Source organism: Chryseobacterium viscerum (genome assembly GCF_002899945.2).
Taxonomy (GTDB): Bacteria; Bacteroidota; Bacteroidia; order Flavobacteriales; family Weeksellaceae; genus Chryseobacterium; species Chryseobacterium viscerum.
The window spans coordinates 1-115,343 of the sequence record NZ_PPEG02000004.1 but is presented as its reverse complement, the minus strand read 5'-3'; the positions used below and the strand labels follow the sequence as shown (position 1 = coordinate 115,343).

General features: G+C 35.4%; 91 protein-coding genes and 2 tRNA genes. 52 read left to right on the top strand and 41 right to left on the bottom strand.

Features of this window, described 5'->3' with window-relative positions:
• Window positions 1-25 precede the first annotated feature (25 nt).
• On the bottom strand, window positions 26-661 hold the full coding sequence (locus C1634_RS09880; protein WP_103233120.1) for a peroxiredoxin: 636 nt from the start codon (window positions 659-661) through the stop codon (window positions 26-28).
• A gap of 94 nt (window positions 662-755) precedes the next feature.
• Here C1634_RS09880 and C1634_RS09875 point away from each other — a divergent pair, with 94 nt between their 5' ends.
• Window positions 756-1,643, top strand: coding sequence for a mechanosensitive ion channel family protein (locus tag C1634_RS09875; protein ID WP_103233119.1), 888 nt, complete (start codon window positions 756-758; stop codon window positions 1,641-1,643).
• A 311-nt stretch (window positions 1,644-1,954) separates the two neighbouring features.
• On the opposite strand, the gene sucC is transcribed toward C1634_RS09875, so the two are convergent.
• From sucC to C1634_RS09845, 6 genes are all read right to left on the bottom strand, one after another.
• Window positions 1,955-3,145, bottom strand: coding sequence for an ADP-forming succinate--CoA ligase subunit beta (sucC, locus tag C1634_RS09870; RefSeq protein ID WP_103233118.1), 1,191 nt, complete (start codon window positions 3,143-3,145; stop codon window positions 1,955-1,957).
• A 131-nt stretch (window positions 3,146-3,276) separates the two neighbouring features.
• Window positions 3,277-4,554, bottom strand: a complete 1,278-nt coding sequence (locus C1634_RS09865; RefSeq protein ID WP_103233117.1) for a chloride channel protein — start codon at window positions 4,552-4,554, stop codon at window positions 3,277-3,279.
• Window positions 4,555-4,633: 79 nt separating this feature from the next.
• Entirely contained in the window at window positions 4,634-5,254 is a 621-nt protein-coding gene (locus C1634_RS09860) for a hypothetical protein (protein WP_103233116.1), read from the bottom strand.
• 131 nt (window positions 5,255-5,385) lie between these two features.
• Window positions 5,386-5,772 carry a DUF423 domain-containing protein gene (locus tag C1634_RS09855; protein WP_103233115.1) on the bottom strand — a complete coding sequence of 129 codons (387 nt, stop codon included), beginning with the start codon at window positions 5,770-5,772 and terminating at the stop codon, window positions 5,386-5,388.
• Window position 5,773: 1 nt separating this feature from the next.
• Window positions 5,774-6,844 carry a hypothetical protein gene (locus C1634_RS09850; RefSeq protein WP_103233124.1) on the bottom strand — a complete coding sequence of 357 codons (1,071 nt, stop codon included), beginning with the start codon at window positions 6,842-6,844 and terminating at the stop codon, window positions 5,774-5,776.
• 166 nt (window positions 6,845-7,010) lie between these two features.
• Window positions 7,011-8,339 (bottom strand): hydroxymethylglutaryl-CoA reductase, degradative, encoded by a 1,329-nt coding sequence (locus tag C1634_RS09845; RefSeq protein ID WP_103233114.1) that lies wholly within the window; start codon window positions 8,337-8,339, stop codon window positions 7,011-7,013.
• 156 nt (window positions 8,340-8,495) lie between these two features.
• Between C1634_RS09845 and C1634_RS09840 the strand changes: the two genes are divergently transcribed.
• Window positions 8,496-9,755, top strand: a complete 1,260-nt coding sequence (locus C1634_RS09840) for a putative DNA modification/repair radical SAM protein (protein ID WP_109738344.1) — start codon at window positions 8,496-8,498, stop codon at window positions 9,753-9,755.
• 149 nt (window positions 9,756-9,904) lie between these two features.
• A complete protein-coding gene (locus C1634_RS09835; RefSeq protein WP_109738343.1) occupies window positions 9,905-10,663 on the top strand; it encodes a TIGR03915 family putative DNA repair protein in 759 nt (252 codons plus the stop codon).
• A gap of 315 nt (window positions 10,664-10,978) precedes the next feature.
• Here C1634_RS09835 and C1634_RS09830 read toward each other — a convergent pair whose 3' ends face one another.
• Window positions 10,979-11,779 (bottom strand): DNA alkylation repair protein, encoded by an 801-nt coding sequence (locus C1634_RS09830; protein ID WP_103233595.1) that lies wholly within the window; start codon window positions 11,777-11,779, stop codon window positions 10,979-10,981.
• 95 nt (window positions 11,780-11,874) lie between these two features.
• Between C1634_RS09830 and C1634_RS09825 the strand changes: the two genes are divergently transcribed.
• From C1634_RS09825 to C1634_RS09805, 5 genes are all read left to right on the top strand, one after another.
• Complete coding sequence (locus C1634_RS09825) at window positions 11,875-12,222, top strand: winged helix-turn-helix transcriptional regulator (RefSeq protein ID WP_103233594.1); 348 nt, start codon at window positions 11,875-11,877, stop codon at window positions 12,220-12,222.
• Window positions 12,223-12,288: 66 nt separating this feature from the next.
• A complete protein-coding gene (locus C1634_RS09820) occupies window positions 12,289-13,167 on the top strand; it encodes a DUF4846 domain-containing protein (protein WP_109738342.1) in 879 nt (292 codons plus the stop codon).
• Between the two features lie 83 nt (window positions 13,168-13,250).
• On the top strand, window positions 13,251-14,237 hold the full coding sequence (pfkA, locus tag C1634_RS09815; protein ID WP_103233592.1) for a 6-phosphofructokinase: 987 nt from the start codon (window positions 13,251-13,253) through the stop codon (window positions 14,235-14,237).
• Window positions 14,238-14,269: 32 nt separating this feature from the next.
• Window positions 14,270-15,274: a type I glyceraldehyde-3-phosphate dehydrogenase gene (gene gap / locus C1634_RS09810; RefSeq protein ID WP_103233591.1), complete on the top strand. Its 1,005-nt coding sequence runs from the start codon at window positions 14,270-14,272 to the stop codon at window positions 15,272-15,274.
• A gap of 77 nt (window positions 15,275-15,351) precedes the next feature.
• Window positions 15,352-15,981, top strand: a complete 630-nt coding sequence (locus C1634_RS09805) for a hypothetical protein (protein ID WP_103233590.1) — start codon at window positions 15,352-15,354, stop codon at window positions 15,979-15,981.
• Window positions 15,982-16,235: 254 nt separating this feature from the next.
• On the opposite strand, the gene C1634_RS09800 is transcribed toward C1634_RS09805, so the two are convergent.
• Window positions 16,236-17,321, bottom strand: coding sequence for a hypothetical protein (locus tag C1634_RS09800; RefSeq protein ID WP_103233589.1), 1,086 nt, complete (start codon window positions 17,319-17,321; stop codon window positions 16,236-16,238).
• Window positions 17,318-17,752 (bottom strand): hypothetical protein, encoded by a 435-nt coding sequence (locus tag C1634_RS09795; protein WP_103233588.1) that lies wholly within the window; start codon window positions 17,750-17,752, stop codon window positions 17,318-17,320. The genes C1634_RS09800 and C1634_RS09795 overlap by 4 nt, the downstream gene beginning before the upstream one ends.
• Window positions 17,753-17,946: 194 nt before the next feature.
• Here C1634_RS09795 and C1634_RS09790 point away from each other — a divergent pair, with 194 nt between their 5' ends.
• Window positions 17,947-18,747, top strand: a complete 801-nt coding sequence (locus tag C1634_RS09790; RefSeq protein ID WP_103233587.1) for a response regulator transcription factor — start codon at window positions 17,947-17,949, stop codon at window positions 18,745-18,747.
• A 79-nt stretch (window positions 18,748-18,826) separates the two neighbouring features.
• Window positions 18,827-20,011: an oxygenase MpaB family protein gene (locus C1634_RS09785; protein WP_228410050.1), complete on the top strand. Its 1,185-nt coding sequence runs from the start codon at window positions 18,827-18,829 to the stop codon at window positions 20,009-20,011.
• Window positions 20,012-20,072: 61 nt separating this feature from the next.
• Here the strand turns inward: C1634_RS09785 and C1634_RS09780 are convergent, their stop codons facing one another.
• Complete coding sequence (locus C1634_RS09780; RefSeq protein ID WP_103233585.1) at window positions 20,073-21,287, bottom strand: SH2 domain-containing protein; 1,215 nt, start codon at window positions 21,285-21,287, stop codon at window positions 20,073-20,075.
• A 336-nt stretch (window positions 21,288-21,623) separates the two neighbouring features.
• On the opposite strand from C1634_RS09780, the gene recA reads away from it, so the two are divergent.
• A complete protein-coding gene (gene recA, locus C1634_RS09775; RefSeq protein WP_103233584.1) occupies window positions 21,624-22,625 on the top strand; it encodes a recombinase RecA in 1,002 nt (333 codons plus the stop codon).
• Between the two features lie 330 nt (window positions 22,626-22,955).
• Here the strand turns inward: recA and C1634_RS09770 are convergent, their stop codons facing one another.
• Both C1634_RS09770 and C1634_RS09765 read right to left on the bottom strand, forming a co-directional pair.
• A complete protein-coding gene (locus C1634_RS09770; RefSeq protein WP_109738340.1) occupies window positions 22,956-24,389 on the bottom strand; it encodes a hypothetical protein in 1,434 nt (477 codons plus the stop codon).
• Window positions 24,390-24,543: 154 nt separating this feature from the next.
• On the bottom strand, window positions 24,544-27,444 hold the full coding sequence (locus C1634_RS09765; RefSeq protein ID WP_109738339.1) for an alpha/beta hydrolase family protein: 2,901 nt from the start codon (window positions 27,442-27,444) through the stop codon (window positions 24,544-24,546).
• A 158-nt stretch (window positions 27,445-27,602) separates the two neighbouring features.
• On the opposite strand from C1634_RS09765, the gene htpG reads away from it, so the two are divergent.
• Window positions 27,603-29,495: a molecular chaperone HtpG gene (gene htpG, locus C1634_RS09760; protein WP_103235580.1), complete on the top strand. Its 1,893-nt coding sequence runs from the start codon at window positions 27,603-27,605 to the stop codon at window positions 29,493-29,495.
• 509 nt (window positions 29,496-30,004) lie between these two features.
• Entirely contained in the window at window positions 30,005-30,406 is a 402-nt protein-coding gene (locus C1634_RS09755) for a helix-turn-helix domain-containing protein (RefSeq protein ID WP_109738338.1), read from the top strand.
• 63 nt (window positions 30,407-30,469) lie between these two features.
• Here C1634_RS09755 and C1634_RS09750 read toward each other — a convergent pair whose 3' ends face one another.
• Window positions 30,470-31,267, bottom strand: a complete 798-nt coding sequence (locus C1634_RS09750) for an alpha/beta hydrolase (protein WP_103235668.1) — start codon at window positions 31,265-31,267, stop codon at window positions 30,470-30,472.
• Between the two features lie 107 nt (window positions 31,268-31,374).
• The gene (locus C1634_RS09745; RefSeq protein ID WP_109738337.1) at window positions 31,375-31,671 is read right to left on the bottom strand and encodes an MGMT family protein; all 297 of its coding nucleotides are present in this window, start codon (window positions 31,669-31,671) and stop codon (window positions 31,375-31,377) included.
• 89 nt (window positions 31,672-31,760) lie between these two features.
• Between C1634_RS09745 and C1634_RS25980 the strand changes: the two genes are divergently transcribed.
• The gene (locus C1634_RS25980; protein ID WP_165835303.1) at window positions 31,761-31,907 is read left to right on the top strand and encodes a hypothetical protein; all 147 of its coding nucleotides are present in this window, start codon (window positions 31,761-31,763) and stop codon (window positions 31,905-31,907) included.
• A 464-nt stretch (window positions 31,908-32,371) separates the two neighbouring features.
• On the opposite strand, the gene C1634_RS09735 is transcribed toward C1634_RS25980, so the two are convergent.
• From C1634_RS09735 to C1634_RS09715, 5 genes are all read right to left on the bottom strand, one after another.
• The gene (locus C1634_RS09735; RefSeq protein ID WP_103234154.1) at window positions 32,372-33,343 is read right to left on the bottom strand and encodes a deoxyhypusine synthase family protein; all 972 of its coding nucleotides are present in this window, start codon (window positions 33,341-33,343) and stop codon (window positions 32,372-32,374) included.
• A 403-nt stretch (window positions 33,344-33,746) separates the two neighbouring features.
• Window positions 33,747-34,127, bottom strand: a complete 381-nt coding sequence (locus tag C1634_RS09730; RefSeq protein ID WP_103234155.1) for a GreA/GreB family elongation factor — start codon at window positions 34,125-34,127, stop codon at window positions 33,747-33,749.
• A gap of 301 nt (window positions 34,128-34,428) precedes the next feature.
• Window positions 34,429-35,070, bottom strand: a complete 642-nt coding sequence (locus C1634_RS09725) for a hypothetical protein (protein WP_109738335.1) — start codon at window positions 35,068-35,070, stop codon at window positions 34,429-34,431.
• Window positions 35,071-35,120: 50 nt separating this feature from the next.
• Complete coding sequence (arfB, locus tag C1634_RS09720) at window positions 35,121-35,513, bottom strand: alternative ribosome rescue aminoacyl-tRNA hydrolase ArfB (protein WP_103234157.1); 393 nt, start codon at window positions 35,511-35,513, stop codon at window positions 35,121-35,123.
• Window positions 35,514-35,564: 51 nt separating this feature from the next.
• The gene (locus tag C1634_RS09715) at window positions 35,565-36,593 is read right to left on the bottom strand and encodes an AMP-binding protein (RefSeq protein WP_109738448.1); all 1,029 of its coding nucleotides are present in this window, start codon (window positions 36,591-36,593) and stop codon (window positions 35,565-35,567) included.
• 99 nt (window positions 36,594-36,692) lie between these two features.
• Here C1634_RS09715 and C1634_RS09710 point away from each other — a divergent pair.
• The 3 genes from C1634_RS09710 to C1634_RS09700 all read left to right on the top strand — a co-directional run bounded on the left by C1634_RS09710 (window position 36,693) and on the right by C1634_RS09700 (window position 38,681).
• Window positions 36,693-36,763 (top strand) — tRNA-Gln (locus tag C1634_RS09710).
• A gap of 230 nt (window positions 36,764-36,993) precedes the next feature.
• Window positions 36,994-37,064: transfer RNA gene (locus C1634_RS09705), tRNA-Gln, on the top strand.
• 78 nt (window positions 37,065-37,142) lie between these two features.
• On the top strand, window positions 37,143-38,681 hold the full coding sequence (locus C1634_RS09700) for a T9SS type A sorting domain-containing protein (protein WP_109738334.1): 1,539 nt from the start codon (window positions 37,143-37,145) through the stop codon (window positions 38,679-38,681).
• A 446-nt stretch (window positions 38,682-39,127) separates the two neighbouring features.
• On the opposite strand, the gene C1634_RS09690 is transcribed toward C1634_RS09700, so the two are convergent.
• From C1634_RS09690 to C1634_RS09655, 8 genes are all read right to left on the bottom strand, one after another.
• Window positions 39,128-45,967, bottom strand: a complete 6,840-nt coding sequence (locus C1634_RS09690) for an RHS repeat-associated core domain-containing protein (protein ID WP_109738333.1) — start codon at window positions 45,965-45,967, stop codon at window positions 39,128-39,130.
• Between the two features lie 95 nt (window positions 45,968-46,062).
• On the bottom strand, window positions 46,063-46,548 hold the full coding sequence (locus C1634_RS09685) for a hypothetical protein (protein WP_103231896.1): 486 nt from the start codon (window positions 46,546-46,548) through the stop codon (window positions 46,063-46,065).
• 4 nt (window positions 46,549-46,552) lie between these two features.
• A complete protein-coding gene (locus C1634_RS26295; RefSeq protein WP_228410049.1) occupies window positions 46,553-47,539 on the bottom strand; it encodes a hypothetical protein in 987 nt (328 codons plus the stop codon).
• 519 nt (window positions 47,540-48,058) lie between these two features.
• Window positions 48,059-48,691: an HdeD family acid-resistance protein gene (locus C1634_RS09675; RefSeq protein ID WP_103231897.1), complete on the bottom strand. Its 633-nt coding sequence runs from the start codon at window positions 48,689-48,691 to the stop codon at window positions 48,059-48,061.
• A gap of 236 nt (window positions 48,692-48,927) precedes the next feature.
• On the bottom strand, window positions 48,928-50,034 hold the full coding sequence (locus C1634_RS09670) for an agmatine deiminase family protein (RefSeq protein WP_109738447.1): 1,107 nt from the start codon (window positions 50,032-50,034) through the stop codon (window positions 48,928-48,930).
• Window positions 50,035-50,038: 4 nt separating this feature from the next.
• Entirely contained in the window at window positions 50,039-50,650 is a 612-nt protein-coding gene (locus tag C1634_RS09665; RefSeq protein WP_103231898.1) for a hypothetical protein, read from the bottom strand.
• Between the two features lie 338 nt (window positions 50,651-50,988).
• Entirely contained in the window at window positions 50,989-52,407 is a 1,419-nt protein-coding gene (locus tag C1634_RS09660) for an amino acid permease (RefSeq protein ID WP_109738332.1), read from the bottom strand.
• A gap of 242 nt (window positions 52,408-52,649) precedes the next feature.
• The gene (locus C1634_RS09655) at window positions 52,650-52,946 is read right to left on the bottom strand and encodes a helix-turn-helix domain-containing protein (RefSeq protein ID WP_228410048.1); all 297 of its coding nucleotides are present in this window, start codon (window positions 52,944-52,946) and stop codon (window positions 52,650-52,652) included.
• A gap of 181 nt (window positions 52,947-53,127) precedes the next feature.
• Between C1634_RS09655 and ccoN the strand changes: the two genes are divergently transcribed.
• The 5 genes from ccoN (at window position 53,128) to C1634_RS09630 (ending at window position 64,909) form a co-directional block, all read left to right on the top strand.
• Window positions 53,128-55,407, top strand: a complete 2,280-nt coding sequence (ccoN, locus tag C1634_RS09650) for a cytochrome-c oxidase, cbb3-type subunit I (RefSeq protein ID WP_103231903.1) — start codon at window positions 53,128-53,130, stop codon at window positions 55,405-55,407.
• 19 nt (window positions 55,408-55,426) lie between these two features.
• Window positions 55,427-56,314 carry a cbb3-type cytochrome c oxidase N-terminal domain-containing protein gene (locus C1634_RS09645; RefSeq protein WP_109738331.1) on the top strand — a complete coding sequence of 296 codons (888 nt, stop codon included), beginning with the start codon at window positions 55,427-55,429 and terminating at the stop codon, window positions 56,312-56,314.
• A 294-nt stretch (window positions 56,315-56,608) separates the two neighbouring features.
• Entirely contained in the window at window positions 56,609-61,639 is a 5,031-nt protein-coding gene (locus C1634_RS09640; RefSeq protein ID WP_109738330.1) for a translocation/assembly module TamB domain-containing protein, read from the top strand.
• Complete coding sequence (tamL, locus tag C1634_RS09635; RefSeq protein ID WP_109738329.1) at window positions 61,639-63,966, top strand: translocation and assembly module lipoprotein TamL; 2,328 nt, start codon at window positions 61,639-61,641, stop codon at window positions 63,964-63,966. The genes C1634_RS09640 and tamL overlap by 1 nt, the downstream gene beginning before the upstream one ends.
• A 1-nt stretch (window position 63,967) precedes the next feature.
• Window positions 63,968-64,909, top strand: a complete 942-nt coding sequence (locus C1634_RS09630; protein WP_103233730.1) for a YihY/virulence factor BrkB family protein — start codon at window positions 63,968-63,970, stop codon at window positions 64,907-64,909.
• A gap of 106 nt (window positions 64,910-65,015) precedes the next feature.
• On the opposite strand, the gene argS is transcribed toward C1634_RS09630, so the two are convergent.
• The 6 genes from argS to C1634_RS09600 all read right to left on the bottom strand — a co-directional run bounded on the left by argS (window position 65,016) and on the right by C1634_RS09600 (window position 76,885).
• Complete coding sequence (gene argS, locus C1634_RS09625) at window positions 65,016-66,776, bottom strand: arginine--tRNA ligase (protein ID WP_109738328.1); 1,761 nt, start codon at window positions 66,774-66,776, stop codon at window positions 65,016-65,018.
• 121 nt (window positions 66,777-66,897) lie between these two features.
• Window positions 66,898-67,347: a lipocalin-like domain-containing protein gene (locus C1634_RS09620; RefSeq protein ID WP_103233731.1), complete on the bottom strand. Its 450-nt coding sequence runs from the start codon at window positions 67,345-67,347 to the stop codon at window positions 66,898-66,900.
• 57 nt (window positions 67,348-67,404) lie between these two features.
• Window positions 67,405-68,865: a SusD/RagB family nutrient-binding outer membrane lipoprotein gene (locus C1634_RS09615; protein WP_109738327.1), complete on the bottom strand. Its 1,461-nt coding sequence runs from the start codon at window positions 68,863-68,865 to the stop codon at window positions 67,405-67,407.
• Between the two features lie 3 nt (window positions 68,866-68,868).
• Window positions 68,869-71,826 (bottom strand): SusC/RagA family TonB-linked outer membrane protein, encoded by a 2,958-nt coding sequence (locus C1634_RS09610; protein ID WP_103233018.1) that lies wholly within the window; start codon window positions 71,824-71,826, stop codon window positions 68,869-68,871.
• 409 nt (window positions 71,827-72,235) lie between these two features.
• A complete protein-coding gene (locus tag C1634_RS09605; RefSeq protein ID WP_103233019.1) occupies window positions 72,236-73,834 on the bottom strand; it encodes a SusD/RagB family nutrient-binding outer membrane lipoprotein in 1,599 nt (532 codons plus the stop codon).
• A gap of 15 nt (window positions 73,835-73,849) precedes the next feature.
• Window positions 73,850-76,885 carry a SusC/RagA family TonB-linked outer membrane protein gene (locus C1634_RS09600; protein WP_103233020.1) on the bottom strand — a complete coding sequence of 1,012 codons (3,036 nt, stop codon included), beginning with the start codon at window positions 76,883-76,885 and terminating at the stop codon, window positions 73,850-73,852.
• A gap of 506 nt (window positions 76,886-77,391) precedes the next feature.
• Between C1634_RS09600 and C1634_RS09595 the strand changes: the two genes are divergently transcribed.
• On the top strand, window positions 77,392-77,976 hold the full coding sequence (locus C1634_RS09595; protein ID WP_109738326.1) for a ribonuclease HII: 585 nt from the start codon (window positions 77,392-77,394) through the stop codon (window positions 77,974-77,976).
• 131 nt (window positions 77,977-78,107) lie between these two features.
• On the opposite strand, the gene yidC is transcribed toward C1634_RS09595, so the two are convergent.
• Both yidC and C1634_RS09585 read right to left on the bottom strand, forming a co-directional pair.
• Window positions 78,108-79,907 carry a membrane protein insertase YidC gene (gene yidC, locus C1634_RS09590; protein WP_109738325.1) on the bottom strand — a complete coding sequence of 600 codons (1,800 nt, stop codon included), beginning with the start codon at window positions 79,905-79,907 and terminating at the stop codon, window positions 78,108-78,110.
• A 204-nt stretch (window positions 79,908-80,111) separates the two neighbouring features.
• The gene (locus tag C1634_RS09585) at window positions 80,112-81,719 is read right to left on the bottom strand and encodes a CTP synthase (protein WP_103233876.1); all 1,608 of its coding nucleotides are present in this window, start codon (window positions 81,717-81,719) and stop codon (window positions 80,112-80,114) included.
• A 153-nt stretch (window positions 81,720-81,872) separates the two neighbouring features.
• Between C1634_RS09585 and C1634_RS09580 the strand changes: the two genes are divergently transcribed.
• The 6 genes from C1634_RS09580 (at window position 81,873) to C1634_RS09555 (ending at window position 88,411) form a co-directional block, all read left to right on the top strand.
• A complete protein-coding gene (locus tag C1634_RS09580) occupies window positions 81,873-82,475 on the top strand; it encodes a CDP-alcohol phosphatidyltransferase family protein (protein ID WP_103233875.1) in 603 nt (200 codons plus the stop codon).
• Window positions 82,465-83,268, top strand: a complete 804-nt coding sequence (locus C1634_RS09575; RefSeq protein WP_103233874.1) for a phosphatidate cytidylyltransferase — start codon at window positions 82,465-82,467, stop codon at window positions 83,266-83,268. Before C1634_RS09580 ends, C1634_RS09575 begins: the two co-directional genes overlap by 11 nt.
• Window positions 83,269-83,272: 4 nt before the next feature.
• Entirely contained in the window at window positions 83,273-84,310 is a 1,038-nt protein-coding gene (locus tag C1634_RS09570; RefSeq protein WP_103233873.1) for a patatin-like phospholipase family protein, read from the top strand.
• A gap of 358 nt (window positions 84,311-84,668) precedes the next feature.
• Window positions 84,669-85,424, top strand: coding sequence for an SDR family NAD(P)-dependent oxidoreductase (locus C1634_RS09565; protein WP_103233872.1), 756 nt, complete (start codon window positions 84,669-84,671; stop codon window positions 85,422-85,424).
• Window positions 85,406-86,707, top strand: a complete 1,302-nt coding sequence (locus C1634_RS09560) for a phosphatase PAP2 family protein (RefSeq protein WP_109738324.1) — start codon at window positions 85,406-85,408, stop codon at window positions 86,705-86,707. The genes C1634_RS09565 and C1634_RS09560 overlap by 19 nt, the downstream gene beginning before the upstream one ends.
• Window positions 86,708-86,710: 3 nt before the next feature.
• Window positions 86,711-88,411 carry a bifunctional alpha/beta hydrolase/class I SAM-dependent methyltransferase gene (locus C1634_RS09555; protein ID WP_103233870.1) on the top strand — a complete coding sequence of 567 codons (1,701 nt, stop codon included), beginning with the start codon at window positions 86,711-86,713 and terminating at the stop codon, window positions 88,409-88,411.
• 340 nt (window positions 88,412-88,751) lie between these two features.
• On the opposite strand, the gene C1634_RS09550 is transcribed toward C1634_RS09555, so the two are convergent.
• The gene (locus C1634_RS09550) at window positions 88,752-89,321 is read right to left on the bottom strand and encodes a YceI family protein (RefSeq protein WP_109738323.1); all 570 of its coding nucleotides are present in this window, start codon (window positions 89,319-89,321) and stop codon (window positions 88,752-88,754) included.
• Window positions 89,322-89,458: 137 nt separating this feature from the next.
• Between C1634_RS09550 and radA the strand changes: the two genes are divergently transcribed.
• Together radA and C1634_RS09540 are read left to right on the top strand one after the other, a co-directional pair.
• Entirely contained in the window at window positions 89,459-90,808 is a 1,350-nt protein-coding gene (radA, locus tag C1634_RS09545) for a DNA repair protein RadA (RefSeq protein WP_103232548.1), read from the top strand.
• Between the two features lie 98 nt (window positions 90,809-90,906).
• A complete protein-coding gene (locus tag C1634_RS09540) occupies window positions 90,907-91,500 on the top strand; it encodes an acyl carrier protein phosphodiesterase (RefSeq protein WP_103232547.1) in 594 nt (197 codons plus the stop codon).
• Window positions 91,501-91,746: 246 nt separating this feature from the next.
• Here C1634_RS09540 and C1634_RS09535 read toward each other — a convergent pair whose 3' ends face one another.
• Both C1634_RS09535 and C1634_RS09530 read right to left on the bottom strand, forming a co-directional pair.
• Window positions 91,747-92,262 (bottom strand): DUF6702 family protein, encoded by a 516-nt coding sequence (locus tag C1634_RS09535; protein ID WP_103232546.1) that lies wholly within the window; start codon window positions 92,260-92,262, stop codon window positions 91,747-91,749.
• A gap of 82 nt (window positions 92,263-92,344) precedes the next feature.
• Window positions 92,345-95,560 carry a S8/S53 family peptidase gene (locus C1634_RS09530; protein ID WP_165835302.1) on the bottom strand — a complete coding sequence of 1,072 codons (3,216 nt, stop codon included), beginning with the start codon at window positions 95,558-95,560 and terminating at the stop codon, window positions 92,345-92,347.
• 152 nt (window positions 95,561-95,712) lie between these two features.
• Here C1634_RS09530 and C1634_RS09525 point away from each other — a divergent pair, with 152 nt between their 5' ends.
• The 4 genes from C1634_RS09525 (at window position 95,713) to C1634_RS25975 (ending at window position 99,646) form a co-directional block, all read left to right on the top strand.
• On the top strand, window positions 95,713-96,291 hold the full coding sequence (locus tag C1634_RS09525) for a HupE/UreJ family protein (protein WP_109738322.1): 579 nt from the start codon (window positions 95,713-95,715) through the stop codon (window positions 96,289-96,291).
• Between the two features lie 67 nt (window positions 96,292-96,358).
• Complete coding sequence (locus C1634_RS09520; RefSeq protein WP_103232543.1) at window positions 96,359-98,749, top strand: M1 family metallopeptidase; 2,391 nt, start codon at window positions 96,359-96,361, stop codon at window positions 98,747-98,749.
• A gap of 155 nt (window positions 98,750-98,904) precedes the next feature.
• Window positions 98,905-99,321 carry an ester cyclase gene (locus C1634_RS09515; protein WP_103232542.1) on the top strand — a complete coding sequence of 139 codons (417 nt, stop codon included), beginning with the start codon at window positions 98,905-98,907 and terminating at the stop codon, window positions 99,319-99,321.
• Window positions 99,322-99,505: 184 nt separating this feature from the next.
• Window positions 99,506-99,646, top strand: coding sequence for a hypothetical protein (locus tag C1634_RS25975; protein WP_165835301.1), 141 nt, complete (start codon window positions 99,506-99,508; stop codon window positions 99,644-99,646).
• 55 nt (window positions 99,647-99,701) lie between these two features.
• On the opposite strand, the gene C1634_RS09505 is transcribed toward C1634_RS25975, so the two are convergent.
• Both C1634_RS09505 and C1634_RS09500 read right to left on the bottom strand, forming a co-directional pair.
• Window positions 99,702-100,400 (bottom strand): LytR/AlgR family response regulator transcription factor, encoded by a 699-nt coding sequence (locus C1634_RS09505; RefSeq protein ID WP_109738320.1) that lies wholly within the window; start codon window positions 100,398-100,400, stop codon window positions 99,702-99,704.
• The gene (locus tag C1634_RS09500; RefSeq protein WP_109738319.1) at window positions 100,393-101,427 is read right to left on the bottom strand and encodes a sensor histidine kinase; all 1,035 of its coding nucleotides are present in this window, start codon (window positions 101,425-101,427) and stop codon (window positions 100,393-100,395) included. The genes C1634_RS09505 and C1634_RS09500 overlap by 8 nt, the downstream gene beginning before the upstream one ends.
• 229 nt (window positions 101,428-101,656) lie before the next feature.
• Between C1634_RS09500 and C1634_RS09495 the strand changes: the two genes are divergently transcribed.
• The 17 genes from C1634_RS09495 (at window position 101,657) to C1634_RS25970 (ending at window position 115,247) form a co-directional block, all read left to right on the top strand.
• Window positions 101,657-102,349: a DUF2490 domain-containing protein gene (locus C1634_RS09495; RefSeq protein WP_103232538.1), complete on the top strand. Its 693-nt coding sequence runs from the start codon at window positions 101,657-101,659 to the stop codon at window positions 102,347-102,349.
• 25 nt (window positions 102,350-102,374) lie between these two features.
• The gene (locus tag C1634_RS09490; protein ID WP_109738318.1) at window positions 102,375-103,661 is read left to right on the top strand and encodes a CitMHS family transporter; all 1,287 of its coding nucleotides are present in this window, start codon (window positions 102,375-102,377) and stop codon (window positions 103,659-103,661) included.
• 39 nt (window positions 103,662-103,700) lie between these two features.
• Complete coding sequence (locus C1634_RS09485) at window positions 103,701-104,909, top strand: dicarboxylate/amino acid:cation symporter (protein ID WP_103232536.1); 1,209 nt, start codon at window positions 103,701-103,703, stop codon at window positions 104,907-104,909.
• Between the two features lie 80 nt (window positions 104,910-104,989).
• The gene (locus tag C1634_RS09480; RefSeq protein ID WP_109738317.1) at window positions 104,990-105,709 is read left to right on the top strand and encodes a DUF3108 domain-containing protein; all 720 of its coding nucleotides are present in this window, start codon (window positions 104,990-104,992) and stop codon (window positions 105,707-105,709) included.
• Window positions 105,710-105,882: 173 nt separating this feature from the next.
• Entirely contained in the window at window positions 105,883-106,017 is a 135-nt protein-coding gene (locus tag C1634_RS26405; protein WP_262484685.1) for a hypothetical protein, read from the top strand.
• Between the two features lie 166 nt (window positions 106,018-106,183).
• Window positions 106,184-106,462, top strand: coding sequence for a co-chaperone GroES (locus tag C1634_RS09475; RefSeq protein WP_034696138.1), 279 nt, complete (start codon window positions 106,184-106,186; stop codon window positions 106,460-106,462).
• Between the two features lie 103 nt (window positions 106,463-106,565).
• Complete coding sequence (gene groL / locus C1634_RS09470; protein ID WP_103232534.1) at window positions 106,566-108,191, top strand: chaperonin GroEL; 1,626 nt, start codon at window positions 106,566-106,568, stop codon at window positions 108,189-108,191.
• Between the two features lie 213 nt (window positions 108,192-108,404).
• On the top strand, window positions 108,405-108,896 hold the full coding sequence (locus C1634_RS09465) for a hypothetical protein (RefSeq protein WP_109738316.1): 492 nt from the start codon (window positions 108,405-108,407) through the stop codon (window positions 108,894-108,896).
• A 368-nt stretch (window positions 108,897-109,264) separates the two neighbouring features.
• Window positions 109,265-110,221 carry a hypothetical protein gene (locus C1634_RS09460; RefSeq protein ID WP_103235618.1) on the top strand — a complete coding sequence of 319 codons (957 nt, stop codon included), beginning with the start codon at window positions 109,265-109,267 and terminating at the stop codon, window positions 110,219-110,221.
• A gap of 206 nt (window positions 110,222-110,427) precedes the next feature.
• Window positions 110,428-110,940, top strand: a complete 513-nt coding sequence (locus C1634_RS09455) for a hypothetical protein (RefSeq protein WP_109738315.1) — start codon at window positions 110,428-110,430, stop codon at window positions 110,938-110,940.
• Window positions 110,941-111,029: 89 nt separating this feature from the next.
• Entirely contained in the window at window positions 111,030-111,542 is a 513-nt protein-coding gene (locus C1634_RS09450; protein WP_228410047.1) for a hypothetical protein, read from the top strand.
• A gap of 50 nt (window positions 111,543-111,592) precedes the next feature.
• Complete coding sequence (locus C1634_RS09445) at window positions 111,593-112,768, top strand: T9SS C-terminal target domain-containing protein (RefSeq protein WP_123921426.1); 1,176 nt, start codon at window positions 111,593-111,595, stop codon at window positions 112,766-112,768.
• 84 nt (window positions 112,769-112,852) lie between these two features.
• Window positions 112,853-113,332, top strand: coding sequence for an ecotin family protein (locus C1634_RS09440; RefSeq protein ID WP_109738314.1), 480 nt, complete (start codon window positions 112,853-112,855; stop codon window positions 113,330-113,332).
• A gap of 77 nt (window positions 113,333-113,409) precedes the next feature.
• Complete coding sequence (locus C1634_RS09435; protein ID WP_103235247.1) at window positions 113,410-114,063, top strand: DUF4919 domain-containing protein; 654 nt, start codon at window positions 113,410-113,412, stop codon at window positions 114,061-114,063.
• A gap of 56 nt (window positions 114,064-114,119) precedes the next feature.
• Window positions 114,120-114,560, top strand: coding sequence for a hypothetical protein (locus C1634_RS09430; RefSeq protein ID WP_103235248.1), 441 nt, complete (start codon window positions 114,120-114,122; stop codon window positions 114,558-114,560).
• Between the two features lie 29 nt (window positions 114,561-114,589).
• Window positions 114,590-115,000: an SMI1/KNR4 family protein gene (locus C1634_RS09425; protein WP_103235249.1), complete on the top strand. Its 411-nt coding sequence runs from the start codon at window positions 114,590-114,592 to the stop codon at window positions 114,998-115,000.
• A gap of 76 nt (window positions 115,001-115,076) precedes the next feature.
• A complete protein-coding gene (locus tag C1634_RS25970; RefSeq protein ID WP_165835300.1) occupies window positions 115,077-115,247 on the top strand; it encodes a hypothetical protein in 171 nt (56 codons plus the stop codon).
• The last annotated feature ends 96 nt before the right edge of the window (window positions 115,248-115,343 follow it).

Below are 115,343 nucleotides of genomic sequence, written 5' to 3'. Positions count from 1 at the left end.
ACTAAACTATAAAAAATCAAATAAATCATGTATTAGGTTGCGGGGTGTATCTTAAGTACGGCTTTATTTCCGTTACCCCTTTTGGGAATATTTTCCGGGCTTCCTCTGTAGAGATCGTTGGAGGCACAATAACGTCATCTCCATTTTCCCAATTAACAGGTGTAGCCAGGCGGTAATTATCTACCAACTGTAAAGAATCCAGCACTCTAAGGATCTCATTAAAATTCCTCCCTGTAGAGGCCGGATAGGTAATAATCAGTCTTACTTTTTTGTCTGGATCAATGATCAATAAAGAACGAACAGTAGCCGTAGCCGATGCATTTGGGTGAATAAAATCATAGAGTTCAGAAATCTTTCTGTCCTTATCTGCGATAATAGGAAACAATACATTTGTATTCTGCGTTTCATTAATATCTTTCACCCAGTTTTGGTGGTCCTCTACTCCATCTACACTTAACGCTATCACCTTTGTCCCTCTGGCGTCAAACTCAGACTGCAATTTTGCCGTATACCCCAATTCTGTAGTGCATACCGGAGTATAATCTGCCGGATGTGAAAATAAAATTCCCCATGAATCTCCCAAATAATGATAGAAACTGATATCACCTAAAGATGATTCTGCCTGAAAGTTGGGTGCTGTATCTCCTAGTTTGATCGACATAATATTCCTCTTTTATAGTCTACAAATTTAGTAGACTTTTTGGAACTGGCAAATTTTTTGCTGAAAATTTATATATTTAACTAAAATTTTATTCATGGAGAAAACCGGACTCACCTATATTGATTTGGTGTACAAGGTATTAGAGAATTGGTATGTAACTTTTGCAAAACTTACCCCAAAACTAATTGTCGGCATTTTAGTATTTACGTTCTTTTTGATTACCAGTAAATATTTAAGTCAGGCCGCTGTAAAATTATTTCACAAATTTTTTCCGAAAAGCCAAAAAGAAAGCTCTCTGGTTACTTTAATCAGCATATTTCGATTTCTGATTATGTTGATGGGAACCTTTATAGCCCTTGAAATAATGGGTTTCAGCGGTTTTCTTTGGAAGTTTATCGGAAGTCTGGGAGTAGCTGGGGTTATTGCCGGAGTCGCTTTAAAAGATCTTGTTTCAAGTATATTCTCCGGTATGCTGATCGGTATTGACAAAGCCTATAAAGTGGGAGATTATATTACCATTGGAGCGCATTCCGGTACGGTACAGGAAATTGGTTTTTTAACCACCAAAATTCTTACCGATGATGGAAAGAAAGCATATATCCCCAACCAGGTCGTTTTCAATGCTCCTTTCTACAATATTACAGCTTCACCACAACGCAGAATTATTTTAAATTTTGAAATCCCTGCCGATGAAGACATCAGCAAAGCACAGAAAGGAATTCTTGATGTCGTTAAAAATCTTGATAATGTAGATAAGTTAGATACAGTAGAGGTGATCTTCACAGATCTGAAACAAGGTGCATTTAATCTTCAGGTGAAGTTCTGGATAAAAATAGGGGCCAATCTTGCGCAGGTAAGAAGTAAAGCATATTTAGGCATTAAAGAACGCTTTGATGCCGATAAAATTTTGTTGGTAACCCCTACGAGCATCAGTATTACAAGTGGAGAAAATATTGTACCTGAAAGTCATCAGGATAAGTAAGATTATTTATAAAAACATAAAGACCATTTCAAATTTTGAAGTGGTCTTTTTTTAGACTATTAATAAAAGTTGGATATCGCAAAGGCGCAATTAATTCTTCCACACTACTTTTTAAGATTTTAAGACGCAAAGATTTTATCTCCGATAAAATTGCACACTCCATTTCTCACGCAGATGAAACAGATACTATAAAAAATCTGTGTAGTCTGGGAGAAAATTATAATGATAAAATTTTGTGCCTGTATGTGTTTATCCAATAAAAAAACCGCTCCAAAAATGGAACGGTTTCTTATTTATTTGAAAATTTTAGATTACGCTAAAACTTCTTTTACTTTGTTTGCAGCTTCTTCTAAAGTAATTGCAGAGTGTACCGGAAGACCAGACTCGTCAATTAATTTCTTAGCTTCTACAGCATTAGTTCCTTGTAATCTTACGATCAATGGAACCGGAAGGCTACCCATAGCTTTGTAAGCATCTACAACTCCCTGTGCTACTCTGTCACATCTTACGATACCTCCGAAGATGTTGATCAAGATTGCTTTTACGTTTGGATCTCTTAAGATGATTCCAAAAGCAGTCTGTACTCTCTGAGCATCTGCAGTACCTCCTACGTCAAGGAAGTTAGCAGGGTTACCACCTGATAATTTGATGATATCCATAGTTGCCATTGCAAGACCAGCTCCGTTTACCATACAAGCAACGTTACCGTCTAGTTTTACGAAGTTAAGACCAGCTTCACCAGCTTCAACATCGATAGGATCTTCTTCTCTTGTATCTCTAAGAGCTTCAAGATCTTTGTGACGGAACAATGAGTTACCATCCAAAGTTACTTTAGCATCTACAGCGATAATTTTGTTATCAGAAGTTTTCAAAACCGGGTTGATTTCGAAAAGAGAAGCATCAATTCCTACATAAGCGTTATATAGAGAAGTAATGAATTTTGTGAATTCTTTGAAAGCATTCCCTTCAAGACCTAAGTTGAAAGCAATTTTTCTAGCCTGGAAACCTTGAAGTCCTAAAGTAGGATCAATCAATTCATTGTGGATCAAATGAGGAGTTACTTCAGCAACGTGCTCAATATCCATACCACCTTCAGTAGAATATACGATTGTATTTTTACCTTCAGCTCTGTCTAAAAGAATAGAAACATAAAATTCTTTAGTTTCAGATTCTCCAGGATAATAAACATCCTCTGCCACCAATACAGAATTTACCAATTTACCTTCAGCAGAAGTTTGTGGAGTGATCAACTGCATTCCGATGATGTTCTGAGCGTTTTCTTTAAGTTTATCCATGTTTGGAGAGAACTTTACACCACCACCTTTACCACGTCCACCTGCGTGAATTTGTGCTTTTACAACCCAAGCCTGTGCTCCGGTTTCAGCAGTCAATTTCTCAGCAGCTGCTACAGCTTCATCTACGTTGTTTGCAACGAAACCACGTTGGATAGCTACTCCATACTTTGATAAAATCTCTTTTGATTGATACTCGTGAAGATTCATATTATTTTTATTATTTTATTTAAAAATTTAAAGGTTGACAAATTTACTAAAAAGACATGGAAGTTCAAGTTTATTGACTTAAAATTTAAAGTCCGATTGACTTGATTTTTAACATATCATTCGATTTTCCCTTATTCTTCCGCCAATTTCTCAGACTGAGATCCAATGAACGGAATTTTCGGAGCCAGGAAATATCCTGTCAGGCTCGCAAATAATATGGGTACAAAATAGGTAAATCCGGTAAGAGTTCCCAAAATGATGGTGGTACTCATCGGGGTTCTTGTCACACAGGCATTGATGGCTGCCATACAGCTTACAATTGCTAAAGTGGTATCCACGGTTGGGAATAAATTGTGAATAATTAATCCCAACGTTGTTCCTACAAAAAACAAGGGAATGATAAAACCTCCTCTCCATCCGGAAGTTACCGTAATGGCAATGGCCAATATTTTAAAAATCAGAATTAAGATTAAAAAATTCAATCCGAAATTCCCGCCGATCAGCTGGTTGATTTCGTTATGTCCGAAGTATCTTGTAATGGGAAAATTATAGGCGATAATTCCTAAAATAATTCCTCCTACACATGTTTTTATGTAAATAGGAAACTTTCTGTATTCAAAAACTTTTTTGAAAAATTTGACTACAAAAATGAAGATCCATCCGAATAAAGTTCCCACGATTCCAAAGGCTGTGGCATAAGCGAAGTCGTATACTCCCGCGTAATGATATGCTTTCAGGTCCCAGGCTGCTCCAATTCCCAAATGGATGATCAAAGCAAACATAAGATAGCTAAAACAGCTTGCTACCAATGCTGGAATAATGGCTTTATAATACTCTACAGCATGTTTATGATGCAGAATTTCAAGAGAAAAAAGACTTCCTCCCAGCGGAGCTCCAAACAACGCCGTAAAACCTGAGGCCATCCCGGCAATACTCAAAGACCTCAACTCTTCTCCTTTCAATCTGAAAATTTTCCCAAGCCAGGTTCCGGTGCTTCCAGTAACCTGTACCAACGGAGCTTCCGGTCCTAAACTTCCTCCTGATGCTACACAAAAAAGAGAAGAAAGGATCATTGAAGGATTATTCTTTGGTTCGAGTTTTCCTTTATTGAATCGGATGTTATTAACAATCAAATGAATTTCTCCGGGATCACCAATAAAATGAATCACCAGCCCAGCCAGCAATCCACAGATTGCCATCGTTGGAATCACCTGCCAGCCTTGGAATTCAGCCAGAAATTCGGTGAAATGTTCCAACACGATCCAATATCCGCCGGCAATAATGCCGCCTACAAGACCTGTAACGGCCCACATAAAAAAAGTACGACTGAACACAAACGGGTTAAATCTGATGGGCTGATCCAAAAGATCAAATGTTTTGATTAAGCGTCTTCTTCTATTGATTTTCATTTTAATTTATTTTAAATAGTAAAAGAATATCATCATTTGTCTTTACTGACTATTACAGTTTTGATAATACGTATTTTATTTATTCGAATCTTAATATAATGGGCTGCGCAAAGGTTTGTACAATTGGCTTTTTGTTATAAAGCAAAGGCTTTTCCAAGCCTCCGATTGCATACAGGAACAGTGCACTAATGATACTGAATTCTGTATTAGATGATTCGCTATATTTTACTTTTTTGAACCTCCCATCCACATCAATTGTAAAATTCAGTTTACAACGATAGTTTTCTCCGTAAAAATCTTCCATTAAATAAATGGGAAAATCAAGTGTCAATCGTTTTTTCAACTCTTCAAGCTGTTGGTAGTTTTCAACCTCAGCAATATCAACGGATTTATTTTTCACTTCCTTCGGAGGTGTAACTCCTGTTTGAGATACATTGTTTTCAACCTGTATTCCGCTCGCTGTTTTAAAAGAAATACTGGGATCTATTTTTCCGATGATCACCTCTTTGTCATAGATGCTTTGATACAGTTTTTTTAGATCCTTTAATTTTTCACCGTAAAAGCCTCCATACTTTTGACGATATAAAGCCGCATCTTTTTTGTAATCATAACGTTTAACACTATCGGAAAAACGCTTTTGTATATTTTTTACTTCTGTTATAATAGTACTATTCTGCAATTTTTTTCCTTGGGCATTCATTTTTTGAACACTTAAGCAAGAAATCATGAGAGCAACAAAAAACAGTAAAAAACGATGAGCCATGGTGGAATTCTTCAATAAAGAATCTACATAATATATTGTAGATCTCCTTTTTTGTCTGAATATCAAGATTAAATTCTATTTTTAGTAAAATAAAAAATAAGCATTCCCCAGCTTAAAATCATCATCAATCCTCCAAGCGGTGTAATAGGTCCTAAGAATTTAAGATTCATTCCTAAATAATCCTGCATGCTCAGGAAATAGATGCTCACTGAGAATAACAATGTTCCTGCAATCATTAAAATGGAAGTCCATTTTTCAGCAGAAGTTTCAAATTTTAAGATATATCCGATGATCAGCAGGAAAAAAGCTGCATACATCTGGTATCGTACTCCTGTTTCAAAACTTTCCAGTCTTTCCACAGCTAATATTTTCTTTAAAGCATGCGCTCCGAATGCACCCAGGATCACAGACACCATTCCGTAAACCGCTCCAAAAACTAAAGTAATTGTTTTCATTTTATAACTCTTCTAATTCTAAGGTTAAATATTTTTTTGTTTTATGATCTTGCCAGGTTCCAATGATTTTATTTCCCTTCAGGTCGGCTTCCACCAAAGCTCTTGGGATCCATTCTTTCAGTTCCTCACTATGATAATCATCTTCTGTGATAGAAAAATGGTCATGAACAAATTCTCCTCTCCAATTGATTGGCTTCTTATTCTTATCATACCAATAGGTGGCTGAGAAGGAATCATCCTCATTGATTTCGTTAAATAAAACTGTAATAGGATATTTCCCATCAATTTTTCCTTTGAACAATTTGTTTCCAGGACCTGTTCTATCAACTTTTTCAGAGCCGGAAATCAGGTTTTTCGCATAAGGGTTCCAATACTTTTCCAGTTCTTTATAGGTAAATTCCAGTTCGTGGCTTCCCAGATCATCCAATGCCCGCATCGCATGGTTGGAACATCTGCCTGCCACAAAAGTAATTTTATCCTTTCCAAAAAAATATCTGATCCCATTCAAAGTATAGTCCATGAAGCAACCTTCATACAACCCAATCTGCTCCTGAACTTCTTCTGAAGGATTCTTTTCTGATCTTAATGTAGCAAGAAAATCACTCACTCTTTTTTTGACTTTCTTCTGAATCAAACTATTGACCGTTTTGGTGCTGTTTGATTGAAATAAATCTTCAGCATTGATATAGTTTCCTGTTCTCAGATCGAAATTTTTCCAGTCTGAAAATTCTTCAGGATATGCTCCCGAAGCTTCTCCATTGATCCCTATACTTAAAATATTTTTGGGTGTTTCTAATTTCTCCCAATCATAAAAATAAACATAATTGGAGTATGAATTCGTTGCTGTAGAAGCTCGTTTAAAAGGATTCCCACCTGAGTTCGGAATATATTCCAATTCGTTTACCTGCAGAAATGTATTGATCTTACTGGCAACCTCCGGATTTCCTGCATAGGTAACAACAGGAAATACAAAGTTTTCAGATTTCGGCTGCAAATTATTTATTTTCACATTTTTCTGCTGCGAAAAGCTTAAACCGGAAATCAACAGGAAGAATACAATACTTTTTTTCACTATTTTGATTTTAGGTACATTAAAATGAACTTGGCAACCAAAGTAGAAATTCCCAGGATGATAAACATATTGGCAAATTTCTTGGAACTTCTGAAACCTTCATTATTCGTTTTCTTTAAAAAAAATCCGAAGAGAAGGAATACAATTGGCAAAATGATCTGTAACATTAGTTTCCTCTCATTCTGTTAAACTCATTGATCACCTCATGATGGCTTACCGTTTTATCTTTGAAATACGTCACAAAGTGCTGTTTTTCTTCTTCGGTAGCTCCCAATTGGTTTAGAATATTCAATAGGTGCATTTTCATATGTCCTTTCTGGATCCCTGTGGTTACCAAAGAACGTAACGCCCCAAAGTTTTGGGCTAGACCTGAAACTGCCAGAATGCTCATCAATTCCTGTGCAGAAGGTTTTCCAAGAAGTGCTAAAGAGAATTTTACCAAAGGGTGAAGATTGGTAAGACCTCCTACTACCCCAACAGAAATAGGAAGATCAATCCAGAATCTGAAAACTCCGTTGTCTGTAGTACAGTGTGTCAGAGATCTGTATTGTCCGTCTCTCGCTGCATAAGCATGTGCGCAGGCTTCTGTAGCCCTGAAGTCATTCCCGGTAGCAATCACAACGGCATCTACTCCGTTCATCACTCCTTTATTGTGTGTCGTAGCACGGTAAGGTTCAATTTCTGCAATGGTAACTGCCTGTTTGAATTTAGAAGCAAATTCTTCAGGAGAAATTCCACTGTCATCTTTTAAATCTTCCATTTTACAGGAAACCTCAGCTCTCACGATACAGTCAGGAGTAAAGTTGGAAAGGATATTCATTACGATCTGCAATGAATTCTTTTCGTCCTGAGTAAAATCTTCGCTGGTAGCAACTTCCTGTCTCAATGTTTTCCCGAACTGCTCCAGACAAGAATTGATAAAGTTTGCTCCCATTGAGTCTACTGTATCAAAGCTTGCTTTCAACTGGTAATAATTCGGCATTTCTGCAGTTTTATCAACCAGAGCGATATTAAGAATACCACCACCACGTTTTCTCATGTTGGCGGTAATATCTTCTGTTATTTCAAATAACTTTTTCTTTAAATTAAAATTAAAGAAATGTAATAGTTTGTGAGGCTCTACATTAAAAATAAAGTGGGTATGTCCCAGTTTTTCAGTATTGATAATGGTTGTTTTAAAACCTCCTTTGTCGATCCAGAATTTTGCAGCTTTGGAAGCCGCTGCTACTACAGAGCTTTCTTCAACAGCCATTGGAAGTGCCAATAGTTTTCCGTCGATCAAAAAGTTCGGAGCAATTCCGTAGGGCATATAAAAATTGGAGATGGTATTTTCAGAAAATTCTTCATGAAGTTTCTGAAGATCTGCGTCATCGTTCCAATATTGTTTTAATATATTTTGATATTCCTGGTTTCCTTCAAGGTATTCGTTTACGAGCCATTCGATTTTCCCCTGCTTTGGAAGCTTAGAAAAACCTTCGATTGGTTTATGATTCATGATATAAACTTTAATGAGCCGTAAATATAATGATTTTGAGGTTCTTTTTTGTTGATAACTTCTATGAAAAAAGGTTGACATTTATCAATTTTGGAGCTAAATTTGAACAAAAATAAAACAACAGTTAGATACAAACAATATCAAACATTTAAAAGTATGAATTTTGACCGCCTTAAAGAAAAGCTTGAAATCCTTGCAGATGCAGCGAAATATGATGTTTCTTGTTCATCAAGCGGAGGTACGAGGAAGAACAAAAAAGGGGCTTTAGGAGACAGTTCCGCAAGCGGGATTTGTCATACTTATACAGAAGACGGGAGATGTGTTTCTTTGCTTAAAATTTTATTGACCAATCATTGTATCTACGATTGCGCCTACTGTGTTTCCAGAAGTTCAAATGATATTAAAAGAGCTGCTTTTACGGTAGAAGAAGTCGTAGATCTTACCATCAGCTTTTACCGCAGAAATTATATTGAAGGGTTGTTTCTCAGCTCGGGAATTTTCAAAAACGCAGATACAACGATGGAAAGGCTTGTGAGAGTTGCCAAAAAACTTCGCCTGGAAGAAAACTTTAACGGGTATATTCATCTAAAATCTATTCCGGGAGCAAGCGATGAGCTGATGCAGGAAGCGGCTTTGTATGCAGACAGATTATCGGTAAATATTGAAATCCCCACAGAAAGCGGATTAAAGCTGCTGGCACCTGAGAAGAACAGACAGGATATGATCAGCCCGATGCGCTATATTCAGCAAGGAATCATTCAGTATCAGGATGAAAAAAAGATATTAAGGAAAGTACCCAAATTTGCTCCTGCAGGGCAGTCTACACAGATGATTGTGGGGGCAACCAATGAAAATGATTTACAAATCATCAAAGTTGCCGATCATTTTTATAAAAATTTCAATCTGAAAAGGGTTTACTATTCGGGATACGTTCCGGTTTTGGAAGATAAAAGGCTGCCATCTTTAACAACGGAGGTTCCCATGCTTCGCGAAAACCGGCTGTATCAGTCTGACTGGCTGATGAGGTTTTATGGTTTTAAAGCCGAGGAGATTTTAGATCCGAATGTACCTTTCCTTGATCTGGAGGTAGATCCTAAATTAAGCTGGGCATTACGAAATCTGGATCAGTTTCCGGTGAATCTACAGACCGCAGAGTACCAAATGATTCTAAGAATTCCGGGAATTGGGGTGAAAACGGCCCAGAAAATTGTCAGTGCAAGACGTTTTCAAATCTTAACAATGGATCATTTGAAAAAACTGGGAGCTGCTGTCAACAGGGCAAAATATTTCATAGACTTCAATGCCGGGAATGCATATCTCAGATATTTAACCGATAAAAACTTTAGAAAGATGTTAGTAGGTGGAAGTTCATCAAAGTTTCACAATCAGTTTTCCCAACAGCTGAGTTTATTTTGATCTTCAACACAAATGACACAAATTTATTAATTCGATATAACAGCCCATTTGTCATTCCGACGAAGCAAGAATCTTTTCAATTAACCAAATTCTTCATTTTATTTCATTCAGAATGACAAACAGCTCAATTTTAAATTTTAATTAAATACATGACAACCCTACTCTACGACGGAAGCTTTGACGGTCTTTTTACAGCGATATTTGAAGTTTTCGAATATCGTTACCAAGACGTTGAAATAGCAAACAGAGAAAGGTTTCATCAGGAAAATATTTTTGCGGAGATTCATGAAGTCATTACCCAGCCAGAAAAATCTGAGAGAGTTGTCAATAAATTGGAACAAAATATCGGAAAATCCGGAATTCATCAGCTTTTGAAAGTTTTTTTATCTGAAGATCCGGCTCTTGAAAACCTCATCTTATCTGCTGTCAGACAATCCATCAAACATCCGGCAGTAAATGTTCTTGAAAACTTTGCAGACTCTGATATTTTAAAAATTTCTAAGACCTGTAAATCTGTGGACAGAGAAAGGCACCGAATGACCGCTTTTGTCCGTTTTGAAAAAATGAAAGATGATGTTTTTTTCGCTAAAATAGATCCCGACTTTAATGTTCTGCCGTTGATCAGAAAGCATTTTAATGATCGGTATCAGGATCAGAAATGGATGATCTACGATCTACGGAGAAATTACGGAATCCTTTATGACCTGGAAAGCTGTGATTTCTTCTCTCCTGATGAAAAACTGGATTTCAATCAATATCAGCAGAAATTCCATGATGAGGAAAAAAATTACCAGACTCTTTGGCAGCGATATTTTACAAAAACCAATATTGTGGAACGGAAAAATATGAAACTCCACATTCAGCATGTTCCAAAAAGGTACTGGAAGTATTTGACTGAGAAATGGTAAAAAGATCCTCAAAAACTTTAATTATGCGCTCGCCGATTAAGCTGATCATGTAGATTTTCAGTGATCAATTTCCTCCTGAATTATTGCCATATCCGTCTAAAATTCGAATCAATAATTCCATATTGTGGATAACTTTTTTCAGTTAACAAATAGTTAATATTGAAACTATTTCAATATTATTCTACATTTAAAAACTGAGCAAATAAAGTCATTCCTTAAAAGAATAAGGACTATGAAAAGGTTATATAAACGTATGTAAATCTGTTATATATATGATGAAAATCCAAATCAGCATTTGCTTTTTGTGGATAACTTTTACTTTTTGATGGTCCGCAAGGCTTTTTTGACGATATATTGCGTTTCTTTTGTTGGACTTTCCCGAAGCCATTCATCACAGATTTCTACGACAAACTCGGGTTGTGATTTACTGGCATCATTCAGCCAATTACCGACACTATCTTGTACATATCTGGAAGAATCGGATCGTAAGGATTCTAAAATTTCAAGTCCTAATCCCGGATTTTGTTTTAAAAAATTGATATGCTCACACCAAACTCCTCTTGGTCTGGTAGATTCACTGGCAAACCGTCTGACGTTTTCATTGTCATGCTGAGTCCATTCTAATAAAATGGATAAACTTTCGTCAAGATTTTTTGAGATATCAGGCCGTACAGTCATCCAGCAGATTTCCCTCACTCCAAAATGAGTATCACAAGCGAATGTCTGAATTCTGTTTAATTTTTCATTAAGTTTCAATGTATCATTTCTTCCAATAGTATAAGCAGCCCAGCAACGTACCAGATCTGCAGGATGGACTGAGAGCTTCTGTAGAAATTCATCATCTTTATTTTTTGTTGCCAAAGTAAGCAGTCCAACTCCGATAGCTTCATTAATGGTATTAACAGTTTGCTTTTTCAGTTGGTCAACATTTTCTAAAACCGGCTTCAGATATTCTGTACGATTATTCTGCTGAAGTAAGTTTTCTAACAATAGTCTCTGATCTACTGCAAGCCACTCTGTAAGATTTGCCGTTTCAATGTATCCCCGATTCAATTGTTCTAAAATATCCGGAGGGATCTCTTTGATGGAGCGGGCACCTTTTCGTTTTTCTGTCATAGTACTTTTATGATTAATTTTACAAAAATCTGAAACGAAGTGAATATAGGCAATACCGCATATTTTTCACCCATAGGGATAAAAAAGTCAATTTTATGGAAACAAAGGAAAGAACTGAAGAAAATAAAATTTGCCCATTAGAAGTAGCAGTGAATACCATTAGTGGAAAATGGAAAATTCCTATTGTATGGCAGATCAATGAGGGAAAAAAACGGCCGAGTGAGTTTCTTCGGGGAATCGCCAAGGTTGATCGAAGAGTTCTGAATCAGCAGCTGGCTGAAATGGTGGAAGATGGAATCTTAACAAAACAGTCTTTCAACGAACTTCCTCCAAGAGTTGAGTATACTTTAACAGAACTTGGTGGAAAACTGGTGGAAATCCTTTGGCAATTGAATGATTGGGGAAAATTATTGATTCCGGAGAACGAAGAGTCCTTAAACTAGCAGATTTTCAGATTATATATTGGCAGATCTGTGAAAAAAAATGATATTTGTGTTCACTAAAAACACATGAAAGAAGTTATCACCGGAATCGCAGTATTTTTAATTCTCACAGGCTGCAGAAAAGAAAAATCATCAGACCGTTTACTGGCTGAGCCGGATAAGAACGAACATTTAATCACAGAAAATGCTTTGCCCATCCATAAAAATAAAAATACCATCCGCGAAAGATTTTCTCCTCCGGAAGGATATAAATGGGTGGAAGAAAAACCAGATTCTTTCGGATATTTTATTGAAAATTTCAAGCTGAAACCTTATGGAACTCAGATTTTGAAATATGATGGTACTCCTATTTCTACCCAACATCTTCACGAAGCTGTTTTTGATCTTGACACTGGAAATAAGGATCTCCAGCAATGCGCCGATGCTGCCATTCGTATGAGAGCTGAATATCTTTATAAAGCAAAAAAATTTGATGAGATAAAATTTCATTTTACAAACGGAGATCTGTTTTCCTGGAATGATTATAAAAACGGAATAAGAGCTTTTGTCAACGGAAATTCTGTAAGTTTCAGAAAAACGGCAGTTTTTGACGATTCTTACCATAGTTTCAGAGACTATCTGGATCTGATTTTTAATTATGCCGGAACGATTTCATTAAATAAGGAAACGAAGCCGGTAACGAAAAACTCTGATCTGAAAACCGGAGATATTCTGATCACACCAGGCAGTCCGGGGCATATTGTTTTTATTTCCGGTGTCTGCAGGAATCAGAAAGGAAAAAAGTTGTTCTTGCTAAGTGAAGGATTTACGCCGGCTCAGTCTGTTCATGTCCTCTCAAATCCTTTTAATCCTTATTTTACACCCTGGTATGACCTTGACATCAATGCTGCAGAAACGAAAACAGCACGATATATTTTTAAACCTACAAACTTCAGAAGCTTTTAATAATTTATATTCAAAACTATTGGAAAGTTACTACGATAATCTGAACTTGTTTTTGTAAATTTGTGTTCGAAATTTTTTACTTGATGAAAGAGAGTGCTGTAAAAAAGATTGCAGTTCTTACTTCAGGAGGTGACTCTCCGGGTATGAATGCGGCATTAAGAGCCGTGGTAAGAACCGCCAATTACTATAATATCGAATGCTACGGAGTGAGAGAAGGCTACAATGGCCTTATCAACGATGATTTCCTGAAAATGGGAGCACGTTCCGTAAAAAATATAATCAACCAGGGTGGAACGATTCTAAAGTCTGCCAGATCCGCTGAATTCAGAACGAAAGAAGGCCGTCAGAAAGCTTACGACAACTGCGTAAAGCTTGGAATAGACGGATTGGTATGTATCGGTGGAGACGGAACGTTTACCGGTGCCAAAATCTTTAATGAGGAATTCGGTATCAGAGTAATCGGTATACCGGGAACGATCGACAATGATATTTTCGGAACGGATAACACCATCGGTTACGACACTGCATTGAATACTGCAATGGATGCCATTGATAAAATCCGTGATACCGCAACTTCCCATAATAGAGTTTTCTTTGTGGAAGTAATGGGTCGTGATGCTGGTTTCATTGCTTTAAACAGTGGATTGGCAACAGGTGCTTTAGATATCTTAATTCCTGAGAAAAAGGATAGTATTGATGAGCTTTTCGCGAAATTCAGAAATGCTGAAAAAACAGGAAAGTCATCAAGCATTGTAGTGGTGGCTGAAGGTGAAAAATTAGCCAACGTTTATGAGCTTGCAGAAAAAACAAAGCTTACATTCCCTGATTATGACATTCGTGTAGCAATTTTGGGACATATGCAGAGAGGAGGTTCTCCAAGCTGTGCAGACAGAGTTTTAGCAAGCAGACTTGGATATGGTGCAGTGGTAGGATTAATGGATGGACAAAGCAATGTAATGGCAGGAATGCGCTCCAATGATTTGACGTATACGCCTATTGAAGAAGCCATTAAAAAACATAACGAAATCAATAGCGATCTTCTGCTGATTTCAGAAATTTTAGCAATCTAATTATTTTTATAATCTAATAAAAACAAACTATTATGTCAACAATTAAAGTAGGTATCAACGGTTTTGGTAGAATTGGACGTCTTGTTTTCAGAGCAATGACTGAAAGAGACAACATTGAAGTTGTAGGAATCAATGACCTAATCAATGCAGAATACATGGCTTACATGTTAAAATATGACTCTGTACACGGTATTTTCCCAGGTGAAGTTTCTGTAGAAGGAAATGATCTTGTAGTAAACGGAAAAAGAATCAGAGTAACTGCTGAAAGAGATCCTAACAACCTAAAGTGGAACGAAATTGGTGCTGACTATATCGTAGAATCTACAGGTCTTTTCTTATCTAAAGATACTGCTCAGGCTCACATCAATGCAGGTGCAAAGAAAGTAATCCTTTCTGCTCCTTCTAAAGATGATACTCCAATGTTCGTAATGGGTGTAAACCACAAGGAACTTACTGACGATATCAAAATTTTATCAAACGCTTCTTGTACGACAAACTGTTTAGCTCCTTTAGCTAAAGTAATCCACGATAACTTCGGAATCGTAGAAGGTTTAATGACAACTGTACACGCTACAACAGCTACTCAAAAAACTGTTGACGGTCCTTCAGTAAAAGACTGGAGAGGTGGTAGAGCTGCTCTAAACAACATCATCCCTTCTTCTACAGGTGCTGCTAAAGCGGTAGGAAAAGTAATCCCTTCATTAAACGGAAAATTAACAGGTATGTCTTTCAGAGTACCAACTGTTGACGTTTCTGTAGTAGATTTAACAGTGAGAATTGAAAAATCTGCTTCTTATGAAGAAATCTGTTCAGTAATCAAAGCTGCTTCTGAAGGTGAATTGAAAGGTATCCTAGGATATACTGAAGATGCAGTAGTATCTCAGGACTTCGTAGGAGATAAGAGAACTTCTATCTTCGACAAAGATGCTGGTATCATGCTTTCTCCTAACTTCGTGAAACTTGTTTCTTGGTATGACAACGAAATGGGTTACTCTAACAAATTAGTTGATATGCTTGTACACGCTGCTTCTTTATAATAAGTAATAAGCGATAAGTAATATAAAACCTTCCCGATGGGAAGGTTTTTTTGTTTAAATTAATTCCCAAAATTTAAATGATGCTCAATGAACTTATTGAAAGATATTCTCAATATTCTGATACAGAATTAATGGAAGTATATTCAAATAAAAATAGATATACAGATGATGCAAAACAAGCCATAGATATTGTCATAGAAAAGAAAGGCGGAATACAATCTTTTACCGACCGGTATGATAAAATTGTAGCGAAGGAAATGGAAAAGTCAAGGATAAAGAATGATGCTTCGAAATTGTATTTAAAAGGAATGACAAAAAATGATATCAATTACGCTTTGACTTCAGAAGTATTAGCCTCAGATGAAATACAACAAATCATAGAAACTACTTCTACAGAAGTAGAAGCAACAAAAAGGGATTTAGAAATTAAACCCAGGACAATCATCGGGAGTATCTTAGGAGGAATTATCGGAGGGACTATTGGAGGAATATTATGGGGACTACAAATCATATATTCCGGTCACATCTTTTATATTTTTGCTATAGGTCTGGGAATAATTTCTTACGGCTTTATAAAATTTTTCACTAAACAAAGTAGAAATAATATCGCAGTATTAATCATTACCATATTATCTGTAATTTATGCTTTGATTTTAGGTTTTTATATATATGAATTATTTGGCTATCATGGACCTGATAGATATTGATAGAATTCGAAAGATTTTTATGAACATCCTAATTTCCAAGATTCATTAGTATTATTGGCTTCTAAATTTCATTTGGCACCTATTATTCTTACAAGAACTAATGAATTTAATATAATCACTATCTAAAAAAATAAAAAAACAGGTCTTTTTCTATAAAAAACAAACAGGGACTTATTGTGCCTTTAGATGGTGATAGTTTCCAGATCAATAAGCCTCTGTTTACTTTAATTTCAATTCTTAACTTTTCATTCGGATCACTTGTTGTCTACAGTAAAATCATTACTAAAGTTAATGCCCCAGTTGATTCCCAAGAAAGAAACTAAATCCTTATCCGTTTGAAAGTTTTTACCAAATCCTCCAATAATGGAAACATTGGTATTGATTTCATATTTAATACTTCCTAGTGAACGGTAATCATTACTCGAATTATTTCCAGACCGTCTGATATATTCATAGCCTATAGTTAATTTATCAAATTGAAAATTAATTTTAGCTCCTATATCAGTATAGGTATCCTTAGCATAAGTTTTAGATTCCATATCAAAAGTCATTTCATCTCTTAAAACCCTCCCGAACCCGTATAGACTTAAATAATTATTCTTATTAACCCCTTCTTTATTGTTTACAAGCTGAGTATTATAGTTCAAGGTAATCCAGCCACCTAATCTCCCGAATTTACCTGAAGAACTCATAGAATTATCAAAAAAATGATTGTAAGCTCCTGCTATATTTATCATAAATACAGGCTTAAAATCCATATAATCTGAATATGCTTTATTATATTCCTCTACCAATGATTCATAAACTTTTTCAGATTTCATTTCACCGGTAACTGGATTATAGTTATCTTTTCTTTCCTGTTCAAGCTTTTTATAGATCTCGGGTAAATCTTTTGTAAAATACTTTCTCTGATCTGATGATATAATCTTGACTAAAGTAGTTTTAAATCCTATAGCCATATTCTGAACAGAGTCTTTTTTCACAAATGCAAAAGAAGCCGATAAATTTTTATAAGCTGAAGAAAAAGGATTGTACTCATCTTTATCATTAAATCCATTATACTCACTGAACGTCTTTTTAGTATCTGTGATAAAATACGGAGTAAAATCTACTGCAAAGTTTGACGGAAACCCACTAGAAGAATTAAAAGAATTTACCAGGCTGAATGCCAAAGCCTTCGTAGTTTGAGGAGTTTCCACATTTGTAGGAGCTTCATCCAGAAGTACAAATGCAGGAGAATCCGGGATCTTTAAATTCTCGATGCTAATGTTCCCGGGAAATGCTTGAGCCTTAAAACAGATTGTACAGAAAATCAATACAATATTTACTATAGTTTTCATGACATTTCAATATCTTTTATTATTATTCCTTCATTAAATTTATTCAAAACAAAATCCGTTTCCTTTAAAACACCATACTCCTGGATATTTGTCTTTTCTTTTAATGTATATTTCATATTCACATTCCCATCTAATACATACTCTTCAAAATCTGCTTTGTTTTTCACACTTGCCGGTAATGAATTTACAAATGTTACTATTCTTAATTTCCAATCTTTCAAACTTCCGATCTTATCCGTAATTTTCTCAAAAATGATTTCGTGAAATGCATTATAAGCAATATTTCCGTCAAAAGTTTTTTTAGAGGAAGTTAATAGCTCGTAAGAATCACCTTTTACCTTATACACTAAAGTTTGGGCAGGTTTTACGGTATCCGCAATAATCTGAATATCAAGCGGGTCATCATTCTTCAAAATATTAAATTTTTCCATTAGATTTAATTTTGTGATTAAAGTTTTTTGAATTATCAGTGGTCGAATTATCGCACTAAGCCGGAATTTTCTTGAAATTAAGTTTCCATGGTCATTAATTTTATTTAAAGCTACAATACTTACCTACCACACGAAATACCACAAAAGGGTGATTTTTTAACATAATTTTATTATTTTTAAGAAAACGTTAACCAATGAAGAAAAAACATCTGACTCATGCAAAAAAACCACATCCCCTCATTAAAGTATGGAATGACTATCCTGAAATTTTACAAAACAACAACAGAATACTACCCGTTCCCTCCATTGAAAACATAATCGGAGAAATTTTTGCCCCGGGAAAATTCTATTATTATGTCATTAATTTCACAGACAGTACTATTATCTGTGATCATCATAAAGATATTTTAGCAATACATGGACTCAATAAATATCCCGCACATTTGAAAGAAATTATAGACCTTATACACCCCAATGACCTGGATTTTGTTATGGAGGCCGAAAGAATGTCCATAGAAAAAATAAAGGAAATTGATGGTTTTGATTACCAGCAAGAACTGAAAACCAGCTACTGTTTCAGAATGAGAACTTCAAAAGGTAATTATGAATTATTCCATCATCAGGCTTTACACACCTACAAAGATGAAAATGGCAGGCTTTTGCAGTCAGTTAATATCCATACCAATATAGAACATATCACCCACCAAAATTCTTATGTCGTATTGGTATCAGGAACCAATGGCCGGGAAGATTTTCACCAGATGCAATGGATGGAACACAATAAATCTCCTGAATCTACCTTCGTTATTTTTACCAAAAGAGAAGTCGAGATCATTAATTGTATTGCAAAAGGATACCCAACAGGGAAAATATCCAATCTGTTACACATCTCGGAAGAAACCGTACGTACTCACAGAAAAAATATTCTAAGAAAATCTGATTGCAAAAATAGCTCTGAACTCATCAGGAAGACCTTTGAATGGGGATACCTGTAGAAAGCTCATCATCATACTGATAAATCTCACCAAAGAACTTCAGCATAAAACTTGTACTTTTATAGATAAAGGAATGAACATGATACAACCAAGGTTTAAAGATTCTCCACATTTCAAGGATTTTTGGGAAAAAGGTAACGGAAAACTTCTTATTGAATTTTCCGGAGCAGAAGTGAGTTTTGAAAAATTTGAAAAATTCGCAACCTTTTTTTATCATGTAGATGAAATTGGCGACGAGGTTGTAAAGGATGTTTATTTCACTAAGAAATTTAATGAGGCTTCCAAAGAAATTGAACATTATATAAGGAATGGGGTTTCCGAAGCAGATTCAGTTCCTGAAAGTGTAAAAAAATTGTTCAGCCAGACGCAGAAAGTTCCTGATTGGCTTGATTACAATCTGCTCAAAAGTGGCGCTGAGCTTTGCATGAGAAGTAACCTCGACTCTTTAATTTCACTAAGGGATTACTGTCTCATTGGCGGTTACGATTATGCTTACCTCAATAAACCGCTCATCGTTACAGAAGCCTTGAAAAAAGGAGCTGTAAAACGTCTTTCAGAAACACTGGATTTCTGGGTAAATGCAACCCGTTACAATGCACTGGAGCTTCATGCAAAAGGGTATGAGTTTGCTATAAAAACCCGTCTGATTCACTCCTATGCAAGACTTTCTATAAAAAAACATTATAAAGGCTGGGACACTGAGAATTGGGGTGAGCCCATCAATTCCTGGGATATGATGGCTACGTATATTGGGTTCAGTCTGGTGTTTCTTCACAGTCTTAAAAAGCTAGGAAATAGTTTTTCTGTCGAAGAGGAGCAAGGAATGTTCCACCTTTGGAAATATGTAGGTTATCTTTTGGGAATTCCGGAACAGCTTCTTCCAGACGACAAGAAACAGGCTGCTGAGTATTTTTATTTATGGACTTCTGTTCAGCCGCCTTCCGATAAAGATTCTGTTCTTCTTGCCCATTCTTTACTGAATGAATCTCTGGAAAATCCTATTTTAAAATTTGAGTTTCAACGAAAAAATTTAAGATACCTGCACATCTGCTGTACCTGGTTTTTGCTGGATGATGAAGTCTGCAAAAGATTAGAGATTCCGGAAGTTTCCTACAAAAACCTGTTTCCAAAATCGAAAATACTTTTCAACAAAATTTATGACAGCCTGGTAAGCCGGGAAGCAAGAATACAAAGAGGAAATAAGGATCAGATGAAAGTATTGGAAGACTATCTAAACATCACCAAAAATTCTAATTTTCATTAAAAACTGCAAGTGATGTCAATCTGAAAATTGCTCTCTCTGAATTTGATAAAAAAATACAATGTTACATTTCTTCACTTTCCTTAAAGTTATCCGAAGAAAGTTTTCTCCTCCTCAAATTCCAGATCAGATACAATAAAAATAAGACAAACCAAACGCCAATGATAGTACTGATGAAAATTCCCATAATGGAAGGATGAAGATAATTCGGTTGGTAGAACAATCGGTCAAGGGTGGCAAATTTCTCTTTTAAGTTATTTCTTTCGTAAGTATTTCGTATCTCATTCAAAGGTTCCCGTTGACGATCCCTGTAATAAAAAACATCTTTAGTCAGCTCCTTCGGAACGATATGCGTTTCTATATTATATTTTTTCAAAAGGACATTCAGCCTCTGAAACGAATAAAGGAGTGAATCCTGGTTATATTTGTAAAGCAAATTATATCTTTTGACTGCATTTTGATATTGCTGCTGAGGTTCAGGGATTTTATGCAATGGAGAAAACAAGCTTTTGTTTTCAAGAAAAATACACATCTTCTCGTCGTATTGAGGATGTACCTCTGTTCCTTTAAATATAATTTCGGTACTATCCCCAATCTCCTTTTTAGAAATAATCCTTTTTTCCAGCTCCTTGGCATCAAGTCCAAGAAAATCAAGCACCATTTTCGTTTTATTGTTTAATTTTTCATGATTGGTACTCAGCATTCTTAGCGTATCAATACTGTAATAGCTGGATTCTGTTGAATAATAATCCTTATTGCCCGGATCGTAGTAGATCGTATCTCTCACTTCAATCACAGGATAAGGTTTGGGATATAAAATATTTTCGGGATTAAACAGTTTCTCTGAACTGTAGGAAGTATAGTTGTATAAAAAAGGCTGTAAGACATTCAGCAACGTCTTGTCTTTATTAAGATTCTTTTCAGGCAATTCAGTTCGTAGTTTTGCATTTAATCCAAAACTATAACTGATGAAAAAGGTCAGGGAGAAAAAGGATACCAACAGAAGTATAATGCCGATTCTCAGAATTTTTGAAAGTTCATCTCTCTTTTTGGAATGATTTCTAAGGAGAATAATAACAAAGAAAAACAAAAAAAGACCAGATATGAAAAAATGAGAAATGGAGACATCATCATAAAATTTGAATCTATAAAATTCTGTATAAATATCAATTTTTTGAACACCTTCAAACTTTACATATCCGTAAATAAAATAAGCCAGGTGTATGACTGCTAATACAGCAAAAGATTTAATCAGAAATAGTTTCAATTTTCTGTCCATATTATGATCTTTAAAAACAAGGTTTTAAGATAAGCATTTTTTTATATTGGATGGGGATAAAACGATGGTTGTACTCATCAATAAGTTATGAAAACGGGAAATCATTCATTCAATACCAGCTTCCAGCCTCCTGTTTATTGCTTCCAACTATAACTTTCTGATCTTAAATTTATTTTTTCAATATTTCCTGATACCACATTCTGCATCTCATTCGTTATGAATAACATCACTCATAAAACTTTATCGTTTTTTAACTCTAAAAACAGATTCCAGATACAAATAATATTAGCTTTTGATATTTAAATTATGTATTTTTGAGAAATTATTTTAATAGCGATGAGTAACATTGATGATAAGAAAAAAGCACTTGCACTAGTGCTTGACAAGTTAGATAAAACATACGGAAAAGGGACTGTGATGACTTTGGGAGATGATGCCGTAGACAATACAATAGAAGTAATTCCTTCCGGTTCTTTAGGAGTAGATATTGCCTTAGGAATAGGTGGATATCCAAAAGGAAGAATCATTGAAATATATGGTCCTGAATCTTCAGGTAAAACAACTTTGACCCTTCATGCTATTGCTGAAGCTCAAAAAGCAGGTGGTATTGCAGCATTCATTGATGCAGAGCACGCTTTCGACAGAACATATGCTGCAAAATTAGGAATTGATCTTGAAAACCTGATCATTTCTCAGCCGGACAACGGGGAGCAGGCTTTAGAAATTGCAGATAACCTGATCCGTTCAGGAGCAATTGATATCGTTGTGATTGACTCTGTTGCTGCGCTTACGCCAAAAGCAGAAATCGAAGGTGAAATGGGAGATTCTAAAATGGGTCTTCATGCAAGATTGATGTCTCAGGCATTAAGAAAATTGACTGCTACTATTTCAAGAACAAAATGTACTGTAATTTTCATCAACCAGTTGAGAGAAAAAATCGGTGTCATGTTCGGAAACCCTGAAACTACTACCGGAGGTAACGCTCTTAAGTTTTACGCTTCTGTAAGAATTGATATCAGAAAAGCGAGTGCACCGATCAAACAAGGTGACGAAGCTATTGGTAGCCGTGTGAAAGTGAAGATTGTGAAAAACAAAGTAGCACCTCCTTTCAAGCAGGCAGAATTCGATATCATGTATGGTGAAGGAGTTTCTAAAGTAGGTGAAATTCTTGATACTGCAGTAGATATGGGAATCGTGAAGAAAAGCGGTTCTTGGTTCAGCTACGAAGAGACTAAACTTGGTCAGGGACGTGATGCTGTAAAAGATGTTTTAAAAGACAATCCAGATCTTTCTGAGGAATTGGAAAACAAGATCAAGGAAGAAATGAAAAAGAAATAATTTTTCAAACAAAATAATGGAAAAGGCAGTCTTCGGATTGCCTTTTTTGTTTTTTTAAATGCAGATTTTTTTAACGCAAAGGGTTTCATCTGTATATCATAAGATCTTAAGAGAGCAAAGACGGAATCAATTTCATTGATTCTTTCTGAGCAAACGCATCATTTACCCCAAAACTTCATCAGTGATAAAGTCGCAATTCTTTGTATCCTTAAAATCAACTTTCGAATCTATTATTTCTTTGTGTTAAAATAATCTTTCAGGTTTTATTTACAATAAAAAAGAGGTCATTCCTTAGAACAACCTCCCTTTATCTTTTATATTTTTTTAAAATTATTCAGCAATTTTACCTTGCAGCTGGAGTGCTCCGGTTACCTTCATTCCTTTTGTAAGCGTTTCCAATCTCACATTCTCTTTATTAACAAAAGCATCGATGGTGAAGAAGTCTTCATTTTCTTCATTCGTGATCAGCTTCAATTTCAGAATATATCCTTTAACGCTACCGTCTTCAAGCAATTCTGTTTCCTTAAAGTCTACCAACTGAGCAATAAAATCAAAACATGCATAATTAGGAAGATCCTGACTTGGCACATAGGTCGTGAAGTCCTCACTCATTTTAGTGCCGTCTGGTAGATCATTATTCGTATGAACATCAAGAATGAAAACAATTCCGCTCACATTCACCTTCAGATGAGGCTGTGTCATATATCTGTTTCTGTTTTCAGCATAATCCGTAGCAAAGAACCAAACTCCGAAAGTATCTCTGGCCGGACCAGCAACAATCGCCTGTAAATTCAGTGCGTTTTCCCACTCTCTGATTGATCTTGTTTCAAAATCCAAAGTATAATCAGTTTTTACTTCCGGAATTATTGTGCTAAGCTCATCTGTAACAATGGTTTTGAATCTTACATCTTCAAATTCTGTTTTACTTTTATCCTCACCAGCTGGATCAGCAACCGTAGATTGCATTAAAACAGTGGTAAGATACTGACCGTAATCTTTAGTCTGGAAATTTTCGTGACCAAAAATCCCGCTCCATGTATTCACAAGATTATGGACATTTGATTTTCTGATGATAATTCCAGCTTCGTTAGTCGTTTCAGGAGCTGCAATTCCTTCTGTATTGGGGAAATAATCTCTGCCATCAACCAATTGATGATTCATAATCTCATTATTTTCTTCATGAGAAAACTCTGCAAAACCTTTATATGTAACATTTTGATTCTCGAAAACATAAGGAAGACCTGTTTTCGCTTTATCATCACCTGCAAAATGATACGCAAGAGAAATCCCTTTGAACTCCCCTTCCTGAATTGCCGGAGTATGATTTCCGTTATGATCAAACTGAGAATGATACAGGATCATATAAGATTTGATCTTTCCCGCCTGAAGTTCACTTTCAAACTTCTCTTCCATTTGCCCAATTGCCTGCTGTGGGGAAAGTGCATAAGCATCTTCTGTCACCATATAAGCAAAACCTTCTACCTCACCATTTTCTTTTTCAAAAGCAGAAATAGGAGTATATTCTCCTCTTAGCTGAAGTGCTATAGAATACACTATATAATCATTATAAGTCTTGATTTTTTCGTACTCACTATTTATCTTAGGCTCTTCTATTGGTTGTGAAGGGGTTTCCGGTATTGTTTCTACAACTTCTTCCACCACTTCCTCTACTACTTTTTCCTCTGGCATTTCCATTTCCTGAACCGGAGTACTTACATTTTCCTGACTGTTACTTTTCTTCTTAAAAAAATCAAAGATTCCCATACTGTTATTTATAATTGGCGGTAAATATAATAAAAAGCGACCAACAGATCTATCATAAAAAAATGCCATTGTGTCAGTTTATCCTTCTTCGATTTTTTTTTAAATATTTCTTAAAAAATAATCGGCGGAGCCTTGGGCTCCGCCGATTATTTTATCAATTAGGCTTATCATCTGTCAATTCAAATCCCCAATCTTTTCCTTTTTGGGTGGCCGGAACCCCTTTTGTCATCCAGGCCGGAGCTTTAGCACCTTTGAGATAATAATCAAAAAACTGCTGTTCACGGATTTGGATATCTTTTCTGTTCTGGCGCTTTACAAGATTATGATCATCCCCATTATAATTCAGAAGCCACACAGGTTTTCCGAGACGGCGCAATGCGGTAAACATTTCAATACCTTGGTACCAAGGCACTGCTCCATCTTTATCATTACTCATAATGACTACCGGAGTTTTCACTTTATCAATCATAAAAAGCGGTGAATTTTTAATATAAAGATCCGGCGCTTCCCATAGATTTTTCCCTAATCTGCTTTGAGATTTTTCATACTGAAATTGTCTGTTCATCCCTGAAGTCCATCGGATTCCTCCATATGCGGAAGTCATATTTACAACCGGAGCTCCACTCCATGCCGCTGCATACATATTGGTATGAGCAATAAGATAGGCTACCTGATAACCACCCCAGCTTTGTCCCTGGATTCCGATTTTAGTACCATCTACCCAAGAATTTTGCTTTAATTTTTCAACTCCGGAATTAATGTATTCCATTGCAGATTCTCCAGGGAAACCATCAATGTAAGAAATATCAGGAGTAAAAACCAGATACCCATTGCTCACAAAATAAGAAATATTTAATCTTGAAGGCGTTGGAGCCGGTGCTACATAACGGTTCATGTTATCCGAAAGTTTTTCATAGAAATAGACAATCATAGGATATTTTTTATTCGGATCAAAGTTTTCCGGTTTGTATAAAACTCCTGTAGATGAATTTCCTTTTGGCGTTGTCCAGTTTACCAGTTCGTCTGTGCCCCAATTATAATGGGTTTGCTGTGGATTTGTATCACTCAGCTTCTGTTGTTTTGAAAAATCGGATGTGGCAAAAATATTAGGAGAATCAGTATATGACTCTTTTACTAAAATATATTCTTCCGTATTTTTCGCTTTTTGAAGACTACGATATCCCCAAACATTTTCCATTTGAATCTTTACAGGATCAGAATTCGACTGAATGGAGGTTTTGAAAATTCCGTTCGCCTTAGATGTATTATCAAACGCTGACAAATAAATAGACGATTTTCGATTTAAACTTTTAATATCTTTATCTAAGTCGTAGGTATCAAATGTTATTTTATTTTTACGCCCAAATCCATTCGTGATATTTCTTGGCTTTTTCGAACCGTTTAGGAAAAATTCCCAAAGGTCGAAACGGTCTCTGATAATCACAGACTCATCATTATCCGTCCAGGAGGCAATTCCATAAGAACTTGGAAAATCAGGCATATCAAACTCCTCATCCACGAAGGAAACCGGCAATCCGCTACTCAATGGAAGTGTTTGCTTTGTTTTAATATTATAGCTCAACCATTTTCCTTTTTCTCTGTCAAAAATCACAACGAATTTTCCCAATGGAGACACAGCTACTGCCCCGTTCAGGTTTTGGATAACTTCCGTTCTTTCCCCTGTCTTATTATCGATAAGGAAATAGGTTTTCTTTGTTGAGCCCTCCCATTGTGAAGAAATACGGTTATTCAAACTTGTAATACCTAGCGCAAATTCTGCATTTCCTTCGTTGACCAATCGTAAAGTATCCAAATCCTCGCTGTCAATATTTCTAAAGAAATCCGGTTTTTCGGTTTGCATTACGGCAGCGTAAGATTTTTTCAAGTCATTTTTCAATTCCTTTAACTGTACCGTTTGCAGGTAATCATCTTTATAGTTCCAGATATCTACAACAGCATGGTCGTTTGCAATCATTGCAGTATCTTTTGCAATAGGCTTTGGGGCAACCCCAAAATACAGCTGCTTACCATTTTTGCTGAATAGAGGCAACCGGTTTTCAGAAATCACCCAATTCTTTTTCATTTGTGAATGATCATTGGTGACAATTTCTTTTTTATTTCCTTTAAAATTAAAGTAATACAACTGATACAATTTCACCAGATCATTCTGTGCTGAAGAAGTACCTACGTACGCCAATTGATTTCCTTCTTCATCAAAAGATAACTGTGAAAAATCGCCTTCCATTTCTGAAATTTTATTCACAGTTCCTTTTTGCAGATCGACAACCTGTACCGTTTGAAGGGTATACTTCTTTGGTTTTGATTTGTCAGTGACCTTTTTATCCTCAGATTTATTATTTAATGAATCTTTCTTTTCCTTTTTATCCTTGTTGATTTTCTCTTCAGGTTTTTTAGTCACAAAAACAAGCTGCTTGCCATTTTTACTGAACTCGTAGCGCACTACATTATCATATGTCGTCCTTTTTCCATCCAAAAGATTTCGCACCACCAATTGTAATGGTTTTGCATTTTTTTCTTCATCTTTCTTGTCGTCTCCATCATCTTTATCAGAATCGTCATCCGAAGATTTATCTTTTGTATTTTCCAGAAGATAAGCAACGTAAGAACCTGATTTTTCAGGAATTTCAAATGATTTTACATTAGGAATTTTCTCCGTTTTATCATTCAAAAAGTCAACTATTGCAAGGCTGTCTTTTGTTAATTTATTTTTTTTAAGCTTTTTATCCTTTACCGCTTTTATATCTTTATACAACGGACGGATTTGAAAAACAGCAAACCTGGAATCATTTGTAAAATCTACTTTTGTTCCTCTTGCAAACTTCTTTGAAGTTTTATTTTTAACCGAATATAAAAAAAGGTTAGGATTTCCTTCCTGGGCATCTACAGAATAGGCAACCCACTTTCCATCATTTGAGATTTTTCTCGAGCCTATATTTTGCCAATTGTCATAAACAGAATGGTCTAAAGGCTTTTTCTGCGCATACACAAAACAGGTCATGATGAGCAGAATAAAAACTGTACATTTCAACTTCATTTTTAAAGAATTTTAAGAATTAAAAGTAAGGTATTTCTTTGAAAAATCCACATGATACACCTATTTGATTATAAATCGAGAAAATGTCAATCTGTCACATTCTTATTCGTGGTATTTTTTTTGAGAAATATTATACAAATTAAAAAATCTAAAATATGATGACTAAAGGAAATATTAATGTATCTGTGGAAAACATTTTTCCACTTATTAAAAAATTTCTTTACAGTGACCACGAAATATTCTTAAGAGAGTTGATCTCAAATGCTACTGATGCAACATTGAAGTTGAAACATTTAACCAGCATTGGGGAAGCAAAAGTGGAATACGGAAACCCGAAACTTGAAGTTAAAATTGATAAAGACCAGAAAACTTTACGCATTATCGACCAAGGTATTGGTATGACTGGTGAAGAAGTTGAGAAATACATCAACCAGGTTGCTTTCTCAGGCGCTGAAGAGTTTCTTGAAAAATATAAAGATTCTGCAAAAGATTCAGGGATTATCGGGCATTTCGGTCTTGGATTCTACTCTGCGTTCATGGTTGCGGAAAAAGTAGAGATTATTACAAAGTCTTACAAAGATGAGCCGGCAGTACGTTGGATCTGCGATGGAAGCCCAGAATTTACTCTTGAGGAAACGACTGACAAAACTGACAGAGGTACGGAGATCATTCTTCATATTGCTGAAGATTCTGTAGAGTTTTTAGAAGAAACAAAAATCCGTGAGCTGTTATTAAAATATAACAAATTCATGCCTGTTCCGATCAAATTCGGGACTAAAACACATACACTTCCATTACCGGAAGATGCTCCTGAAGATGCAGTAGCTGAAACAGAAGAAGTAGACAATATCATCAACAATCCGGTTCCTGCATGGACAATTGCTCCAAGCGAACTCACCAATGAGGATTACATGAAGTTCTACCATGAGCTGTATCCAATGCAGTTTGAGGAGCCGCTATTCAACATCCACCTGAATGTTGATTATCCGTTCAATCTTACCGGAGTTCTATTCTTCCCTAAGCTGAGCAATAATCTAAATATTGATAAGGATAAAATCCAATTATACCAAAACCAGGTATTCGTAACGGATGAAGTAAAAGGTATCGTTCCTGATTTCCTGATGCTTCTTAGAGGAGTTATTGATTCTCCGGATATTCCGTTGAACGTTTCCCGTTCTTATCTTCAGGCAGATGGTGCTGTAAAGAAAATTTCATCTTACATCACGAAAAAAGTTGCCGACAAAATGGCTTCTTTAATCAACGAAAACCGTGAAGACTACGAGCAAAAATGGAACGATATCAAGATCGTAATCGAGTACGGAATCATTACAGAAGAGAAATTTGCTGAGAAAGCAGACAAGTTCACGCTGTACCCAACTACAGATGGTCAATATTTCCTTTGGGATGAATTGATTGAAAAAATCAAACCTATACAAACAGATAAGGACAACAAACTGGTTGTATTATACGCTACAAATGCCGATGAACAGCACAGCTACATCCAGTCTGCAAAGGATAAAGGATATGAAGTTCTTTTATTAGATTCTCCTATCACTCCACACGTTATTCAGAAACTGGAAACTTCAAAGGAAAATATTTCTTTTGCAAGAGTAGATGCAGATCACGTGAACAACCTGATCAAAAAAGATGAGCCGGTTATTTCAAAACTGAATGAAACGGAAAAAGAGTCTTTAAAAAAGAACGTGGAAGAAGCTATTCAGGATACTAAATTCACGGTACAGCTTGAAGATCTTGACAGCAACGATGCTCCATTTACGATTACCCAGCCGGAATTCATGAGAAGAATGAAGGAAATGCAGGCTACTGGCGGCGGCGGTATGTTCGGAATGGGAGGCTTCCCTGAGATGTACAATCTTGTTGTGAACTCAAACAGTGAGTTTTCTAATCAGATTTTAAAGACTGAGAATGCTGAAGAGAAAGATAGTCTGATCCAATATGCTTTGGATCTTGCCAAACTTTCTCAAAATTTACTGAAAGGAAAAGATCTGACAGATTTTATCCAGAGAAGCTATAAGCAACTTGAAAAATAATATACAAGAGACTGTTTCACTTTGAAGCAGTCTTTTTTTTTGTATGAAGAAGGTTGGAAAAACGCAACGGCGCTAGTTTTTTTTATATAATGTATCCTTTAGGGCGCAAGGATTTTATCTGCGATAAAATTTCATAGTCCTAATACTATAAGAATTAATTCTTGCTGAAAATCTTTGACTTTCTTGCGCTTTAAATATTTGTAATGCTTGGGAAATTTTTGCGCCCTTGCGTTTTCCAACAATCTAAAAACAGTCTGAAAATACCAATAGTTAATCTAAACCTTATAATTTTTAGTCTTGTCACTTACTAAATAATCCTTAATCAATCGGAAGTTATTATAAAATGAACAACTAGCGCGAAGAATATTTTCAACAATTAAATCAGATAATACTTATGTTTTTAAATTTAGTTTCATTTTATTTTTAATCTTATTCTTTAGCACATACTTTTTTCTACTTTTTATTGTATAGCTTATGCTTTTTCGCCATTTTTGTATAAAATGTCGGTCATGCAAAAAGAAAAACTACGCTTCATCAGAAAGCAAAAAGGCTATACTCAACAGCAGGTAGCTGACTTTATCGCTACAGATGTATCTAATTACAGTAGAAAAGAAAGCGGTGATGTGAGAATTATCTCTGATGAATGGGAAAGGATTGCCCGTTTTTTAGAAGTTCCCGTAGAGGAAATTTATGAAGAGGAGGAAGCTAAAGTAATTGTCAATAATGATCATCCGATATTTAATGATAGTTCCACTTCAGCAGGAGCAATCAATAATCTGAATAATTATGATAATATTCCGGGATCTATTATAGCAAACCTGCAAGGCTATATTACTCTGTTGAAAGAAGAAAATGAAAGATTGAAAGAGGAGCTCAAAAATTATCCAGGTACTTTAAAGATAAAAAAATAAATAAGCTTTATCAAGATATTAACAATAATAGAGAATCCAGCGGCTTCGCCGCTGGATTCTCTATTATAATCTGTCAATTGCTTTTAAAATTTCTTCCTTATTGTTCATCATTCCTTCCAGATGGTCACCTTTTGACTCAATAAAAACCTTAGCTCCGGATGAAGTATTGTCAAAAACCAGTTTCCCCTGTTCATAAGGAACCGTTTTATCATCCTTTGCCTGAATAACCAGTACCGGAAGTTTTCCTAAAGCCTTGACATCTTCTTTGGCTGAATAGGGAGAAACCAATGTTTGCAAAATAAAATCTTTATACTGTGGTGTAAAATGTGCCGCAATATCTGTGAAAGAGGCCATTGGACAGTCTAGAATAAGTCCCGAAATCTTCGACGTATTATTTTTGGCAAGATGTGAGGATATCTGAGTTCCTAAAGATGCTCCGTAAATGTAAATTTTCGTGTTTTTAATATCATTTCTCTTACTCAGTTCATCAAAAAACTTTTGTCCGTCTTCTGCCACATTTTTATGGGTCGGCTTCCCGGTTGATAATCCATATCCTCTTAAATCAATCATTACGACCTGATATCCTGCATCTACTAAAGGCTTTGTCATGAATTGATACGTAGTAACATTTCCCGCAGCGCCATGGAAAAAGAAAATGGTCTTCTTAACCTCTTTTTGTTTTGGTTTTGCGATGAAAGCAGTAATAATATTATCTTCTACCGGAAATTTAACAGAGTCTGAGATTTTCATTTCAAAAGGCTTCATTGTCTTATTGGGCTGATAAAATCTATCATCCATCTGTGCTTTTAAAAATACTGCCAGAAAAAGAAATACCAGGGTAAGAATTGAGTTTGGTTTCATGTTATTTGTTTTTAATGATGAACCAAAGGTATTGTGACGGGCAGCCATTTGAAAAAATATATACCCGAGCTGTAGATTTTCTTATCCGAATCGTAAAAATTCAATATTTAAATTTCACTCAACGGATCCCAAAATAGTTTTTTGAAATTTTTTATTCTGAAATTTTCAATAGTAATCCCTTCAGCTTCAAGTTTTGCCTGAAATTCCGGAACAGATAATACTCCTGAACTGGAAATAACGCGATGGGCAGGAACATCTTTCGGGCATCCCCCCATTGCTTTTCCGACATGTCTGGAATGATTAGGATAGCCAACTGCTTTTGCTATGGCACCATAAGTAGATACCCTTCCTTTAGGAATAAGCCTTGCCACTTCGTATACCTGTTGTTTGAAAATTTCGTCCATATCCCTTTATTATTTTTTAGCCGACTATCTTTTTTGCATCATTTTTGAACTATTATAGGTTCGATGATGTTTCATTAAAAGATAAAGATATGAAAAAATCATTTTTCAGGCTGTTGAATGCAGTCAATAAAAAGATTCTCCCGAAGCTGAGTAATAAAGATCCTAATCATCTGACTAAGATTGAAAAGGGAGTTCTAGCCTATCGTTATTTTGTGCTGGTAAATTCGTTGGATTGATTTTTATTTTCCCACGGATTGCACAGATTTTCACAAATGCTTATATATGTTATTGGAGAACGCAAAGGCGCAAAATTATTTTAATTGCTATGTGTTGTAAGGCGCAAGGATTTTATCTTCGATAAAATTGTATACTGCATAGTTTATTTAGTCTCACGCTGATTTTGCAGATTACACACATTTTTATACTATCTAAGTAATCTCTGTGATCTGCGAGAAATTATACACCACATATTTGAACCGTTAAGATCATTTAAGTTGTAAAGAATATTAAGGGAAATAGCTAAAGCTATTTTATGTAGCTATGTGCTTTATTTTCATCAAAGATGAAACTTAACTATTCTTATTATTTTCATTTATCTTAATGCTTTAAATAGTTTTACATTTATTTTTCCCAAACAAATAAAAAGCGCTTCAAATGAATTGAAGCGCTGATATTGTAATCTCTTTTGAGAATTGTGTTCTTAGTTTTCTAAGATATAAGAGAACATCAATGGTGCACAGATTGTTGCATCACTTTCAACGATGAATTTCGGTGTAGTGATATCCAGTTTACCCCAAGTAATTTTCTCATTAGGAACTGCTCCTGAGTAAGAACCGTAAGATGTTGTAGAGTCAGAAATCTGGCAGAAATAAGACCAGAAAGGAATGTCGTGCATTTCCATATCCTGATACAACATTGGTACTACACAGATTGGGAAATCTCCTGCGATACCTCCACCAATCTGGAAGAATCCAACTCCTTTTCCTCCTGAATTTTTAGTATACCAGTCAGCAAGGTAAGTCATATATTCGATTCCTGATTTCATTGTAGTTGCTGTAAGTTCTCCTTTGATACAGTAAGAAGCGAAGATATTACCCATTGTAGAATCTTCCCATCCTGGTACTACGATTGGCAAGTTGGCCTCTGCAGCAGCGATCATCCAAGAGTTTTCTCTAGGAATTTCATAGTATTGCTCCAATACTCCTGAAAGGATCATTTTGTACATGAATTCGTGCGGGAAATATCTTTCTCCTTTAGCTTCTGCATCTTTCCAGATCTCTACGATATGCTTTTGTAATCTTCTGAAAGCTTCTTCTTCAGGGATACAAGTATCTGTAACTCTATTTAAACCTCTTTCCAAAAGATCCCACTCATCCTGAGCAGTCAAATCTCTGTAATGAGGAACTCTTTCGTAGTGAGAGTGTGCCACAAGGTTCATTAAATCTTCTTCAAGATTGGCACCTGTACAAGAGATAAAATCTACTTTCCCCTGACGGATCATTTCAGCAAGAATCTTCCCCAATTCAGCAGTAGACATTGCTCCTGCTAAAGTAATCATCATTTTCCCACCATCTTTAAGATGTGCAACATATCCTTTAGAAGCATCCACCAATGCAGCTGCGTTGAAGTGCAGGTAATACTTTTCTATGAATTCAGTTATCGGTTTGCTCATTTTTTTAATTTTTGCAAAGATAAAACTTAAAAACGGAATGCAGTCAAAGCACTTCAAGAAAGTACCATAGAGGGATCTTTTTTTATCATTTGTTAAATTGCATTTGTTGGAAACGCGAAGGCGCAAAGAGCTTCATGCGTTATGAAAATTTTAAGGCACAAGAAAATCTTAGATTTTCAGCAAGGGGAAACATTAAATTTTCATTCAAATCATACAGATTGTGTAGTTGTTTATGTAAATCAGCGTAATCTGCAAAATCAGCGTGAGAAAAAATAAACGATGTGATACACAATTTTATCAAAGATAAAATCCTTACGTTTTCCAACATTAAGTCTATAAAAAAGCGCAGCCCATACGAGCCACGCTTTCATTGTAATTTAACCTAATAGCATTCAACAGGAATTTATCCTGCCCAGGTTTCTACTTTAAGGATCTCAATCTTCCTTTCTCCATCTTTGAAAGGCCAGTCGATAACATCTCCTACTTTATATCCTACTACTGCAAGGGCAATATCCGATAGTATGGAGTGCTTATTCTTTTTGAGCTTTGCTTTGGTAGAAGGCACAAAAATATATTCGTGTTCAAAATTTAATGTATGATCTTTTAAGGTTACTTTCCTCTCAACTGTTACGATATCAGCTGGCAGATCTCTTCTCAAGACTTGTTTTGCTTTTCTAAGTTCTTCAGTAAGTCTTTTTTCTTCTCCGATGCTCACTTTTTTTCTTCTGAGTCTATCTTTTATAGCATCATAAATTCCGGTGGTTACAATAATCTGATTGGACATTTTCTTCAATTTTTTTTTTAATTAAAATGCAGTTATTCCCTAAAGATCCAATGTAGAATCCAGGCATATGACAGCCTCCTTCTATAGAAAACCGCAAAAACAATAAATAAAAATTCGGAGTGATTCCCTGTCTTGAATCCTGACAGGGCTTAATTGATAAAGTCCTTAGAACTTTTTAGAAAAGAATCTGTGTGAAGATAAAGTAACGACAGCAACAATCCTGATTGTCGGCTTCCTGCTGATAAAAAGATTGTTGCTGCCATTATTATGAGATATTTTGTAATCTTTACAAATATACTATTTAAAAACGGAATGTAGCGGCTGCACTTAAAGTAACTCTATGCAAACCTTCTTTTTGATCATCATCAAATTTGTATGTTACCCCGTTGAACTTCATTTTATTCAGCGTACCACCACTTAATCCTACTTTTGGTCCTATCAGGAAATTCTTGCTGACCTGATATTGATAACCAAGATCTATTTCTGCCCCTAAAGTACTTCCCGTACCTTTCACATTTCCTGTTTTTGTAGTATAAGACATAACTCCCAGCGCCACATCTGCAAACATTTTATGTCTTGTAGGTAAATGATTATTTGAAATGAGTCCGGAGAATCCGAAAAATGTAATATTATCTTTTGTAGTCACAGGAACAGAGACAGGCATCCCATTTACATATCCAAGCATAAACCCATCACTGGATGCGCTGTAGTGAGAATATTTCAAACCAAATGCAAGCCCTCTACTCACCTCGTAATGGGCTGCAATATCAAAGTTCAACCCATTTTTCAGATCTTTTACATATTCCTTTTCTTCCTTGCTAAGCCCTGAAATTGTTTTTGCTGTTCTCCATGCATAGCCTACGGAAGGTCTGATTGAAAATTTTTGAGCAAAAGATATGATGGAGATTGAGAATACCCCAAGTGTTATTAATTTTTTTATCATGGTTTTAAAAGTTTTCGGCAAAAATAAAGTTTTCTGCGGGAGAAACAAGTTTAAAACCTAAAACGTCTGTTTTCTTTTTTATCCGAAATCTTTTTCTTGTTATCCAGTCTTTTCTGTTTCTGACCTTTTGAAGGTTTTGTTGCCGTTCTTTTTTTAGGAACGATGAGTGCTTTGTTGACGATTTCAATTATTTTCTCAATCGCTTTATTTTTATTCATCAACTGGGTTCTGCTTTCGGAAACTGTCAGAAATAAAAAACCTTCTGCATTGATTCTATTTTTTACTTTATTCTGAATCAATATTTTTTCATCATCATTAAAAAATTCTGAGGCATCTACTTTCCAAAGTACAGTAACAGCAGTCTCCACTTTGTTGACATTCTGCCCTCCTGCTCCACTGCTGCGGGAAGTTTTGAAACTGAGTTCTTTTGAAAAGTCTTTCATTGTTTTATTTTTTTAGAATCAAGATTCAAGAGCCAAGAATCATGATACATGCTAGAGATCTATGTTTATATTTTTATACAGTTCTATTCTGTTTACTTTTCCGTTGGGCGTCCGAGGAATTTCATTGATGAAAATAATTTCTTTCGGTTGATGGAAATTTTTCTCAAATGGTATTTCCGAAATTTTTCTGATCACCTCATCAGACTCCACTCCTTCTATTACCAATATCAGTTTTTGCCCCAGGCTTTCATCCGGTAAACCGAGAAATACAGCTTCGTTTGGGAGTTCTTTTTTTACCAATACTTCAAGGGCTTCCGGAAAAATTTTCGCTCCTCCAGAATTGATAACGTTGTCAATTCTTCCAAGAAATTTAAATTGTTTTCCATTTACAACATCAACTAAATCATTAGTTTGCAATTCTTCAGCATTCACATTAGGAGCGAATATCTTCAGGCATCCTCTATCATCCAGCGAGATGGATACATTTTCAAAAGCGGTGAAATAATCTTCCTGCTCCGGCACCAATTGTTTTAAAGCGATATGAGAAAGCGTTTCCGACATTCCATAGGTTTCAAAAATACGGTTTGAAGTACTGAGGTTCAACTGTAGAATTTTATTTTTCAGACTTTCTGAAACTGCCGCACCCCCAATGATTAAATTTTTAATCAGATGAAGTTTTTCCAATGAGTTTTCTACCTGAAGTGGAGTCATAGCACAAAAATCTATTTCTTCCTCTAAGTTCTCAACAGGTTTCAGAGAAGGTTCTGCAATTTTTAATTTCAATTTTCTTTCTACTGAGCGGACAATCATCATTTTTCCCGAAATATATTCTACAGGCAGACAGAGTAATGCCGTGTTACCTTCTTCCAATCCCAAAAAGTTGCACGTCATCACTGCAGAATTGATCATTTTCTTTTTCTCAATTTCAAAAATTTTAGGAATGCCCGTAGAGCCAGAAGTCTGTACATTCACCCCTGTTTTTTCTGAAAACCATTCTTCGAGAAAAATTTTCACTTTTTTTTCAAATTCAGTATTAAATGATAAATTATTAATATTGAGATTATTGAAGTCTATCCGCATATTTTCCATAAATAAAATCCACAGTAAATTTAAAAAAAAAAATCAAAAATCCTTGTATATAAATAAAAAAGATGTAAATTTGCACCACCAAAATAAAACAGACCTATAGTGTAACGGTAACACTCCGGTTTTTGGTACCGTCATTCGGGGTTCGAATCCCTGTGGGTCTACAAACCATCCTTTTCAAGGATGGTTTTTGTTTTTATGATTCATCGAATATTTTTCATTCAAAATTCATCGTCCTGAATTTAATTTCCCAGCAAAAAGTTCTTATCTTACTTCAATGAGCCCGGAAATAGAAAAATCAAATTCTATTTTTTCATGTAAAACAGCAGAAAATTGAAAGAAGATATTTGTAAATAAGAAAAAAATATATAAATTTGCATCACCAAAATAAAACAGACCTATAGTGTAACGGTAGCACTCCGGTTTTTGGTACCGTCAGTCGGGGTTCGAATCCCTGTGGGTCTACAAACCATCTTTTTAAGGATGGTTTTTTTTATTCCTTCTTTTATTATCTGATTAAATTCTTATAAAAAACTATAACCTATGAAAAAACATTATTTCTTATTCTTTTCAATTTTCACCATTTTTTTGAATGCACAAAGCATTAGTTTAGATCCTACATTTGGAAATGGTGGGTATTGCATGTATGATGATTATAGAGAAGTATCGGATGCTGTAATGCTACCGAATGGTCAATTCATTACTGCAACATCAACAGGGTCTATCACGATTAGAAAGGTAAACCAAAGTGGAATTCTTGATACATCTTTTGGAACAAAGAATTATGACATGGGTAGCAATTCATCAGATAAAAGCGAATCCATCAAAAAAATTGTTTTAAATAATAATAAAATATTGATCTACGGAAGAGTAAATGCCACTCCTACCCACAGCTTATATGATCTTTTTCTGACCAGAATTAATCTGGATGGTTCCCTGGACACCAGTTTTGGTACTAATGGCTTTACCACTCAGTCTGTGAGTCAAAATGGTACAACAGATGATATTGCGGTAGATCAGAATGGCAACAGCTATCTTCTTATTTCCAACATGGGTTCTTATATGATAAAAGTAAATTCCAATGGAGTGATTGATACTAATTTCGGTACCAACGGGAAGTTATCGCTTAATACGTTTTATCCCCGAAAGTTTTATATCCAAAATGATGGGAAACTGGTCATGGCAGGGACTAAAACCAACACATTAACCTACACTGAGGATTCTTACATTGAAAGAAGGCTGCCTGACGGTACCTATGATTCTACATTTGGCAGCAATGGATCTGTTTTTATTCCTAATACGGAAGGTTCTGCAGTCAAAAATTTTGAATATGATTATGCAAATAATTCCATTCTGGTATTACATCAGAAAAGTTCTCCCTACCGAGGTACTTTCTTTTTATCTAAAATTCAAATTTCAGATGGTGCTTCTGTTTCTGGATTTGCTAATAATGGAAGAACAGCTAATTATAACTTTACCACTGCAGAAGAGCTGCAATTAGGCCAAATTACTGTATTACCCAATTCAAAAATAGTAATAATGGGGGCTATTATGAATATGTACAATGGTACCCCAAACCTTATTTATCAATTATTTGTAACTAGACTGAATGCTAATGGAAGTATAGATTATACCACTTCCAGCAACGGTTTTCAGTATTTTATGGCTGCCCCCCCCACTACATCACTAAGAGCTGACTATATTAAAAAGTTATTTAATCTGAATGACGGTTCACTTGTTCTTTGCTATTCCGGAGGGAGTGTAACGCATGGTTCTAAGTCATATTTGACTAAATTCAATAGTGGATTTCTGGGAATGGATAATGTTTCTGCTAAAGATGAAACTAATACTTTTACCCTTTATCCTAACCCGGCGGGTGATAACATTACGATACAAAATAAGAAATACACTAGCGAAAGTTTTGAGTACAGCATTTTTGATCTATCCGGGAAAAAAATTCAAAGCGGTTCTTCAATATTCAATGAACAAATGAATATTCAGAGATTAGAAAAAGGGAATTACATCATCCAATTTGAAACTAAAAAAGGAGATAGACAATCTTTGAAATTAGTGAAGAAATAAAAGCAGCTATCATTTCTATAAAATATAAACCATCCTTTTGAAGGGTGGTTTTTTATTATTATTTATGATTCTATTGTTCCTTTTTAAGCTAGATAGGTATAATAGGAAACTTATATTCCAAAAAAAATCTGCTCAAAATAATTTTGAGCAGATTATCTAATGTTTATATGTTCTTTAAATAATAATTAAATTGTAGAATTAAAAGTAAAATATTTATAAATATGATAAAATATATACCATATTTCTTACTTAACCAAAAAAACAAACTTGCGAATACAGGATTAAAAAACATGTAAATAACATAAAATCCATGATAATCAATGTTCAATTTAAATATATTATGAAATTGATTATTAAAATATATCCTCATATTATCATCTTTGAAAAAAAGCTTCAAAATGAACATACCTACATAAGTTAGCAAATATACTACTGCTGTTATTTTTTTAAAAACTACCACCGCCTAAATATTTATTTGTTTTATTATCAAAGAATTTATATATATTTATCCCGGAACCACCATGAACAGGCAAACTCACTCGGATTGAGACCGCACTCACTCCTTTACCTGCCGAGTTTCCATGTAATTTATCATAGTTATTCTTTACATTTCCTAACATCTCCAGATATTTTGACAAGTCATCACCTGTCAAATAAATATGAGTTCCTATAAATGTTTTAACAGAAAAAAGCTTTATAAGTTTTGAAAAATCTCCTTTAAAAATGTCTACAACATAATCTTTTAGCCCGGCAAAATCTGTTGGTGCAGCACCAATAATCGCCCCTGTCTGTTTTATATATTCAGCATATTTTCCTAATTCTTCTTGTTGTGATTTAACATATTCATTAAATTCAACTTGTGTCATTTTTTTCACAGTAGTCTTAGAATTAGGACCATCCCCAGGACCATATAAAGTATGTCCTACATGATTTAATCCTGCAACGACTCCTCCAATCACTGCACCTTGCCAGAAGTTACCTCCGGTGAGTTCAGCTCCAACACCACCAGAAAACGCACCAAAAATTACAGTCCCTACAGCACTTTTAGCAACTGCTCCAAAAGCAGAAGCACCTAAACTACCAAAAAAGCCTGATGCTGCAGAGCTCAAAAACGCATCTCCTTGTACCGAACTCAATATACCTTGTGCAATAGCATGAGTTCCTGCTTGTACCATAGCAAGTCCTACATTTCCAATAGACTCTTTAAGAACCTGTGATACGGCGGTTATACATCCTCCCGCTCCGGTAAATAAACTCCCTATCCCAAAAGTAACAGCTCCCGAAACAGCTCCTGTAAAGGTTGCCTTAAAGGCTCCTAATAAGTTCCACTGGTCAAAGTTCCCTGTTACTGCAAGACTTAATGTATAAGCAGCTAATCCTACAGCAGCACCGATAATTACAGCTTTTACAAGAGCAGCTACCGTAATTGCAGCTAATGTAAAGATTTCTTCTCCAGTCGGATCATTAAACATGAGAGGATTATTCAATACATATCCATACTTATTGTAATTCTGTGTATTGGTTGGATCCTGAATATTTTCATCTGCATTTAAGAACCTTCGTAGTAATGGATCATATAATCTTCCATTCATATGAATAATTCCTACTTCTGCAAAATGCTCATGGCTGGTATACCCTCTTTCTAGTAATAGTGCAGTGCTATTAATACTATTTTTATCTGTAATAATTTGCCCGCTGCCTATCTGAAGATGAGTAAAGTTACCCCATGCATCAAAATGCCTTTGCTCCAGTTTATTTCCTGCTTCATCACTAATAGCTAAGATACTGCCTAAATAGTCCTTGTGCAAGAATTTATATGAACCACCAGATTCTTCATAGTTCTTTATGTAAACAATATTACTTTCATATGGAGAGCCTCCTATATAAAGAATATGTTTTTCTTTACCGGATGTATTGTCTTTTATGATTTCAAAACTTCCATCTTCACTATAAAACTTAGTAAATTTCCCTTCTTTGTCTGCATCGAAATTTCCACCATAGGTAACTCTTTGCCTCATGCTTGTCAATCCATACTGGAAAGCAACATCACCTTTTTCACCGTCAATAAAGACAGGATCATTATTTTCATTATAGGTAATGCTTTGAATAAGATCATTGTTATAGTTTTGAGTTCCGGCAGCATTTAGGGTCATTCCCGTAGCCTGATAAATCTTAGAAGAGTTTTCATATTTTATAGTTCCTACCTGATCATTTTCTATTATTCTTCCTTTAGCATCATAAACGTTTCTATTTGGAGGAGTAATACCCGTCACAGGATCTGTCCAACTTACAAGTCTGTTATTGTCATCATAATTGAACGATTCTAAAATATTGAAATCACCTGAAGTTCTTCTGCTTTTCAACTCATTTTTAATTCCATCAAAGCTATATCCGAGATCCAAAATTCCGGATTTGACTTGTGATGAATGATTAACACTCATTAAAAATCCGTTACCATCATAGGCATTAGTAATATTAGCAGCTCCAAGTTTAGAGCTAAGAACCTGTCCTCTTGCGTTAATATCTTTTATTTCCCATAATACCTTACCAGAATTCTTATCTTTTATCTGAGATAATGCTCCATTCCAATCATTATAAACATTTTCGATATTTACCTTTGTAAATACGCCTGATGAATAAAGGCTTTTTTCATAAGTAATAACTTTTCCTTTGTCATCATAGGTAATCCCTTTCTGAATAAAATATTTACCGTTACTACTTTCTGAAGATGATAATACTCTTCCCTGCTGGTCAAAAGAAATGTTTGAGCTATAAGATTTTCCTTTGGAGGTTCCATTTTTGGCGATTACTCTTCCTTTATTATCGTAAGTATAAGTAATTATTTTATCAGTAGCCTGACCGTTATCTACAGTAGAAATTTCTTTCTGGCCAATCAGTTGTCCTAAATTATTGTAAGTAAACTCCTTTATTCCTTTAGGGCTGGTTGTTTTCTTAGGTTGCCCCAATCCATTATATTCATATTTGTATAATCCGTTGGATGGATCATTAAATTCTGATTTACGACCCCAGCTGTCATATTTAGTAGTAACAATATTCTCTGCATATTGCGCTTTCACCTGTTCACCTGCAGCATTATATGAAAAAGCTATGTTTCCACCTTTATCTGAAGTAGAAACTACATTTCCTAATACATCAACTGTTTTAGTTGTAGTTCTTCCATATCCATTTACTTCAGTTACAGAAGTAATGTTACCCGACACAGAAGATTCCATTTTTTTTCCGGTGAAAGAAGTAATAAGCCCCTGAGGATTAACTTTTGCTAATCCAATAGTTATTACCTTAGCCGGAAAAACAGTATCATCATAAGTGTTAACATTCCATTGAATATCACTTGGCAGTTCTTCAGAAGCCTGATCAAAATAAGGTTCACTATCGCGGATTTTTCTTCCTAATACATCATATATTGAATAGACTGCAACATATTTACTCTGTCCAAAACTCTTGGTTACTTTTTTATATTCCTGCCCTAATCTATTGGTATATTTTTTTGAAATATTTCCATCGGCATCATACTGAATCAAAGTGATATTAGAATTAGTATCTCTTATGTACTGATACGTTGTACTACCTCCTAAATTGGTTTTCGATTTTAAAAGTTTCCCCCACTTATCATAAACATTCTCAAGAGTATTCCCTAATGGATCTGTTTGTATTGTGATTTGTCCCCAATCATTATAATCAATATTAGTTTCAAGTCCAAGATTATCAGTTTTCTTTACTACAAATCTTCCTTTTGGATCATATATAGCACCTGTGGTCTGGGTTAAAGCATCTATGCTATTACTGGTTACTGTTTTTATCACATTACCAAATCCGTCGTAATCATAAGTATCTAATGCATAACCAGTATTATCTCTGTTCCATGTTTTCGCCGTTTTAGGTAAGTTTCCATCATAGGAATATTCAACTTTTGCAGACTTCATATCTCCATATGCCTGTACTGTATTAGTCTGTGACTTTAAACGACCAATAAAATAATCAGAACCTGAAGCTGATAGATTATGATTATAATCAAAGGAGGACGTTGTTATAGCATAATTGTTATTGACATTAGATATTGTTTGTGAAAGAAGATAATAATCTCCGTATATAATACTATCTGTTGTAAGTGTATTTGTTAAAAAGTCTTTTGTAATTGTAGATTTTGGTACCAGAGCAGTTACAATCTTTGATTTTTCTACCCCCGCAGTATTGGTAATTACCTGCCCATTTAAAAGCTCATCTTTCTGATAACTTGTAGATTTAAAATTTAAAAGTTCATTGTTGTTTTCAGAAATATTTACTGGGAATATCTTATTCTCATCATTAGTTTTTATAGACCATTCTTTAAGGGTTACCCCTTCATTTAATGGATCTATTTCCGCTCCTGACCATATTTTTGTATTTTCAAAACCATCTGCATACCATGTAGAACGAGCAGCTTGCCTGTACCCAATAACACCCTTACCATGAAGATTAACAATCAGATCCCTATATTTGAAATCCTGTTTTCTTCCTTCTTCTTTAAGCTGAGTAACAATAAAGCTTTGAGGCATATGCTCTACCTGAACATATGGATAGGTCTGAATCGTGGTTGGTTTGTAAAACTTAGGTGTATTGTTATCATTAGCATCTATTTCATTATATGTAATTTCAGTTTTTATTCCTCCCTGATTAATTGCATATATTCTCTCTCTGTTTTTTATATCATAGTAAGTATAACGAAATAAATGATTTTCGACTTTTACAAAAAAGACATTCTCTTCTTTATTGATGCGAAGTGACACATTCATTGGAATCCAATGAGCGCCAATCTGGGAAACCATACTCCATGGATCTTCCTCATATTTTGTTTCAAATTTAATATTACCATTAATATCAGCTCCTGCTGATTCGATCACCTTGAATCCTCTTCTTGAATCTAAATCACCACAACATTTATGAGCTTTAAAAACCTGAGATTCAAAACGAACCAGATCACTTTTCCCATCACCATTCAAGTCTTTAGCAAAATGCCAGATAGCTACTGTTCTTTTATAAGTATTGTCAACAAGTGTAGGCTCTTTAGTGTAATATGAAAAATTATCAAAATTCTGAATGGTAAATGAAAGGTCATTGTTTCCTGGAGCAGGTGTTTTACCAGAATTCACATATAATTTCCAATTAGACGTTTCCGTACCTTGTGGAACCATAAAATCCATTTTCCCATCTCCATTGAAGTCTCCAAAAACCATCCCAGCCTTTTCTCCGTGGTAAAGTACAGAATTTGATTTCATTACGTATTTCCCAGCTTCATTAAGCACGAAAGAGTTACTACTAACCCAATCTTTCAAGACTTCAACAAGATTCTCTTTCCCATCTCCGTCAAAGTCCATCGCTACCCCTTCTTTCAAAAGATCTCTTGGGCCAGAGCCAACCCAATAAGCATCATTTTGTGATGTGTTCGGATTCACAATATAGTAATCAAAGCTACTATATGACTCTACAGGTCTATGTATGGGTACAGTAGGTCCACCTACCATTACTTCAGGATCATCATTCGGGCCATTATAAGGATAAATAGTAGTAATACTTTCTACCGAAAATAATACCTCTGAAAGACCATCTCCGTTTGCGTCTATATCTCTGAATTCTCTTATATAAGATCTTATAGTGTAATAATCAGCAGTAGGATTGTCTCTAGGTTCATCATATTTTTTATCATATAAGGATGATGGTACTGTTTTAGATTGATTAAGAACATACTGTGCATTTTCCAGTACATACTTATCAAACTTTATCTGATTTGATTCTGTTTTATGGGTGTATAGAGATTTTACAGGTCTCATTTTATCATTAACCAGTGTTGCGTTGATCGCTAAAGCACCTGTTAAATTTATATCAGAAACCCTTACTTTCTTTGCCCCAAAGAAATTGTTGTAAGTAATATAAGTTCCGGCTACAGTAGGCTGTATATAATCGCCTTCTCTTTCACAACGTCCATAATCATCATATTGTAAGCATTCATAATAGCCATCTGCTGAAGACTGATAAGTTAAAAGGTCTAAATATCCATCTCCATCAAAGTCTGCAATATTTTTACTATCTAAGTTTAGATTATTAGAAATTTCAGAACTTTTAATTGTAGAATTATCAGGTTTTCTATCAAATTTTATAGGATTTGCAGATTCTCCATTTGCATTAATTTCTGTAATAGTATCTACAAACTGATAACTCGTATTATTATTAGTGTATTCTATTTTATAGCTTTTAAATGCACTTGAATTAGATTTAACAACAATTTCATTAAGAAGTTTGTCCTGATTATAATAATACCCTTGATGATAAGAGATTTCTTTTACCGTTCTCTCAACATTATAGTTAAACTGAATTTCATTAAAGTGAGGCTTATTCAATTTTTCATTTCCTCCCCATTTAATTAATTTAATTTTACTTACATCTCCGGGAGTAACAGTTTGTGACGTTATATAGCTATTTTTCTCATACTCATAGGTAATATAATTCCCTTGAGCATCCATCCACTTTACAATATTGTATTCCATGGAAGTTCTGCCCGCATTTGCATGTCCAGGATCATCATACACCGTATCTCCATACCATGCCTGAGATCCATCTTCAAATGTAACATGAAATAGCATTGGTCCCTGAATTCCATTTCTGGAACCTAAAGATTTAATTTTAAGATTTGAATATTTTTCGGTTACATATTCTGCTCCATTTTTACCATACTCACCAGATTTTAAAATCAATCTTTGTCCATTAAAGCTATAATAATCGGAATAATCCATCATTATTTCCTTCGCTTCCTTGTCTTTGTCTATGTTTCGTCCCATTCTAGAAATGGAAGTAATCCCTGTTAAGTTCCACCCGTATCCAGCTATCCCATTACCGGCACCACTGGTATAAACCAGATTTACCTGAGGAGCAACTGTCTTTATTCCAGGAGGCAAGGCAATAGGTAAAGTAAACTGTAATTGTCCACCCCCATTTACCTCCATTTTTCCTTTTGTATCGTGAAAACTTTGTTTATCCGGAGCTGTTGTTCCACTTGGATTGTTCGCTCCGGCATTTGAGTTAGCAGGCCCTCCTCCAGGATTTTCCGTGGTGGGGCCAATTTTTGCTACAAAGGAATTTGAAACCCCTGCTTTAGCATGGAATCCCTGAGCCATTACCACCGTCTGTGGATCCTGAACCGTCCGGGATACCGTTTCTGTCTGATACAGTATGGTCTGTGAAAAAACCAACACTGAACAAAACGACAGCATCAATGATGAAAAAAATTTCATTTTAGTGTTTATAATGATGTTTAATAAATTAGAAATAATATCCTGAGTAAAGAATAATGATCCGATACTCTTATCTTTAAGAATTTCCTCTAAGTCTATCTTTTGGTAACGTTTCTACCAAAGACTCTTCCATCTTTTAGAGTGAAACGGAGAATATAAACTCCCCAATCATATCCGGTCATATTGATTTTGACCTGACGATTCAGTTCTGGAATATTCTGTTGCTGGAATTTCCAATGTACAGTACTATGTTGATAGAGAGAAACAGATTCTATAAGCCCATCTACTTCTTCAGTCCAGTCAATTGTCAGATAATCATTTACCGGAACTGGATAGAGTCTTATTTGTTTCCAGAATGCTGTTTCATCCATAACAGAAGTTTGTTGTGTAACTACAGCTATTTTTGCCTGTTCCTGTAATTTAGCTTCTTTTGGAGCTATCTCTTCTGCTTTTTTACCAGCAGCATTAGTTCCTCTGTATCTTTGGTTTCCAGCTTCATCATATTTGAAGTAAACTTCTGTTTGTGAAAAGCCAAAAAAGCCTATTAAAAGAGAAAATAATGAAAGTAATTTTCTTTTCATTTTTTTACTTTTTTGTATTTAAAAGTACTTGAACCTGTCTTTTCAGTTCTTGAATTTCTTCTGATTGAGATTTTAAAATTTTATTTTCGTTCTGAAGTTGTTTAAGCTGTCTGTTTTGTTCAATTGAATAAAGAGTAAGCTCTTCTATTTTTTGCAATAGCTTAATCTGAAATTCACCAACATTTACACCTTCTTTTTCCATCATCTTGGCCGAAGCAATTTCAGGAAGGTGCTTTTTCTCTTTAATATGTTTCGCTACTTCTTCCAGCTTTGGAAGGTCATAGTTTTCTTCAAATACGAAATCAGCTGTAGGAGTTAAGGTTACTTTCAGTTCTTTAGCCTCTAGTTTACCTTGTAATAAAGCATTTCCCGCACTAGAAATTCTCATGATTTCCGGCATCGAAACTTGTGAATCTATCGCTGTTTGCTGAGAGGTTGAAGCCAATAATCTGAAACCTCCATCATCAAGCGTAATTGCTGTTTTTACAAAGCTGGTATCTCCACTGCTAGAAAGCCACCCTGCATTTGTACCACTGGCTTTGACTCCATAACTCATATAAGAAGAACCAGTGCTTCGAAGCGATCCCCAGTTACATATTGAGCCAGTAGCATATGGTATAGAAAATGCATTTACTCCCGTTACAGAGTCACCTGCTCCTGCCATAATAGTTCCTGCAACATGAAGTTTACTTAAAGGTCCTACTGTTCCTATTCCAACATTTCCGTTATCATTAATAAGAAGTTTGGCATCATTATGATCTCCTTTAGAAACCACCCAATAGGTTCCATACAAATCTCCAAAAAACCACCCATTTCCTCCATTTTGGTATTGGGTTTGAATTCCTCGGATAAATCCTCCATCATTAACACTCCTTTTTAAATACAGAAGAGGAGAATAGTTTTGTATGGTAACTTCAGAAAATGTCTGTGCCTGCTGTGAAAAGGCAAATGATGAAGCCAATAAGACCATCGAAAATAATTTTGTTTTCATAATATTTTTTTTCAGTTAAATTTTCTATATCGAGTTTATATACTAATATTTTGTTTTTATTATTTATTTTTAGATCATTGATAAAAATGTTATCTCATATTCACGATAGTACAATCTGAGATTATCAGACATATTTTTAGTGTTTCATTAATTTAATGAAATTGTTTCCTTTGATACATTTTATTGCAATAACCTTTTAGATATTAAAGGTTCTACGTTGGAAAAGTGAAAGTTATCTTTTATACATTTGTGATACTATTGAAATCAACCTTCCATTCATAGTTTGAGTTTTTTCAGGTGCAAATTTAACACTTATTAACATGTATTAAAACCTATATTAATGATGTTTAATATGAGTTTTATCACCTATAAATGCAAAGATATTGGTACAAAACGGCAGATCTTGTCGCAAAAGATTCCAATGGATATAAGTAACCAGAAATAGTAATTGGAGTATTAAAATATCATACAAAAAAAAAGACCCTTCTCAAGGTCTTTTATATCAGAAAATACGGTTTATTATTTTTTCAGATCATCAATCTCCTCCTGTATAGATTTGATTCTGTCTCTTAATTCCTGACTTACTTTTCCAGGGATTTTTTTGATTTTTCTTAAATCCAGCGCGAGCATAATGGAAGCAATTCCCATGAAAATAAAAGAAACTCCTGTGAGGGTCACTAATGAAATTCCTGTAAACACGGGATTAAATATCAGCAATAGAGAAAAGATAATTCCTCCAACGCTGGCAAGAGCTACATTTCCCCAGCTCATTATTTTCATACTTTTCAGGTCGAAAGCAAAACCCAGCAATTGAAAGGAGCGAAACAGTAAAGTAAATCCAATTACAAATGGAAGTACGGTCATCGAAATCTGAGGATTCGCAATAAGATAAACCCCAATTGCGGTAGTCAATAATCCACTGACTAAAAACCAGCCCCAGCCCTGTAGGGATTTGCTATTTTGTAAGGAAAAGAATATTTCCGTAATTCCGGAGAATAGGAATGAAACACTGAAAAAAATTGAAAGGGTTACATACGTTGCAAGCGGCACACTGAATACATAAAACCCACAGATCAGAAAAATGATTCCAAAAATTAATGGAATGTACCAATGCTTTACCGTGTTAGTAAGCGTTTGAAACAAATTTGCCATAGGTGTGTTTTTTTAATTTTGCCTACTCTTGATAGCGGTTTTCGGCATACCCGCAGGAGATTTCAAACAGATGATAATTTTTCACCTTAACTTGAAATATAACCTCTTACTAAGATACAAAAAAACAAAGAAAAGAGCCAGATTCTGAGAGTTGTTTTCACAAAAAAGCATCAGATGAAGCCAATCTAATCAATTGAGTTCACCTGATGCACAAAAAATTACTTAATTCTATGAATTTATTTTGCTAGGTTTCCGGCAGGCTGTTGCTGCGTAACGCAATGCACCATTCCTCCGTTTTCATATAGATTTCTTACATCTATTCCTATCACTTTTCTATCCGGATACTGCTCCTGAATAATCTTATTAGCAACTATATCATTAGGATCTCCATAATTAGGAACAAGTACTACGGTATTAGCTACGTAATAATTAACATAAGAGCCTTTTTCTTCCAGTTGTTTTCCGTACGCTGTTTTCACTTTGTTTTTGGTAGCAGGTACATATACTTTTTTATATTCTTTTCCATCTACATTGGTTGCGGTATAAAGTGTATTGACATCCTTCTCTGAAATCCCAAGTTCAAGAAGATCATCTTCATTCATGGTAATCATTTTATTATGATTAATAAATTTCATAAAACCATCAATGTGCATATCGGTAACGTCCAATCCAGTCACCCCATCCAGCCAAATCACTTTGGATGCTCCGTAGTACGTTTCAAACATTTCTTCAGCTTCTTCCTGAGTAATATCTTTGTTTCTGGTAGCTCCTTTTTTCTGGCTGATTACTGAACTTTTACAAGCCATCAACACACCATTGCCATCCGTTTCCACAGAACCTCCTTCGTTGACCATTTCTTCATTCAGATCGATTACTTTTATTCCAAGATCACTGCCCAGCTTCTGTGGAATTGCATCACAGTTTTCAAAATCAAATTTCTCACCCCAGCCGTTAAAACCCCAATCTTCAATGACAACATTTCCTTTATTATCTTTTACGAAAATAGGTCCGTTATCTCTGATCCATACATCATCGGTAGGATAAACTTTGAAATCAACATTCTTCATTGGAACTTTATTTTCCTCCAGAAGACGGATAATTCTATTTTTTTCCTCTGTATTATAAGCAATAATGTGAACTTTTTCCCCTGACTGAAGGGCTTTTGTCATATCTACCCAGGTTTGCTCTACCCTTTTACGGTACGTCATCCCATGTTGATAGTGATGTGGCCATTGCAGCCAAGTTCCTTCATGCCGCGAAGATTCTTCGGGAAAATGATAATTTGTTTGTGCCATACTTAATATAAAACTCAATACAAAAGTGAGTGTGAATAATTTTTTCATATCATTAAAATTTCTTTCCAATAAATACACCGAAATTGACATCGGTTTCAAAGCTACTTCCTGTCTGGGAAATATTACTTCCTATTCCCAACTGCATTTTTTTCTTATTTTCTATTCCTAAACGGATAACCTGACTGCTGGACTGATGTTCTTTAAAGCTGAAATCGGATTCTACGATCAACATGCTGTAAAGATTAAGTTTTTCATTGATTTTCGGAGTATATTCCAATAAAGTATAAAGCCCAAGTCCGAATTCTTTTGCATCTGTAGAATAGGTAAATGCAGGAAATACATTGATGGCGAAAACATCATTTTCTTTTCCATACGCCAATCCTACAGACGGCATGATGTCTTTCTCTGAAATATGAACGCCTGCAGAAACACCCAGGTTCTTTATAATTCCATAATTAAGATTCTGATAAAGCTCAGGACTTACTTTCCCTGAATCATAGTTGTAGCTAATAGTTCCTGAAGCAAAATAATTCCACTTGCCACTGAAATCTTTATTATATATTCCCAGAAGTTCAGTCTCTTTATTTCCACCATAAGCCTGAATAGAAATTTGTGACTTGACACAAAAAGGGAGTAATAAGATGAGGAGAAGTATATTTTTCATTCTATTTGTTTTTTTGAAGTTTCATCATCATTATGATGATTTGATGATGCAAAATTACGTTTCTCAAAAAAACAAATCTTGTCCTAAATTGACATTCTATTCATGCAAAGGAAAATAAATACAGATGATAGTATCTTCCGTTTCCAACTGTAAGTATTCTTCAATTCTATCGGATTACTCCTATAGAAGTTGTTATTCAACAAGCCAAAACGATAGAAAAAAAATGATATATTTTCACGATATATCTTACTACCAATTTACAGAAAATAAAAACAAAAAAGGTGAAAATCATTTAATTTTCACCTTTCCAAAACATCTCTAAATTTGTTTTTATATTGTTATTTCGGTTTGTACAGTTTGTACATTACGAATAAGAAGCCTATCCATACGGGAATCAGAATCACCTGAATTTCCATTCCTGTAATACTCATCAATCCTAAAATCAGCACCAAAAAAGCAATACAGATGTAATTGGATACAGGATAAAATATAGATGGGAATTTTGAATGAATTCCCGATGCATTGATTGATTTTTTAAACTTCAAATGGGTGTAGCATATCATCAGCCAGTTGATGATCAAGGTAGATACTACTAAAGCCATTAAGTATTCAAAAGCTTTTTCTGGTACCAGCTTATTGATGATAATACAGATCCCGGCAAAGCAGGAAGAAATAATGATTGCATTGGTAGGAACAGAGTTTTTATTCAGTTTTTTCAGGAATTTTGGAGCATTCCCCTGTTGAGCCAATCCGAAAAGCATTCTGCTATTACTGTAAACACTACTGTTATACACTGATAAAGCCGCCGTTAAAACAATCAGGTTAAGAACATTCGCAATTAATGTATTGAACTGAATCACTTTTCCAAAAAGACTGAATTCAAGACCATTCAGGTTTTGGAAAACCATTACAAACGGGCTTGATCCTTCTGTAATATCTCTCCAAGGGCTTAATGCAAACAAGATAACCAAAGCACCTACGTAGAAAATAAGGATTCTATAGATCACCTGATTAGTAGCCTGTGGAATAGTTTTTTCCGGATTTTTTGCTTCTGCAGCTGTAATCCCAATCAATTCTAATCCACCGAAAGAGAACATGATCATTGCCATCGCTGAAAATAATCCCGAATATCCGTTTTCTGTTTTATTAAATAATCCTTTGGGGAAGAATCCACCATCATTCCATAAATTGGTAATTGTCGCTTTTTCTCCTCCTGTACCACTTATTAACAGATATATCCCGAAAATAATCATTGCGATAATAGCCACTACTTTGATGATGGAAAACCAGAATTCTGTTTCTCCGTATACCTTCACAGAAGCCAAGTTAAGTGCATTGATCACTATAAAGAAGAATAAACTGGAAACCCAAAGCGGAATATCAGGCCACCAAAAATGAATATAATGGCCTATTGCAGTAAGTTCTGCCATACTTACCAGGATATAGAGAATCCAGTAGTTCCACCCGGAAGCAAACCCTGGAAAATTTCCCCAATATTTGTAAGCAAAGTGACTAAAACTTCCCGATACAGGTTCCTGAACAACCATCTCACCAAGCTGACGCATAATAAAAAAGGCGATAATTCCAGCTAAAGCATAGCCTAAAATTACTGATGGTCCAGCCAATACTGCAGCCGGTCCGATTCCCAGGAATAATCCGGTTCCGATGGCACCTCCAAGGGCAATTAATTGAATGTGTCGATTTGTTAATCCTCTAACTAAAGTCTCGTTTTGTCCTGTTTTATTTTCGTTGCTCATTGAATGAATTATTCGGTCGCTAAATATATAAAAACTTTTGAGAGAAATTCACATTCCATGGGGTAAATTGACAATTCGGGCTCCCCCTAACAGAAGAGGCCTCTTTTCTTTTATATCCTTATTGATAAAGCTTACGAGTTGTTGTCTCTTTTTTAGTACAAAAAAGATGATCTCCATCAATAGCTGAAGGAGATCATTATTTTATGATGACTTATATTGAATGTAAAGCGTACAACTAAAGTTTACAAAAACTCTTTCGGAATCTCAATATTATTATTTTTCATATACTCCAAAAGGCTCTGATACTTATCTTCATTTCCGTCTGTTCCACATTTGTGCGAAATGCTGCAGATATCGGATGGCTTAATGTCTAAAATATTGGATATTTTAGTCAGTATCTCCAGGTTGATCTTCACCTTGGAATTCTCAATATCGGAATAGGCCTTCTGGGAAATCCCCATTTCAAAAGCCATATATTCCTGCGTAAGATCTCTGCCCCTACGTATTTTCCTGATATTTTGTCCACATACTTTCATCATTTTTGTTTTAGTAGTTTTCGGTATATTTTAGAAGATTATCTATTAGCCTCTAACAAAGGTAATAAATACCTTTGGCAAAACATTATACACGTTACATGATATTTATTTTCAACATAGAAAAGGCTTAAAAACAACCCTTTTTTCAGAGAAAATATCACTTCGGTAAACACTATTGGAATTTATGGAGACGCAAAAATTTAATTATGACAATAATATTGTCAGAGCATTCCTCTATGCGACTATCACATTCGGACTTGTAGGATTTCTGCTGGGGCTTACAGCTGCACTGATGCTTTTTTATCCTGAATTACCTGAATTTTTATTCGGTACAGATGATACAACTATTAAAAGCTTAGCTTCGGGTAATATTCAGGGGCTGATCAATACTCAGGGAGCGATGGGCTTCGGAAGAATCAGAATGCTCCATACAAGTGCTGTAATTTTTGCTTTCGTGTGTAACTCCTTTTTCTGCGGTGCTTACTACAGTATGCAAAGACTTCTTAAAACCAGAATGTACAGTGACACATTATCATGGATTCATTTCTGGTCATGGCAGTTTATGATCGTCAGCGTAGTGATTACTTTCCTTATGGGAATCAATACTTCAAAAGAATATGCTGAACATGAATGGCCGATTGACATCTTAATTGCATTCTCATGGATCATTTTCGGAATCAATATGTTTGGAACTATCGCCAAAAGAAGAGTAAGACATTTGTATGTAGCTATCTGGTTCTATCTGGCAACCTGGATTGCTGTAGCAATGCTTCACATCTTCAATAACCTTGAAGTTCCTTTATCTTTCACAAGTTGGAAATCTTATTCTGTATATGCAGGTGTAAAAGATGCATTAGTACAATGGTGGTATGGACATAATGCGGTAGCATTCGTATTAACCACTCCTGTATTAGGTCTGATGTATTACTTTATGCCAAAAGCAGCACAGCGACCGGTATTCTCATACAAACTATCCATTATTCACTTCTGGTCGCTGATCTTTGTATACCTCTGGGCCGGCCCTCACCACCTGCAATATACAGCATTACCGGCATGGGCTCAGGCAGTAGGAACAGGGTTCTCCATTATGCTTATTGCCCCATCATGGGGAGGAATGCTGAATGGTCTTCTTACCTTAAGAGGGGCCTGGGATAAAGTAAGAGAAAATCCTATTCTAAAATTCTTTGTAGTCGCTATTACCTGCTATGGTATGGCCACTTTCGAAGGACCTTTATTAGCAACAAAATCATTAAATAAAATTGGTCACTACACCGACTGGGTGATTGGTCACGTACACTTAGGAGCTCTTGGATGGAATGGTTTCATGGCATTCGGAGTGGTATATTACCTAGTTCCGATCATGTGGAGAACACCCCTTTGGTCTAAAAAATTAGCCAACTGGCACTTTTGGCTGGGAACATTAGGAATTATCTTCTATGCTGTACCCATGTATATCGCAGGATTCACACAGGGATTGATGTGGAAACAGTTTAACCCTGACGGAACCTTATTATGGAAAAACTGGCTAGACACCGTTACAGCAATCATTCCTTACTTTAAAATGAGATTCTTAGGAGGTATATTTTATCTTTTAGGGGCGATTTTAATGGTGATCAACGTTATCAAAACTGTTAAAGCCGGATCATTCCAGAAAGAAGTTCCAGCGGAGGCTCCTGCATTAGCCAATATCGGAACTTCAAGAAAAGAAGGCGAAGGGGTGCACTTATGGTTGGAAAGAACGCCTACTCTACTATCTATATTAGCTTTCATCACAATAGCAATCGGTGGATTGGTGGAAATTGTTCCGACGCTCTCACTGAAGCAAAGTGTTCCAACGATTACAGCCGTAAAACCCTATACTCCACTGGAGCTTGAAGGTAGAGATTTATATATCCGTGAAGGATGTAACGCCTGCCACTCTCAGATGATCAGACCTTTCCGTGATGAAGTAATGAGATTTGAAGGAAAAAACGGACAATATTCCAAAGCGGGAGAATTTGTATATGACAGACCCTTCTTATGGGGATCTAAAAGAACAGGGCCAGATCTTCACAGAGAAGGAGGCAGAAACCCAGATTCATGGCACTTCAAACATATGTACAACCCAAGGATTACTTCTGCAGGTTCTATCATGCCGCGTTTCCCATGGCTGATCACCAATAAGCTGGACAGAAACGAGATGGTAGATAAAATGAAACTGATGAAAAATGTCTTCGATGTACCCTATACCAAAGCTCAGATAGATTCTGCCAACCAATGGGCAGATAACCAATCCAAGGCTATTGTACAAAGAATCTATTCTGAAGCTATTGATATAAAAGATCAGATGGTCAAAGAAAAAACGGCAAAAGGATCTGCCTATGTACCCCTTGAACAGAGAGAAATCGTAGCAATGATTGCTTACCTGCAGAGATTAGGTACAGATATTAAAACAACACAGGTACAAACAGCAAGCGTAGAGTAACATTTAAAATTGTATTGCAATGAAAACGAGAACCCCAATTTCAATATATATCGCAACAACGATAGGTTTAACGATCATGGCCTTTGAAATGTTCGCCGGAGATTCAGGATATTTCTCTTCCCCTTTTTTCTGGGCACTGATATTAATTGCCACTATTCTTCTGCTGATCATGAACTCGATTGGAGATCTGGTGGAAAATGAAAGCTTCAGCCGATTATCAGAAGAAGAGAAAAAACAATATCTGGCAGAAAAAAAGGTTCCTTATTATCAGAAATTATGGAATTCTGCCTTCAAAAAGCAATCTGTGACCGAAGAAAAGGACATCCTTATCGACCATGGTTTTGACGGAATTACAGAGCTTGACAATTCTCTTCCAAAATGGTGGATAGGTCTATTCTGGTTTGGATGTATTTTCTGTGCAGTGTATCTACTAGCCTTCTCTTTTACAGACTACGCCCATCCGGAAGTAGAATATACGAAAGAAGCAAAAACCATGTTAGCTTCCATCGAGGAGTATGAAAAAACCGCACCTCAGATCAATCTGGAATCCGCAAAATACAGTGCCGATAATATTGCAGAAGGACAGGAGCTTTTCAAAACGAATTGCGTTACCTGCCATGGAGACGGTGGAAAAGGAGGTATAGGTCCCAACCTTACCGACACCCACTGGATCAACATGAAAGAAAAAAGCTTATTTAAAAATGTTTTCTGGATGCTTGAAAACGGCTCTCCCAACAATCCTACCATGAGACCTTTCATCAAGGAAGGAACTATTACAGGAAGAGATGCAGAAAAAATTGCCGCTTATATTTATCATATCAACCAGGAAACGGCTCCAATTACAACTGCTCAAGGGGGTGCTGCCCCACAGGGAGAAGAAGTAAAATGGGAGAACGGAAACAACTAAAAAAATTATTATCTATCATATAAACCATGCCACGCCCCCTTTACAACTACACTAACTTTTGAATTTTCATTTTTGCTAACTAACCTTTTCAACATCAAAAAATGATAAAAAGGGGGCGTTTTTTACAATAACAATTCTTGCCTTGGCCTGTCTTACTCAACTATTCACTTGACAACTACAAACTAGAAATTCCATAAAAAGACAGCCAAGGCAGGATTTTTGCATTCGTAAAGGGTACCACAACAAAGTCAAAATAATTTAGTATTATTATCTTTGTTAGAAACCACACCGAATTTGAAACTGAAAATCAACACCACAAAACTCTTAAGGCGTATTGTTATAACCTTTATTTCAATATTGGTTCTTCTTACCCTGTTGATACTAAGCTTAAGACTTCCAGCCGTTCAGAACTTTATTAAGGACAAGCTCATTGTTTATCTTGAGAAAAAAATCAAAACCAAGGTAAGCCTTGAAAAAGTCTACATAGGATTTCCCAACAGTCTTGTGATGGAAAACCTATATCTGAAAGGACAAGACGTAGATACTCTTCTTGCAGTCAAAAAACTGGATGTAGGGCTGCATATGCTAAAGCTTATCAATTCTACGGCAGATATTACTTCGGTGAGTATGGAAGGAGCCCGCGCCAATGTTGTACGGAAGCAGGATGGTAAATTCAATTTTGATTATATCATCGATGCTTTTGCTACCACTGATAAGGAAGAAAGCTCTTCTAAGCCATTTATTATTTCTCTGGATAAAATTAATTTAAAAGATATTGGCGTTACCTTCAATGACCAGCAGTCAAAGAATGATATTAAACTCTATTTTAAATCGTTTGATACCAGGGTAAAAACTTTTGATCTTACCAAAAATAATTACGCGGTCAATGATATTAATCTTGACGGATTAAAACTAAAGCTAAAGCAGGGTCTTATAGAAGAAGTGGCAAATAAGGTTGAGAAAAAAGTAGACTCTCTCAACAAAAAGACACCGATGAACATTGGTTTGAGAGGCATTAAGCTTACTCATTTCGATATTGATTACGATGATGAAAATACCAAAACATTTGCAAAAGTTATATTCAAAGAGCTGAGCACAAAGGTCAATAAGCTTGATCTTGAAAACAACGCTTACAACGTAGCCAATGTATTTCTTTCCGGAGCTGATATTAATGCCAATCTTTATCTTCCGGCTCAGAATGCCAATCCGAAAACGACAAAAGAGCCAGAAGTTTCCAAAGCTTCGGATCAGGATAAGGCGATGAAACTTCTCTTAGGAAAGCTTGTTTTGAATGATGTAAAAGTAAATTATAACAATACCGCTATTGCTCCAACCAAACAGGGAATGGATTTCAACCACCTTAATTTTTCAAAAATGAATGTTGAGGTGAGAAGTTTCAAAATGGAGAATAATACTTTTGCAGGAACCGTAAATTCTGCAGAAATTCACGAGGCAAGAGGGTTGGATATTCAGAAATTCAATACGGATTTTGTATATGCAGAAAAGGAAGCTTATCTCAAAGATCTTTATCTGCAAACTCCTAAAACAATATTGCGTGATGAGGTTATTTTAAACTACAATTCTATTGATCAGCTAACCTCAAATCTTGGTGCTGTAAAGATTTCAGCCAATATAAAAGATTCAAAAATAGGATTCTCTGATATTCTAAATATTGTTCCTACTTTAAAAAATACAGTACCATTCAACAAATATCCGAATGCTGTTTTAAATGTCAACGCCAATGTAAAAGGAAGTGTAAATGACCTTTTAATCAAAGACCTTAAAGTTTCAGGGCTGGACGAGTTGAGGGTAATGGCATCCGGAAAAATCAAAAATGCAATGAACCCTGATCAGTTGTATTATGATCTGAGAATTGGAGAATTTTCTTCCAATGCCAAAACGATTTTTAATCTTGTCCCGAAAAATACGATACCTTCCAATATTTCACTTCCTTCTCATTTCAGCATCAAAGGAAATGCAAAGGGAACGACCAAAGTGGTAAATGCAGACCTTAATCTCTACTCCACTCTCGGAAATGCCGCTGTAATCGCTCAAGTAGATATGCGTAGAAAAAATCATGAGCTATATGATGTAAAAGCTAATCTTCAGGGAATACAGGTAGGAAAAATTATTCAGAATAAAGATATTGGTCCTATCACCGCACAGATTGCAGCAAAAGGTGAAAGTTTTGATTTTAAAAATGCCAATGCAGACTTAAAAGGACATGTTGCTTCTGCGGTCTACAAAGGGTATCGCTATCAAAACATGAATCTTACCGGAAAGATCAACAAAGGTGCTTATCATGTAATTTTAGACTCAAAAGACCCGAATGCCAGTTTACAATTGACGGCTTCAGGAGTTTATGATGAAAAAAATCCTACCGTAAAAATAAATGGAGAAGTCATCAAGCTGGATGTCAACAAGCTTGGCTTCTACGAAAAACCAATGATCATTGCCGGAAAAATTGATGGTGATTTCACCAGTTTAGATCCGAATAACCTGAACGGGTATTTAAACCTTAAAGATTTTGCTTTCTCCGATACCAAAGAAGTGTATCCGGTACAGGAAGTCAATCTGAAAGCATCCTCTACCAATGATTCTACACAAATTATTTTCAATTCTCAAGTGGCAGATGTGGAATTGAAAGGTAAATATAAACTTACCCAAATCTTTGGGGCTTTAACGAAAACCATAAATCAGTATTATCAGTTCCAGAAGCCGGATAAAAGCCAAAAAATTGATCCGGGGCAGCATTTTACCTTTACTACAAAAATTAAAAATGATGACCTGATCAGAAAATTTGTTCCGGATCTGAAAGATTTTGAAACCATAAATCTGGTAGGAAATTATGATGCAGATTCTCAGAAAATTGAAATTGACGGTCAGATTCCGCGATTGTTATATGGGGAGAATACCATTGAAAAAGGAGCTTTAAAAGTTACCAATGAAAACCAGGCATTGCAGTACAGTCTGAATGTTGCTGCTTTAAAAAGCTCAAGTTTTTCTTTAAACAAAATAAACATTGATGGAGATGTAGCAGACAATACGATCCGATACAATGTTACTACAAAAGACGAGAAAGATGCTACTCAATTCCTGATTGCAGGAAATGCAAAATCGCTGAACGACATTACAGAAATATCTTTAAATCCGAACGGATTGAAGCTCAATTATACGGATTGGAATGTTGCGGAAAACAACAAAATTCAGATCAGTAATAAAGGAATTCTGGCAGATAATTTTATTCTATCTAATGGAAATAGTGAAATCGCGATTCAGTCGGAAAGCAATAATCCAAGCAGTCCTTTGAACATTTCGTTGAAAAATTTTAAAATTGAAACCATTACGGAGCTTATTAAAAAAGATACTGTTCTGGCAAGAGGAACCATTAATGGGACAGCACAGCTTCGGGATGTCACCAAAAAAATGACATTCAATTCTGATCTGAATATTTCAGACTTAATTGTATATGGAAGTCCTGTTGGAAATCTTGCCGTAAAAGTGAACAATGCTTCACCGAATGTTTTAAATGCTGACATTGCTCTTTCCGGAAATAACAATGATGTAAAAATTCTTGGAGATTACAATACCTCTTCAAGCACTTTTGATCTGAATATGGCGATCAATCAGCTTCAGATGAAGAGCATCCAAGGGTTCTCTATGAATGCGATTACCAATACGGAAGGGTATCTCTCAGGAAATCTGAAAATCACCGGAACTGCTGACAAACCCAATATTTTAGGAAAAGTAAAATTCAATAATGCAGGTCTTGAAATCGCAAAAACAGGAAGTGATTTCAGAAATCTGAGTGATGAAATAGACTTTACGAGCCGAGGGATTGAGTTTGATAAATTCAAGATCAAAGATAAAGACGGCAATGCTCTTGTTGTGGACGGGCAGGTTCTTACCCAGACCTACAGAGATTTTGCCTTCAATCTGAATGTGAATGCAAAAGATTTCAAAGTTGTCAATTCAGAAAAGTCTAATGATGCGATCATGTATGGTGTTCTGGCGATTGATGCCGGGCTTCATATCCGTGGAAACCTGGATCTTCCAAAAGTAGACGGAAAACTGAATGTAGCAGACAACACGGACTTTACATTTGTTCTTCCTCAATCTTCCCCGTCTTTACAGGAAAGGGATGGTATTGTAGAGTTTGTAGATCAGGATCAGGTGGTTTTAAATAAAACGATCAAAACAGATTCTCTCGACTCCAAAAGCCGTATCAAAGGGATGGATGTGAGTGTCAACATTGAAGTCAGCAAAGAAGCCAAACTCTCTATTATTATTGATAAAGTAAATGGTGATTTTGTAAAACTACAGGGAGAAGCAGAATTGACAGGCGGAATTGATCCTTCCGGAAAAATGACATTAGTAGGAGTTTATGAGGTGGAAAAAGGAAGTTATGATCTTTCTGTAAGTCTGCTTAAACGTAAATTTGATATTCAGAAAGGCAGCACGATCACCTGGACAGGTGAGCCTACTATGGCTCAAATGGATATTACGGCGGTCTACAAAACGGAAGCTGCTCCTATTGATCTTGTTGAACAACAGGTAAGTGGTGAAGGAAACGCTTCACTCATGAATCAGTTTAAACAAAGAATTCCTTTCAATGCATTATTGAAAATGAAGGGAGAATTATTAAAGCCCCTGCTTACCTTTGATATTACTACTGATGAAAAAAATAACTCTGTATCAACAAATGTAAAAGACATTGTTGATCAGAAACTTGCTCAGTTGAGAACTCAGGAATCTGAAATGAATAAACAGGTTTTTGCTTTATTGCTTCTAAACCGATTCATCGGGGAAAATCCATTTGAAAGCGGAGCCGGAATGTCTGCCGAAACAATGGCCAGACAGAGTGTGAGTAAGATTCTTTCTCAACAGCTAAACAATCTAGCATCCGGTCTGATCAAAGGGGTAGACCTGAATTTCGGTCTTGATTCTACGGAAGATTATTCCAGCGGACAAAAAAATACAAGAACCGATCTGAATGTAGATATCAGTAAAAAACTACTGAATGACCGACTGAAAGTAACCGTGGGAAGTAACTTCGGGCTGGAAGGTCAGGCACGCCAGAACGAAAACATGACCAATATTGCGGGTAACGTTTCTGTAGATTACAGCCTTTCTAAAGACGGAAGATATATGCTGCGTGCTTATCGTAAGGACGAGTATCAGGTGGCTCTTCAAGGGCAGATTATAGAAACCGGAGTCGGATTCATTATTACATTAGACTATGACAAATTCCGCGAGATCTTCCAGAAATCTAAAGACAAGAAGCCAAAAAAGAATCAAAATAACCAAGTGGTAGAATTTAAATAATGAGTAAAAAGTTCCATATATATTGTAAGTATCTGTTGGTTTCCGGAATGGCATCAACTGTGATTTCATGCAGCAATACAAGGTTTTTGAAAGAAGGTCAGATGCTCTACACAGGAGCAAAAGTAAAGATTGAAAACGATACGATTTCAAAGAAAGAAAAAAATGAACTTCAGGCTGCACTGGAAGCGAACCTTACCCCAAAACCCAATTCTACATTTTTGGGAATGCGTCCCAAGCTGTATTTTTATAATATTGCCAAAGAGCCTAAAAAGGATAAGGGGTTTAACTACTGGCTTAAATATAAAATAGGTGAAAAGCCTGTCTTATTAGGTGATGTAGATCGTGAGTTCAATAAAGATATCATTGTCAATTATTCTGAAAACAAAGGATATTTCAATGCTAAAGCTTCTTATGATACGGTTTCAAAGAACAAAAAAGCTCAGGTTATTTATACGGTAAGACCGGGTTCCAGATATTTGATTGACGGGGTAAAGTTTCAGAAAGATTCTACTCTTGTTAATCAGGAGATTCAGAATTTAACGAAAAAAACATTTCTTAAAAACGGAAATCCATTTGATTTGGACGTCATCAAAGCGGAAAGGGAAAGAATTGATAACCGGTTAAAAGAAAGAGGTTTTTATTATTTCCATCCTGATAACATTATTGTACAGGCAGACAGTACTGTAAGCAAAAATCATAAGGTTGAGCTTAACGTAAAATTAAAAGATAATACACCTGATTTAGCGACTCAGCAATTCAGCATTAATAATGTTATTGTATTCCCTAATTACAACATTCAGGATGTAAAAGAAGGGAAATACAGCATTCCTATGAATAAAGATTCTCTTTCCAAATATGCTTTTGATGATATTTACGTCATTGATCCTCAGCACAAATTCAAACCGAAGATTTTTGACAGAGCCTTGTATTTCAAAAAAGGAGATCTTTACAACCGTTCCAATCATAATCTTACGCTGAACAGATTAATCAGTCTTGGCGTTTTCAAATTTGTAAAGAATGAATTTGTGGTTTCAGATTCACTGAGTCATAAGTTTGATGCTTATTATTTATTAACGCCAAGACAAATCCAATCGCTTCGTCTGGAAGCCTTGGGAAGAACAAATTCCGCCAACTACGCGGGTAGTGAGCTGAATCTGAACTGGACCCACCGAAATTTCTTCAGGGGTGCAGAACAATTCAAAGCAGCTATCTTCGGGGCTTTCGATTTCCAGATGGGAGGTTCTCAGGATGCCAATAATATCTTCCGTGCGGGAGCCAATGTACAGCTTTCCATTCCAAGAATTGTAGCGCCATTCCGTTTTCATTCTTCCAGTGAATTTGTTCCAAGAACGAATATCACATTGGGATATGAATTCCAAAACAGAACAAAATATTATACCCTAAATAACTTCACCGGTTCGTTTGGATACCTGTGGAAAGAAAATGCCCGAAAAGAGCATGAACTGAAGGTCATTGATATTACACTGGTCTCCCCTGCAAATGTTACTGATGAATACATGAAAATATCTGCCACTAATCCTGCAATGCGAAGAATTGTAGATAGGCAGTTAATTTTCGGACCTACCTACTCTTTCACGTACACCAATAGCATGCTGCCGAGAACCAATACCGTTTATTACAAAGGTACGCTTGATCTGGCAGGAAATATTACAGGGCTGGCTACAGGAGCTGATGTAAAGAAAGATAAGGAAAAGAAAATATTTGGAATTCCTTTCAGCCAATATGTGAAAATTGAAAATGATTTCAGATTCTATCATAAGTTCACTGAAAAATCTTCACTAGCTACGAGATTCATTGGAGGTATTGCCTATCCATACGGAAACTCAGAATTTATTCCTTTCTCCAAACAGTTTTTCTCAGGAGGTAGCAACAGTATCAGAGCATTCCGAGCGAGAACATTAGGACCGGGTAGCTTTGATCCAAGAACTCTAGAGCCAGGTACTTATTTTGACCAGTCCGGAGATATCAAACTGGAATTAAATGCGGAGTACCGCGCCAATCTTTATAAATTTTTAAATGCTGCCGTTTTTGTAGATGCCGGAAATATCTGGCTGCTTCATGACGACGATAAGAGGCCTGGGGCTAAATTTTCAAAAGATTTTTTAAACGAAATTGCGGTGGGTGCCGGAGTGGGTCTGAGACTTGATTTTTCTATCCTGATTCTAAGACTAGACCTTGCTATGCCACTGAGAGTTCCTTACTATCAGAAAGGAGACAGATGGGCCTTCGATAAAATTAATTTCGGAGACTCAAGCTGGAGAAAAGATAATCTTGTTTTAAATATTGCCATCGGATATCCATTTTAATATGATCAATACTGCTAAATTTTTCTGGGAGGTTCTGAAAGATACATTTACTGAATGGAACAATTCTTCTGCATCAAAAGATTCAGCAAGTCTTGCTTATTATGCCATCTTTTCTATCCCCGGATTATTGATCATTATTATCTGGGTACTTGGAAATTTCTTTGGGGAAGAAGCGATCCGGGGACAAATCAGCACGCAGATCAGCGGCATTATGGGACCCGATGTAGCCAAAAGTATTGAAAGTATGCTGGCAGGTGCCCTTATTGACAAAAAGAATATTTTCATGAAAGCTGTGGGAGTCGGATCATTGGTTTTCGGTTCTACCACCTTATTTTTTCAACTTCAGCATTCATTGAATACGCTTTGGGATGTAGAGGCAGCTCCCAAAAAGGCACTCATCAAATTTTTACTGGACAGAGCCAATTCATTGGGAATGATTCTTATTTTGGGATTTCTTCTGATGACCACTATGATTTTATCTTCTCTGATTAGTCTGTTTAATAAAATAATTACTCAGTATTTTGGTTTTGAAACCTATATGCTGGTAGAATTTGTGAATTTTGCGGTAGGTTTTGGAATTGTCATGTTCTTATTTGCTTTGATGTTTAAAGTACTACCCGATGTTCTGATCAGCTGGAAACCGGTATGGAAAGGGGCATTTCTGACAACAGTTTTATTTACGCTCGGAAAGTTTTTATTAAGCCTTTATTTTAATCAGATAAAGCCCACTTCAGCCTTTGGTGCTGCCGGAACGGTTATTCTGATTATGATGTGGATCAACTATTCCTGTATGCTGATTTTCTTTGGCGCAGAATTTACCAAAGTTTATACGTACAAAAAAGGATATAAAGTTGTTCTTTCCAAACATGCACGATGGACACCTGCAAAATTGTATGCAGACAGTCTGAAACAAATGCACAGTGAGGATCAGGATAAGACGTAAATTTGGGTTGCGAGGTTCGAGGTTTTGAGATTCTGGTTATTCTGATACGAGATTATTAATTTATATACAAAAAAAGCCTCCTGAAAATTCAGGAGGCTTTCTATTTTTACATTCTGTTCACTGTTCCGATTCCCAGCATTTCTAACGATTTTCTGATCGTTTTCGCTGTTAGATCTGAAATATTCAAACGGAATTGTTTTACATTTTCATCTTCCTGATTCAGAATTGGGTTATTCTGATAGAAAGAGTTGTATGCTTTTACAAGATCATAGACATAGTTCGCTACTAAAGCCGGGCTTAAAGTTTCCGCTGACTTGGCTACTACAGTTTTAAAGTTGGTCAACTGCATAATCAATTCTTTTTCAGATTGATTCAATTCAATATCAGCAGTTTCCGCGTTCAAAGTACCTGCTTTAGACAGCAATGACTGAATACGCGCATATGTATATTGAATAAACGGACCTGTATTTCCGTTAAAATCGATACTTTCTGCCGGGTTGAAAAGCATTTTTTTCTTAGGATCTACTTTAAGCATAAAATACTTCAATGCTCCTAATCCTACCGTTTCATAAGAGGTTTCCTTATCTTCTTCAGAAAGGCTCTCAAGTTTTCCTAATTCCTGTGCCTTAGATTTTGCTGTTTCATACATTTCCTGCATCAGGTCATCAGCATCTACAACAGTTCCTTCACGGGATTTCATTTTCCCTTCAGGCAGTTCTACCATTCCGTAAGAAAGGTGATACAACTGATCTGCCCACTCGTATCCTAATTTTTTCAGGATTTTAAATAAAACCTGGAAGTGGTAATCCTGCTCGTTTCCTACCGTATAGATGAGCTTCTGAATATTATTTTGTTTAAAACGTTCAACCGCTGTTCCAAGATCCTGAGTCATATATACGGATGTACCATCTGAACGTAACAACAGCTTCTGATCAAGTCCTTCATCTGTAAGGTCACACCAAACAGAACCGTCTTCTTTCTGATAGAGCACTCCATTATCCAGACCTGCCTGAATAAGATCTTTTCCTAAAATATAGGTATTGCTTTCATATTGAACCTGATCAAAGTCTACCCCTAATCTTTTATAGGTCTCATTGAATCCTGTGTAAACCCATGAATTCATCTCAGCCCAAAGCGCTCTTACTTTCTCATCTCCATTTTCCCAATCCAAAAGCATTTTCTGAGCTTCTTTCATCAACGGAGCTTCTTTTTTAGCCTGCTCTTCTCCTACCCCCTGGCCTACTAAATCTGCAATTTCTTTTTTGTAGTTTTTGTCAAATTCTACGTAATAGTTTCCTACAAATTTGTCTCCTTTTGTATTGGTCGTTTCAGGAGTTTCTCCATGTCCAAACTTCTCCCAAGCCAGCATTGATTTGCAGATATGAATTCCTCTGTCGTTGATGATCTGACTTTTGATTACATCATATCCGGCCTCTTTTAAAATCTGAGCTACAGAGAATCCTAATAAGTTATTTCTGATGTGTCCTAAGTGTAGTGGCTTATTGGTATTCGGTGAAGAATATTCTACCATTACCATAGAATTCTTCTTCTCTATCGTAGAAAAGTTCTTGCTTACAGATCTAAAATTATCTACAAACAATTGGTTTTTCACTTTTACATTAAGGAAACCTTTTACTACATTGAAGCTTTCAAACAGATCAGAATATTCTGTCAAAGCTCCTCCCAATTCAATACCAATATTTTCAGGATTTTTCTTAAGTTGTTTTACCAATGGGAATGTAACAATGGTAAAGTCACCTTCAAAATCCGTTTTATTTTCCTGAACTTCCAAATTGATGTCTTTCAATTGAAAGACATTTAAAATCACCTCCGAAAGCTTCTTCTCTATTATATCTTTAATATTCATGTGTATCTATTACTTTTTTAAAGACTATGTGAAATAGTCTTTTCTTCTCAAAATTTTAAAGTACAAATATACGGAAATAAAAAAACCGCCCGAAGGCGGTTTTATAGGTAAATAAGAATATTTATTCTTTTCTGAAAACTAAGACTGCCTCGTCATTTCCAGGCGTATTGTCCAAGTTTTTGCTGTTGTCATTAATTTTGAGTTCAGTATTGGAATAGGAATCTATTTCCTTTTTCAATGTTTTGGAAACCCCTGCTTCTGTATAAGTAAGAGTTAATGTCTGATACATTTTATCAAAGGTCCATTTTCCTCCAAAAGAATCGAACAAATTACAATTCCCTGAAGAAGAAGATACATCATATCTTTCATAAGATCCTGAGAAATCCGGATTTATAAATATGATTCCTTTCTTTTCGCAATCAGTCAGCACGATATCTTTACCTCTGAATTCATACTTATATGGTTTCCAGGTTCCATTAATACTTACATTTTCATTTACAACTGTACGGTCATCATCACTAGAACATGATACAATACCCATTAAAAGAAGAATTCCAATAAAAAATCTCATATAAAAGTTTTTGTATTCTTCAAGCCTAGGAATAGGCTTGAAGAAGTATTATTTAATTTAAAATTTATCCCAAAATATTTTTGTTGATACTTTGTCACCTCCAATTTTTGAAGCTGCAGCATTCACATTTTTAGCATTTAGAAGATATTCCTGATCAGAATATTTCATTCTTACCGGTACTGATTCTACTACAGAACCTCCTGGGTTTGCAAACACAGGGAAGTCTAATCTTCTTGCAAAATTCCATGCCTGGAATCCTTTATTGAACATTGCTATCCATGCTTGCTCTCCAACAGATTTTTTCCAGTTGGCCGCATTATACGGATTAGCTGCGATAAATGCATTTGCAGTAAGATTATCAATACCATATTCAGCCATTGAAGCTGTAATAGCATCTTTATATAAAGTAGCAGGAGTACCTCCAACACTAAAGCCTCTCGCGGCAGCTTCAGTTCTTAAGAATTCAATTTCAGAATAATCCAATAAGAAACCTTGTGCATTTTCTCCTGAAATAGTGTTTGTAAAGTGAGAGTAGTCCTTGAAAATATTCTGATCTCCATATACTCCACCAACATAAGCACCAGCAACCTGTGTAAACCATGTTGCTCTTCTTGGATCTGAAGTGGTATTCATAAAATCAACAAGAATATCAGAAGGAATAAAGTCATTTCTACCAGATTGAATTACATCCTGATAAACAGGGTTTGACAATAATCCTGATGGGAAAGTCTGCAATCCAAAATTATCTATTTTTCCTGTAAATAATCCAGCAGTGTAAGCTGCTTCTGCATACGTTTTAGCTAAAGCCGGATCAGAATCTGCTAAAGTGACTGCCATTCTGAACTTCAATGAATTACCCATTTTTTTCCATTTGCTCATATCTCCTTTATAGATCAAGTCATTGGTATATCCATTACCAGAAGTATTAATCATGGCAAGCGCAGCATCAATTCTTTTAATAAGATCCAGATATACTGTTTTTGCATCATCATAAGGAATTTCTGCACTTCCTGGATTTTCAGCTGTTGCTTTTAATGCTCCAAAATAAGGAATATCTCCATAAGTGTCCACTAAATTAGCCCATGCATACACATTTACCAATTCAATCATAGCAATATTATTGTTTTTGGTAACAGCATCTACGCCTTCACTCTCAAGAAATCTTCTTGCATCTCTTAGTGCAGATAATACTCCCGGAGAGTTAATAGTTGCTGAGGCAGATGCCATCATACGATTATAGTGATTCCTTGGAATTGGTCTTGTCACCATATCGTAATTAGTCTCATCAGTATAAGTCGTTTCTGACCACTGCTGCGTAAAAAACCTGGTAATGTTACGGTTTACATTGGCAGACAGTAACTGATCAAGAAGTGCATGTTCAGCACTGGCAAAAAGTACTCCTGATGGAACTTCAGTTGGGTGTTTAGTATCTTCATTCAGTGAAGTGATGTCTCTTTCACACGATGTAAATGTTAACGCTAATGAAGCTAAACCTATAATTAAAAATAATTTTTTCATTTTCTAGAATTTTAAAGTTAAATCTATTCCAATATCACGAGTAGTAGGTAATACTCCAATAGAATTACCTTTAGATGCTAAACCATTCCCTGTACCCGCTTCCGGATCTGCATACGGTAAGTTTTTATGAATAATCCAAAGGTTTCTCCCTACAATTGAAATTTTTGCTTCACGAATAGAAGTATTAGCAAGAATTGATTTAGGAAGACTATATCCTATACTTGCTTCTCTCAATTTTACGTAAGATGCGTCATAAACAAATCTTTTATTCGGCATTCTTCTATATCCGTCAACGTTACCAAAAGATCCAGGATTGATAGCAGGTGTCGTATTTACGTTTCCATTTGGATTAACTCCCGGATGCACAAATCCTCCTTCTCTGTAGTCAGCAGTTTCTGCGTAAAGACCAGTTGCCAATCCGTAATACATATCGGTAGAGAATACGTCGCCACCTTTTTTCACATCAATAAGGAAACTTACTGTAAAATCTTTATAACGGAAGCTGTTTCTGATACCCCCTACCCAATCTGGAGTAATATTACCAATAACCTGATTGTTATTTCTTAAATAACGACCTGTTGCAGGGTCTATTACTCTATCTCCATTAGAATTGTATACATAATCTGATCCTACTAAAGCACCAAAAGATTCTCCCACACGTGCGTTAAGGGATACTCCTCCCTGGTAACTTGCCATCAAATAATTTTGAGAATCACCATTTAATGCAATAACTTTATTTTCGTTTTTAGACCAGTTCACGTTAACATCCCATGTAAAATTATCTGTTTTAAAGGGAGTACCGTTTAACTGTACTTCAACACCTTTATTGTCAATCTGTCCTGCGTTTACAAGGAATGTTCTATATCCTGTTGCAGAAGAAACCGGCAAGTTGATGATCTGGTCAAATGTTCTTGTTTTATAGATTGCAACATCAAAACCTAATCTATTTTTGAAAAACTGAGCCTCCATACCGAATTCAGTTTCCTTAGATCTCTGAGGTTTTAAGTTTGGATTCGCAAGGAAGTAAGGCTGATCGAATAATCCTTCTCCTCTTGCTTTGAAGGTATTTACTAATCTGAAATTATTGGTAGAAGAACCTACTTCAGCGTAGTTTGCTCTCAATTTCCAGAAGCTTAACCAAGGTTGTTTTACAAATTCTGATAGAATAATAGCACCGGTAACGGAAGGATATCCATAGCTGTTATTTCCTTTTGGCAAGTTGGAAGATTGGTCTACACGATAAGTACCATCTACAAATAAGAAGTTTTTATATCCAAAAGATGCTGTAGCATATAAACTCGAAGTAACCCATTTTGCATAATTTTCATCAGGCGGAAGGATTGTTCTTATTGAGTTGGATATTGCAAACAGACCTGGCTTAGACAAACCTCCTTCTGTGCTCATAAAAATATTGTCAACAAGATTTCTTCTAACGTTCCCCCCTGCAATCCCACTAACACTTAGGTCTGAAGTAATATCAAATTTATAGTTGGCAAATAAATCAAAGTTGATCTCAGTGTTTTTCACATTGGTTCTTGCATATCCTGAACTTACATTAAGCTGTGAAGCACCAAACGCCTGAGGAAGAGATCCATTCATCAATCTCTCTTCTACAACCATTTGCAAATCATCATAAGATAATTTCCCTGTAATTCCGAAATTCTTAGAAACATCATATTTCAACTGGGCATAGCTGAATATTCTGGTTCTGTTGTCAGACTGATAATTCTGATATCTCTGGAAATAAGGGTTATTCCAATACTGAGGAGTTCCATCAGCCGCCGTAGATCTGTTCCAGGAAAAGTTACTGTTTCCGTTGTTAGTATAAGCATCTCTTAATGCCAATACATCTACATTGGTCTGCCACCACTGTCTGAAACCAGTCACAACGTTATCAGAATATCCTGTTTCGTTACGACCTTTTGTATCTTGTAACGTTAAAGTTGTGAAAACAGAGGCATGTAGTTTATCTGTAAAATCATGATTAAACTTCGCTGAAATTGTATTTTTTCTCAGCTCTGAATTAGGCATCAAACCATTGGAAAGCATATTGGAATATGATAAGGAAAGATTTGAAGTTTTATTTCCTTTTTCAATGGTAATTGTATTAATATAAGTGACTGGTGTTTCAAAAAATTTAATTGGGCCGTTTTTCGCAGCAACCCAAGGTGTAGCTTTTCCATAGTTTGGAGAAGAAGGATCAAATGAATCCCATTGGTAAACCAATTGGTTAGGATTAAATGCAGGTCCATAAGAGGCATCATCTACAAAGTTGGCATAATTGTAACCTCCAGGTCCCGGATCTTCGTTCCATGCTTGTCCGCCATATCCTGCTCCATATTTTTTCTGGTAGGTAGGGAAAGTAGATTTATCAATAAATCCGGCTGTAATTCCTGAGTTTAAAGTAACTCCCCAGCTTCCATCGTTATTTCCTCTTCCGCTTTTGGTTACAATCAAGATTACACCGTCACTTCCTCTTTCACCATACAAAGCAGATGCAGCAGCACCTTTTAGTACGTTTACAGATTCAATATCTTCCTGATTGACATCTGAAAGAAAGTTACCATAATCGAATGTAGATCCGGTTACGGTATTATTATTAACTGGTGAACCATCAATTACAATAAGTGGAGATCCTCCTGATAAGGATTTATATCCTCTGATCAAAAGGTTCGCAGATCCGCCAAAGTTGTTGTTTGTATTTACCTGTAGTCCGGCCACCTTACCTGAAAGAAGAGATGCTACGTTACCGGTATTGGTAGTTCCACCGGTTAATTCTGCAGCCTTTACTTCTTCGGAAGCATAACCAAGAGATTTTTTCTCTCTTTTAATCCCGAGTGCAGTAACGACTACACCCTCAATTTCTTTTGTTTTAATAGTATCATTCTTCTGCTGGGCGTTCGCAACAGCAATAGAGGATGACATTACTAAAACAAGAAGACTTGCTGTTAGTTTCTTCATATCAAATTAATTTTTGTGACTTTACAAATTTGTAAAACTTTCTTAATATCACAAAGCAAAATCTAAAAAAAATACATTTATTTCAATATTTTAAAACAAAAACAACGAAACAACTATTAAAATAAGTTAAAAACAAAATATTTAACAAAAACAATCCATTTAAATCTTATTTTTTTTTAAGAAATAATAACAATCATTTAAATTGATATTATCTATCATAAATCGCAACACATTCCCATTAAAACAAATTGAATATCAATGACTTGAAAACTAAAAAAAGAGAGAAAATAGTTGTAAACGCCCAATGTACTATGCTAGACATATTTTTATATTGTGAAAAGAATTCCCCCTTTAAACGAAAAAAACCGCCCGAAGGCGGTAAAATATATTAAAATTGTAATTATAAAAATTAGTTTCTAGCCCAGAAAGGGGTATACTGATTTTTGCTAAATACATCTGCATTACTAATAGCAGGTACATTACTCGCATTACCAATATATTCAGAAAGAGGATAAATCAATCTGTTCGGTTTTGGGTTAGATGCTATTGTAGCTAATGGCGTCACAGGGAAGCCAGTTCTTGTATAATCAAAGAATGACTGCTCTGGATTAACACCCGTTAAAGCAATCCATTTTTGAGTCATAATTGCTTCTAATTTGTTAGCATTAGTTCCTGTCCATCCTAGACCAGCAACACTCTGTATTGCAGTAAGATAAGCCGGAGCTCCAGTAGCTCCAAAGAAGCTGTAAGAAGCAGTAACAGCAGCAGTAAAATTACCTGCTCCGTCAGAGAATAAACCTGGATATCTCAAAGCAGCCTCTGCTTGTAAGAATTTAGATTCGGCTCTAGTCATAATACAACCAGGTTTAGCTGATGCTTTAGCAACATAATCTGCAACATCTACATCACCACTTGGCAATAATTTAGGAGAACCTTGACCAATTGTAATACCATAACTAAATCTTGAAATAGCTGCTGGTACCCCTGGCTGGCCTGGTAAATTACCTTGTCTGATACCTGAAACTTTACCTCCTACAAGACCAAACATTCTTGCGCTTCTACCATCTACAATTCCATTAAACTTCTGATAAACCGGGCGAGCATCTCCACCAGCGTTACCATTTAAAATAATAGCTGCATGTTCAGAAGCTACATTGATAGAATAGTTTGCAGCTCTTGTTCCTGAGCTCAGATATACAAAGAAATTGGTAAATGGATTTTGTTGTGCATCGTTAGCAGCAGAGTATCCTGGGTTTTCTAAAACATCTTCGTCAATAAAATCAGCTCCACTAAGTGCTGCTAATTTTTGATCTCTATAAGCAGCCATGTCACCTGTTACGTTAGACATTCTTAACAGAAATCTTAATTTTAATGTATTACCAAAAGCGATCCATTTATCCGTGTCTCCTCTAAAAACAATATCACTACTTGGGCTATTTCCTGAACCTGATTCTAATGATTTAATAGCGTCATCTATATCTGTAATAGAAGCCTTATAAATATCTTCACCTTTATCATATTTAGGAGTCAAATTATCTTGTCCTTTAAAAGCTTGAGAATAAGGCATGTCACCATATAAATCAGTTAAAATCTGAACATAATTAGCTTTCATGATTTTAGCCATAGCTTTATGCTGAACATACTGATTACCCGGATCATTATAAGTAATGATTTTATCAAAATTAGCTACCCCTTTGAAAAGATTATCCCAAACATCATTATAAAATGTATTGGAAACATTGGGTTTATAATCATCAATAAATGGAGCTCCATATACCAATGAGTTTCCAGCCGTTGAGTTCATTACGACACTCGCAAATCTATTTAACGTCTGGGATTGCTTTGCATAAGTTAATGTTATTCCAACTGGAAGCAATTCATTTGGAGTAACTTTATCAATTGAAATATTGTTAGGATCTTCGTTGATATCAAGGTATTTATCACATGATACTGAAGCAAATAACATGGTTATGGATAAAACCGCTGTCGTTATTTTTATATTTTTCATAATTTTTTTAATATTTTAGAATGTCGCTTTTAGGTTAATTCCAAAAGATCTTTGAGATGGATATTGCTCAGCAAGTGCAATACCTGCTCCATTTCCACTTGTATAAGAAGTTTCAGGATCTGCATAGTTTCTGTTTTCTTTTGAATATACAAAGAATGGATTTCTAGCAAATAAACCTACAGTAATACCCGTTACAAAAGTTGATGATAATACTGATTTCGGAACATCATAAGATAAAGCAATTTCTCTTACTTTGAACGCAGTAGCATCTAATACCATCGGCTCACCCAATCTTTGTAAAGATTGCGAACTGAAATATCCAGCTACACCATCATAGTCTGCAGTTCCTCCAACAGGCGTATTGTTCTGAACATATTGTCCGCCCACCATCTGAACTGAGTTAGGAATCACATATCCTTTACTTCTATCAAAACCAGCAGTTTCTTCGCTAGCTCCAGTAAACGTCAAGAGACTCTTACTAAATGAAGCAAATTTACCTCCCTTACGATAGTCCATCGTAGCAGAAAGCGTAAAGCCTTTAAATTTAAGTGAAGTATTAAATCCAAGCGTATAATCCGGAGTTACTCTACCCATACTGCTTAATGTAGTATTTTGCAATGGAACTCCATCAGCTCCTACAATAACTCTTCCTTGATCATCTCTCTGGAAAGTTGTTGCTTTGATAACCTGAAGATCAGAACCTTTAACTGCAAATACTCCAATTCCAACAGTTGTAAATGGTACCGCAAGAGCAACTTCATCCAATCCGTTTGGTAAATCAAGCACAGTAGATCTTGATTTAGCAAAAGAAGCTCTTACATTCCAAGTAAAGTTTTGAGATTTAAATGGAGTAATCCCTAGGTCAATTTCAAATCCTCTCATTCTGGTTTTACCAAAATTATCTTTCAGGTTACTGATTCCTGAAGCATTTGAAACGTTTGCATTAGTAATCAAATCTTTAGTATCTGACTGATAAATTGACCCCTCTAGTGTAATACGATCATTTAAGAAACCTAACTGAACATTCAAGTCATATGTAGAAATAAACTCAGGTCTAATTGTTCTATTAGTTTGCGTAGCATCTATTCCATATCCTGGTAGATTTGGGAAAGGATATCCTGCAGGAGCAATACCTACATTGGAAGTATCATAAGGCAGTACACCAGATGTATTACCTACCCTAGTATATCCTGGCGCAATTTTGATGTAATTGATAATATTATTACCCTTCAAAGCTTCAAAAGCTTTTGTAGGAACAAATGAAAGACCTACAGAGTAATACGGATATGACTTATTATGAACTTGTCCATTATAATAGGTAGACAATACAGAACTTTCTTCAATTCTGAAAGTAGAGTTCAAGAATAAGTAATCTTTGTAAGATAAATCTAAATTGGCAAATCCAGCAACAGTTCTCTGTCTTGTTGTTGTATTCTCAAAAAGAATGTTATCCAACACAGTTGCACCTGCCGAGTTTCCTGGCTGAATAAGGTTTGTAACGTTTCTGATGTCATACCATCCCGGAACAACTAAGTTTGTCCCTCCCATTGATCTGGCAGTTCTATAGCTATCCTGAATATTGTTACCAATGTTTAACTTCAAATTAATATTATCCGTAAGGTCATAATTAAAGTTTAACATTAAGTCACCATAATAACTTCTTGTACTAACAGTACGGTTGATATAGTACGAATCAAAGTTAGAGCTCCCTGTATAATCCTGCAATGTTCCACCATCTAACACAAGTCCACTTCCATTGTACACTTGGCTCGCTTTGAAACCATCATCATGATTATCAGATCTGGAATTATTTAAATATAAGTTTCCAGTATATGTTAAATTAATATTTTTATTAAAATCATACTGCAATGATAAGATTCCTGATAAATAATCATTAACAGTATTTTGTCTTGTATGTTCTAATTGATAATAAGGGTTCTTTGTAAAAGCAGACAACCCTCCTGCAACGCCAGAATTTCTGTATTTTCTAATATCATTCATTGAAGGCATTTGAAGGATATCGCTATATAAATCTGCGCTAGATTGGTTAGTAACCTTACTGATGTAGTTAACAGTTCCATCTATTCTTAATTTATCCAGCTTTTTCCCTGCTTTCAATAAGAAACTATTCTGTCTTAATTGGTCACCTTCAACAACAAAGTCATTTTCTAATCTGTTAATGGACAACATTGCATAAGAATCTGCTCCTCCAGAATTAATAGTAACTCCATTTTGTAAAATCACACCATTTTTGAAAAACTTCGAGAAGTGGTTGTCTACAGGAGCATATTTTTCATAGATAAAACTACCATCTGCCTGTGGTAACCCTGATGGAACCATTTGTCCTCCAATATTTGGATCATTGTAAGCAGGACCCCAGGACATATTTTCAAAAGGCACGTAAGTTGTTCCATTATAATTTGGATCCCCAGCACTAAAAGCTGGCTCATGAGGATACCCCTTACCATATTGCTTTTGTATGATAGGAAATTTGAAAGCTTGGCTCATTTGGATTGAAGATGTCAGCGTAAACTGCATCTTTTCCCCCTTTGCTCCTTTTTTAGTTGTTACAATAATAACCCCATTTACCCCTTGCTGTCCATAAAGAGCAGCTCCTTGAAGTCCTTTAATTACGTTTACGTTTTCAATCACCTCTGGTGGTAACTGAGCTAAAACAGAAGCAGAAGAAATTACATTATCAATTACAACTAGAGCTTCATTCCCCCCTGAAATTGATTTATTTCCTCTGATTACAATCCTACTTGATGCTCCTACACTGTTATCCGTTTGCGTAATCTGCAACCCAGATACTTTACCTGTTAGAGCCTGAACTGCATTCGGAGCAGAGGCCTGGTTTAATTCCTTAGTACCTACTACTTGTTGTGCATTGGTAATGGCATCAACCTTTTTCTTAATACCTAAGGCACCAGTAACTACAACTTCTTCAATAGTCTTAGTTTTTATTGTATCTCCCCCTTTTTCTTGGGCATTTGCAATAAAAAAAGATGAAGAGAGTGCTACTATAAGTACACTAGTTGTTAATTTCTTCATGTTATTTCAATTATTTTTTACAGGCTACAAATTTGTAAAACTTTCTTAAAAACACAAAACAATTTCTTAAAAAAATATAAAATTTTAAACTATTACCAATAAAAACACCTAATAAAATACTAATATTTGTTAAAAATAAATATTTTAACAAATATTTAAAATAAAAACAATCAATAATTTTACAATATATCAACATTATTCATTTAACACCTTTTCAATAATACTAGAGAAAAAAAGACAACAAAACACCCATCATACATACATTTAAGCAATAAAAAAAAAAGAAACCACCACAAAACTGTAAAACACGTACTACAAACTTTAATTCTTTTTTCTTCACAAAACAGGGAAAAAAGCACAAATCTCACCAACAATAAGAATATCATCAATAAAAATTGTCATAAAAGAGTAAATTCATAATCCCGTTTTAAACGATGAAAAAAAATTCTTTATATAATTAATACATTAGTTTTTTATAATTTTACATTTCTTTTTCTAAATAAAATATGGAGCTAATAAAAAACTGGTCAAACCTTTACATCGAAGCGGGATGTGATGAAGTTGGAAGAGGATGTTTAAGCGGGCCAGTAGTGGCGGCAGCGGTAATTTTAGACGATGATTTCAAGCAAAATCTGGTTAATGATTCTAAAAAATTAACGTTCAAAACCCGCATGGAACTGGATAGTTATATCAAGGACAATGTGAAAAACTATGCTATCGCAGAGCTTCCCCCTTCGTTTATTGATGAGCATAATATTCTCAATGCAAGCATTCATGCCATGCATCGTGCCTTGGATAATCTCACGATAACCCCGGAACTTATTTTAGTGGATGGGAACAAATTCCATCCTTATAATTATATTCCACATCAATGTATTATTAAAGGAGATTCTAAGGTTTTATCCATTGCTGCAGCATCAATTCTTGCCAAAAATTACAGAGATAGATTAATGATCCAGCTTCATGAAGAACATCCTGAATATGGATGGGACACCAATTTTGGCTATGCAACCAAAAAACATCAGGAAGCCCTTATCAAGCATGGTCCAACCCTACATCACAGACAATCCTTCAGACTGAAATATGATTGAAAACAAATGATTTTCATTTATTAAATTCTCACACACTGATTATAAATTTAAAATTATTCTAAATAGTAAGCATAAAAAAAGAGAAGCAATTGAATAATTGCTTCTCTTTTTTTACGTTATAATAAAGGAAATTATTTCTTTTTATTTTTTTGCTGCCCCTGAACCTGTTGTTGCTCCTGAGCTTTTTCCATCATTTCTCTCATTCTCTTCTGGAACTTACCTTCTGCTTTTGGTTTTTCCTTATTAGATTGAATCTGAGCATGAATTTTCTTCTCATCCAGAATCACATATTTAATAACAAGGATAATTAAGATGTTAATCGCATTCGATACAAAATAATACCATGAAAGACCTGAAGCTGATGTATTCAGGAAGAATAGGAATGTAATCGGGAAGATATACATTAATACTTTCATATTCGGCATTCCCTCCTGTTGAGGCTGCTGCATATTTCCTGAAGTCATTACTGTATAGATCAAAATAACAACTGTACAAGCTAATGCAAAAATACTCAAGTGATCTCCAAGGAAAGGAACTTTAAATGGAAGCTTGATCAAATCATCATATGCTGTCAAATCCTTTGCAAACCAGAACCCTTGTCCTCTAAGATCAATAAAGTTCGGGAAGAAACGGAACAACGCATAGAAGATTGGAATCTGAACCAACGCAGGTAAACATCCCGCCATCTGATTCACTCCAGCTTTTCTGTAGATCTCCATGGTAGCCTGTTGCTTTTTCATTGGATCTGCATCCTTGAACTTAGCATTCGCTTCATCAATTTCCGGACGGATTACTTTCATCATTGCACTCAATTTATGCTGCTTATACATAATTGGTGACAGGATCAGCTTCACAATGATTGTCATTACAAAAATTACCCAACCTGCAGATAATCCCCAGGCAGCAATAATACCATATAACCACATGAAGAAGTAACGGTTCATCGCTCCGATAAATGACCATCCTAATGGAAGAATTTCATCAAAGTTTTTATCATAAGATTTAAGCAATGGTAAATCCAACGGCATGAAGTACCAAGTGAAATCCTGGTTCAGCTCACTTCCGGTCATTTGAACAAAACCTTCATAGTTTAATTTCTTCAAATATTCTCCTTCTTCAACATTCTCCTGATTTCCTTTACTGTGAGTAAATCCGTTTTTAGCTTCAATCACTGAAGTAAAAAACTGCTGCTTTACACCAATCCAGTTAAGGGTTTCCTTTTCCTCCTCCATTGTCGTTCTTCCATCATAATCATAGTCTTTATAATTATTGAAAGCATAAGAGAATTCTGAGTGAGACTGCTCCTGAGCTCTACCCTTCTCTAAGTTTCTTACATTATAATCCCAGATGAAATCTGCTTTGTTATCTGAAGTAATTTTTGAAAGCCCCTGAGTTCTCACTTTAAAATCAAGAGTGTATTTAGGAAGTAGTGTGTAAATAAACTGAATTACAGCACCATTGTAATCTGCAGTTAAGGTTACTGCATTTCCATTAACAGTAGGTGAGAAAACTAAATCTTTAGTATTGACAACCTTTCCTGTTTTATCTTTAAACTGAAAACCGTAGTTTGAGTTATTTTTATTGATCAGATAAAGTGGCTGATCTGCATTGTCTGTTTTGTGGTTGTAAGCTTTATACTTTAAAAGCTCCACTTTGGAAACCTGTCCTCCTAAGCTTGAAAATTCAAGTTTCAACTCATTATTTCCAAGGCTTGCCGTCTGGATTGCGTTAGGAGTTACATTTGGATTGATATTGTTTGCCTGAGTTTGTTTTACGGCATTTTTTACCTGTTCCGTTTTCTGCTCCTGAGCTTTTAACTCAGCTTCTTTCGTTTGTTTGTTCTGGAAATAGAACATAAAACCGAAGAGAACAAGGCATAAAACCGCGAAACTAATCATTTGCTTCTTATCGATTCCGTTGTTTTGTTGCATTTTATTTTTGTTATAATTAAAATTTCCTATTATTAAACTACCACAGAACTATAAGAAAACTGATAAATCTGTAGTAAATTTCAGCTGACAAAAATACTGTTTTTTTATCAAAACTCTATACTATAATACATTAGTATATAATAAACTCAGGCTGAGAAAAATCAACCTGAGTTTATTAGTAGACGTTTATAATAAAACTTTACCTTATTTCTTTTCGCAAGCCCTAATGAAAGCTCTGAATAAAGGATGCGGCGTTGCTACCGTACTCTTATATTCCGGGTGATACTGAACCCCTACATAGAACGGGTGATCAGGAAGTTCCAACGCTTCTACCAAACCTGTTTCAGGGTTGGTACCTGTAGCAAGGAAACCATTCTTTTCAAATTCCTGAAGGTAATCACTGTTAAATTCATAACGGTGACGGTGTCTTTCAGAAATATTTTTGCTTCCGTAAGTTTCATATAGCTTAGATCCGTTTTTCAAAGCACATTTCCAAGCTCCAAGACGCATCGTTCCTCCTTTATCTACTACATTTTTCTGTTCTTCCATTAATGAAATTACAGGATCTGGAGTTGCTGTATCAAATTCTACTGAATTCGCTTTTGTATGTCCTAAAACATTTCTTGCAAATTCAATTGTCATGATCTGCATTCCTAAACAGATTCCCAACATTGGAATTTTATTCTCTCTTGCATATTTTGCGGTAAGAACTTTTCCTTCAATTCCTCTATCTCCGAAACCTGGAGCTACAAGGATACCATTTACTCCTTTCAGAGTCTCTTTAATGTTTTCCTCAGTAATATCTCCACTGTATACCCATCTTACTTTTACTTCAGTTTCAAGGTCAGCACCTGCATGTTTGAATGCTTCAGCAATTGAAATATAGGAATCCTGAAGGGAAATATATTTTCCAACCAATGCGATTTCTACTGTTTTCTTAGGATTCTGGAATTTCTTCAAGAAGTTCTTCCAGTCTTTAAGATCAGCTGTTTTATCACTTTTCAGATCCAGCTCTTTTAAAACTACATCATCAAAATTCTGCTTCTGAAGATACATTGGAACTTCATAGATGGTTTCCAAATCTTTACATTCAATAACATTCTCCAAAGCAACATTACAGAACTGAGCCAGTTTTGCTCTCTGATCTTTTGGAATTTTATGCTCTGTTCTGCAAACTAAAACATCAGCCATAATTCCACTCTCCATCAATTGACGAACGGAATGCTGAGATGGTTTTGTTTTTAATTCTCCACTTGAAGCCAGATATGGCAATAATGTTAAGTGAATTACCATAGAATTATTATCTCCCAGTTCCCATTTCAGCTGACGAACAGTTTCAATGTATGGTAAAGATTCGATATCCCCTACAGTTCCTCCGATCTCAGTAATGATGATATCGTAGTTCTGTTTTGAAAGGATTTTAATTCTACGTTTGATTTCGTTAGTAATATGAGGAATTACCTGAACTGTTTTTCCAAGGAAATCTCCTTTTCTTTCTTTTTCAATTACAGTTTGGTAGATTTTTCCTGTAGTAACGTTGTTGTTTTGGGATGTAGGAGCATCAAGGTAACGCTCATAGTGGCCTAAATCCAGATCCGTCTCCGCACCATCTTCGGTCACATAGCATTCTCCATGCTCATAAGGATTCAAAGTTCCCGGGTCAATATTGATATAAGGATCAAGTTTTTGGATGGTTACGTTAAAACCGCGTGATTTTAGCAATAGCCCCAGAGAAGCAGACACGATTCCTTTTCCCAAAGATGAAGTTACACCTCCTGTCACAAAGATGTACTTTGTATTCTTTTTACTCATTAGATTAGGTTTGTGCAAAGTTATGGGAAAAAGAAATACAAAGCAATTATTTACATTTTGAAAATAGAAAAACACCACTCAAACAATTATAAAACCTGATAAAAAAAATTATCTATATTTGATATAAGCAAATGACACAAAGCAATAACCATCATGATTTCCGTATATAAACTCAAACCAAAATTCCAGCAGCTGCTCACCCCTGTTTTATTATTTTTACATAAGAATAACATCACAGCCAATCAGATTACGATCAGCTCTATCCTATTATCTATGGTGATCGGAGTATTATTCTGGAATGCAGATCTTTCGAAATGGTTCTTTCTAAGCCTGCCAATCGGGTTGCTTTTGAGAATGGCTTTAAATGCTCTGGACGGAATGATGGCGAGAAAATTCAATCAGACCAGTAAGCTTGGAGAGGTCTTAAATGAAGTGGGTGATATAGTTTCGGATGTGATTATTTTTTTCCCTCTTCTTAAATTTCAACCGGAAAGCTTGTATCCTGTTGTCATATTTATTGTTCTGAGTGTCATTAATGAATTTGCCGGATTGATAGGAAAAATTGTAGGAAAAGAACGCCGTTATGATGGTCCTATGGGAAAAAGCGACCGCGCACTTATCTTGGGACTATATGGTTTACTCATATTTTTCGGAATCAGTATCACTTCTATTTCCCCATATATTTTTGGAATTATCATTGCTTTACTCATCATCAGTACTTATACACGACTTAAGAAATCTTTGAATGAAGCCTGAAGAAAATAAATTCGCAGATGTCCCCCTAAGGGTAAAAACATGGATCTATATCATTATTGTTTTTGCGTTGGGGATTTCACATCCTCTTGCTATGGCACTTTTTGTCTCGTGGATAGGGCTGCAATCATTCCTTGAATTTTCAAAAATGTTTAAAGTCCCCGTGAATCCTGTTATTTCATCAATATTCATAGGAATCTCTCAGTTCTATTTATTGTTTTATTTCAATATTGAAAATTATCTTTTATACTCTTCCCTTTTAGGAATATTTATTCTTCTTTATTTCTTATTATTAAAATCTTCCACAAAGCAGTTATATGGAGTTTCCATAGCCTTATTGGTGTGTCTTTTTTCTTTCCCCCATTTATTATGGATAAGAAATAATACCAATGGGATCAGTGCCATTATTTTTATTGTGGTAGTAACAGAATTGAATGACGTTTTTCAATATTTGATGGGAAAATTTTTCGGAAAACATAAAATAACCCCTCAGATAAGTCCCAACAAAACATGGGAAGGCCTTATCGGCGGAATTTTTCTCACCATTATCTTAAGTAATATTTTAGGATATTTTCTACTTAAAACCGGGATTTTAACCAACAGTATTTTAGGACTTATTTTGGGGGTCTCAGGATTTTTCGGAGATATTTTCATGTCTTATTTAAAAAGAAAAACCTATGTAAAAGATACAGGAAACCTTCTTCCCGGACATGGTGGTCTGCTGGACAGAGTGGACAGTCTGATCTTCAATGCTCCATTATTCTTCTGGGCACTTCCTCTTCTGATCAAAAATTAAAGCAATGGATGAAAAATTTAAAAGAGCAGTTATCTTTTCAGGAGGCGGAACAAGATTGATGATTTATCTTGGGATCTTTGCAGCTCTGGAAGAACTGGATCTCAAACCGGATGTCCTTATTGCTTCCTGTGGAGGATCATTTGCCGCGACCGTTATCAATGCTTTTCCTGATCATCTGTCCCGAAAAGAATATCTGAAGTCGGAGGAATATTTTGAGTTTGTTTCCGGCACGATATTAACAAAGCAAAAGAAGCTTTCAAGAATAGGTCTTTTCTCATTAAAAAAGCTATTCGACAAAAGAAACGCCCCTTTTATTGAAGATGTTTTCAACCGATATCTTGTTGAGCTGCCTCAGGATCTGTCTGATTGTTTTCCAACCCTAAAAAACGTAACGTTTTCAAAAGAAATCCCTACCATAATCATTGGTTCAGAGCTTCTCTTCAGTTCAAAAGAAACAGATCAACCCAGAAACAGAAAAAAATTATATCAAAAAGTAATTTTCACTGATCCTGAAACGGCAAAGAAAATTCATCCTGAACAAATTATCAGCGATTCTGAAAGTTTTAAAAACATTGCTGTTGAAGAATCATTCAAAGTTATCACCAATTTTTCTATGCTTGAAAGTACCCGGGCTTCTGTTTCGGATATGTTTTATGTAGAACCTGCATTCTTTCAGGGAAAATATTTTGCAGGTGGCGCTATAGATCTTGTTCCTGCTGAATTGTCTCAACATCTGGCTCAGGAAATCATCACTGAAAAAAAACAATCTTACAATCCGGTAGAAGAAGCACTCGTTCGTTCCGTCTTTGGTTTTAGCGGAAATGAAAGACTTGCTGAAACAGAAAAACTTTTATCTGGTTTTCAAATTGATACCACCAACATCAAACAGGAACTGGAAGGGCATTATCTAAAAAAAGGAATCAACTGGAAAAAGTTTGAGATTGATTTTTCATTCCCAAAAAGTTATCAACAATTTGTGAAAGACATGGAAATACAGTGGCAGTATGGATTTGATCAGACAATGAAAAGTATAAAAAAGTAATAACAAATATTTCAATTGAAGGAGTAGGAATTCCCTTCCTCCAGGGGGGTGGCAAATTGAAGATTTGGCTAAAGCTAATACCATTACATCTATTGTGATCACGAGGTAAATCCCGTGCCTATTGAATATCTTAGCTTTATAAATATATGAACCATTAAGGAAGATTTAAGAAATAAAGTATAGTTAAGATCATCCTAACTTATAGGCTTAAAGCGAAGCTTATACTAATACTCTCAACATCTTAATACAATCTTACTATTTCAAAAAATAAAAGTTTAAACAGCTTCATTAAAAACATTATTCCTGTTTTCACTTTTAAAATCTATTTTTACATAAAATTGAAAACCACCAAACACTCATGAACGTTTTTATCGCAGGCGGAACTTCAGGAATTGGCTATGCTCTGGCCAAGCATTATCTTGCTAAAGGATATTGTGTAGGAGTCTGTGGAAGAGATCTGTCCAAAATCCCGGAAAATCATCATAAAAATTTAAAAGCTTTCCAGGCAGATGTCTGTGATATGAATGCTCTGTTATCCACATTGCAGTCTTTTCTTGTGGATAAAAATAGGCTTGATATTTTCATCAACTGTGCAGGAAGCTATGCAGAAGATGTTGCAGGAAGAATTTCATACGAAGAAGCAGAGGAAATGCTCCAAACGAATATTCTGGGAACAGTCAATTGTTTCGAAATGGCAAGAAAAGTAATGAGAAACCAGAAAAAAGGAAGTATTGCTGTGATTGCTTCTGTTTCAGGGATATTGGAGTATGAAAACTCTAGTCTTTATACGAAGACAAAGCGATCTGTGATACAGATTGCTGATGCTTACCGCCGTGCCTTGAAGCCTTTTGGAATTTCCATTACCACGATTGCCCCCGGATATATAGATACTGAAAAATTAAGACAGCTTAATCAGGATGATTTAAGCAAAAAACCATTCCTTACAGATGTGGAAACTGCGGCATCTATGATTTCTGAAGCTATTGAAAAACAGGAAAAACTTATTATTTTTCCTTCAAAAATGAGGTGGATGATGAAATCTTTATCTCTACTGCCTTCTTCATTATTAAATATCATCATGTTCAAAAAAGCCAGATGGATGAAAAACGACTGACAGTACAACAGAAAGTATACGCCCTGACTTTGTGTGCCATCGTATTTATGATGGTGTACAATTTTGCAGCATGGTATGTTTCAACATTAACTGAAATTCCGTCTTTTGTTTTTGGATTTGAAAAATATATCCCGTTCATCCCATGGAGTATTATTCCTTATATGACGAGCGGTTTCTTTTTCTGTGTGGTATTTTTCTGCTGTCAGAATAAAGAACAGCTTAGAGTTTTAACACAGCGAATGCTCTTTGCAACCATTATTGCCGGAATTTGTTTCTTATTATTTCCCTTACAATATTCCTCGCCCAAACCTGAAGTCAGCAATTCTTTTCTTGGGTATTCTTTTCAGTTTTTAAAAGTATTTGATTCCCCTTTTAACCAGGCTCCTTCATTACATATTGCCTATGCTTTTATTTTCTGGTCTGTTTTCAGGAATTTTAAAAAAGGAAGAACATTATTAATGCTTTGGTTAATTTTGTTGGGAATTTCTACCTTGACGACTTATCAACATCACTGTATTGATATTATTACCGGAAGTATTCTTGCCCATCTTAGTTTTATCCTCTTTCCTTATAGAAAAAATAATTTTCTGTACAGAAATTTCCATGTAGCCAATATGTATTTTTTATCAGCATGGATATTCATTTTACTGGCACTTTTGACAGATAAATTCTTTGGACATACAGGATTGGTTTTACTGTGGCTGGCTCTGATGAATATGCTGATCGGATATCAATATCAGAAAAACAATATCTTCTTTTTAAAAAATAAAGCAGGAAATATCCCGTGGGTGAAAAAGATTTTCTATTTCCCTTATTTACTGACATACCAGATGTTTTGGAAATGTTTCCGGAAAAACAGAACTCCTGTAGAAATTCTTCCCAATTTATATATTTCATCAAAACCCGACAATGAAGCTGTCAAAAATTTTGAACTTACCTCAACTACGTTTGTATATGATGTATCGGCCGAGATAGAAGAACTTCCTGTAATAAAAAATACAGCAAACTATCATTCTGTTTCTTTTTTGGATATTGGGACATTTGATATTCACGAGACTCAAAAATTGGTTACAAAAATCACAGAAAATTACAAACAACTTCCTCCAGGTGGGAAAATCTTAATCCACTGTACCATGGGATTTACCAGAAGTTCGGTGATCGGAATTTTAGTAATCAAAAATACTTTATCTTTACCTTTAGCAGAAGCAATAACCATAATGAAAACCCACAATAAGCATGCTGTAATTCATACTTATCTGAAGGATTTTCTCAAAAAAATTTAATCTATGAACAGCGGACATTTTAAGAGTTTTGACAACAGTGAAATTTTTTATCGTGAGTGGAATTACCAGCCTCATCAGAAAAGTATCATCATCATCCATCGTGGGCATGAGCATTCTGAAAGGCTGAATGATATTGCACAATCTCCTCAGTTTTCAAAATACAATATCTTCGCATTCGATCTGCGCGGGCACGGTCATACGAAAACCCAGACCTCATCTGTTTTTATGGACTATGTAAGAGATCTTGATTCATTTGCTAAGTTTATTTGTTCACAATACAATGTGAAAATCTCAGATATTTTCGTTGTTGCCAACAGTATTGGTGGAGTTGTTGCCTCTGCATGGGCTCATGATTTTGCCCCATCTATTGCTGGAATGGCACTTTTGGCTCCTGCTTTTAGAATCAACCTTATTGTTCCACTGGCTAATGAAATGATTACGTTAGGAACAAAACTCAAGAAAGGTTTGATCATTAAAAGTTATGTAAAATCCAAAATGCTGACTCATGATCCTGAACAGCAAAAAGCATACGACACCGATCCTCTTATCTCAAGATCGATCGATGCAGAACTTCTCATTGATCTTGCAAAAGCCGGAAAACGTCTGGTGGAAGATGCCGAGGCTATAGATACCCCAACTTTAATTCTGGCTGCTGAAAAAGATCATGTGGTTTTCAATAAAGATCAGAAAATATTCCATGAAAAACTGGATACGGATTTGAAATATTATGAAGTTCTTCCAAACTTTTTCCACGGCATTTTATTCGATACCGGAAAGGAAAAAGTGTATGATAAAATTGTGGATTTTGCTGAAAAATGCATCAACAGAAATGTAAAACAAGTCTCTCTTTCTCCTGATCCTTTTTCTGTAAAAGAGTATAAAGACCTGCAAAATAATGTGGGTAATACCCTGAATTTTAAAATGCAGAAATTGTCTTTAGGAAAGATCGGAAAAATAAGCAATGGAATGGCCATCGGCTTGAAGTATGGATTTGATTCCGGAGCTTCATTGGATTATGTTTACCAGAATCAGCCGAAAGGGAAGTTCGGTTTTGGAAAAATGATGGATAAAAATTACCTCAATGCTATAGGCTGGAAGGGAATCCGCATCAGAAAACAGCATTTGCTTCAGCTGCTGGAACAAAACATACACACTCTGCAGCAGCAGGGAAGACCGATTAAAATACTTGATATTGCAGGAGGAACCGGAAATTATTTGTTTGACATCAAAGAAAAATATCCGGATGCAGAAATCGTTATCAATGAATTTGTAACATCCAATATTGAAATTGGGAAAAAAGTTATCCAAGAGAAGAATTATCAGAAAATCCGTTTTACCAATTTTGACTGCTTTGATCCACAGACCTATCAAAAACTGAATTTCGAACCTAATATCACCATTGTATCCGGAATTCTTGAGCTTTTTGGGGATAACGAAATGGCCAGTAAAGCGATTCAGGGAGTGAATTCTATTTCAGAAAAGAATGCCTATATCGTTTATACAGGACAGCCATGGCATCCACAATTGAAAATGATCGCCTATGTTCTGAACAATCATCAGAAAAAGGATTGGATTATGAGAAGGCGTTCACAGAAAGAACTGGACAGAGTTATGGCTTTTAATTCCATTCAGAAAGAAAATATGCTGATTGATGATTTTGGAATCTTTACTGTTTCTTCGGGAAAAGTGAATGTTTCAAATTAAAAAGATCTTTAATTTTTTCATCGATTTTCAATGAGCTTTATACATAAATGGGTCTAAACTTTGGCATTGATTATTTTTAACCACAATAGTCACAAAAGGTTTAAACACTTAAGTTTTTTTAGAGCTAGGCGTTAGACATAATAAGTACACCTAAGTTTTATGAAAATCTTTGATTTTCACCTTATGTGAACTTTTCTGCGGTCTCATTTTAAACTTACTTAAGTGGACTAAAGTGTTTTAAAATGAAAGCTTTTGTGTTTTTGTAAGGTTTAAACAATTTCCATATAAAAAGGTTTTCCAATCAAATGGAAAACCTTTTTTGTGAGTTATATTTTAAATATTACTGCTTAACCAGTTCAAAATAAGCAGTTACTTCAACATCCTTCGCAATACCTGCTCCAGACGGATCATATTTGATTCCATAATCCAGACGGTTCACTGTAAATTTTGTCTGAATCCCCATTATTTCTTTTCCGTCTTTATTTTTTGTAATCCCACCAAATGTCACAGGAACACTGATTTCTTTTTCTACCCCTCTCATCGTAAGCTTTCCTTTTAGGATATAGTTATTGTTCTTATCTTTTGTGATAGAAGAACTTTTAAATTCAATCGCAGGAAATTTGGCAGCATCGAAAAATTCTTCACTTACAAGATGTCTGTCTCTCATATCCAATCCGGTATTTATGCTACGAACACTTACCGCAAAGTTTACATCTGCATTATCAAGATTAGCTCCGCTATTGACCACTCTTCCGTCAAATTTATCGAACCTCCCCTGTACAAAGCTAATTCCCATATGCTTAATATTAAAGTTGATGGAAGAATGCATGGCGTCTGCTTCCCATGTACCTTGTGCCAATGCAACAATACTTAAGAGCACAAATGCGAAAGATAAAAATACTTTTTTCATTGTAATTATATTTTACATTACTATTTTAATTGAATGAAGCTAAGATATGAAAGATATTTCTACTATAGTGGTATTAGTTTTTAATATTAAATCCATTTAGATTCTGTAAAAAAAATGCTTTTTTATAACTTCGCAGTATGGCAAAACTGAAAACAGCATATTTCTGTCAAAACTGCGGAACTCAATATCCTCAATGGCTGGGACAATGCAAAAGCTGCGGAGAATGGAATACCTTAGTAGAAGAAGTGGTTGAAAAACCTTCTCATAAAACTCCTCCTTTCTCAAAAACCAAGCAACATGTTATCAATATTGTTGAAGTGGAAACCAGCGAAGAACCGAGAATCAAAACTCCTTCTGAGGAGCTAAACCGTGTCTTGGGAGGCGGGATTGTTTTAGGTTCTGTCACGTTGATTGGTGGTGAGCCCGGAATTGGAAAGTCTACTCTTCTTCTTCAGCTGGCCTTGAAAATGAAGAAAAAAGTCTTCTATGTTTCGGGGGAAGAAAGTGCTTCTCAGATCAAAATGAGAGCAGACAGGCTTACCGACATTCAAAATCCGAACTGTTTTCTTTACACGGAAACGTCATTGGAAAAAATCCTTCATGAGGCTAAGAAGCTGGAACCGGATTTCATGATCATCGATTCTATTCAGACTCTGCAGTCTCAGTTGATAGAAAGCTCTCCAGGAACGGTTTCCCAGATCAGGGAATGTTCCAATGAGATCATCAAATATGCTAAAGAAAACAATACTCCGGTATTCCTTGTAGGACACATTACCAAGGATGGCCAGATTGCCGGACCAAAGGTGCTGGAACATATGGTAGATGTTGTTCTGAACTTCGACGGGGACAGAAATCATCTTTTCAGATTGTTAAGAGCCAATAAAAACCGTTTTGGATCGACTTCCGAAATTGGAATTTACGAGATGGTCTCACAAGGATTAAAAGAGATTAAAAATCCTTCTGAAATTCTGATCACCAAAAAATTTGAGGAACTGTCTGGAAATTCAGTTGCTGTAACACTGGAGGGAAACCGTCCTATGCTTCTTGAAATTCAGGCATTGGTAAGTACAGCAGTGTATGGTACTCCTCAGAGAAGCTGCACAGGTTTTGATTCTAAAAGGCTGAATATGCTTTTGGCTGTTCTGGAAAAAAGAGCAGGTTTCCAACTTGGAGCGAAAGACGTTTTCCTGAATATTACCGGAGGAATAAAAACAGACGACCCGGCACTGGATCTGGCTGTTATTGCGTCTGTTCTTTCATCCAATGAAGATATTGCGATCTCAGAACACTACTGTTTCGCAGGAGAAATCGGATTAAGTGGAGAAATACGTCCTATAGCGCAGGTGGAACAAAGAATTACTGAGGCTGAAAAACTAGGGTATGAAAAGATATTCGTTTCCAATCTTAATAAAATTCCGAAAAGAAAATTTGGAATTAAGATCGAAGAAGTGAGTAAGATTGAAGATTTTCATGAGAGACTTTTCTAGAATTATTGTGAATGGTCAATGAGGGAGTTCGAAGTGAATTCATCGTTCACCATTCATTATTATATCTACGATCCACATTTAATTCATACCTTTAAGTTATGAATTACCTGGCTCATTCTTTTCTATCTTTTACCGACGGACAGATCGTGGGGCAATTTCTAGAAGATTTTATCCGCAATAGAGATCGTTTTTCTTTCCCGAAAGATATTCAGGACGGGATTACCCTTCACAGGGCTATTGATACGTTTACAGACTCCCACCCTGCCATTCATGAAGCTAAAAAGGTTTTTGCGCCTTTGGTAAGATTGTATGCAGGTGCATTTGTAGATGTTTCCATGGATCACTTTGTAGCCAGAGATCTTTCACTGAATTCCCTGCCGGAGTGGAAAGCCCATTCTCTTAAGGTTTACAGAGCTTTGAATGCCCATGAGCAATGGCTGCCTGAAAATTTCAAAAAAATGCTTGTCAAAATGGAGCATGACGACTGGCTTTATAATTACAGTGAAGATTGGGGAATTAAATTCAGTATTCAGAATGTACTGAATAAAGCAAAATATCTGGATAAAGATATTCCTGTTTTTGAAGCTTTTTTAAAGAATAAAGATCATCTTCAGCAATGTTATGAAGATTTTTTTCCTGATCTGCTCGCCCATGCGAAAGGGATCAATACGCTGCTCCAGCTGGAAAATTAATATTTTAGAATTATTTAAAACGTAAAGTTGATATTAAAACAACTCATTACAAGTGAGCTAAGGAAGCGATAAAATCGCTGACTAAGCTGTATGAATATTCGTTCGCTTAGAAGGAATCAACTTCATTGATTCTACCTTTTGCTCCCTTAAAAACAACATACAATATGTTAAACCTTTGCATAAAATTAAAATAATCCAAACAGAATTGTAGAGCTGCCCAACTTCTATAGCTAATCCATCATATTTTTAAAACTGCTTATAAAGATAACGGTTGGGATAGGTAAGTTTTTCACTGCTTCTTTGTCCGTTCACAATGATATGAACGATATTGATCTGATCATCAAAAAGGTTATAGAGAAAGCTTACTGCGGTTTCTACTTTTTTAGGACTGCTGGTTACTTCAGATTCAAGAAAGACATTCACAGATTCCTGGTCTTCTTCATAGCCGATATAGTTTACTTTCAGGAATTTATTATCTGTCTTTAATTTGAAATATTCTGCGCAATATTTTTGTAAGGCTTCATTCAATTTTGCTTTGTATTTTTCATCATTAAAATGAAAAGCTCCTCCATATTTTTTTCCTAAACCATTTTCCATGTCATCAAGGAAGAATCTTCCTGTCACTTCAAATGTTCTGGATTTTGCATTATAATTAATTTCTACAGAACCTACATGATAGGGGTGAAAAGCTTCACCTTCTGTAAAACTCTGAAATACGATTGTTAATAATAAAAGAAAACTCCAAAAAAATTTACCCGACATGAATTTTATTTTACAGCAAATATAAAAAAAGCAACAGTTATAGAAACTGTTGCTTTTATATTCTTATTTGATTGATAAGGATCTATTGTTTAATTACTTTTTTCGTAATTTTTGTATTATCCTCCAGTGCAATCGTAAACAGATAGGTTCCTCTTACCAGTTCAGAAATATCAATTTTCCCTGAATTTGTATTCACATTTACAGTTTTAATCAATTTTCCTGAAACATCATAAATAGTTACTGCTGCTTTAGAGTGTCTTCCTAATACAACATTTACAAAATCTTTCGCCGGATTCGGAGTGATATTCACTTCTGAATTGATCTTAACATCTGCCGTGCCCAGCGTTGTCCCTGTTTTAACAAAATATCCGCCAAAACCTGTTGTCTGGAAGCTCACTTCCCAGTATTGGTAGGTATCATTCCAGATAATATCAGCAATGTCAGGAGTAATAATGGTTGCTGTTCCTCCAAAAGAAGCGGTGGTACCTGTAGTACTTGTTCCTGTATATTTTTCAATAAGAAGATTAGCTTTATTGGCAACATCAGTAGGTGAAGTAGGTAATTTCACTCCACTTGTAAGATTATAAGCATCGAAATCAGCCTGTTTGAAGTATAAAGTTACTTTTCCGGTTGCAGTGGTAGTATTTGCGTCCGAATTGATTTCATATCTTCTTGCTACATAGTTGGGCTGTGCATTGTCCACCCATACTTTTGAAGTTACATTTCCGGTTACTGTACTCGCTGTTTCTTTTTCAACTCTTGAGATCAGCTGACAGTTATTGGTAAAATAGTTGTATCCATTGGCTGCAGCGCTTGTTTTAGTTTGATTGGAATTGGCTAAGTTTTTCACTTCAGCAACATTCTCATAGACTACAGCTCTCATTTTAAGATCAAAAGTTCTTGAAGTCCATGAAGTACCATCCGTGGAAGTCTTAGATCTGTTGTTCACCACTGCGTTTTCAGCTTTCATAGCAATTCTTCCTCCTAAGCCATTTACGACGATATAAAATTCTTTTCCGGTTACCATTTGTACGTTCAGATCGGAAAGATTCACGTAGTTCCAGCTATATCTCTGTGTATTATTAAGCCATGAAGTAATGGTTTTAGTGGCAATAATATCACCAGGATTTCCGCTGGCATTCACTTTTCTGATTTGAATATCTACCGGAATATCTGCAGGGATTGTAGACCCTGTCATAAATGAGAAACCTCCCAGTTTCCCTGTCAATGTTGGTGTATATCTTACCGCAAGGGCTATATTATCAAAGTAATAATTAGCTTCCGTACTGGCAACAATGTAAGGTTCATCATAACTAACAGTCTCAAAATTGGATTTTACACAACCCAATTCATCAGTAACTGCTTTATAAATATCCAATTTACCATATCCCCATCTCATGTTTGGAACCGTACCCGTTGCACCGTCCATTCTTGCATTAGCCGTAAGACGTGCTTTCACCTGTGCTGCCGTTAATGTAGGATTCGCCTGAAGCAATAATCCTACCGCTCCCGCGACTCCCGGCGATGACATACTTGTCCCCTGGTTTTTCACATAATAAGTAGTTCCTGCAATAATATCTGTGGCTGCCGGAGCAGAATTACTGGATCTTGATGAAATAACATTCTGACCGGAACCTGCAATTTCAGGTTTTTGAACCCCATCTACTCTTGGCCCCTGTGAACTGAATGAAGAGATAGACTCCTGCGGAGTTGTGGTAGAATAAGCAGCCGTACTATACCAACTTGGTCTTCCCATATAAGAAGCTACTGTAATAGCATTAGAGGCATTCCCTGGAGATCCTACGATATATTCATTATCGCCATTTTGTAAAGTGGTTGCTACTCCCTGGCTATACAGCCAGCCATGGGTTGTGATCTGCTGTGTACCGTTGTTGGTAATTTCTAATGTATAATTTCCCTGAACATTCGTAGTTCCTGAAGTTCTGGCTACTATCAGCTGAATATATCGTTTGTTGTTATCATTTCCCCAATAATTATACATCGTCGCTGTAAGACCTCCCCCCAATATACTGTGAGCGGTAGTTGTACTTATATTTTGGGTATATACCTGTCCATCGGGAGTAGTTAGCTTTGCTGTAACAGGACTATTATCATTGGCATACATAATGAATGAAAATACCGATGCTACAGAGGTGTTGCTAGCTACTGTAAAATTATAGGTCTGTGAACCATTAGCTTCAATATCAACTTTTCTGTGAAGATTGGCTCCATAATCATTACCTGCAGAAATAACGACTACTCTTCCTGCTCCTGAAGTGGTAAAATTGTTAACGGCCACTTCATGGCTTGAAGTTCCGTCGTGGGCAGTTCCCTGTCCGCCAATACTCATATTGACAACGATAGGTTTATTAAGAGCTGTGGCTACATTTTTGAAATAAGTTAAAGCATTAATAGTATTCGTTGTAGGAAAAGATCCGTTTCCACCTTTTACAAAAACAATATCTGCATCAGATGAGAATCCTTTATGTCTTTTATCGGTGAAAGCAGACCCGTTTCCAGCAGCCGTACCTGAAACGTGAGTTCCATGTCCATTGGTATCATTTTCACGAACGAAACCTGTTGGTGTTCCATCCAGTTCATCTTCAATGTCTGCTCTTGTATATTCTACACCAGTTGAAAATCCTGTAGGAGTGTTTTCTCCAAATTGTGCAGTCAATGTCTGATCCCAGATGGAAACAATTCTACTTTTTGTCTGGTCATCAGCTTTTCTGAAGTCAGGATGTTTCCAGTCTATTCCGCTGTCAAAAATTCCCACCAGAATTCCGGTCCCGTTATAAGCTGTATTATTAAAAACTCCATCTTGCAAAAGGCTTGCTCCGGACTGAGCTCTGCTCGTATCGTTATGAAGTTCATCAAATGCAGGCCCCATTACAGAGGTTACATAGGGAAGTTTCGTCAGTCTTTCAAGATCTTCAATAGAAGCTAAAGCTGTAGAAAAAGTAGGTAACTGGCTCTGAACAAGAAATCCATCAGCTTTCAGTTTTTCAGGTTCTTTCGTATAAATAATACATGAATACATCGTTTGTGCTCCCTTAGAAGTCACTACCAAATGCTGGTCAAGTTTCATATCTGGGCGTTCCAATTCTTTAATACCCTTTCCCTGAGCGATATTCTCTTTATTTTTTAATAAAATATCAAATCGGGAATCCAATTTCTGTACCTGCCCATAAAAAGCATAGGAGTATAATCCTAAAAAGGCAGCTGTCGCATTTCTTAGAAGCTTCGCTCCTCCGGGTGAAATGTTTACTTTTGTAAAAAATAATTTTTTAATATCCATTTTCATTTTTTTATCAATGCAATTATACAATTTTTATCTGATATGAAAATAACTCACTATATCGATAGTTATTTAACATAATAACGCGATAAAATCCGTAAAATAAAGCTTGTTTATGTAAAATATTCAAAACCCAACAATTTATCATTATAATGCAGGATTTTCTTTTTTATTTAAACCTTGGATGGGAACATATTATCTCTCTGGATGCCTTAGATCATCAGCTGTTTGTTCTGGCTTTGATTGCCGTGTATTCATACAATGACTGGAAGAAAATACTGATTCTTGTCACCGCATTTACAATAGGGCATTCCATTACACTAGCCTTAAGTATACTGGATGTTTTCAGAGTTCCTTCAGATTGGGTTGAGTTTTTAATTCCTTTGACTATCGTTGTAACTTCTTTGGATAATATTATCATGAAGAACCAGAAGCAGACCTTGATGCGCGCCAATTACTATCTGGCATTGATTTTTGGTCTTGTTCATGGAATGGGATTCGCCAACACAGCCAGAGTAATGATTGCGAAAAGCCAGAGCATTGCTCTCCCTCTTCTTGGGTTCAATATCGGACTGGAACTAGGACAGATTGTAATTGTTTTTGGTATTCTCGTCACTTTATTTATTCTGCTGAACGTTTTTAAGGTCAATAAAAAAGACTGGATTCTGTTTGTATCTTCCGGAGTATTTGCTTTATCCTTAAAAATGACTTTGGAAAGAATTCCTTTTTAAAAGTTAAATATTTTCATTATTTCAGCAGCTTATTATTATCTTTGATCATTAATAAATCATTTCGGTTATGAAACTAAAAGTTGTTATACTTTCACTTTCTGTATTTGCATATACAGGTTTCACCGCACAAAATATTCAGAATAACCCAGGCAGCAACCACGGCAATAAGTTTGAGCAGCTGGGAACTATTCTTCCAACACCCAACATTTACAGAACAGCTTCCGGAGCTCCCGGACACGGATACTGGCAAAACAGGGCTGATTACAACATTTCCGCTTATCTGGATGAGGATAAAAGAAATTTGAAAGGTTCAGAAACCGTTACCTATTACAACAATTCTCCTGATGACCTGGATTATATCTGGTTGCAGCTTGATGAGAATGAGCATTCAAGTATCAGAAATGCAGGATATGATAACTCATCTGTTCTGCGCCCTTCAACGACTGATCAGCAGCTCAAAGTTTCTGAGCTACCAGTAAAAGATAATGGCTATGGAGTGAGTCTTGAAAAAGTAACAGATGCTTCTGGTAATCCTCTGAAATATACAGTCAACAAGACCATGATGCGTATTGATCTTCCTAAAGTTCTGAAAAAGGGAGAAAAGTTTGTTTTCAAAGTAGACTGGAACTACAATATCTCCAACAGGATGAAAATGGGAGGCCGTGGAGGATATGAAAACTTCCCGGAAGATGGCAACGATTTGTATACTATGGCACAATGGTATCCAAGAATGTGTGTATACAGCGACTTTCAGGGATGGCAGAACCATCAGTTTACCGGAAGAGGTGAATTTGCCTTAGTATTTGGAGATTTTAAGGTGACCATGAATGTACCATCCGATCATATTGTAGGCGGAACCGGTGAATGTAAAAATTATGATCAGGTATTAACATCTGATCAATTATCAAGATATAGAAAAGCTGAGAACGCATCTGAGCCCATCGAAATTGTAACATTGGATGAGGCCAAGAAAGCAGAAAAAAATCATTCAAAGCAAAGAAAAACCTGGGTTTTTGAGGCGAAGGATGTCAGAGACTTTGCATGGACTTCTTCCAGAAAATTTGTCTGGGACGGAATGCGTGTAACGATTCCTGAAAACAATAATAAAGTAATGGCAATGAGCTTCTATCCAAAAGAGTCTTATGGTCTTTACAGAAAGTTTTCCACAAAAGCAGTGGCCCATACCGTTAAAACCTATTCAGAATTTACAATTCCTTACCCCTATCCGGTAGCTCAGTCTGTAGAGGCTGCCAATGGAATGGAATATCCAATGATCTGCTTCAATTTCGGAAGAACTGAAAAAGACGGAACGTATTCTGAAGGAACCAAAAATGGAATGCTCGGCGTGATTATTCATGAAGTGGGACACAACTTCTTCCCAATGATCATCAATTCTGATGAAAGACAATGGGCCTGGATGGATGAAGGTCTGAATACTTTTACCGAGTACCTTACGGAAGAAAAATGGGATAATAAATTTCCTTCGAAAAGAGGACCGGCATGGACGATCGTAGATTATATGAAACTTCCGAAAGACCAGCTGGAGCCTATCATGAGCAACTCTGAAAATATTGTTCAATATGGACCGAATGCCTATTCAAAACCTGCTACAGGGTTGAATATTCTTCGTGAAACGATCATGGGAAGGGAACTTTTTGACAAAGCATTTAAAACATATGCCAAAAGATGGGCTTTTAAACATCCTGAACCTGCCGATCTATTCCGTACGATGGAAGATGCCAGCGGTGAAGATCTTGACTGGTTCTGGAGAGGCTGGTTCTATGGTACAGATCCTGTAGATATTGCCATTGATAAAGTAACGGTAGCAGTTCCTAATCTGGAAACCGATCCAAAAGCTGCTGCTGAAGTAAAATATCAGGTTGAAAAACCTTTGGTAAACAGTTTTGAAGACCTTTCGAAGATCAGAAACAGAGAAGACAAGAATATCAAATTCTATGTGGACGGAGACAAAGATGCCCAGGATTTCTATTACAGATATGACAGAGGGCAGGAAAAGGTTGACAATAATAAGGAATATGCTATTAAAACAGAAGCTGGTCTTCCTCTGGATGCTAAGGATAAAAATCAATTTAAAAATATTACAGCATACCAAATTGACTTTGTGAACAAAGGCGGATTAGTAATGCCTATTATCCTTGAGTTCACTTTTGAAGATGGTTCAAAATTATATGACAAATCCGCAGCTCAGATCTGGAGACTGAATGAGCAAAAGGTTTCCAAGACGTATTATTTTGATAAGAAACTGAAATCAATTCAGCTTGATCCAATGAGAGAGACTGCTGATATTGATACTACAAATAATTTTTGGAGCAGTGCCGGATCCGGTACGGAAACTTCAAAATTCCAGCTTTTTAAACAAAAACAGGAAGCAGGTTCTGTAAGAGGCGGGGCTAACGGCAAAGTAAATCCGATGCAAGCTTCAGGTAAGAAATCATAACATAAAAAAACTGTCTACGGGCAGTTTTTTATGTTTAAACAATATCCCTCTTTACAATAGATTATAGCTTCAAACTAAATAACATCCAAAATATCAATCCATTATAAACAATATAAATTGATTGATATCACTTCACCAGAGCCCGAAACAGACCTATGAGCAGTTTAGAAAAAAATAAAGAAACCGTGAGACGCTTCAACAAAGAAGTAATTGAGCAATGTAACCTGGAATCTTTCAGACAACTTATGGATGATGATTTTATTAACAGAACAGCACCACCTGACAACAACGATGGTAATGGAATGTGGAATACATTTTTCAATATTTTAAAACCTGCATTTCCTGATCTGACTGTAGAGATCTATGATCAGATTGCCGAAGAGGATAAAGTAACCACAAGAAAAGCAATCATTGGAACCCATACAGGAGTTCTTATGGGAATAGAACCCACAGGCAAGCAGATTAAAATTGATGTGATAGATATTGTACGTCTAAAAAACGGAAAATATATGGAACATTGGGGAATTAATACGCTCCCGACGATTTTATCGGAACTCAGAAAAACAGAATAATACTTCCTTTCCCACCCGGGATTTCTAACGATTATCCCATCCTATCAATTCTGTTATTATTCATTCCTGAAAAACACAACAAGCTGATATAAAAAGTATTATCTTTAAAAAAACATAAACACCAATGGTCAAAAACCTGATTGACTTTAAATGTTCAGGCTTTATAAAAATCAAAATATTACTTATGAAAAATGCCAAATTACTGAGCAGAAACGCTCAAAAAGCGGTCAAAGGTGGAGTTGTCTCTGCCAGACTTGTATGCTGTGAACGCGATGATAACGGAAAATGTACTTTATGGATCGGGCCGGGACAAAATTGTCCTTAGTCTGATCATCTCATAACAATTCAGAATAGAGCCGGAAATTTCCGGCTTTTTTATTTTAACTTAAATGTTCTTTTACATTCTTTTTATAGGTTCTTCCCAACGGAAGATGCTCTCCACTTTTCAGATACACATTCCCGGAATCATAGGAATTGATATGGTCTGATAACACAATATAGGATTTATGAATTCTGATAAATCCAAAATGCTGAAATTTTTCTTCAAAATTGGACATTCTTTCAAGGATCATATACTTTTTCAATGGAGTCATCAGCACAATATATTCTCCGAATCCTTGTATCCACAGAATATCTTTGAGAAAAACCTTATTCATCACATAGTTCGATTTGAACATAATATAATCTTCCTGATGACGGTTATTGGCTGGATTTTTAAATTTAAAAAAATCCTTTGCCTTATTGACAGCTTTTTTAAAGGTATCAAAATCCACTGGTTTTATAAGATAATGAACGACATCCAATTCAAATGCTTTCACTGCATATTTTGATTCCAGCGTAAGGAAAATACACAGCGGTGGATCGGGAAGTTGTTGTAAAAGCTCTACTCCATTTATTTTAGGCATATTGATATCAAAAACAACAAGATCAACTTTGTTTGTTTTAAGAAAAATCAAGGCTTCTTCCGGATCCTGAAACGACCCCAGCAGCTCTACATCTTCCAGCTGGGCACAATATTGCTTGACAAGCTGTAAAGCAGGGTATTCATCATCAACATTTACTACAGTCAGATTAGCCATTTATTTTAATTTTTAAAACAATTTTATATTGATTATTTTCTTCCGGTCCTGAAAGGAACTCAAATTGACCGGCATACCATTTTTCTAATATATGAAGAACTGCGTCATTTCCCAATCCGTGGTAACCCGTTTCTACCTGACGAGCCTGATAAGCAGCTATATAATTGGTAATTTCAAACAACAATTCAGAACCTTCTATGGTACAGGATAGGTTGATAAAACTTCTCTCCTCTTCTCCTATGGCAGAATGTTTCAAAGCATTCTCAAACAATGTAAGGAGTATAGAAGGCGGAATTTCTGCAATATCAAACTCTTCCTGATCCTGAAGGTTTAAAGTGATATTAAGCAGGTTATTGTATTTTAACTGATACAGATCTGCAAGCGCTTTAAGCGAAGAAAGCTCCTGAGCAACACTTATTTTTTCTTTCCCGCTGTCATAGATAATATATTGTAATAGCTTACTCAGCTGCAAAATAGAATCGGATGTCTTTTCTGTATGCGTAAAGCTGTTGGCATACATATTATTAAGGGTATTGAGTAAGAAATGTGGGTTCAGTTTGGATTTCAATAAATCCAGATAAAGCTGTTCTTTTTCTTCTCCAAGATTGATCACATCCTGCTCTATTAGAAATTTATCTTTTGTAATTCCTAAAAACGAGGCAACAAGAATCACGATCCCCTGAGAGATATAGACATTATAAAGAAAACCTACGTAATACCCTTCTTTAGTAAAATTCATACTAAAAACTGCCGGTTCCCAAAGAATCCTGAAAAGACTGGAAACCAAAAAGGCAATCAACGCATATAAGATAAACTCTGGATATTTGTTGGATAGATAGAAATAAGGAACAAGATAGTAGTATACCAGATAATAGATCCCGACATTCAAAAATACATTCAAAATAATGCTCCAAATTAATTCAAAACCATTCAGGAAGTAGTTTTCGGTGAAATAAGTGATCAGAATGAAGATAAAAAAGAAAAAAATATGCTGAAACCTCAATAAAAATTTCCAGCGGTACTTCATAAGGCTTTTTAGAATCTTACCACTAAATAAAACCCTTATAATCAATAGTATAATAATAAAATTTATGATTAAAAACATACTTCGAGCCTTATTTTCAGCTTTACCAAATATAATATCTTTTTATCTCAAAATGCAGTTCGTTGAGAAAAACTGTCATTGATTGAAAAAATCCAAGTCCGCTCTTCCTAATAAATATATTTGAGAAACTGCAATGTTAATCAAATATTACATGAAACTTAACATAAAATCAACGCTTCTTTTATCATTATTCTTATTTAACGGACTTTTATATAGTCAGAGTAAGGATAATTATAATATGTGGTTTCAGTACCTGATGTCGGCAAAGATTACCGATAAAAGTACCTTAACCGCCCTTACACAATACCGTTCTTTCGATCTGGCTTATGACACAAGGCTTTTTCTTCTTAATGCCTACGTGGATTATGAAGTGGTGGAGAATATAAAACCTGCTGTAGGAGCCATGTTTTTGGTCCTTGAGTCATACAATGCGGACGATTCTAAAAAAATACGATACGAGAAAAGACCCTTTCAGCAAGTCACTGCCGAGTATTTTGTTGGCAGAACTTCAATATCTAACCGTCTAAGAGTAGAAGAACGTTTTCTCAGCAATCCTGATGAATTCCAGGTAAGGCTCCGATATCTGATCTCGGTCAGAATTCCTTTCAATAAAAAAGGAGAAAAAGAAAAACTCTACGGCATTCTTAAAAATGAAATAAGAATGAATATTGAAAAAGAAGAACCTTTCGACAGCAACCGTATCACTGCCGGTCTTGGGATCAAAACCGGAAAAAATTCTGCACTGGAAATCGCTTTTATCAATCAGTTGGAAACCGGAAAGACCAGTAACTATGGATTCATAGGTTTCAGAAACACTTTTGACTGGAGAAAAAAACAAAAATAATCATATCATTAACAGATAACATACTATGCTTACATTTCTTGGCTTTTTAATGATTTTTATATTCATGGTGCTTATCATGAATAAAAAAATGACTCCTCTTACCGCCCTTGTGCTCGTTCCTGTCCTCATTGCTGCAATAGCGGGTTTTGGACCGGAGCTTGGGAAAATGATGAAAGATGGAGTAAAAGAAATTGCTCTTACGGGAGTCATGCTGATCTTTGCCATCCTTTATTTCAGCTTAATGATTGATACCGGGCTTTTTGAACCGCTTGTGAACGCTATTCTAAAAGCCGTTGGAGATAATCCTGTAAAAACAACGATCGGAACGGCACTTCTTACCACTTTGGTTTCGCTGGACGGTGATGGGTCTTCTACTTATATTATCGTGGTAGCGGCCATGCTGCCTCTTTATAAAAAACAGGGAATGAATCCTCTGGTCCTTACCTGCATCATCATGCTTGCCGGAGGAATTATGAATATTTTACCTTGGGGTGGTCCTACTGCCCGGGTGATGAGCTCACTGAAACTTGGACATACTGAAATATTTGTCCCGATGATTCCAGTCATGCTGATCGGTATTGTATGGGTATTTATAGTGGCTTATATCCTTGGGGTAAAAGAAAGAAAAAGAATCAGTAAGCATGGAAAATATACAAAATACAGCCAACAGGATATTGTAGGAGAAAATGATCCGGCATTGCGTCGTCCCAAGCTCCTTATTGTCAATCTCATCCTTACTGTTGTGCTTCTGTGTGTGATGATACTTGACATTATTCCTCTTGGAATTGCTTTTATGATTGCGTTTTGTATTGCTTCTGTCATCAATTATCCAAAACTTAAAGACCAGCAGAAAATTATTGCAAAACATTCAGGGAATGCACTGTCTGTAGCGGGAATGATCTTTGGTGCTGGGATTTTCACAGGAATTCTTAACGGAACAGGAATTATGAATTCTATGGGAAACAGCATCATTGGTATTGTTCCGAAAGACTGGGGAAGCTATCTTAATGTCATCACGGCTATATTCAGTGTCCCTCTCACCTTTTTCTTAACTAATGATGCTTATTATTTCGGAATATTACCCGTAATCACCGCTACAGGTCATCAGATGGGTATTCCTCCTGATATTTTAGGACGTGCCAGCCTTGTGGGTCAGGCTTCCCATTTATTGAGTCCGTTGGTTCCTTCTACCTATCTACTGGTCTCTTTAGCCGGAGTGGAATTTTCAGATCATTTAAAATTTACCCTGAAATGGGCAATAGGATCTTCTATTGTCATGTTACTGGCAGCGTTGGTACTTCACATTATATAAGATTATATTTATAAATTCGTATTCTCATCCTAACCTATAATGACAGCTCAATCCAGGCAAAAAACATTTACAGATTCCTATTTGAGAAATCTTAGTCTCTATGTATTCACAGCAATTATCTGTGGAGCATTGGCAGGCTATTACTTTCCTGAAATCGGGCGGCCGCTGGAAAAGGTGAGTCATTATTTTTTTATGCTTCTTGAGGTCCTTATTGTTCCGGTGATCTTCATCGCGGTGACGTATGGGGTAAGTTATATTTTCAGTATTGAAAATGCTTTTAAAATTACGTTACAGATGATTATTTATTTCCTCATCATCACTTCGGTAAGCATTGCATTGGGAATTGGGTTTGGCCTTCTTTTAAAACCGGGAGTGAATACGGAAATATCCCTTTCAATGGTTAATAAAAGTTTACCGAAACGTTTTTTAAGCTATTCAACCAATCCGCTTTATCTCAGTAATTATGTACTATTTCTTTTATTATCAATCTCTGCCGGGATAGCTATAGGTTTGTCTAAAGGAAAAAATAAATTGCTCCGCATTTTAGATGAAGGTAAAGACCTGTTCTTTAAACTGATAAAATATGTATACATTTTCCTTCCCATCGTTATCTTCTGTAATATCGCTTACGGAATCTCAGTGTATGGGATTAATACTTTGCTGCCATTAAGCAAAGTGGTAGCCACAGTGTATCTTGCCTGTCTTGTTTTTATTTTTGGAATTCTGGGACCTGTAACGCATTTGTTCAAAATCAATCTCTGGGATTTTTTAATCAGCATTAAAGAAGAGATTATCCTTGTCGTAGCTACTTCTTCTTCCAAAACAGCTTTCCCCATGATCTTTGAAAAAATGGAATCTCAGGGATATGATCTGAAAATTCTGCGGTTTGTCATCCCGCTCGGCTATAATTTCAATCTGGCAGGAGCCTGTATTTATCTTTCCATTTCATGTATTTTTCTGGTTCAGCTGTATAATATTCCTCTTACAACACAGGACTATTTCTGGCTTTTCATCATTATTTCGCTAGCTTCAAAAACAGCATCCGGTGTTCCGGGCTCAGGTTTTCTGGCACTTATGTTTACTCTAAGCAGATTCGGAAAAATTCCGGTTACAGATCTGGCATTACTGTATAGTGTAGACCGTTTTATGAATGAGGCAAGATCAGTCACCAATTTCATAGGAATTTCGGTTTCGGCAGCTATTATTTCAAAACTGAATCAGCAGCAGAAAGGCAAAATTCAATCTTAGGGATCCTTCTTATTTTCAAAAAACCTTTATTACTCCCCCTGTAACTTTTTGAAAACCAATAGTACTTATTGGGTAAAACTATGAGAACATTCATTTTTCTTTTACTGATAAGCAGTACCCATCTATTTTCCCAGAAACTTCTTACTCCGGCCCATTCCGGTATTGATTCAAAATTGATAAAAGATGAAACTTCCGAAGCATTATGGTATGTTGAAAATGCAGGTTCAAAAACAGAAATCGGAAACATCATTACGGAACTTAAAAGCCTAAACAAAACAGACCTTCTTATCAAAACTACTGTAAAAATGAAGCAAGTACCAGACCTCAAATGGACAGATTCTACCATTGTAAAAAAGGCTGATTTTGCTCCACAATATCATTCTTCCTACAATTCTATGAGAGATATGGTTCTTAGATTCGGGAAAAATAAGGTAACCGGATATTATCTGGATAAAAAGTCTCAGAAAAAAGACCTTATTGAAACAGATGCAGTGAATTATTTTGACAGCAGCAGCTATCCTATACTGATAAGATTTTTGCCTTTACAAGAAAGCTATTCTTCTGATATTTCTATTTTCGACTATAATCCAAAAGCCAGCAAAAATGGGGTGATCAAAGCCTATGTAGTAGATGTTAAAAAAACGGAATACAATGGAAAACCGGTTTGGGCAGTAAAAACAAATGATGACATCAGCAGTAAAACAACGACAACTTATTTTATTAATAGGGAAACGAGAAAAATTGTAAAACAGGAAATGGATATGGCGGGAAGAAAAATATCACTGGAATTTATTAAATAAGCACAACACCTTTACCAACTGAAAATCAAAATATTATTCAAAAAAAATAAGATTAAAATATATCACGTTTTGAGGAAAAATATTTATCTTTGATCTAACACGCAAAACACCAAATGTCAAAAACCTGATTGACTATAAAATGTTCAGGAATCATACACACTAAAATTATTACTATGAAAAATGCTAAATTATTAAGCAGAGATGCTCAAAAATCTATCAATGGAGGAGCAGCTGGACGCTTTTGTTGTGAATACAATTACAAAGGCCAATGTATCCTTTGGATCGGACCGGGACAGTATTGCCCATAGTTCAATCCTCTCATAACAATCATAAAAGTCGGAAAGTTTCCGGCTTTTTCTTTTTTCTGCCAAATTTTCACATTCGGATACAAAAGTCTGCCATTTCAGCCATCTCCTTCTCATGGCATACATTTAGAGAAATATTAACCAGAAATAATTAATAAATAAACATATTATGTCAGTAAACTTTAAACCATTAGCAGACAGAGTTCTAGTAGAGCCTATCGCTGCAGAAACTAAAACAGCTTCAGGTATTATCATCCCGGACACTGCAAAGGAAAAGCCGCAAGAAGGTACTGTAGTGGCAGTAGGTCCTGGTAAAAAAGATGAGCCTACAACTGTTCAAGTAGGGGACAAAGTTCTTTATGGAAAATATTCAGGTGCTGAATTGAAGTTGGAAGGTAAAGATTATTTAATCGTAAGAGAAGCTGATTTATTAGGAATTATTGGCTAAGATTTAAGATCACAGACATCATATTTCAGATTAAAAAATCAAATTAAAAAACTTTTGTTAGTTGTCTAATATCTGACATCTAACATCTAATATCTAATCAAAAATGGCAAAAGAAATAAAATTCGATATTGAATCAAGAGACGCTCTAAAGAGAGGGGTGGATGCATTGGCTAATGCAGTAAAAGTAACTTTAGGTCCTAAAGGAAGAAATGTAGTAATCGAAAAATCTTTCGGTGCTCCTCACGTAACTAAGGATGGTGTTTCTGTTGCAAAAGAAATCGAACTTGAAGACAGAGTAGAAAATATGGGAGCGCAGATGGTAAAAGAAGTGGCTTCCAAAACTAATGATATCGCAGGAGACGGTACTACTACCGCGACTGTTTTAGCACAGGCTATTGTAAGAGAAGGTCTTAAGAATGTAGCTGCTGGTGCTAACCCAATGGACTTAAAAAGAGGTATCGACAAAGCAGTAACTGCAGTTGTTGAAAACCTTAAGGCACAGTCTCAAACTGTTGGAGATTCTACAGAAATGGTAAAGCAAGTGGCTTCCGTATCTGCTAACAATGACGAAACTATTGGTGCTTTGATCGCTGAAGCTTTCGGAAAAGTAGGTAAAGAAGGAGTAATCACTGTAGAAGAAGCTAAAGGTATCGATACAACAGTAGATGTTGTAGAAGGTATGCAGTTCGACAGAGGATACCAGTCACCTTACTTCGTGACTAACCCTGAGAAAATGTTAACTGAACTAGAAAATCCATATATCCTTTTAGTAGAGAAAAAAATCTCTTCAATGAAAGAATTATTACCAGTTCTTGAGCCAATCGCACAAGGTGGTAAATCTTTATTGATCATCTCTGAAGAAGTTGAAGGGGAAGCTTTAGCTACTTTGGTTGTCAACAAACTAAGAGGTTCTCTTAAAATTGCTGCTGTAAAAGCTCCAGGATTCGGAGACAGAAGAAAAGCAATGTTAGAAGATATCGCAATCCTTACAGGTGGACAAGTGATCTCTGAAGAGCAAGGTTTCACTATGGAAAACATCTCTTTAGATATGCTTGGTACTGCTGAGAAAGTAACGATCGACAAAGACAACACAACTGTTGTAAACGGTGGTGGTGACGAAGCTAAAATCAAAGGAAGAGTAGCTCAGATCAAAGCTCAGATGGAAACATCTACTTCTGATTATGATAAAGAAAAACTTCAGGAAAGATTAGCTAAGTTAGCTGGTGGTGTTGCTGTATTGTACGTAGGAGCAGCTTCTGAAGTTGAAATGAAAGAGAAAAAAGACAGAGTTGACGATGCACTTCACGCTACAAGAGCAGCAGTTGAAGAAGGTATCGTAGCAGGTGGAGGTGTTGCTTTAGTAAGAGCAATCTCTGCTTTGGAAAACCTTACAGGAATCAATTCTGACGAAACTACAGGGATCAAAATCGTAAAGAGAGCAATCGAAGAGCCATTAAGACAAATCGTTGCTAATGCAGGTGGTGAAGGTTCTGTAATCGTTGCTAAAGTAGCAGAAGGATCAGGAGACTTCGGATACAATGCTAAAACTGACGAGTATGTACACATGCTTGAAGCAGGAATCATTGACCCAACTAAAGTAACAAGAGTTGCCCTTGAAAATGCAGCTTCTGTATCTGGAATGCTTCTTACTACTGAATGTGTTATCACTGAAGTAAAGAGCGCTGAACCAGCTATGCCAATGGGTGGTGGAATGCCAGGAATGATGTAGTAGCATAAGCTAAGACAAATTTAATATACTAACCGCTCTACTTTTTGTAGGGCGGTTTTTTTGTTTAATATTGTTTTATAACATTAAATATTGATTCAGAGATTTATACAATTTGTAGACAAAAAATAACCAAGAAGTATATTTTTCAAAAGTTGCAAAGTTTAATATATTTGACAATTAGACTTTACTTAAAAGAAAATCAATAAAGATGTAATGAAACTAAAAATAAAAAATTATTTTATCGTTTTATTTAGAATTGTACTCTCTTGTTTTACATTCTCTTTGCCATTTATTTTTACTCAAGGAGAGTATCACAATATGATTTCACAAGATCATTATTTATGGTTCTGTTACTTTATTCTAATCTTTCTATTTACAATTTACCTAGTAGTGAAAAAGAATTATTATGAATTGATACGTGCTAATATTCAAAACGAAAATCTAGTCTACTATAACTTCTTATTAATTAAGAAAACCTTACACCTAAAAGATATTCTTGGCTATAAACATGGAGTTGATGATGATGGAAATGACTTTATAAGTTTATTCAATGATAAAAACAAAAAAATAATAACATTAAAAGTAAATATATATTCCAATTTACCTGAATTTGTAGAAGCTTTACATTGTAAGCACATTGGATATGAGTTAACTCCACTTCAAAATATAATTGATAGGATTAAAAAACTTTTTACCGACAAATAAAACTTCGTGCTACCTTATATTGCAATATAAACGCAGCTTCTGTATCTGGAATGCTTCTTACTACTGAATGTGTTATCACTGAAGTGAAAAGCGCTGAACCAGCTATGCCAATGGGTGGTGGAATGCCAGGAATGATGTAGTAGCATAAGCTAAGACAAATTTAATATACTAACCGTTCTACTTTTTGTAGAGCGGTTTTTTTGTTTAAATTATCGTTTTCTGTAAGGAAATAGTATATTTAGATTTTAATTTAATGATTAACAAATCAAAACAACATTAGCGCAATTATATATTATATATTATATATTATATATTATATATTGGCGCAATACGTAAATTTGGATGTTGTACGATATTTTGACCGAAAAATGAAAAACATATTAATTTTTGCTCTAATTTTCAATCTCTTATCTTGTAAAGCACAAGAGTTTGAAAAATTATCTATTTCAAAAACAGATGATTCCGAACTGTACGTTAATGATGAAAATTCTACAGAATTATTTTATTATAAATATGTACCAAAAATTAGTATCAAAGGTGTTTTAGTTATTATTCCTTCTGGTGGAGAACTCGTTGAAAATACTTTAAAACAAATAACTCTGCAAAAAATAGCAGTTGAAAAAGGAATTATGGTAATTGTTCCATCAATAAATTGGGGAACAGATAATCGAGAAGCAGAATTCAAATTACTTGATAAAATTTTCAGTGAAATTGTCGCAAAGCATAAAGTACCGAAAGATAAATTTATAATCGGGGGCCTTTCAAGTGGCGCAATGATTTCTTTAACTTACGCTGAAAAGGCAACTAAAAATCCGGAAAAGTTTTTCCTAATACCAAAAGGAGTTTTTGCATTAGACGCACCTTTAGACGAAGCAAGATTTTATAAATATTGCGAAAGAGAAATCGAAAGAAATATTTACAAGCCTGCAGTAGATGAAGCAAAATGGATAAAGGATAATTGGGACAGTATTTATGGAGGATCTCCAGATAAATTTCCAGAAAAATATCTGGAAAATTCTATTTATTCTTATGGAGCAAAAGATGGCGGAAACGCAAAGTATTTAAAAAAAATGCCTCTTTTAATGTTTACTGATTTGGATACAGATTGGTTAATCAATCAAAGACATCGTGACTTACATGATTGGAATGGAATTGATATAATCTCAATGATAAACCAATTAAAAATAATGGGAAATGAAAACGCTAGAGTAATAGTTAGTCAAGGAAAAGGAGTTCGATTAGACGGAACGAAAAATCCACATTCTTGGTCAATTATGGATTCCCAAGTTTGCCTGAATTGGCTGATAGAAACATTGGAAAAATAAAAACATCGCACAACAGGCGTTTGGCAAGATTGCGAAGTTTGTAGTAAATCCACGTTTGCCTTTCGCAAAAAAAATCTAAAATAAAGAAATCCCAAATAAGCGTTTCTTTACTTTAGATTTTTTGTATCCCAAATAATCTTAGCCCTTAAAAAAACATCTCACTTTATATTTTAACTTAGCAAAATTAAATTGAACAAAAGCATGATATGGTAAAATCGAAAATAAATTTTGAATCATTTTTAATTATCCATTCCTTAACTTTCATATTATCTGTAGTTTTTTCACTAATTATTTTCACTAATTTGATAAGACTGACAGCAGTGTTTAATATAATAATTATCTTAAAAATTGCCTTTTTATTAGGTGCTTTATTTTTTATATGGAATTTCTTTTTTAAAATTCATACAAAGATTATAATTACTGAAAAAGATATCACATTTCAAAAAATATTTAAATCTAAAAAATACAATTTCAGTGATCTAGAATGTTTTTTTGAAAAGCAGGAACCTACAAAGCATAAAATATATAATGCATTATTTCTTGTGAAAGAAAATAAAATTATTGAAAGAGTTTCAAGCTTTGACTATTCAAATTATGAAGAATTAAAAAGTAAAATTAAAATACCTGAATATAAAAAAGCAGAAGTGTATTTTTATGATTTAATAAAAGTATTGATAGGATTAAATCCTAAATTTAAAATAAAAAATCACATTGAATAGGCCAGCAAATTTCGATAATATGTCAACTGCCTAAACCACATAATTTATCCCCCAGCTTTTACCTATATTTGTTTCTATAACGAGCAAATATGCAAAACAAAAAATTTGTTCCTGATTATTACATTAAAAACAAAATTAATAACCGACCATTCATGAAATTCTATACTTTAATAGCAGTAATACTCTTATTATTCTCCGGTTGTACAAAAAAAAACAAATACAGTGTTGGTCAGGAATGGAATTACAAAACACGTCCCACAGAGAAAAACTCCATTCTTAAAATTTTAAAGATTGAGGAATATCCTGAAACCGGAAAAGTAATTCATATTTCCGTTAGTGGTCTGAAGATTAAAGATACCAGTAGCACTACTGGGTTTGCCGAAAAATTAACACATATTCCTGTATCAGAAGAAGCATTAGACAAAAGTGTCATCACCCTTAAAAATAAAACCATCAAAAAACCAGACACTCTTGAAATGGATGGATATATTTATTGGAAAAAAGAGTTTGAAAAAGGAAATGCAGGGATATTCACCATGCCTGTTTCTGAGATTATAGACTCCATGGAAAAATCTATTATTTCAGGGGATTATACTAAATAAGTTCAGTACTAAAAATACAATTAAAGCAAAAACACTAAATCTAAATACCCTTGAAAACAAAATTAATATTCCTTTCATTTTTGGGCTCACTACTAGCCCAGGCACAAACCCTTCATTTTAAGAATCTCGTCAATATGTCTGCAGGCAGAGGTGCCATGACCAGTGTAATCGTGAATGATAATATTTATGTGAGCAATGGGTATCAGGAAAAAGGAGGTAATACCAATTATATTGAGAAATATAATATTACTGATAACCGTTGGAGTGTTTTCAATTCTACTCTACTTACCAAAAAATTTGCTAATTCGGAGACTTACGATAATAAAATTTATATTTTTAATGGTTGGGGAAACAGCCATCTTGAAATTGTAGACCTTGCCACCAATACAATAACGAAGGGGGCTGTTAATCATTCCTATACAGGAAACTCAGGTTCTGCCCTCTATAATGGCAAAATATATGTGTTTGGTGGCAGCGGACTAAATGGAGCGCCAACCACTAAATTTTCTAATAGATTCCAGTATTATGATATTGCTTCAAATACATGGCATCCGTTACCCGATATGCCCACAGCCAGAGAAGCAAAAGGCAAAATTGTGAATGATAAACTTTATGTCATTGGTGGTTTTAATGGTACTTCATCCCGCCTGATCAATGTCTACGACCTCAACACGAATCTATGGACCAATCAATATATAATGCCTGCTGGTATATCCGGACACTCATTAGCCGTATCCGGTAATAAGATTTTTATTGCAGGGGGTTATAATAATCAAACTTTTCTGGCTTATTTTGATACCACAACCAATAAGGTACATCAGTTATCATCCAATATGATTCCCAGAAGACATGCTGCAGCAGAAATATATAACAATAAACTATACATCATCGGGGGAAGTACAACGTCTCTTACCAGCTCAGCTATTAAAAGCATACAAGTGGCAGATATTAACGAAAATGCAATCTCCGCAAATGAAACCCCTGAAGATCCTGTATACAAGACGAAAGTCTATACAAATGCAGCCAAAGACGGTTTTGTAATCAGTAATAAAAATAATAGCAATCAGTTTGAATACACCGTTTTCACAATGGATGGGAAGCAGATCAGCAAAGGTTTTGCCTATTATAATAAAAATATAGATTTAACAAAAGTACCGACCGGAATTTACATGTTTAGTTTTAAAAATGAGAAGGGACTTTTACAACAGGTTAGAATTGTAAGATAATAATAAGCCCATTCTTTTTTAAAACTCTGTTTCAAATAATATTTGTATAACTTAAGAGATGCTATTCAATAATACCCCCTTACTATGAAAAATATAATTTTATTCTTTTGTATTTTATATTCGTTCAATATTTATTCACAAGAAAAACCCGATTATCCGGAAACGGAAAAAGGAATGAAAAGAATTGATCTCAAGCTTCCAAAAATTGAGAATTACAAGGACTATAAAGTTGAAATAAGATTTGGTATGGAAATAGAAGTTTCTGAATGCTCATCCGTTGATAATTTCCGTTTTAACAGTAAGAATCTAGAAGAAAAATATGCAATTCTACCTCATAGTTATCCTTATTATACATTGCTAAAAGAAATGCAGGTAGACATTCTTGGCTTTAACGAGTCTAATTGTGATAAAATCAAGAAAGTTAAAAAGACAGTTTTCAGTTCCCAAAGTATTTTTAGAGAATACAATGGATATTATGCAATTCCATTCTATATTCCTGAAAAATGGACTGTAGAATATAGATTGTGGAAGGTAAACTCAAAATTTAAAAACACATCACATTAAATAACTTTACACCATACTGTACTGATAAAATATAAAGTTAAAGCCACAACAGAACTATCGAATTCAAACAAAAAACAATGAGAAAATATATTATTTCAGGTCTTTTAGTTTTAACATTCCAGATATTCTATGCACAAATAAATACGGATCTGATTAAAAAGAATGTCACCGAAAATCCACAGGAAAACTTTTATAAGCTTCTGGATGTATTCAAAGTAAATCCTTCTGAATTGACTCAGGAGCAGTTGAATCAATTGTATTATGGAAGTAAATTCATAAAAATTGATTACACCATTGGGAATTATAACAGTGAATCTGGAACGTTCTGGAAACCTGCTCAAAAAAAACTATCAAAAAGTAAAGCAGAAAGAATGATTACTGAAGCTGAATCAAAATATGCTATCAATCCCCTCAATAAAGATTTACTGGATGATATGATGAATATTTACCGGGCACTTGATGAAAATCAAAAGAAAGAACTGTGTTCTAAACAAAAGGATTTGATCATGGAAACGATAGAAAAAAGTGGGGATGGGAAAAGTGAAGAGACCGCAATTTGTGTTTTAACACCTGGAGAAGTCTTACAGCAGCTTGATAGATTAGCGAAATCCGGACCCAGAGATGAATTTAGTCAAAAAATGAAACAACTTTCAGACGGAAGTATATTGACGATATATAAAATCGGAGACAGAGAGGTATTTGTAAAATTAGTTGGTGGATATTTTTTTTAATTTTTTTATACTAAGACTTTACAGCCTGCTTATTTAATAATAATTACATTTAAATTATGAAAAAATTCTTTTACCTATTCATTATCCTTTCGAGTTTAAAATCATTTGCTCAAGCTGGACCACCTCCGGTAGGCTACCCAACTGAAGAAAATAAATTTTTAATCGACAAACTAACAGAGACTGTCGGTTTAAAAAAATATATTTATAATTATTGTACTAACAGGATAAATATGGTCGCAAGACTAGAAAAATGGGATGAAAACAAAAAGAATGAAATCATTAAAAGTATTTATCTTGAAGAAATGGATGATGCTATCTATAATTCTTTCAGCAATTACACAAAGGAAGAATTACAACTACTCATTGATTCGTTCAACAAATTATCAAAAAGAAAATCAGACATAATTCCGATGCCTTCGATCTTACATGTGAGAATGGAAGGATTTTCCAAATCATTGATTAAAGGAGACTACTTATATTTGAATGAAAAAAAATAAGGTACTTCCGCTAATATAACATTGGTAAAATGATACATCTCCGGATCGATAAAATTAAAGAGAAATGGACCAGTGAAAATATAAAACTGAATCTGCCTGCAACATTAGAATCCATTAAAATAACCGAAGAAATTATTGACTTTCAGTTTCCGGATGATTTTAAAGAATTATATTTAAAAGTGGATGGATTTGCAGATTGGGACTGGACAAAGAATATGTTTTCTATCTGGCCATTAGCAAAAATCATGGAGGAATATCATAACGAACATGATAAGAGCTTCATTGTATTTGCTGACTATCTGATCAATTCACATCAAATCGGTTTTGTAAAAGGAAAAAACGGAATATTTAAAAATACGGATGAACCACCTGTGAGGATTGCTTATACTTTTTCTGAAGCTATCTTTCTTATCAATTTGGATGCGGATATTTTGTATTGATGTAAATCTGTGCTACATAGACATATTTTATGAAACAGTATTCTAATTCGTAGGTTTAAAGACTAATAAACATAATATGACTGCTCAGGAACTTGAAACATTACTGACCGAAAGAGTAAAAGCATTTGATATCAAAAAGAAAGCATTTGATACCCTTCACCAGATACTCTCAGAAGATCCGGAAGAACTTATAGGAGGCTTTACACGCGATGAAATGGTAAACTTCCCTGTTTTTCAGACCAATTAAAATTATTAAATTTAGTTTGTTAAACATTATGAAAAAGAGCAAATTTTCAGAACATCAGATTATCAATATTCTGAAAGAATATGAATCTGGGAAAGC

Excerpts from the sequence above, each read along its gene's own strand:
- C1634_RS09700 (WP_109738334.1), top strand. The coding sequence starts at position 37,143 with ATGAAAAAACATTATTTCTTATTCTTTTCAATTTTCACCATTTTTTTG.
- C1634_RS09800 (WP_103233589.1), bottom strand. The coding sequence starts at position 17,321 with ATGAAAACTATAGTAAATATTGTATTGATTTTCTGTACAATCTGTTTT.
- C1634_RS09575 (WP_103233874.1), top strand. The coding sequence starts at position 82,465 with ATGAAGCCTGAAGAAAATAAATTCGCAGATGTCCCCCTAAGGGTAAAA.
- sucC (WP_103233118.1), bottom strand. The coding sequence starts at position 3,145 with ATGAATCTTCACGAGTATCAATCAAAAGAGATTTTATCAAAGTATGGA.
- C1634_RS09560 (WP_109738324.1), top strand. The coding sequence starts at position 85,406 with ATGGATGAAAAACGACTGACAGTACAACAGAAAGTATACGCCCTGACT.
- C1634_RS09535 (WP_103232546.1), bottom strand. The coding sequence starts at position 92,262 with ATGTCGGGTAAATTTTTTTGGAGTTTTCTTTTATTATTAACAATCGTA.
- C1634_RS09580 (WP_103233875.1), top strand. The coding sequence starts at position 81,873 with ATGATTTCCGTATATAAACTCAAACCAAAATTCCAGCAGCTGCTCACC.
- C1634_RS09525 (WP_109738322.1), top strand. The coding sequence starts at position 95,713 with ATGCAGGATTTTCTTTTTTATTTAAACCTTGGATGGGAACATATTATC.
- C1634_RS09665 (WP_103231898.1), bottom strand. The coding sequence starts at position 50,650 with ATGAAAAATATACTTCTCCTCATCTTATTACTCCCTTTTTGTGTCAAG.
- pfkA (WP_103233592.1), top strand. The coding sequence starts at position 13,251 with ATGAAAGAGAGTGCTGTAAAAAAGATTGCAGTTCTTACTTCAGGAGGT.
- C1634_RS09780 (WP_103233585.1), bottom strand. The coding sequence starts at position 21,287 with ATGGACAGAAAATTGAAACTATTTCTGATTAAATCTTTTGCTGTATTA.
- C1634_RS09860 (WP_103233116.1), bottom strand. The coding sequence starts at position 5,254 with ATGAATGCCCAAGGAAAAAAATTGCAGAATAGTACTATTATAACAGAA.
- C1634_RS09805 (WP_103233590.1), top strand. The coding sequence starts at position 15,352 with ATGATGCTCAATGAACTTATTGAAAGATATTCTCAATATTCTGATACA.
- C1634_RS09845 (WP_103233114.1), bottom strand. The coding sequence starts at position 8,339 with ATGAATCATAAACCAATCGAAGGTTTTTCTAAGCTTCCAAAGCAGGGG.
- C1634_RS09825 (WP_103233594.1), top strand. The coding sequence starts at position 11,875 with ATGGAAACAAAGGAAAGAACTGAAGAAAATAAAATTTGCCCATTAGAA.
- C1634_RS09690 (WP_109738333.1), bottom strand. The coding sequence starts at position 45,967 with ATGAAATTTTTTTCATCATTGATGCTGTCGTTTTGTTCAGTGTTGGTT.
- C1634_RS09460 (WP_103235618.1), top strand. The coding sequence starts at position 109,265 with ATGAAAAACATATTAATTTTTGCTCTAATTTTCAATCTCTTATCTTGT.
- C1634_RS09715 (WP_109738448.1), bottom strand. The coding sequence starts at position 36,593 with ATGCGGATAGACTTCAATAATCTCAATATTAATAATTTATCATTTAAT.
- C1634_RS09755 (WP_109738338.1), top strand. The coding sequence starts at position 30,005 with ATGCAAAAAGAAAAACTACGCTTCATCAGAAAGCAAAAAGGCTATACT.
- C1634_RS09570 (WP_103233873.1), top strand. The coding sequence starts at position 83,273 with ATGGATGAAAAATTTAAAAGAGCAGTTATCTTTTCAGGAGGCGGAACA.
- C1634_RS09645 (WP_109738331.1), top strand. The coding sequence starts at position 55,427 with ATGAAAACGAGAACCCCAATTTCAATATATATCGCAACAACGATAGGT.
- C1634_RS09605 (WP_103233019.1), bottom strand. The coding sequence starts at position 73,834 with ATGAAAAATATAAAAATAACGACAGCGGTTTTATCCATAACCATGTTA.
- tamL (WP_109738329.1), top strand. The coding sequence starts at position 61,639 with ATGAGTAAAAAGTTCCATATATATTGTAAGTATCTGTTGGTTTCCGGA.
- C1634_RS09880 (WP_103233120.1), bottom strand. The coding sequence starts at position 661 with ATGTCGATCAAACTAGGAGATACAGCACCCAACTTTCAGGCAGAATCA.
- C1634_RS09595 (WP_109738326.1), top strand. The coding sequence starts at position 77,392 with ATGGAGCTAATAAAAAACTGGTCAAACCTTTACATCGAAGCGGGATGT.
- C1634_RS09500 (WP_109738319.1), bottom strand. The coding sequence starts at position 101,427 with ATGAAGTACCGCTGGAAATTTTTATTGAGGTTTCAGCATATTTTTTTC.
- C1634_RS09675 (WP_103231897.1), bottom strand. The coding sequence starts at position 48,691 with ATGGCAAATTTGTTTCAAACGCTTACTAACACGGTAAAGCATTGGTAC.
- C1634_RS09830 (WP_103233595.1), bottom strand. The coding sequence starts at position 11,779 with ATGACAGAAAAACGAAAAGGTGCCCGCTCCATCAAAGAGATCCCTCCG.
- C1634_RS09790 (WP_103233587.1), top strand. The coding sequence starts at position 17,947 with ATGAAGAAAAAACATCTGACTCATGCAAAAAAACCACATCCCCTCATT.
- C1634_RS09480 (WP_109738317.1), top strand. The coding sequence starts at position 104,990 with ATGAGAACATTCATTTTTCTTTTACTGATAAGCAGTACCCATCTATTT.
- C1634_RS09785 (WP_228410050.1), top strand. The coding sequence starts at position 18,827 with ATGATACAACCAAGGTTTAAAGATTCTCCACATTTCAAGGATTTTTGG.
- C1634_RS09660 (WP_109738332.1), bottom strand. The coding sequence starts at position 52,407 with ATGAGCAACGAAAATAAAACAGGACAAAACGAGACTTTAGTTAGAGGA.
- C1634_RS09520 (WP_103232543.1), top strand. The coding sequence starts at position 96,359 with ATGAAACTAAAAGTTGTTATACTTTCACTTTCTGTATTTGCATATACA.
- C1634_RS26405 (WP_262484685.1), top strand. The coding sequence starts at position 105,883 with ATGAAAAATGCTAAATTATTAAGCAGAGATGCTCAAAAATCTATCAAT.
- C1634_RS09440 (WP_109738314.1), top strand. The coding sequence starts at position 112,853 with ATGAAAAATATAATTTTATTCTTTTGTATTTTATATTCGTTCAATATT.
- C1634_RS09730 (WP_103234155.1), bottom strand. The coding sequence starts at position 34,127 with ATGTCCAATCAGATTATTGTAACCACCGGAATTTATGATGCTATAAAA.
- C1634_RS09600 (WP_103233020.1), bottom strand. The coding sequence starts at position 76,885 with ATGAAGAAATTAACAACTAGTGTACTTATAGTAGCACTCTCTTCATCT.
- C1634_RS09455 (WP_109738315.1), top strand. The coding sequence starts at position 110,428 with ATGGTAAAATCGAAAATAAATTTTGAATCATTTTTAATTATCCATTCC.
- C1634_RS09425 (WP_103235249.1), top strand. The coding sequence starts at position 114,590 with ATGATACATCTCCGGATCGATAAAATTAAAGAGAAATGGACCAGTGAA.
- yidC (WP_109738325.1), bottom strand. The coding sequence starts at position 79,907 with ATGCAACAAAACAACGGAATCGATAAGAAGCAAATGATTAGTTTCGCG.
- radA (WP_103232548.1), top strand. The coding sequence starts at position 89,459 with ATGGCAAAACTGAAAACAGCATATTTCTGTCAAAACTGCGGAACTCAA.
- C1634_RS09725 (WP_109738335.1), bottom strand. The coding sequence starts at position 35,070 with ATGATAAAAAAATTAATAACACTTGGGGTATTCTCAATCTCCATCATA.
- C1634_RS09540 (WP_103232547.1), top strand. The coding sequence starts at position 90,907 with ATGAATTACCTGGCTCATTCTTTTCTATCTTTTACCGACGGACAGATC.
- groL (WP_103232534.1), top strand. The coding sequence starts at position 106,566 with ATGGCAAAAGAAATAAAATTCGATATTGAATCAAGAGACGCTCTAAAG.
- C1634_RS09630 (WP_103233730.1), top strand. The coding sequence starts at position 63,968 with ATGATCAATACTGCTAAATTTTTCTGGGAGGTTCTGAAAGATACATTT.
- C1634_RS09475 (WP_034696138.1), top strand. The coding sequence starts at position 106,184 with ATGTCAGTAAACTTTAAACCATTAGCAGACAGAGTTCTAGTAGAGCCT.
- C1634_RS26295 (WP_228410049.1), bottom strand. The coding sequence starts at position 47,539 with ATGAAAACAAAATTATTTTCGATGGTCTTATTGGCTTCATCATTTGCC.
- argS (WP_109738328.1), bottom strand. The coding sequence starts at position 66,776 with ATGAATATTAAAGATATAATAGAGAAGAAGCTTTCGGAGGTGATTTTA.
- C1634_RS09770 (WP_109738340.1), bottom strand. The coding sequence starts at position 24,389 with ATGGGAATCTTTGATTTTTTTAAGAAGAAAAGTAACAGTCAGGAAAAT.
- gap (WP_103233591.1), top strand. The coding sequence starts at position 14,270 with ATGTCAACAATTAAAGTAGGTATCAACGGTTTTGGTAGAATTGGACGT.
- C1634_RS09750 (WP_103235668.1), bottom strand. The coding sequence starts at position 31,267 with ATGAAACCAAACTCAATTCTTACCCTGGTATTTCTTTTTCTGGCAGTA.
- C1634_RS09835 (WP_109738343.1), top strand. The coding sequence starts at position 9,905 with ATGACAACCCTACTCTACGACGGAAGCTTTGACGGTCTTTTTACAGCG.
- C1634_RS09515 (WP_103232542.1), top strand. The coding sequence starts at position 98,905 with ATGAGCAGTTTAGAAAAAAATAAAGAAACCGTGAGACGCTTCAACAAA.
- C1634_RS09875 (WP_103233119.1), top strand. The coding sequence starts at position 756 with ATGGAGAAAACCGGACTCACCTATATTGATTTGGTGTACAAGGTATTA.
- C1634_RS09585 (WP_103233876.1), bottom strand. The coding sequence starts at position 81,719 with ATGAGTAAAAAGAATACAAAGTACATCTTTGTGACAGGAGGTGTAACT.
- C1634_RS09450 (WP_228410047.1), top strand. The coding sequence starts at position 111,030 with ATGCAAAACAAAAAATTTGTTCCTGATTATTACATTAAAAACAAAATT.
- htpG (WP_103235580.1), top strand. The coding sequence starts at position 27,603 with ATGACTAAAGGAAATATTAATGTATCTGTGGAAAACATTTTTCCACTT.
- arfB (WP_103234157.1), bottom strand. The coding sequence starts at position 35,513 with ATGAAAGACTTTTCAAAAGAACTCAGTTTCAAAACTTCCCGCAGCAGT.
- C1634_RS09550 (WP_109738323.1), bottom strand. The coding sequence starts at position 89,321 with ATGAAAAAAGTATTTTTATCTTTCGCATTTGTGCTCTTAAGTATTGTT.
- C1634_RS09615 (WP_109738327.1), bottom strand. The coding sequence starts at position 68,865 with ATGAAAAAATTATTTTTAATTATAGGTTTAGCTTCATTAGCGTTAACA.
- ccoN (WP_103231903.1), top strand. The coding sequence starts at position 53,128 with ATGGAGACGCAAAAATTTAATTATGACAATAATATTGTCAGAGCATTC.
- C1634_RS09820 (WP_109738342.1), top strand. The coding sequence starts at position 12,289 with ATGAAAGAAGTTATCACCGGAATCGCAGTATTTTTAATTCTCACAGGC.
- C1634_RS09435 (WP_103235247.1), top strand. The coding sequence starts at position 113,410 with ATGAGAAAATATATTATTTCAGGTCTTTTAGTTTTAACATTCCAGATA.
- C1634_RS09555 (WP_103233870.1), top strand. The coding sequence starts at position 86,711 with ATGAACAGCGGACATTTTAAGAGTTTTGACAACAGTGAAATTTTTTAT.
- C1634_RS09765 (WP_109738339.1), bottom strand. The coding sequence starts at position 27,444 with ATGAAGTTGAAATGTACAGTTTTTATTCTGCTCATCATGACCTGTTTT.
- recA (WP_103233584.1), top strand. The coding sequence starts at position 21,624 with ATGAGTAACATTGATGATAAGAAAAAAGCACTTGCACTAGTGCTTGAC.
- C1634_RS09670 (WP_109738447.1), bottom strand. The coding sequence starts at position 50,034 with ATGAAAAAATTATTCACACTCACTTTTGTATTGAGTTTTATATTAAGT.
- C1634_RS09865 (WP_103233117.1), bottom strand. The coding sequence starts at position 4,554 with ATGAAAATCAATAGAAGAAGACGCTTAATCAAAACATTTGATCTTTTG.
- C1634_RS09495 (WP_103232538.1), top strand. The coding sequence starts at position 101,657 with ATGAAACTTAACATAAAATCAACGCTTCTTTTATCATTATTCTTATTT.
- C1634_RS09530 (WP_165835302.1), bottom strand. The coding sequence starts at position 95,560 with ATGGATATTAAAAAATTATTTTTTACAAAAGTAAACATTTCACCCGGA.
- C1634_RS09735 (WP_103234154.1), bottom strand. The coding sequence starts at position 33,343 with ATGAGCAAACCGATAACTGAATTCATAGAAAAGTATTACCTGCACTTC.
- C1634_RS25975 (WP_165835301.1), top strand. The coding sequence starts at position 99,506 with ATGAAAAATGCCAAATTACTGAGCAGAAACGCTCAAAAAGCGGTCAAA.
- C1634_RS09795 (WP_103233588.1), bottom strand. The coding sequence starts at position 17,752 with ATGGAAAAATTTAATATTTTGAAGAATGATGACCCGCTTGATATTCAG.
- C1634_RS09840 (WP_109738344.1), top strand. The coding sequence starts at position 8,496 with ATGAATTTTGACCGCCTTAAAGAAAAGCTTGAAATCCTTGCAGATGCA.
- C1634_RS09565 (WP_103233872.1), top strand. The coding sequence starts at position 84,669 with ATGAACGTTTTTATCGCAGGCGGAACTTCAGGAATTGGCTATGCTCTG.
- C1634_RS09505 (WP_109738320.1), bottom strand. The coding sequence starts at position 100,400 with ATGGCTAATCTGACTGTAGTAAATGTTGATGATGAATACCCTGCTTTA.
- C1634_RS09485 (WP_103232536.1), top strand. The coding sequence starts at position 103,701 with ATGACAGCTCAATCCAGGCAAAAAACATTTACAGATTCCTATTTGAGA.
- C1634_RS09685 (WP_103231896.1), bottom strand. The coding sequence starts at position 46,548 with ATGAAAAGAAAATTACTTTCATTATTTTCTCTTTTAATAGGCTTTTTT.
- C1634_RS09610 (WP_103233018.1), bottom strand. The coding sequence starts at position 71,826 with ATGAAGAAACTAACAGCAAGTCTTCTTGTTTTAGTAATGTCATCCTCT.
- C1634_RS09655 (WP_228410048.1), bottom strand. The coding sequence starts at position 52,946 with ATGATGAAAGTATGTGGACAAAATATCAGGAAAATACGTAGGGGCAGA.
- C1634_RS09490 (WP_109738318.1), top strand. The coding sequence starts at position 102,375 with ATGCTTACATTTCTTGGCTTTTTAATGATTTTTATATTCATGGTGCTT.
- C1634_RS25970 (WP_165835300.1), top strand. The coding sequence starts at position 115,077 with ATGACTGCTCAGGAACTTGAAACATTACTGACCGAAAGAGTAAAAGCA.
- C1634_RS09430 (WP_103235248.1), top strand. The coding sequence starts at position 114,120 with ATGAAAAAATTCTTTTACCTATTCATTATCCTTTCGAGTTTAAAATCA.
- C1634_RS09465 (WP_109738316.1), top strand. The coding sequence starts at position 108,405 with ATGAAACTAAAAATAAAAAATTATTTTATCGTTTTATTTAGAATTGTA.
- C1634_RS09620 (WP_103233731.1), bottom strand. The coding sequence starts at position 67,347 with ATGAGATTTTTTATTGGAATTCTTCTTTTAATGGGTATTGTATCATGT.
- C1634_RS25980 (WP_165835303.1), top strand. The coding sequence starts at position 31,761 with ATGAAAAAATCATTTTTCAGGCTGTTGAATGCAGTCAATAAAAAGATT.
- C1634_RS09745 (WP_109738337.1), bottom strand. The coding sequence starts at position 31,671 with ATGGACGAAATTTTCAAACAACAGGTATACGAAGTGGCAAGGCTTATT.
- C1634_RS09855 (WP_103233115.1), bottom strand. The coding sequence starts at position 5,772 with ATGAAAACAATTACTTTAGTTTTTGGAGCGGTTTACGGAATGGTGTCT.